The sequence below is a fragment of the Bacillus sp. Au-Bac7 genome (assembly GCF_021341655.1).
Taxonomy (GTDB): Bacteria; Bacillota; Bacilli; order Bacillales; family Cytobacillaceae; genus Niallia.
Map to the genome: position 1 here is coordinate 57672 of NZ_JAJTTG010000008.1, position 85581 is coordinate 143252.

The window sequence follows — 85581 nt, forward strand, 5'->3', positions numbered from 1 at the left end:
GTTATTTTGAAGCAGGAAGATTATGATTATTGGATGAACCCGAAGAACAGTAACATAAACGAATTAAAGCAGCTACTTGTACCATATAGTGCAGAAGCAATGGATAAATATGAGGTTTCAACCCTTGTCAATTCACCAAAAAATGAAGGGGAAGAATTGGCCATCCCGTTTAATAGTCAGTGACAAATTAATGACATGAATAAAATTAATGAAAAAATACTACAGGCATTCAAAGTGAAAGTCCCATAAAATTTGACAATAATCGCAACAAATGCGAGTAAGTATATAAATATTTATGAGGAATTGTTAAGGTGAATTTGTCAGGGGAAATGGAATGCACATTGATGAATTAAAAAAAGCGTGGAAGGATAGAGGATCCACAGATTTATTTGTATATGTTATTTCCTGTTTGAAAGTGCACTTTCGTTAAATAATCAGAGTGCTTGCTGCTTATCAAATTAGGTAGTTTCCATACTTATTACAATCACCTTCATATTTACAGCATTACAAACAGGGAATGAGCCGAATAGTCTATACTCAACCATTCCTATAGTAGGCTTTTCGGCTTCCGAGCATGTCCATGATTAGAGGGGCTTTACAGGCAAATAAACAGAGCGGTAATAAAGGTTCTAGCATCTCCTTAATTTCTAGGATTAGGTTTAGATTATTTTACGGCAGTAGCAAAAAAAGGTACGGTAAGTCATTAACATACTTTTCAATGAAAAAGTTTGGTTGTTTATGTCTGCTGTTGTACTAAGACCCTCTTGATGACATAGCACAGTATACAATTAATCGATTGCACACTTATTTTAATTTTATCAGTTTTTCCCCTTACAGCTTTGGTGAATGCTAATTCTTTTTTATATGGTACTCCTCCTTTTTACAGTGTCCTAAATAGGATACTGTTTTTTTGTTCTTCAAACGAGTTAGAGAATATTGACATTTTGTATACGAATGTATACATTAAATATAGAAACAAAATGTATACATATGTATACAAGGAGGGTGAACAATGAGAAACGAGCATTTTATGAAAGATAGCTATCATCATGGTGAACATCATAAGCGGAAGAATAAAGGACATAAAGGCGCGAAAACATTCCGCCGCGGCCGAGCTATTGCCTTTCTGGAGATGATGAAATTAAAACGCTCTACCATAAAGCAGCAGCTTGAAGCTCCTGAATTTCAGTCTATTCAACCGATCCTAGTCGGAGAATTGAAAGCGATTGATATGGTTATTAATGAGTTTACTGAGCTTTTTGAAATTCAAGAAAATGAAGTGAATGACACTAGCGATGCAAAGATACAGACAGAAGAAGCCAATCCGCATAAAGGGGAGGAATCTTTAAATGAGGAAGATAGGAGTGGATTGGAATAATCCAGTCCGTTTCCTGTTTAAAGGGGAGGTACTATGAAGGAATTAATGGGTTTTCTGAAGCCATACTGGAAAATAACCATACTGGCACCACTGTTTATGGTGCTGGAGGTGTCGATGGATTTGCTTCAGCCATTTTTAATGGCGCAAATCGTCAATGAGGGTGTGATGAAAGGGGATTTAGAGACAATTCAGCGCACTGGCGGGCTGATGATTCTTGTCGCATTTATCGGTTTGATTGGCGGTGCAGGCTGTACGGTGTTTTCCAGTACGGCATCGATGAATTTTGCCACCGATTTGCGAAAAGTAGTTTTTGATAAATTGCAAAGCTTTTCTTTTCAAAACTTGGATAAGTTTAAAGGAGGCAGTTTAATTACGAGGCTGACGGCCGATATAGTCCAGCTGCAAATGTTTGTGATGATGGTTTTGCGCAGCATTCGCTCACCGCTTTTGACGATTGGAAGTGTTATTATGGCATTTACTATCAGCTTTAAGCTTGCGTTAATATTTGCCGCAACTATTCCTGTTTTATTTATTATTCTTTATCTGCTTATTCGAAAAGCCTTTCCTACCTATAATATAGTTCAGCAAAAGCTGGATAAGGTTAATACTGTCCTCCAGGAAAATTTGATGGGTATTCGAGTAGTTAAAGCGTTTGTACGCTCTGATTTTGAAAATAACCGGTTTGGGCAAGCAAACGAGGATTATACAAATAATGCAGTCAGGGCAGCTCGCATTGTATCCTTCAATATGCCTGTGTTAATGCTCATTCTTAATTTCAGCCTAGTTATTATCCTTTGGTTTGGAGCACATCAGACGTGGAGCGGATCTTTACAGGTGGGCGATCTTATTGCCTTTATTAACTATGTGACACAGGTGTTGTTTGCTGTGATGATGATTGGCATGATGATGATTACGATTTCCCGCTCAAAGGTGTCAGCAGACCGCATTCAAGAAGTTCTCCATACAGACCTGGATTTAGTGGATCATCAGCACGCAGACCAGCAAGCAATCGTGAAGGGGGAAGTAACTTTTGACCGCGTATCTTTCAGCTATGATGGACAATCTGAAGTGTTAAAGGACATCAGTTTAGTTGCAAGGGCCGGCCAAACTGTAGCCATTCTAGGGGCGACTGGTTCTGGAAAGTCTACAATGGTGCAATTAATTCCGAGATTATATGATGCGACAAGCGGCACGGTTATGATTGACGGCACAGATGTTCGTCATATTAAACTGGAACATTTGCGGACATCTGTAGGTGTAGTTTTACAGCAGTCCATCCTGTTCAGCGGCACAATCCGGGATAATATTCGTTATGGAAAACCGGCTGCAACACAAGCTGAAGTTGAATTAGCGGCGAAAGCAGCATGTGCCCATGAATTTATAATGACTATGCCAGATGGATATGATACTGTACTTGGCCAGAGAGGCATGAATTTGTCTGGAGGGCAAAAACAGCGGATTTCGATCGCCAGAGCGCTGTTAGTTCGCCCCGTAATCTTGATTCTAGATGATAGTACAAGTGCAGTTGATTTGGGAACTGAATCCCGCATACAAAAAGCACTAGGGGAATTGCTGGAACATAGCACTGCCTTCATCATTGCTCAGCGTATTTCTTCTGTAATGGAGGCAGATAAAATTGTCGTCCTGGAGGATGGAAGGATTTCCGCAGAAGGCACGCATGAACAGTTAATGAAAACTAGTGAAGTGTATCAGGAAATATACCGCTCCCAGCTGGGAAAGGAGGAAGTAGTTTATGAATGATCGCAAAACAAACATGCCTCCTCAACAGATGGGGTTAGGAGGGCAGAAGCATTTCCGCGGAAACTTGCCAGTTCAGAGGGCAAACAATATGAAGGAAACATTGGTAAGAATATGGCGCTATATTGGTCATCAACGGAAAGGATTAGTGCTGGTTGTATTCTTGACAATGACAACAGCAGTTTTAAACCTGCTAGGTCCTTACTTAATTGGTGTTTCAATCGATAAATATATCATCACTCGCGACGTAAACGGCCTTGTTTGGTTTTGTGCCGGCTTGCTTGGTGTTTATATATGCAGCTCTATTGCTACCTGGCTTCAATCTTATTTCATGGCAGCTGTTTCTCAATATACAGTACTTGCAATGCGCAAAGATATGTTCGCCAGGCTTCAAAAGCTGCCTTTGCATTTTTTTGATAGACAGTCACATGGAGAATTGATGAGCAGAACGACAAATGATATGGAAAATGTATCAAATACGCTGAATCAAAGCTTTACAACATTAATATCCAGCATTATGACACTGATCGGTGCATTATGCTTTATGCTTAGCCTTAATATTGGATTGACATTGTTAAGCTTTGTAACAATTCCAATTGTCATGTTCCTGACATCAAAAATTGCTAAATTTACGAGAAAATACTTCACTAGCCAACAGCAGCATTTAGGAGAGCTAAATGGGTATATAGAAGAAACTATTTCTGGACAGAAGGCAGTTAAAGTCTTTCATCGGGAGGAAAAGGTGAAGGAAGAGTTTCAGGACATTAATGTAAAGCTTCGCGAGGCATCTATCCGCGCACAAATCTATTCAGGGTTTATGGGCCCTGTCATGAATGTAATGAAAAACGCTAGCTTTGCAATCATTGCCGCAGCAGGCGGCTGGATGGCCCTTGAAGGCATGGTTACAATTGGGGTGGTTGTTAGTTTTCTTTCGTATTCAAGGCAGTTTAACGATCCAATCAATCAAGTAGCAAACCAATTCAATATGCTTCAATCAGCAGTGGCAGGAGCGGAGCGTGTTTTTGAAATAATTGATACTCCAACAGAATATACCAAAAAGCAACCTGTCAAAGTTGTAGAGGATTTGACAGGAGAAGTCATTTTTGAGGACGTTTCTTTTGGTTATAAAGAGGGACACTCCATATTAAAGAATATCACTTTAACTGCAAAGCCTGGTGATACGATTGCCTTAGTTGGGCCGACAGGTGCAGGAAAAACAACCATTGTTAACTTATTAACGAGATTTTACGAGATAAGCAATGGCAGAATCTTAATAGATGGAACAGAGCTTCAAACAATCAGCAAAGACAGTCTGCGCCGCAAATTAGGGATAGTATTGCAGGATGCGTACGTATTCTCTGATTCTATTAGGGAAAATATCCGCTATGGCCGCCTGAATGCTACAGATGAAGAGGTGGAACAAGCGGCACAGCTTGCCAATGCAGATGGATTTATCCGTAAACTGCCAATGGGCTATGACACAGTTCTGACAGCAGAAGGAGGAAACTTAAGTCAAGGTCAACGACAGCTGTTGACAATTGCCCGGGCCATACTAGCAGATCCTGCTGTGTTAATTCTGGATGAAGCAACAAGCAGTATAGACACACGAACTGAAATGCAGATCCAATCAGCTATGAGCGAGCTTATGAAAGGACGGACCAGCTTTGTTATTGCCCACAGGCTTAGTACAATTCGGGAGGCAGACAAGATTCTTGTACTAAAAGACGGCGAAATAATCGAGCGTGGCACCCATGATGAGCTAGTAGAACAAAAAGGCTTCTATTATGATTTGTATACTAGCCAATTTAAAAAGGTAATTTAATAGAATGAGTAAGGAAGACAGCACATGATGAGTGCTGTCTTTTTTGCTGTTCGGCTTTTAGAATAAACAAATTCAATAAAAGATAGAATAGCTCTATCTTTTCACCATCTTTTCACTAAAGGCTACTAAACTACCAATATGAACAAAGAAAGGAGGAAACAAAACAGTGAATGCTAGATTGAAAAAAGGTATTTTCTGGGGAGCAATTGTTGCTTCTATGACGCTTGCGATAAGCTTTATCTTTAATCTGATTGGGGGGACAACAACACTTGCTGCAGGCTTTCACGATCATGGAGGCCCAGGAGAAACGGTGCTGCTGCATCATCACGATGTAGTTGTGCGTGAACGAGTTTTAGTCGGCTATCATAATGAACCAGCATTTCCGTGGATTTGGACCCTCATTATTATTATCATCCTGATAGCAGTGACTGTCCTTGCCGTTAAAAGCTTCAGGAAAAAATCGCAAGCTTCATCGATGCAGCAATTTATTGATACTTCCATCATGAGTACACCAAAACCGTCTGTGAATTATACGAATGCAACGATTTTAGATGAATGGGAAAAGAATAACGCAGAAAAAAAGGAGAGAATGTAAATGGGTATTTTTAAAAGAATAAAGACAATTGCTAGAGCGGATATTAATAGTTTATTAGACAGCATGGAGAATCCAATTGCGATGCTGAATGAATACACTAGAGAAATGGAACAGGAGCTTAGCAAGGCACAGTCCGCTTTATCTAGACAAATCTTTGTGGAAAAAAAGCAAGCGGCACTTATTTCACAAACAAAGGAATTAGTGGAAAAGCGAGTCCGCCAAGCGAAACTGGCTCTTGAGAAGGGTGATGAAGGGATTGCTAAATTGGCAGTGCAAGAAAAAATCAATTTAGAGACTCAGCTTAATCTTTATGAACAGCAGCTAATCACACTTAAGGAACAAACGAATATTTTGAAGGGAAAATTCAATGAGCTCCAAGTAACTTATAATGAGCTTCAGCATAAGAAAATTTTACTTGCATCCCGTGCAAATGCAGCAAAATCAATCAAGCAGATTCAAAAGGTTACTATTGATTTTAATGGCGAAACAATCACAAAAGGTATAACAAGAGCAGAGGAAAGAATCCTCTTTATGGAAGCAGAAGTGCAAGCAGGCAGCTATACTTCCAACCCGCTAAACAGCTATAACAATATAAGCTTTTCCAATGTGAGCGATGAGGAAATCGCCAAAGAACTAGACAAGCTTAAAGCTGATAAAGAAGCAATATGAGTGGTTGACAAGAAGGGGAAGTGCCTGAAGTAAAAATAGGTGCTTCTCCTTCTTTAATAAACGTGAAAGGAGCTAAAAAAATGAGAGAAACAATTCAAGACTTACTTCAAATCAATCCTATATCTTATCTAAGTTATGACAAGGCACTGCCAATTTTTATTTATCTAGCAATAGCATTAATTGTGTCTGTCATTCCGATTGTTAAAGCTTGCTTTTCCATTTGGAACACTTTGCTGTTGAATATTATCAGCGATATAGCTGCTGGCAGAAAAATCAGGGGCATTAAGAAGAAGAAACAGCTGCTTGAGGGTGAAGCAGACGGGAAAACATTAAAAGCTGCTTTTCATATGTATTTAGGACACACAGGCGCTTTAATAGCAGCTACTGGTTTATTTTACTTAGTTTCAAAGCAGCAGTACGAATTTATTTTCTATATATTAATCGGGCTTCTTGGGTTATCGTTGTTGTTCTGGATTCGCAGCTTTGTCGGGTTTGTCTGGGCCATTCTTTCTATTGCCATGCTAACAGCACCGTTGTATTACGGCGATGAAACGATCATTATGCATGGTGCGACATTTCTAGCAGCTATTATCCTTGTTCAATCTGTCCTCGGGTCCTTTGTTCAGCTGAAAAGCAGCGTTTCTAATAGAAAGTTAATGAAAGGAAAAGGAATCTTCGGAAGGCTTAAGTGGGTCCCAGCAATGATGTTTGGAGTAGTGCTGATTGGCCAATCTCTTTATGCAGGCTTTTTCATTGTTACTACTTTCTTAAGTTAATTTTAAGAATATGTTGCTAGGATTGGCAGAAAGTGAATAAGACTTCAGACTTATAATAGATACAAGAAATAATAAAAAAGGAGGAGGAGTTTTACATGAACATACTCTTAGCGGAAGATGATTTCCAGCTTGGTGAGCTAGTTGAATATATGTTAAAGAAGAAGGGCAGCTATAAGGTCGATTGGGTTACGGACGGGGAAGACGCATACGATTACGCGAAAGCCTCACACTATGATATATTGATATTGGATTGGATGATGCCTAATGAGGATGGTGTGTCTGTTTGCAGACGGTTAAGATCCAGCGGCTATTCTGGAGCAATCTTAATGCTGACTGCTAAAGATGCTGTAGAGGATCGAATCATCGGATTGGACGCGGGAGCAGATGACTATCTTGTAAAGCCCTTTGAAATTGAAGAGCTCCTTGCCCGCTTGCGTGCTCTGTCCCGACGCAATTATGCACCTATTCTTGAAGAACAGCTGTCCATTCATGAAATGCAATTAAACAGGCTCAGCCAGACAATCTCCAATGGAGCAGACGAAGTACAGTTAAGTCCTCGTGAGTTCCAGATGCTCGACTTGCTCGTGCAAAACCGTGGACAAGTGCTGCCAAGGGAAGTGATTCTTGACAGGATTTGGGGTTTGGATGCAGATGTATCCATGAAAATAATTGATGCAACAGTCAAGCTGCTCCGCAAGAAGTTGGACATGATTGGTCAAAATGGGCTGCTCCAAAGTATAAGGGGGGTAGGTTATAAATTTGAAAGCTAAAATAGCGTCTCTTGTTTCTATCTGGAAAGGACGAAACAACCAGGATATCTTTAAAAGCACTCAATATCGGCTGACTGCACTTTACAGCGGCTTGCTAATGCTGTTTTTGCTCCTGTTCATTATTGTTGTTTATTTGCTATTATATTTTACTATTTTTAAGGAGCAAGAACGCGAGCTGAAGGTGACTGCAGAACAGGAAGCAAGCAGTATTGAAGCCTATTTAACACAGACAAATCAAACTAATCTTCTTGAATTTCAAAACCAGAAATCACTGGAGAAGGATGTAGATCAGTTTTTCTTTTATGTTGTTAATACTTCTGGTTCACTTGTTCTGGGAGATGAAACGGTGTCTGATTCCCGGTCTGAAATTTTAAACAAGCTGGATGGCTGGGATCCTTCTGAAAACGAAATTCGCAGTGAAACGATAAAAGTGGACAATATAACAGCCGAAAGAAGATTTAAAACGAGAGGCAGAGTAGAAGAGTTCGAGTCAGATCAAAAGCAAGAAACCGTGCGGCTCCTTGTAGCAGCACAGCCTATATACCATCATGGCCAAGAAATCGGCTTGCTTTACATAGGTAAGGAAATCTCGTTTGCGTACCAGCTTTTTAAAATGCTTCCCTTTATCCTGCTAGGGATAGCCGTTCTTTTTATGGGAGTCGCTATTTATATCAGCTACTATATGTCCAAAAAAGCGATGATTCCGATTTCAAGAACGTTTGCGAGACAGAAGGAGTTTGTTGCAGACGCGTCTCATGAATTGCGGACACCGTTGAGTGTGATGCTATCTTCTATAAATGCAATGGAAATGACAGCAGAGTTTAAAGAAGAGGATTATTCACACAAGCTTCTTTTAAATATGAAAAATGAAGTGAAAAGAATGACCGGTTTAGTCGGAGATTTATTAACAATTGCCCGATCAGACATGGAGAAAATAGAGTTGGCAAATGAAACCTTCGATTTTTGCCCCTTAGCAAAAAAAACAATCCAATCTTTAAAAATGCTTGCTGATTCGAAACAAATTAAATTATACTTACATGCCCCTGAAGCACTGATTGTGCATGGAGATTCACAGCGTTTTACACAGCTGTTGTATATTCTAGTAGATAATGCAATTAAGTATACTCCGAACGGCGGAGAAGTCTTGCTGTCATTGGCTGCTGATGGGAGAGAACTAGTGGTGGAAGTTAAAGATACTGGTATCGGAATCGACCCGAAAGATCAGCAGCGAATCTTTGACCGTTTTTATCGCACAGATAAATCAAGAACAAGACAAGTCGGGGGTCATGGCCTTGGGCTTTCTATTGCAAAATGGATTGTCGACAGCTATGCAGGGACGATTCACGTAAGCAGTGAAATAGGCAAAGGAAGTGTGTTTTCCATTAGAATTCCTATACAAAAAGAAAATGATAAATAATCTGTTTGATGACAGGGAAAGAGCCTAATCTTTAGGAGAGGTTAGGCTCTTTTTGCGTTAGTCGAAAATTGTCGATAAAAAACAGTTTTGTATTTATAGAATTTTTTGTAAAATTAAAATATAAGAATAAGTAAAGGGCAAACTGCTTGAAAGAGTAGGGCGCAAAGCAACAGATCTAAGGGATTTCTATGATGGCTGTGCTGCCTAAAAACCAGGAGGGCGTATGGCTGACACAAGTGCTGAATTAAAATTGGATATGGAATGGATTCAATTAATAGTAGAAGCAAAAGAACTTGGATTAACGATTGAACAAATTAAAGAATTTATTAACCAGCAGAGCTAAGCGTTTTTAACATACATATATGGATAGAAAAAAGGTCAAATCTATAGATTTGACCTTTTTTATTACCAGCTTATTGTTTGATAAATTCCGGCAAAAACATTTGAGCATTATTTCGTCCGCTCCGTTTGGCAGTATAAAGTGCGGCATCTGCTTCTCGCATTAAAGTTTGAATAGTTTCGGCAGCATCATTTGTAATAAAGGCTGTATGGGAAACACCTAAGCTTAAAGTAGTATATATATTTATTTCGTGAACGGTGGCGAAGCTTTCTGAAACTTTCAGGCGGATAACATTGGCTAAACGGTATGCTTCATTTAAGGACGTTTCTGGAAGGAGGATGATAAATTCTTCTCCTCCGTATCTACCAATTATATCTTCGTCACGAATGGTTTTCTTTGCTACTTTAGCTACATGAGATAAAACGATATCTCCAGCTTCATGTCCGTATTGATCATTAATTTTTTTGAAAAAATCTATATCAAACATAATGAGAGAGACATTTGCTTGAATTGTTGAAGCTGAAAGCATTTCTTCTGCTTTTTTTAAAAAATAGGTACGGTTGTATACTTGTGTAAGGCCATCAATAGATGCAAGCTGCTTGAGCATTTTTTGCATTTCTATCTTTTCTGTAATATTAACAAACGAGACTATTTTCCCTATTTTACCTAACCTATTATCCTCGACAAGAGAGAAATGTACTTGATGATAAATGCTTCTATTCCCTTGATTCCATTCATAGTCACAATCTACACCTTTATCAATAATCTTCAAAAGCTTTAGGTTGCCTATAAGAAGGCTGCTTAAAGGTTTTCCAATTACAGAAGCATTTAGACTTGGAATGATAGGAAGTATAGCATCATTATAATCAAGGATTACACCATTTTGATTTAATACAATAACCCCTTCTTTCATTCTCTCAAATACAGTATCCCTAAATATTGGCATTACATTGAACATCTTGAAGGTCAGAAGAGCAATAGAATGAAATATAAAGGATAAGCTCATGGATACTGGTCCAAGATCAATTCCATAAGGGCTTAGATTGTTTAAGTAAAAATAATTTGCAATAATTGGGAAAATTAAGCCTGCTGACATAGTAACTATTTGTATTCGAAACATAAAGGAAGCATTTTTCAGTTGTTGTAGCAATGTAATAATACTAACAGTTAAACAGAAGAACATATAAAAAGCATGAACATAAAATAATGGTCCATATTCCAACTTTAAGATAGGAAACGGTACATCGCTTCTTAGCGCAACAGAAGAGTAGTACAGATGGTGAAGGTCATTGGTTGCTTGCATGAAAATTGTAAAGCATGGAATTAGAAATAGGATGTAATAGTTCCACTGCTTTAGCTTTTGGCCAACGTATTCCAAACACATTAAAAAGAGAAAGGCCGGAATAAAAGGCATAACAAGATACTCCATAGTTACCCAAAGTTTTATTGTCTTAAGAGAGGTGCTTGATAACTCAAAGACATAAAAAAAGGAAAATATAGAGGAAAATAAAGTTGCATATTGATAAAATCTGGCACCTGGTGCACCTTTCAGCTTAAAGTAGGAAAATATGTACAGAAATAAGCTTAAAGAACCTGCAACAATAACCAATAGTATATAAAAAATCAATTCGTTATACATCAAATTGTAGTACTCCAATAATTTTAAATGGATCTAACAAAAACTTGGCTGATTATATTAGTATGTCATTCTTCAATTATACTTTAAGATACTGCATTAGGTAAGCTATTTTAGAAACTATTGAATAGTGATGGAGTACCTTCGTACACCATGTTCATGCATAAAAGGCATCAGTAATACAAAAAATAATAAATAACATCCTACATAGGAAACTTTTAACAGCCTTATACAGGCGAGGGATACTTATGAAATTATTTAAATTAACAGTCATAATAAGCTTTTCACTGCTATTTTTAACAGGCTGCTGGGATAGAGCGGAGCTATCAGAGGTGTCTATCGTAACAGGTGTGGCAATCGATAAAGGAAAAACGAAAAAATACAGGTTAACCATTGAGACCACGGAAGCGAGAGAAATGAATTACCAAACTGCAACAGGCATGGCCCCATCATTTGTTTATTCATTAGAGGGGGATGCAGTAGGAGAAATTGCTCATAAATTTAATATATCTAATGCATCTCGTCTAGTTTACTCTCATATGAGACTGCTTGCAATTAGTCAGGAAGTGGCGGAAACCGGCACGATGGACTTCATGGATTTTTTTGACCGCAACAGAGAAATGCGTGATGACTTTAGTATAGTGATCGTTAGAGGACAAGATGCAGGAAGTTTGTTGGAAGTTACAAATATGTACAAAAAAAGCCCGTCCTTAAAAATCTTTACACAATTGAATACGATGCAGAAAGAGTGGGGCGGGGCACCTGATATTAAGTTAAATGATTTTGTGCGTTTATATAATGCACAAGGTCAGTCTCCTGTCCTTGCAGCAGCCCGATTAATTGGTGATCCAAAAAAAGGCGGAAATGTTGAGAACTTAAAGAGTGAAGTCCCTGAGAGTTCAGTAGTTATTGACTCAATTGGCGTAATCAAAAACGGTAAACTCGTTGGTTTTGCAACATTAAAGGAAGTTAGAGACATGCTCTTTATTCAGGGAAGAATAAAGAATACAGAATTGACGGTTAAATGTATTAAGGGAGATAAGAAGTTTGGCTATCGTATTACTAGCACAAAAACAAAGGTAACAGCGAAAGAGAAAAATGGCATTCCAACCTTCCATGTTAAAATTAAGGCAGAAGGCTATTTAGAAAGTACAGGTTGTACAAATGAATTTAAAAAGGAGTCTGCTTTTGAAGGGCAGGAAAAAGCTATTAACAAAATGATGGAAGACGAGATAATGCGATTTATTAATAAATCTAGAGAAGAGTATAATGCGGATATATTTGGTTTTGGAGAGTTTTTACGAGAACAAGATTATAAGCACTTTAAGAAATACGGAGTTCAATGGGATCAAGGCTTTGCCAAAGCAGATATAAATATTACTTTCGCTGCAGAAGTAAAAAGAACTGGTTTGAGAAGCAATCCATATATGATGAAATAAATAATTGATATTCACGTGAACCTCGACCAATATGTCGAGGTTTTAAACTTTCTTTTAAAATAATTTACTTTAATGGTAGCTTACGTTATTATACGTAGAAATACTGTGTACATAAATATTCTATGTACTTCACTTTTGAATGGAGTTTAGAGAAATGAAAATATCTTTTTTAGGTTTATTATTACAAATAGTATTCGTTCTGTTGATAACGATGTTTAATCATGTGCGCGTTTTTGTTATGGAGCAATACTCTATCTATCATGTAGCTTTATTTGAGTTGTTTATAGGTTTGGGTAGCTTTATTTGCGGAATTATCGGGCTGGTAAAAAAAGAAAATATAATGCTTTCCTTTTTTGTTATGGGGTTTGGGCTGCTGATTTGCATCTATTTTGTTTTTATATATCTATTAGGAGAAGCGGGGAATCCACCACCTATTCGGTGGCTTTATTTTATCTAAAAATTTGTTGTTCCACATGAATTTATAAAAAAGTAGCCATTGGTAACAATAGATATTAGAGGAACAGCTTATTTTCAAAGCTTATCTTTCTTAGAAACGAAGAAAAAAATCATTATAAATCAAAAAGACTTTAAATTATTGTTTATAATTTTTAATTGAAAAAATTCCTACTTAAAAAATGCCGATTTCTGTTGTTCAATTGAGAATAACTGCTGATGAATAGTAATGAAATTCGGCAATAAATGAATTAAACTACAGCGTCCTTATGAGAAAAAATGTTGATTTTATCGATTTTTTGATAGCCTTTTCATTTTATCTAGATTAAAATAATTACATTTTTTATTTGATTATAAATAATGATTGTTTTATAATACTAATTATTAATTTAATATTATTAAGTTATAAAATTTATTGTTAATTTAATAATACATCAAATCACTTTTAGGAGGAAATTTTTTATGTCATTAATCGGTAAAGAAGTAGCAGAATTCTCAGCTAAAGCATTTCACAACGGTGAGTTCATCGATGTTTCTGAACAAAATTTAAAAGGTCAATGGAGTGTAGTTTGTTTCTATCCAGCAGATTTCACATTCGTATGCCCAACTGAATTAGAAGACCTTCAAAACCAATATGGTGCTTTGAAAGATCTTGGAGTAGAAGTTTATTCTGTATCTACTGACACTCACTTCACACATAAAGCATGGCACGATCATTCTGATGCTATCGGAAAAATTGAATACATAATGATCGGTGACCCTTCTCAAAAAATCTCTCGTATCTTTGATGTGTTGAATGAAGAAGAAGGCCTTGCTGATCGCGGCACATTCATCATCGATCCAGACGGAGTTATCCAAACAGTTGAAATCAATGCAGACGGAATTGGCCGTGATGCAAGCACGCTTGTAAATAAAATTAAAGCTGCACAATATGTTCGCAACAATCCAGGTGAAGTTTGCCCGGCTAAATGGCAAGAAGGTTCTGAAACACTTAAGCCAAGCCTTGATCTTGTAGGAAAGATCTAAGGAGTGTCATCAATGATATTAGATGGAGACATTAAAGCACAATTAGAACAATATCTTCAGCTGATGGAAGGCGACGTTTTATTAAAGGTTAGTGCAGGTACTGATAAAGTATCTACTGATATGCTTGCTTTAGTAGATGAACTGGCAACTATGTCGCCAAGAATTAAAGTAGAAAAGACTACTTTACAAAGAACACCAAGCTTCAGTGTTAACCGTATCGGAGAAGACACTGGTGTCATCTTTGCAGGAATTCCATTAGGCCATGAATTTACTTCATTAGTTTTGGCACTGCTTCAGGTTAGCGGAAGAGCTCCTAAAGTAGACCAAAGCTTGCTAGACCAAATTAAGAACATCAAAGGCGAATACCATTTCGAATCGTATATCAGCTTAACTTGCCATAACTGCCCAGATGTTGTTCAAGCATTGAATGTGATGAGCATTTTTAATCCGCAAATATCACATACAATGATTGACGGCGGAGCATTTAAAGAGGAAGTGGAAAGCAAAGATATCATGGCAGTGCCAACTGTTTTCGTAAATGGTGAGCCATTTGGCAGCGGCCGTATGACTTTAGAAGAAATTCTTAATAAAATCGGCAGCGGTCCAGATGCTTCTGAACTTTCTAGTAAAGACCCTTACGACGTACTAGTTGTCGGCGGCGGTCCAGCAGGTGCTAGTGCAGCTATTTATGCAGCACGTAAAGGGATTCGCACAGGGCTTGTTGCTGAACGCTTTGGCGGTCAAGTAATGGATACATTAGGTATTGAGAACTTCATTAGTGTGAAGCATACTGAAGGTCCTAAGCTTGTTGCCAGCCTTGAGGAGCATGTGAAGGAATACGGCATTGATGTAATGAACTTACAGCGTGCTAAGCGTTTAGAAAAGAAAGATTTAATTGAATTAGAGCTGGAGAATGGTGCAGTTCTTCAAAGTAAATCTGTCATTCTTTCTACAGGAGCTCGTTGGAGAAATGTAGGCGTGCCTGGTGAAGCTGAGTTTAAAAACAAAGGTGTTGCGTACTGCCCTCACTGTGACGGACCATTGTTTGAAGGAAAAGACGTAGCTGTTATCGGCGGCGGTAACTCTGGTATTGAGGCTGCAATTGATTTAGCTGGTATTGTAAAGCATGTTACAGTGCTTGAATTCATGCCTGAACTAAAAGCAGATAAAGTACTGCAAGATCGTCTATACAGCCTTCCAAACGTTACAGTATTAAAGAATGTACAAACAAAAGAAATTACCGGTACAGATAAAGTAAACGGTATTTCTTATATCGATCGCGATACAGAAGAGGTTCATCATGTTGAACTTCAAGGTGTGTTTGTTCAGATTGGTCTTGTGCCAAATACTGACTGGTTAGGTGACACAATCGAACGTACTCGCTTCGGTGAAATCGTTGTAGACAGACACGGTGCTACAAACATTCCTGGAGTTTTTGCTGCAGGAGATTGTACAAACAGTGCTTATAAACAGATTATTATTTCCATGGGATCAGGGGCAACGGCGGCTCTAGGCGCATTTGATTATCTGATTCGCAACTAAATATAATATAAAAGGCTTTCGGTAACTACTTTGCCGAAAGCTTTTTTTTACCTTCTATTTGTTCCCCTATCATAGCTTCCGTAACCTGTCACTGCTCCGTTCAACAAGGAATTGTAATAAATACAATAAAGGAGCTTTCATAAAGAAATAAATAAAAAACTGCACATTGTTAAAGCGAACTAATGTATAGTATTTAAGTTTCTTTGCAGCAAAAGTATAAGGAAATGCGAAAAAAGCATGTATTAATGCATTGATTATCATAAACTTTTTAAAATTCCCATAGGCTATCTTTAATGTCCACATGGAAATGAAAATAAATGGACCAGTATTAAAAGGCAATTCATCGACCCAATAGGTGTTTGGCTTATTATAAAAAACCCACCACTTACGGTCTTTGCCAACTTTTGCATGCAAAATTTCAATAATGCCAATTATTAAGGTAGCAGGAAGAAATCTTTTTATATTTTTAACACCGATAAAATATAGCGACAACCATGAAATCGTAACCATACAAATATTAAGTAGCGATTGAATTTTAAATGACATATTGAACCCTCACACTTTTTTTATTAGGATTCTTTTTTTAGTATTTATTATTCATAAAAAGTGTTTTCCGTACACTGCTGTAGTACTGAAAAGTCTGTTTGATATTGGAGGGCATATAGCTTGAATAAGAGCAATGAAAGGAGAAAATTTTCATACGCCAAGCATGCTAGATGGAGAAACCACAACCTCTGCTAGCGCGCCATTTTCAGAAAAATGATTTTTTAACTCTTATAAGAAGATAAATCCCCTTCTAAATTAATGTTAGAAGGGGATTTTTAAAACAACAGTATGCTCTCCTTATCGTGTTTTCCGATAGTGCAAAGGAGTTTCTCCATATTTCTGCTTAAACATTTTGTAAAAATAACTGGGATCATTATAGCCGATTTCATAAGTGATATCTGCAATTGGCATATTCGTTTCCCGCAGCAGTTTTTTTGCTACGCTTAATCGTTTATCGTTCAATAATTCAAAAAAACCTTTCCCTAAATTTTGTTTAATTTTAGAAGACAGGTAGTTTTTATTAAATTTAAATGTTTTTGCAAGGGAAGCAAGTGATACATCCTGATAATGACAGTCTATGTAGCGGATGATTTCAATCATTTTACTGTCCATCGTGTTCTGCTTCTCGCCCCAAGCCCGATTTTCCAGTATACGACTCAGTTCATAACTTAATATGGAAAAGTAATGTTTCATAACCTCCTGTTTGAAATGCTTTTGATTAAAATATTCAACCATCATATTCCGTAGTACGGATAAAATCGTCTCTTTTCCTGACACATCAATCAGTAAAAAAGTGCTGTGAGCGGATTTTTCGCGAATAGCATTAAGCAGAAATTCGCTGAAAATCGAATGTGATTGGAAAGAGTCAAACAAAATATCCATCGAGAAAAAATTCTCATGTACTAAAATATTGATTAAAATATCATTTTCTCCAATATTATCAACTTTTTGGACCACATCTTTATCCATTACGATAATGTGGTCCTTTTTTAGTTCAATTTTTTCATCATTAATATACTGCGTACAGTTTCCAGAATACATATAGTTTATTTCAACAAAGTCGTGGGTGTGTGCTGGAGTGTATGAAAATCTTTGCTGTTTATTGATAAAAATATTTCCCTCAAGAAAAAATGCCTCTTTTGGGATTTTCGGGACTTTTTGAAGGGCATAAGGAAGGTTTAACTCGTTAATATTTTGTTTTTCTTTTCGTTGAATCTTTTCAACTTCTGTATGGCTGAAAAGGTACTCATCTAATGTCGATAATTCCATGTGCTTAATATCCTTTCCGAATATTTTACTAAACCTGAACAAAGACCATATTTTCAAGAATAAATGCCATTTTATCTAGATTTTATTTAGATTATACTTCGTATGTAAGCGTTTCACAAGTAGTGAGAAAGGATGAAAATAGTGAATTATTGGATTTGGTTTCCAGGAGATTTTGAAATTTACCATATTATGAAACAAAATTTTAGTCGAGAAGAACGTGGCTTTGATTGGCCTGCCTATTGGTTTACAGCTGGTTGGAACCATAATGTTAAGTTTAAACAAACGTATCATCTCAAAGAAAAGACAACTTTTACGGTACATGCTAAGGGGAAGGGGCATGTAGCTGTTACAAGACGGGAGGAGGCTGGTAGTGAACAAGTCGATAAATACCCATTTGAACAAACTATTACTTGTAATCCAGGTAAAATAACGGTTGAAGTGATTGTTTGTCATTTGGGAGGATTGCCTAGTATCTTTGTGTGCGGGCAAACTATATTTTCTGATGAGACTTGGTTTGCTTCAAACTATATCGAATCAGATCAGGCTGTAGGTGTAAGCGCTCTTTTTGTGGATAAAGAGCAAGATCCGATGGAATTTCCTTACACATATGAACAAAAGACACCCTCGAAGATTGAATATGTAAATGGAGGTACATTGCTAGATTTCGGTCATACCATTACAGCAAAAACAAAAGTGATTTTCTCCGAAAGATTTCATCCTATTACGTGTTGTTACGGTGAGAGCAGGACAGAAGCACTTGATGTTAAGGACTGTTACCTCAAACAAGTGATAAACACTCGTGATGATAAAGACCTTGAACTATTGGAAGAAAACACTTTTGTTACCCGACTGCGAGCGTTTCGCTATATCTTTTTACCCAATGTAATGGATGATTCAGTAATGATTACTGCTATCCGGCAATATGTTGAGTTCGGCGGAGTAAGTCAGTTCCACTCATCAGATCAGCAGCTCAACCAAATTTGGGAGGTTGCCGATCGCACTTTCCGTACTTGCAGTGATATCTTCTTTTTAGATGGAGTTAAACGGGATAAATGGGTATGGTCGGGAGATGCCTATCAAAGCTATTTCATTAATCGCTATAGTTTTTTCAACAAAGAAATTGTTGAGCGGACAATTCTTGGGCTCCGCGGTACCAATCTTATGCAACAACATCTTAATACAATTATCGATTATTCCCTGTATTGGCTGATAAGCATTGAAGAGTATTATCAAACATTTAGTGATCGCAGATTTATTGAGGGAATTTATCCGAAAATGGTATCCCTGCTGCAATATTGTGAATCCCAAACGAATGAACACGGTTTTATTTACGGTAAACCAGGTGATTGGGTGTATATTGATTGGGCAGAGTTTGATATTTCAGGCCCGCTCTGTGCAGAACAAATGCTGCTGGCCCGTGCTTATCAAAGCATGATGAGCGTTGAGAAAGCATTGGGAATGCCAAATGGAGACTTACAAGCAAAATCAGAAAAGCTAATAGCCAATATCCATAAATATTATTGGGACGAAGAGAAGGGCGGCTTTATAGACAGTTATGAATCTGGTAAACGGAACATAACAAAACATGCTAACATCTTTGCCATACTGTTTAATATAGTTGATGAAAAAAAAGCAGCGATTATTAAAAAGAATGTTTTATTAAATCCAGCAATTAATGATATTCATACACCGTATTTTAAGTTTTGGGAGCTTGAAGTAATGGCACAAATTGGTGAATATTCGTATGTCCTTGAGCAAGTTAAATCCTACTGGGGCGGGATGTTAGCTGAAGGTGCGACGACTTTCTGGGAATATTACGACCCTAACGAAACAGGTGCCGAAAAATATGCAATGTATGGTGATAAATATGGGAAAAGTCTCTGTCACGCATGGGGGGCCAGTCCTATTTATTTAGTCGGGCGTTACCTGTTAGGCGTTCAGCCCACAGCACCAGGGTATAAAAGCTTTGAAGTGGCTCCACAAGTAGGCCTTTTTAAAGATTTCTCCTGTGTATTGCCAGTCGGAGCAGGGCAAGTAAAAGTTGAATGGAGCAAGCAACAACTTACTGTTACAGCAAACGTATCTGGAGGAGTTCTTCGTCTAGCTAATCGAATTATTCCTATCGAAAGAGAGCAGGAATTAATTATTAACTTATAAAAAAGGGAGTAAATGAATATGGAGAAATCACAAGATAAGCTTTCAGGTAAAGACTGGTTTTTAGCAAGTGTTGCAGGTGTTGCTTCCTACCTGGATGCCGCATTGCTTGTCAGCGCCGGCATTGCTCTAGCAATTTGGTCTGATCATTTTGGCATTAATCCATGGTGGACAGGAGTTATCAGCACAGCGCTAACCCTTTCTGTTGCGATCGGGGCATTGTTTGGCGGCCGTTTATCTGATAAATTTGGCCGGGTCCGTGTCTTTAACATCGATATTCTGCTTGTAGCAATCGGCAGTATTATCATCGCCTTTTCTAATAGTATGCCAATGCTACTCATTGGGTTAATTATCGCAGGACTTGCATCAGGGGCAGATCTGCCAACATCGCTTGCTGTCATTACGGAGCGTGTTTCACCGAAAAATCATGGTAAAGTTATCACTATTACGGAGATGTTTTGGATTCTTGGGATTCTCCTTTCACAAGCACTTGGTTTCTTAACTTCTACCATGGAAATGACAGGGACACGGGTGTTGTTCATTTGGATTGCCTTAATAGCCCTGATTAATTGGGGCATTAGGGTGTTTTCCAAAAAGTTTCGTCAAGTTGAACATGAACTTTACGAACAAAATGCACATGAAAATAATCGCGCTCAACCAGCACAAAAAGTTTCCATCAAAGCGATTTTTGCTTCCAAAAAGTATATGGTGCCGCTCATCTCGATTACTGGTTTTTATCTGTTTTGGAATATCCCAGCAAATACTTGGGGCTCGTTCGTCAATTATTTCCTTGTTACCATTAACGGACGGACCCAATCATATTCAACTGCACTAGGCTTCTTTGCCAACCTTGCTGCAATTGCCGTTCTCTTTTTCATTTATATGAAATTAGCTGATACTAAATATCGATACACAATGATGCATACCGGAATTTTTCTTTGTGTTCTGTCTTTCGTGATTTCTGGAATTTTTGGCGGAACATCATGGATTATTTTCTCTGCCGCTTACTTTATTTACTCTGCTTGTAATAACTTACATGGAGAATCAATTTATAAAATTTGGACCCAATCATTCTATCCGCCAGATTTGCGGGCAAGCGTCACAGGCTTTTCAATTGCTGTTGTCCGTATTTTAACAGCGGCGTGCTCTGTATTTACACCAGTCATTATGAACTACTCACCAGACCTTCTAATGTGGATGCTAGTTGCCTCACTAGTCATCTGCTGGGCATTCGCAGCTGCAACAATAAAATTAGTAAAAAAATATAATATTCACGATCCAGGAATAAGAGAATCTGTAACAAATAAGGATACTGGTCTATCGCAAAGATGACTTATGACATAAGCAGTCCCATGTTTACTAAAAGTGAACATGGGACTGTTTTTTTAAGGAGGCTTTGTTATAAACTTATGTACTAAAGTACATAGTTATTGTACTTTAGTACATTTAATTTTTCGAGAGTTTTCTCTAAAATAAAAAAAGAGATAATTCCTTATAATAAAAGTATTTAACGTATAGAAAGCGGTGTATACATGTCTGTATATAAGCATAATAAATTTTATTCTTTTGCTGATTTTACTCATTTTTTGTTGCTGAATAAAATACCTTTTCTCTTATGGATTTTAATTGTCTTTATTTCAGCAGTAACATTTCAGCATATTCATTCACCATTGCTGTTAAATAGTATAATTGTTGGTGCATTTATGATTGTTCATGTATTACTTTACTGGTATTCAGATGTACTGATTGCTAAAAAAAGGTTAGTGTATTTTATTGGGCAAACAATGATTATTTTTGCGGCGGCCTTTATATTACCTATTGGTTCTATTTCTTTGTTGGTTGGTCTTTTACCATTGTTAATTGCACAAAGTATCATTATTTTTAAAAAGAAAATCCAAGTAGTTATCGTATTTTCTTTGTTGTATTCTCAATATTGTATAGTTATTCTCCTGAATTACGGCAGAGGGGAACTGCTTGAATTTATCTTGATTTTTATTTTCATCCTTATTATTGTTGTATTTTATTACTCCATCTATCACGGTCAAGTAAATGCACGTATTCGGACCCAATATTATTTGACTGAATTAGAGGCAGCACACATTAAATTAGAGGAACTAACTTTGGCTAATGAAAGACAACGAATGGCAAGGGACTTGCACGATACGTTAGCACAAGGTTTAGCTGGATTGATTATGCAACTTGATGCAGCCGATTCTTATTTAGAAAACGGAAATGCTGAAAAATCACAGGAAATTATTCGAAAGTCGATGGATCAAGCTCGTAAAACATTACGGGAGGCGAGAATAGTCATTGATAATTTACGTGAGAACTCGTTAGCTGATATGAACTTTGAGAAGGCTGTAACAGAAGAAATAGAGCGCTTCAAAGAAAACACATTGATTGCAGTAGAGTCTCTCATTAATGTTAAAGTAAATCTTAGTAATTTAATAAAAGAACACAGCCTTTATATTATAAGTGAAGGACTAACCAATATCGCTAAACATTCACATGCAACAAAAGCTGCTGTTACTGTAATAGGTGAAAAAGGCGAAATACTAATAAAAATTGAAGATAATGGGATTGGTTTTGACAATGTTACAAAAGTACAGCGTGGAAGTTACGGCTTGTTAGGCTTGAAGGAGCGAGTGAAGATCATTGGCGGTGAGCTCAGTATAGAAAGTGAATTAGGAAAAGGTACGAAAATAACAGTAAGGTGCAATTTAAACAAAGGAGTAATGAGATGAAGTATAAAGTTCTAATTGTGGATGATCACACTGTTGTTCGTGAAGGGCTTAAAATGATCCTTGAAACGAATGAATCATTTATAGTAGCAGCTGAGGCTGGTAATGGAGAAGAAGCAATCCGGTTAATTGATAAAACCTCCTTTGACGTCATTTTGATGGACTTAAATATGCCGATAATGAGTGGATTAGATACTATCAAAGCGCTTAACGAAAAAGACATAAAGATTCCCATTATTATTTTGACAACATACAATGAGGATGACTTAATGGTACAAGGTCTTGAATTAGGAGCAAAAGGATACTTATTAAAAGATACTGGAAGAGAGGACTTGTTTCGAACGATTGAATCTGCAGCCAGAGGAGAAACACTATTGCAGCCAGAAATAATGCAGAGGCTCTTGAAGTCCCAACATAAACAAAAGAAATCTTCTGATGATAAAAACCGACTAACAGAAAAAGAACTGCTTATCCTGCAGGCAGCTGCTAAAGGGTTTCGAAATAAAGATATAGCTTATGACCTTGGAATAGCAGAAAGAACGGTTAAAGCGCATTTTACTAATATTTTTAATAAGCTTAATGTCACCAACAGGGTGGAAGCTATAAGAGCAGCTATTGATTCTCAGTTAATAAAATTATAATATTGCCCTTTCGTACATAGTGCTTCTGCCCCAATGTACGATTTTTTTTTGCTATTTTTCCTTTAATATAAAGCATGTAAAAGGTGAGCTTTTAAAAAAAGGGAATAGTGAGAGGAGAAAAAAATGGCAAAGTTTTTATATAAATTAGGAAATTGGGCAGGTTCCAACAGCAAAAAAGTCATCTTAATGACTATCATCATTTTAATTGCCTTAGGATTTGCAGCTGTCGGTATTGGAATGTCATTTAAAGATGATCTTGCAATACCTGGAACAGAATCAGAAAAAGCAATGAAGGTGTTGGAGAAGGAGTTTCAGAGTAGTGATAACAGCGGGCAAGTTTATCTTGTTATGAAAGCCCCTAAGAATGAAACACTAGATTCTGAAGAAAACAATAAAGTAATCAAGGAAGTTCTTGAAGAAATAAAAAAAGACAAGACAGTCACAGCGGTGGCAACACCTGCAGAACTAAAAAATATTAATGCTGACAAGCAGATTGGCTATGCCGTAGTAACTTATGATAGACCTGCAGGAAAGGTATCAGACAAGTCGAAAGAACATGTGGAAGATAGTTTGCATATCACAAGGGATGCAGGTATACAAACAGAGCTCGAAGGAACAGTAGAGTTCGATGTAACGAAAGGCGGCGGTTCAGAAACTATTGGAATTATAGCTGCTTATGTAGTATTAGCACTTACCTTTACTTCTTTATTAGTAGCTGGAATGCCTATACTTACTGCCTTGTTTGGTTTAGGTATCGGAATTTTACTAGTTCTTATCGGTACGAATTATTTTAATATCCCTTCTATATCGATGACATTAGGTGCTATGTTAGGTTTAGCAGTCGGAATTGATTACGCTCTGTTTATCATATCCCGTTTTAGACAAGAGATGAAACAAGGCTATTCAGTGAAAGAATCCATTGCTATTGCAAATGGAACAGCAGGAAGCGCAGTAGTATTTGCAGGCGTTACAGTTATTATTGGACTAGTTGGCCTGCTTGTAGTAGGCATCCCATTTATAGGTGTAATGGGGGTAACTTCTGCTGTTGTTGTACTATTTTCAGTTATTATTTCCATCATTGTAGTTCCAGCTCTTTTAGGGATGTTAGGTAAAAAAGCAGGACCATATAGAAAAAATAGACTGCTGCAACTGTTAACAAGAGCTGATAAGAAAAAGGACGTTTCTAATAATAAATGGGGCAGATTTGTTACGAAAAAACCATTAATTACATCCCTCATTGGTATTGCTATTTTAGTATTTATGACGCTACCATTCTTCCATATGGAGCTAGGTTTACCAACTAAGGGAGATAAAACCCTCGATAAAACAGAGCGAAAAGGGTATGATCTCCTTTCAGAAGCATACGGAGAAGGATTCCATGCCTCGTTAGTCGTTATTGCCGAACCACAAGGAGATGCCAAGGAGTTTCAGAATAAGCTTTCTGAAGTAGCGGAAGACATAACAGCATTAAATAATATAGAAAAGGTTTCACTTCCAGTTCCAAACAAATCCGGTAATGTATTTTTGATAAGTGTTTCTCCAAAAACAGGACCAAATGACTCAGATACAAAAAAAGTGGTGCATGATATAAGAGATCTTTCCAAACAGGAAGAAGTAAAGTTAATGGTAACAGGCTCAACAGCTATTAACATTGATATCTCTGAGAAAATAATGAATGCCTTACCGCAATTTGCCGTTTTCATCATTGTTTTCGCTTATTTGCTGCTAATGGTAGTGTTCCGCTCATTACTAATTCCGTTAAAAGCAGTGCTAGGTTTTATTCTTTCTATTGGTGCAGCCTTCGGATTTACCGTATTTGTTGTTCAAGACGGTAATTTGCAAGATTTATTTGGGTTGCCAGGACCAGCAGCTATCCTGTTTTTATTGCCGATTTTAAGCATTGGAATATTATTCGGTTTAGCAATGGATTATGAAGTGTTCTTAGTGAGCAAAATGCGCGAGGTATATACTCATACGGGAGATGCTAAAAAAGCTGTGCTTGCTGGGATGAGAGAAAATGGAGCAGTTGTAACAGCAGCAGGATTAATCATGACATTTGTCTTTTCAGGTTTTATCTTAGCGGAAGATCCAATAATTAAACAAATGGGATTAACTTTAGCATTTGGAGTATTATTTGATGCATTTATAGTTAGGATGACAATTGTTCCAGCTGTGATGACATTAATGGGCAAAGCTTCCTGGTATTTACCGAAATGGTTGGACAAAATTCTTCCTAATATTGATATTGAAGGGGAGACAATATTCAAGGCGGAAGACAAAAAGAAAAAACATTAAAAAGCAGAATCTAAAGCATATAATCCGCTTAATCTAGTAGATTGAGCGGTTTTTCTATATAGTAGGCAGGAGGAGTTAAAGTGTCTCATTTAAAAAAATTTGAAGATTGGTATCTAGATTATAAGCATGACGTATACAAGTATATACTTTCATTTGTAAAGAATCGCCATTCAGCAGAAGACTTAATGCAAGAGACTTTTATAAAAGCTTACGTAAAAGCAGACACATTTAAAGGAGCATCTAACGTAAGGACATGGTTGTTTAGCATTGCTTACCATGTAACAATGGATTACTTTAAAAAGCAGATGTCTATTAATCAGATGGTGTTTAAATATAAATCAGTGATGATGTCGCAAGAAACCTCATCGGATATTAAAAAAAGGGAAAATAAAAAGGAATTATTAGCTTCCATAAGAAAACTAAAGAATTCTTATAGACAGGTGCTTATATTCCGAAAGCTTCAAGGCTATTCTGTTAAAGAAACTGCTAAAGTATTACATTGGTCGGAAAGTAAAGTGAAGGTGACTTTAAGCAGGGCATTACGGAGCTTAAGAAAACAATTAATAATCGATGGGAACTATATGGAAATGCTTTAACATTAATCTTTATATTTACTCCATTATTTTAGTATTTTTGCCCTAGTGTACATGTAAATTTGCCTGGTTGTACGATTTTTTTGGTTTTGATTTCTTTTATAATAAATGTATAGAGGAGGATAACGAACGAGTGGAATAAAATAAGGAGCTGACAAAAATGAAAAATAAACTAGTGTACGGGATTGTATTCAGTGTCTCACTTCTGGCAGGGTTTATTTTATTCTTTGCGGAAAAGAGGTACAGCAAGGAATATAAGAATAACAACAATACGAGTTTATAGTTATCCAACAGTTGGAGCGTACAGAAAGAGAAGTCTGCATTTAACAGACTTCTTTTCATTTTTATAGCACTATTTAATGCTTTCATGATTCTTTTCTTTTTCGATAATATCTTTTACAACATCGTCAATGGTAACATGACTTAAAGCTTTCTCCATTGCTGATTGAGCAATGGTAAAGAGGGGAAGTACTGCGTCTTGTATATTTCTTCCTACAGGACAATCAGGATTTGGATTGTCGTGTATACTAAACAGCTCTTTTTCTTGGACGACATTTACAGCTTTATAAACATCAAGCAAAGTTATCTCAGCTAACTTTTTTGCTGCTTGAGCTCCGGCAATTCCTGGACGGACGTTAATTAAGCCGGCATTTTTAAGCATGCCCATTATCTTTCTGATCACGGCGGGATTTGTATTTACACTGCTTGCTAAAAACTCAGAGGAGTTAACACTTGTTTTATTTATTTCAATAAGAGTCAGTATATGAATACCAACAGCAAAACGACTGCTGATCGACATGTAAAACACCTTCCTAACGATATGTTCCATATTCATGTAATTATTCTGGTTACAAGTATATTATACCTAAAGATCTTAAAAAGTCTCGGGAAAAACAATTTTATATACCTGTTGACAAGTTAGATACATGTAACTTATATTATTACATGTAACAACTATTGTTACAACTGATTATCTGTGAACGAAGTTATTAATGATAAACATAGAAAAAAGTGGAGGAATGGTAATGAATCATTTAGTTATTTATGCACATCCAAACGAAGAAAGCTTTAACCATGCTATTCTCGGTACGGTCGTCGAGTCTTTACAAGAGAAAGGTCATGAAGTTATGGTTAGGGATTTATATGCAATTGGGATAGACCCGGTTTTAAAGTTTGATGGTAAGGGTGAAGTAGATCCAGAAATTAAAAAAGAACAAGAATACATCAGCAAAGCGGATGTTATTACACTCATTTATCCAATCTGGTGGACAGGAATGCCGGCTATTTTAAAAGGATATATTGACAGAGTTTACTCCTACGGATTTGCTTATCAGTACACTACTGATGGTGGTATAGATAAGCTGCTGGCAGGGAAGAAAGGTCTTATTATCAATACTCACGGAACACCGAAGGATATTTATGATTCTATTGGAATGACAGAAGCACTAAAGAAAACCTCTACAACAGGAATATTCGAATTTTGCGGTATCGAAAGTGTTGGTCATTTAACTTTTGGCAGCGTTCCTTCAGTGGATGATTCAACAAGAAAAGGAATGCTTGAAGAAATTAAAAACGAAGTAAACTCATTGTTTTAACTAAGCAAGCAGCCTTTAGGTGGAAGAGTTGTAACTATTAAAATTATAATTAAAGGAGGAGTTTATAATGAAAATTGCAATTATAGGTGCTAGTGGTAAAGCAGGAAATTTAATTTTAAAAGAAGCAGTAGAACGGGGACATGAGGTTACAGCAATTGTAAGAGACGCTGCAAAAATACAAAATCAACAGGTAGCTGTCGTTGAGAATAATGTTTTCAACTTGAAAACAGAAGATATTCAAAAATATGATGTGGTAGTAAATGCTTTTAATTCTGCTCCAGGCCAAGAAATCCAGCATATTGAGGCAGGTCAGGTGCTGATAGAAGCATTAAAAGCTTCCCCAAACACTCGACTAGTTGTAGTAGGTGGAGCAGGAAGCTTATTTGTAGATGAAGCGAAAACGATGCGCGTTCTGGAAACACCTGAATTCCCTAAAGCGTATTATCCAACAGCTTTTAATATGGGAGAAAACTTAAAAGAACTGCAAAATACGAATGATATTAACTGGACATATATTAGTCCTGGAGGCTTCTTTAATCCAGAAGGCAAGCGTACAGGATTCTATCAAAAGGGCGGAGATGTTCTTTTTCTGAACTCTAAAGGTGACAGCTATATCAGCTATGCCGACTATGCAATCGCCGTATTAGATGAAATTGAAAATCCACAACATAAAAACCAACGATTCGCTGTTGTTGGGGAAGCTGAATAAATTTAGATTTGGCCAAAAACCGACCTATATATGGTCGGTTTTTCATTTTAATAAATAAGTTGGAGCAGGACTGCCGCATGTAAATGAAAGAGTTATCTTTCATGTATTTAGCTATCAGAAAGTGGCTACACAAAAATTATATATACTGCTGCTAATTAATTAGGATTTTTTATCCTGATTAATTAGAAACTTCAGTAATGGAGGAGCGAACAAGGTTGTTAATATTATCACAACTACCGTTGACGTGAAATATTCAGGCAGTAACAGGGATTCTTGCAAACCAGTGGCCGCGATTATCAAGGCTACTTCTCCACGTGAAACCATTCCGGCCCCGATTATTAGGGCGGAGTGGTTATTAAAGCCTGTCAGCTTTGCTCCTATAGCTCCTCCTACTAGTTTTGTTAGAACGGCAATGACAGATAGTACTGCAATAAACCCAATCTGACTTCCAATTCCGTTAAATGAGACATTTAACCCGATACTGACAAAGAAAACAGGAACAAAGACAGCGTATGCTACAGGTTCCATTTTTCTTTCAACAGTGTGTTTATAATCTGTTTGAGAAATGGCAATACCTGCAGCGAAAGCGCCAATTATTCCTGCCATTCCAAGTAAATCTGCAAAATACACAAAGGCAAAACAAACAACTAATGCCATAGATATCACAGGTTCTGTAACTTTAAGTTTAGAAAGTATTTGGAGGAATTTAGGTACAATAAAAGCCCCTGCAACTAGTACTCCGATAAAGAAGAGAACCTTTTTGCCTATGAGCAGTCCGATTGAAACTTCTTCTCCAGTCCCAAGAAGGCTAGTCATTACTGCTAAAAGTATAACAACGAGCACATCATCAACAACCGCAGCCCCTAGTATAGTGCTCCCTTCAGGCGAATTTAGACTGTTCATATCTTTTAGAACCTGGACAGTAATGCTAACGGATGTTGCACAAAGCAGCACACCGATAAATAGAGAGTATGTTGTATCCAAGTTAAACAGTTCTCCTATCGAGTACCCTCCGATAAAAGGAAATATAATCCCAACTATAGCAACTGCAAAAGCAGCTTTCCAATTTTTTTTGAGTTGATCTAAGTCAGTCTCTAAACCGGCCAAAAACATAAGCAATAAAACACCAATTTCAGAGAAGTAATGAATAAATTCATTGTTGTCAATCCAGCCAAGCACTGCAGGTCCTAAAATAATTCCGATAATCAATTTACCAAGCACTGATGGCTGTCCTAGTCTTACTGAAATATCTCCTGCAACTTTTGTGGCAAATAAAATTAATAGCAAATATAGAATAAATTCCATTCTTGTAAATGACCTCCCTTTTAACACCTGGAATACAGTGTAATGCTCTAAAAACAAGCTGTCAATACGTGGTTTTAAGAGGTTTTCAGGGTGTTTTGTGATGTGTAAAAAACACGAAAATATAGCTACTCTTATTTTTAATAAAGTGGCAAAATAGGCGATTATGTAGTTTTGAGAAGGTGGTGTATTTTAGCTGAAATTTCACTTGAGAGAAAATATTCGAATAAGGAAATCCAGATACATGTTCAGGTATTTGTCGAAAAATTAAGTGTATTTTCAGTTGACACCATTTGTGCTTTTGGTTTAGCATAAAGTTGCATTAAGGCAAAATAATTTAATTTATTTAACTTTTGTGGCACAAGGTAAAATTATTGCGAACAAGCTAAAGAGGAGGTATATTATGGTTAAAAAAATGTGGGGAAGTATGGCTGTCTTATTTGTTGTGGTTCTTTCGTTAGTAGGTTGCTCAAACGCTGAGCAATCAAAAGGTGCAGATGGGAAAATCCACGTCACTGCAACTACTGGAATGATTAATGACATTGTTAAAAATGTTGGCGGGGACAATGTAGAAACGAATGCATTAATGAAGTCTGGAGTTGATCCTCATCTTTATAAAGCATCACAAGGAGATATAAGTAAGCTGGAGGAAGCGGATATGATTTTTTATAATGGCTTGCATCTTGAAGGGAAGATGATTGATATTTTCGAGAAGATGAGCAAAACAAAGCCAACAATAGCTGTCACAGAAAATATCGGAGAGGAGGAGCTGCTGACGCCAGATGACGAATCAGAAGGAAATGACCCTCACGTCTGGTTTGATGTTTCCCTTTGGATTCAAGCTGCAGAAGCAGTTGAGGAGGAACTAATTGCCTTTGATCCTGACAATGAGGAAGCATACAAAAAGAATGCAGAAGCATATATAGGTGAATTAAAGGAATTGGACGATTATGTGAAAGAACAAATTGCATCCATTCCTGAACAATCTCGGGTTTTAGTAACTGCACATGACGCTTTTGGCTATTTTGGAAAAGCGTACAACATGGAGGTAAAGGGTCTGCAAGGAATCAGTACGGCATCTGAATATGGATCAAAGGATGTAAGTGAGCTGAGAGATTATCTTGTTGAAAATAAAATCAAGGCAGTATTTATAGAATCAAGTGTACCGAAAAAAGCGATTGAGGCTGTTATGGAAGGCGCTAAAGAAAAAGGACATGAAATAGAGATAGGTGGAGAACTGTTCTCAGATGCAATGGGGCAGGAAGGTACGGAGGAAGGAACATATATTGGCATGGTCAGGCATAATGTGGACACGATTGTGAAGGCACTGAAATAGATAAGGGAAAGGGAGAATTCAAATGACATCACCACTAACTGTTCATAAATTAGCAGTAGCTTATCAAAAAAAGCCGGTGCTTGAGGATATTTCGTTTACTATCCCAGAAGGAAAGCTGATTGGAATTATTGGACCAAACGGTGCAGGAAAGTCTACCCTAATAAAAGCGATATTAGAATTAATTCCGTCTCTTTCAGGTGAAGTAGAAATATTCGGTGGAACATATAAGCAGAATCGGAAGAAGGTCGGATATGTTCCCCAAAGAGAATCAGTAGACTGGGATTTTCCGACTAACGCCCTTGATGTCGTTACAATGGGCAGATATGGTCATTTAGGCTGGTTTAAGCGCCCTGGTAAAAAGGATAAACAGTTTGCACTAGAGTGCCTTGATAAAGTGGGCATGTTGCAATATGCTGACAGACAGATCAGCCAGCTTTCAGGAGGTCAGCAGCAACGCGTTTTTTTGGCAAGAGCACTCGCACAAGATGCAAATCTATACTTAATGGATGAACCTTTTGTCGGTGTAGATGCGGCGACAGAAAAGGCAATCATTTCATTATTGATGAACTTGAAAAAACAAGGGAAAACAGTGCTGGTTGTCCATCACGATTTAAATACAGTTAAGGAGTATTTTGATTGGATAATGCTTTTAAATGTGAAATTAATTGGAATTGGTCCAACTGAGCAGCTGTTTACAAAGGAATATTTGCAAAATACATATGGAGGGAGCCTTGCCTTGCTTGAAGGGAATGCCGCTCCCTTCATTATCGGTTAAGGAGGTGTGAGCATGGAATGGCTGGAGATTTTTTCAGACCCAAATACGCAATGGATCCTGATGGGGTCTATGCTGCTCGGGCTCAGCAGTGGAGTCATCGGCAGTTTTGCTTATCTTCGCAAGCAGGCATTAATGGGGGATGCCCTGGCACATGCGGCGCTTCCAGGTGTATGCATCGCATTTATGCTGACTGGAACTAAATCAATCTTTTTCTTTTTGATTGGTGCGATTATTGCCGGCATTGCTGCAACTTTGTCTATCGGCTTTATAACGAGAAATTCCAGAATAAAGCAGGATGCGGCACTCGGCATCATTCTCTCTGCCTTCTTTGGAATTGGGATTGTCCTTTTGACCCAAATTCAGCATAGCGACAGTGGCAACCAAAGTGGTTTAGATAAATTTTTATTTGGTCATGCAGCTTCCATGATTAAATCAGATGTATATACGATTGCAGGCATAGCTTTGTTCCTAGTATTGGTTTCTATCGTGTTCTTCAAAGAATTCAAGCTGATCTCCTTTGATCCAGGATTTGCGAAAGGCATTGGTCTGCCGATTGTTGCGCTCGACCAATTTATCATGCTGCTGCTTGTCACGGCTGTTGTAATTGGAATTCAGGCGGTAGGCGTCGTTCTTATGGCTGCCTTGTTAATTACGCCAGCAGTTTCGGCAAGATACTGGACAGAAAAACTGCATGTGATGGTGATTTATTCAGGCGTTTTTGGCGCAGTTAGCGGAATTGCTGGAACAATCATTAGTACGATGGCAAACAATTTACCGACTGGTCCATTAATTGTTTTAGCTGCAACCTTTTTATTTATCATCTCTATCTTGTTTGGACCGCGAAGAGGGACGGTAGCTAAATGGAGAATGCGCAGCCAGGCAAAAAAGGATTACAGATATAAAATAGTTAACCAAGAAGTAAAGGAGAAATCCTTATGAATCATTTTTGGATTATTTTAATTGGGGCACTTGTCGGCGGCTCCTGCAGTATACTAGGCTGCTTTCTTGTGTTGAGAAAGATGTCGATGATTGGGGATGCTATCAGTCATTCTGTGCTGCCGGGTATTGTTATTGCTTTTTTGATAAGCGGCACTAGAGACTCTCTTTTCATGATGCTGGGAGCTGCCGCAGTCGGGCTTATCACAGTATTCCTCATACAAATGTTTCAAAATAACGGAGTACAATCTGATGCCTCCATCGGTGTCGTATTCACAGCTCTATTTGCGATTGGTGTGGTGCTCGTTAGCCTGTTCACAAGACAGGTGGATATAGATTTAGATTGTGTTTTATATGGAGAAATAGCTTATGCTCCTTGGGACACACTGCAGATTGGCGAACATAGCCTTGGTCCGAGAGCCGTCTGGGGGATAGGAGCGAGCTTCCTAATTAATGTGCTGGCAGTCAGTTTGTTTTATAAACAGTTTAAGCTGAGCGCATTTGACCCTGCGATGGCAGCAGCACTCGGAATCCCAGTCATGTTCTTCCACTATTTATTGATGGGACTTGTATCTGTCTCGACAGTCGCTTCTTTTGAAAGTGTCGGCGCAATTTTAGTAGTCGGCATGATTATTATTCCAGCAGCGGCCGCCTATTTACTGACAGATAAACTTAGTGCCATGATTATATGGAGTGTCATGATAAGTATTCTTAGTTCAGTTATAGGATACTATTTTGCTTATCTTACAGATACTTCCATAAGTGGTATGATGGTTTCTGTAGCTGGCGTTATTTTTGCATTAGCTTTACTGTTTTCACCAACACATGGAGTTGTCATGAAGAAGTGGAAAAGAGAGAGAATGATAAGCCGAATATGATGGTATGAACATAGTAAGGGAGTATTTTTATATTCAATAATACTTATAAATCTTGCCTAACAGGGGTAAATTAACCAAGTTCATTCTATACAAAAGGAGAGTTAATATTGACTAACATCTATAATCTATACAGCTCAGACGAAGATCACTTAGGCATTAGCAAATCCTTTCATATTCAATGCGATTTACCTCCGCATAAATTCCGCCAAATTATGATGGAGTATCGCCGCAATAACACAGTAGGAGATGACATTCATTCATTTGTCCATTATTTAAAGGAATCATTTCCTGACTCGTTAACTACCTTTGACTATGATGATGTCATCCAGTTTGATGCAGACCAAGAGAATAGTGCGATTCTTGCTAACTTAACAGATCAGATGAATAACTCAATTTAATTTAAATGAACAGCTCTCCCTTCACTTGAAGGGGAGCTGTTTTCTATTAAAAGAAAGCTGAAAAAATTACTTGTTCATTTTTCGGAAGTATTTCTTCTTGCAGGTCTCTATAATAAATAATATAACGGATCTAAGCTAACAGATTTCCTTTGAACCTAAGTGTATAAAACTTACAGAAGAAAATAAATGAACGCTAAATTGAGGTGACTTAAGCAGTGGTTATTTCTGAAAAAAAGAAAGAAGAATTTTATCGAGCATTAGTGGACAAAAATCCACACTATGATGGTATTTTTTTTGCTGGTATTAAAACAACTGGAATCTTCTGTCATGCAACTTGTACTGCCAGAAAGCCAAAGTATGAAAACTGCGAATTTTTTCTAACAGCAGAAGAGGCGCTGTTAGCCGGGTATCGCCCTTGCAAACGTTGTAACCCTTTGTATTATCCTCATAGCATCCCAGAAGAGGTGGAAATATTAGTTGCTGAAATTGAAAGAAACCCTGAAAAGAGGTGGAAAGAAGCAGACTTTCTAGAGTTAGGCATCCATTCGGCTACTGCCAGAAGAAAGTTCAAAGAAATATATGGAATGACATTTGTCCAATATGCCCGCTCCCGCCGTATGGGAATGGCTTTTAAAAAGATTATCTCAGGCAAAAAGGTAATTGACCAACAAGTTTCCTTAGGCTATGAGTCATCTAGCGGGTTTAATGACGCATTTACAAGGATAATGGGCAACCCTCCGAAGAAAACAGCTATTTCGATTATCAATGCTCACATATTCTCCACACCTCTTGGCAATATGATCAGTTTGACTGACGCAAAATATCTATATTTGTTAGAGTTTTTGGATAGGAGAGGACTAGAAAGAGAAATTGAGAAGCTGCGTATAAAGCATAATGCTAGAATTTTACCTGGAAATACAGACATTAATAAAAGTTTAGTTGAACAGTTAAATTTATATTTCTCAGGGAGGTTAAGTCAATTTACAGTTCCTCTTTATAAAAGCGGAACACCTTTTCAAATGAAAGTATGGGATATCCTTACCACCATCCCGCCAGGTCAAACAATCTCCTATCAAGATATTGCTAGCAGATTAGGAAATATAAATCTGGTGAGAGCTGTTGGTAATGCAAACGGGGCCAATCAGATTTCGATCATCATTCCTTGTCATAGAGTCATAAGCGCAAATGGAGACATAGGAGGCTATGGCGGTGGAATACAGCGGAAAAAATATTTACTTAATATAGAAAATTTATATAGTGAATAAAAAGACGGTTTGCTTATGAAAGCAAACCGTCTTTATTTTAAACTTAATTCCTGCCTAATCGCTGATCAAACATTAATTGGACTTGTATACCATATGGATCTTCAATTATTCCGTATGCTTTACTAAATAAGTTAGCGGACAAGGGGACTATTACTTTTACTCTATCGTCTGAAATGAAGTCAAAGAAAATTATCCTTCTATGACCATTCCTATTAAAAACAAAACCGTTATTAAAGGCTGCTATAACAAAGGTGAAGAGCAATTTATAGCCGATTACTTTATCAGATATGGTTGTGATTTAAAATCGGTTAAGCCTGAATCTTTATAACAAACTATTCAAGATAGATTAAAGCAGCTTCAGAATCACAATGACAATATATGGAATTACTCTTCTCCGAAAGGAAATTAAATAGTATAATTTATTTAGTGAAGCTAATTATTAGTGGATATGAGTGGGAGGTAAATATGGATATTAGAGTGCTTGAAAAAAGGGATGCGAAGGCATATAAAAAGTTGAGATTGGAAGCTTTACAAACAAATCCAGCAGCATTTGCATCTAGTTATGAAGAGGAAAAAGACTTCACACTTGAGAATTTTGAAAACAGGTTAACGAATTCATCTGCCTATACTTTTGGAGCATTTGAAGAAGGAGAACTTAATGGTGTTGTTACACTGCAATTAGAGCAAAAGGTTAAATTAAAACATCGAACAAATTTAGTTGCCATGTATGTCACAACTGAAAAACGGGGCAAAGGAATAGCGAAAAAATTAATACAAGAAGCTATAAAAAGAGCGGAAAAGTTAGAAGACATTGAACAAATTTACTTATCAGTTAGTGCAAATAACACGCCTGCTAAAAGTCTCTATAACTCTTTAGGGTTTACTACCTATGGAATAGACCGAAGAGCGCTAAAAATAGACAATACATATCTTGATGAAGAGCTGATGATTTTATTTTTATAATGTTTGATGCTGGCAACTGAAACCTTTTCTTAGTCTCTCCCGTATTAATGGATAATTACATGAAATAGTTGGAGGGAATAAAGTTGACGGAAAAAGGGTGTCTAAAATGTGGCAGCAAGGATGCAGGGAAAAAAGAAGTGGCGATGACAGGAACAGGTTTATCAAAAATGTTTGATCTTCAACATAACACATTTATTGTCGTGTATTGCAAAAAATGCGGTTATTCAGAGTTTTATAATAAGCAAACTTCTGCAGGATCTAATATTCTTGATTTATTTTTTGGTTAAAAATACTAGGGGCATTACTGAAAAAGTGGTGCTGCCTTTTTTTGTGCGTTGGTTGCATCAGGCTGAAGAAATAATGTAAAGGTTAATGACCGCTTGGCAGAGAATTGGAGCAAGTTACTAATATTTAATCGATAAAGTTTAACAATATCTGAAAAACATGAACCAACCATATTACTGGTCGATTCATGTTTTTCAGGTATTCCTAAAGATCCTGTAAGTCTTCTATCGAATTTATATCCATATAAGCAGGAACTACGAGTCCATTCTTTAAACCCGTGAAGTTTGGACCTAGGTCAACGAAGTCACCTTCAAACTTTTCATAATAAGCAGCATGTGTTGTTGGTAAGGCTGCACCTATCATAGCATCGACACTGCCGTCTGCAACACCTGCCCACATTGCACCAGGCTCCACTTGGATTAAGTTGACGGAATAGTCTAATTTATTTTCTAACACGTATTTAACGACATTATTGCTTGCGATGGCGTCAGCCCAAGCTGCATATGTCATTTTTATTTCTTCCCCATTACCAGGCTCTACACCTTCAATCCAGGTATCAACTAAATCAGCATTATCAGCGACCCATTCTTCAGCTGCTTCCTGTTCGGTTTTTCCACTTTGGATTCTTACCATTACATCCTGCATTTCTTCAGGTCCCCATTCGAATTGATCAAGGAACTTATAGGCTTCAGGCAAATCCTCTTTAAACCCATGCCGTACAAGAGTATGTATGTATTCTTCGTCTCCGTAAAGTCCTTTAGGATCTTCAAGCATTTTCAAATCAAATTCATTAAATATCCAGTGTGGGATCCAACCTGTCACAATAATTGGCTCTTCCTTTTTAATTGCTTTTGTTAATTCCGCTGTCATTGCAGTATCGGAGCCTTCTATAACTTCCCATTTTTCATCAAGACCGTAACCTGGCATTACTTTATTTTGTGTAGCATTCATTAGACCAGATCCTGGATCTATCCCAACAATTGTATAATCCAATTCTTCGGCGATAGACCCATTGCTACCTGTTTCTTCACTTCCACATGCGGTTAAACCGACTGATAGAGCTAATGCTGATGTTACTCCGAGAAGTTTTTTTAGCACTAATAAAATCCCCCTTTAATTTGTTTTTAATGTTTCGTAAAGTGTAACGTTAATCTAAATGGAACTCAAAGCGCAGAATATCTCTTAATCTCCTGTAAGCAATGTAGAGATGTAACTATATAACTAACCTGCACTGTATACTCCCTTTTCCTCTATTTTCCTAGCTTATCCTACATGGTGGGTGTATTTTTTCATCTATAGTGTAATGGGTAGGAGGGGAAGCCAGAAAGTAGAAAGATAGCTTGTAATAAGGCATAAAAAAAACGAATGATGTGCATTTTCATTCGTTTTTCGTCGTATATCTGTACTTTTTTCTGGCTTGGCATGATGGTGATTTCGAGCTTTCCGTCAACCATTTATAGCACAGTTTGATTATCTTTAAGATTATTTGAAACCGATGGCTTTCTTTTTACTTCGGGAAACTTATCTTCTGTCAGTTTTTCCGAAATTGAGATGTTATTTAAAGGTGGTATTCAGTTTAGAATGGTGCTTCATTTAATTTCATTGAAGTTGAGGTTTTCAATTGTCGAAGGGTTAGTTCCTAAATATGGTTATAAATGCGAATATAAACGAGCGGAAAATAAAACTAGTAGATTGAGATACTCTAACTTAAGATTCAAGTAATTTTTGTTTTTATTTGTGATAACGGTACTAACTTTACTTTGAAAAAATTAATTATATCTTTTTTTTCTTTCAGTTCAGCATAACCACTGGAGTATATGTAGAGAACTTCATACTCTTTGAATTGAAATATAACAACATCACCTTTTTTTAACATCAACTTCCTCCCTTGTTTCCCACAATTTATTAAAAAAATAAGCAGCCCACAGTAAAAAATATAAAGTAATAAACTGTCTTTTTTACTGTGTGCTGCTTGGATAAACAAAAGCAATATTAAGAAAGCTCGTGGTTTTTCATTACCTTCTCTTCATAGAACAATTTACTCCAAATCTTCCATTTCATTATTTCTAAAGCAAGGTGTATGACTGCAAGATAGGAGATATATAATAAAATTTGGTGGAATAGTGTCATCTCTTTAAAGAACGAGTTGTATTCTCCCCGATACCAGTTGAGGACTAGTGCAAGCACTATTAGTCTGAATAACAATTTCCATGTTATATATTTAAGTGTTAGTTGTTTCATTCGGATTCCCTCTTCAATTCTGTCATTATTGTTTATTCGTGCTGGTTATTATACAAAAAGCTTGTTATGACCGTTTTTTCCACGGCGAATACACTTGTCTGTGTAATAATCATATTTATGCTTGTTCTGAATGAAACATATTATAGCGTTTAAGAACAAAATAATATACCCCCTATAACAAACTTTTATTTTTGATTTTATCCAAAATAATGAGCCAATCCTTGTTTTATTAACTTGATCCAACCGAAAAAAGATATCCAAAGAATCACGCCTGCTAACAGGACGTAGTTAAAGAAATATTTCTTCATTATAAAACTCCTATATTGAAAGTATTAATTTTGGAGAGAATCCTATTAGTGAGAAAGAAAACTTGCATCATCTAAAACATATAACTGTTATGCTAATCAGATTCCTTATCGAAAACCTGAGAGAGGAGTTCGATAAGGAAGAGGAATCTAACAACATGCTATTTCGGAGATGGTAGAAGAAAGAAGCTTGAAAAATTAATTGATTGGGACAAATTAGCTGCATATATAGCTTTAATCGTTCTGAAAGGTAGCTCTATAATTTTGATATACGATCGAGAATTATATTAATGGCGATAACATCATCCAAATAACCGATTGGCAGTATGTAATCTGGAATAACATCTAATGTGCTGACAAAGTAAAAAAGTCCGCTTGCCATTAACAGAAGTTGAGCTGGGCTTCCCTTTTTATATCTAAATTTATAATATAATTCCTCCAGCTGTTGAATAAACGGCCCTTCACTTCCTAATTTCTTCACTTTTTTCTTGAATTGAGTGATTAAATTCTTCTGTTCTTCTGAGGAATGTACATTGTTTGAATAAACATTTATTTGCTTTTCAACTTCTTCAATTTTAAAGGTGTCACTATACATCCCTGATGAGTTAATCATGTTTTGGATAGCATCTATTTTGGCATGCAGTTCAAAATGATTGTCTGCTTCTGTGGATTTCTCTGTATATCCTGCAGCAGTAAATAACTCATAAACGGGAATGTGAAGAGACTCGGAAATAGCCTGCAGGTGCTTTGGGGTGGCCTTTCTTTTTCCACTGATAATTCTTGAAATAGTCGCTTTATCAATATTTGTTTCTAAACTGAGTTTACTCATAGAGATTTTCTGATTTTCTAGGGTGGTTTTTAACAGATGCCCGAGTTTATTTTCATTGATTTCATTACTCGTCATTACATTCAGCCTCCATACTTATAACAATTGAAATATACTATCTTGTTGACAAAATGTCAACGAATATACTAAGCTGTTACTAAATTTACTAACAGAGACAATAATAAACGTAATAATTTCGCTTTAACTCTATTAAAGTAAGTTAATTAGGAGGTTAAAACATGTTTTTAGTTTATTTTATCATCATTTTGATTATACCAGTTTGGGCACAGCTAAGAGTCAAAGGTGCTTACAAAAAGTATTCAAAAATCGAGTCTTCTTCCTTCCTTTCTGGTAGAGAAGTAGCTAGAAAAATACTTGATTCAAACGGTTTATATGATGTTTCAGTGGAAGAAACAGGAGGGGTGCTTTCTGACCATTATGATCCGCGGTCAAAAGTTGTCCGTCTGTCAACGAATAACTATCACGGTCATTCTTTAGCGGCAGCAGCAATTGCGGCTCACGAGGTTGGTCATGCTATTCAAGATCAGCAGGATTATTCTTTTTTAAGAATTAGGCATGCATTAGTACCTGTAGCTAATATTGGGAGTAATTTTTCATGGATACTCATCTTAATTGGCATGATTGCCGGTTTAAGTAATTTCGTGTTGTTAGGCATCATTGCTATGGCAGCAGCGGTATTGTTTCAATTTGTCACATTGCCAGTTGAGTTTAATGCATCTACACGGGCAATGGATGAAGTAGTGTCTTTAGGAATTATCAGTAATGCAGAAGAAAGAGATACCAAAAAGGTGTTAAATGCAGCAGCGTTAACATATGTGGCAGCTGCAGCGGTTGCGGTGTTAGAACTTATCCGTTTAATCCTAATTTATACAGGTATGCAAAGAAACGAAAACTAAAGTTTACTTACCAGTTGTTCATGAAGAGAACTAAATTTAGAAGGTGAAGATTTTGAGAAGCAGAGGAGAAATAAAAAAGAAACGAAAATGGATAAGGAATATACTGTCCATCGTCATCTTGCTGATAGTTATTTGCACGATGTTTATTATTTATCAGTATAAAAGCGGGGTAATCGAATCTACCAAAGATGTGAATAACAAAGGGAAGGATTATGATTTTCTGCCTGCTGAACCACAGTTAGGAGAAATGAATATCCTATTGCTTGGCAGTGACTCTAGAGGAGAGGAGCATTCCCGTTCGGATACATTAATGATAGCTCACTATAATTCGAATAATAATAGCATAAAACTTGCATCCATCATGAGAGATACATATGTTGATATTCCCGGACATGGTCTCCAGAAAATAAACGCAGCATTTGCATTTGGCGGGCCTGAACTGGTTAGACAAACAATAAAAAACAACTTTGATATAGATGTAAATTACTATGCGATTGCTGATTTTAAAGGGTTTTCTAAATTAGTAGATATCATTGCACCTGACGGGATACAGGTTGATATTCCTTATGAAATGTCTTATGGAATTGGTACGGTTTTAAAACCAGGCAGTCAAATTTTGCACGGGAAAGATTTACTTGGTTATGTTCGTTTTCGTCATGACAGATTAAGTGATTTCGGGCGGGTGGAGCGCCAACAGGAAGTAATGTCTAAGCTGAAAGAGCAGGCAATTAGTGCTCATACTATATATAATCTGCCAAAAATTATTGGCCTTGCAACTCCTTATATTGATACAAATTTAGATACCCAATCCATATTGTCCTTAAGCAAAGGGCTGCTTTTAAACAGCACAGACGGATTGGAAAGCTTAAGAATACCCATTCAAGATTCTTACGAGAATGATGTAGTAAATGTAGGGGCTGTTCTAAAGGCAGATTTAGATACAAACAAGGAAGCGTTGAGCTCCTTTTTCAACTAATTTCAACGACAAGTTTAACACTTCCTAAAAACAGTTGTCGTATGGTAACTGTTTTTTATGTGTTTACTCAAAAGGGTTGAAAATAACTATAATTCTCAAGGAGATTTAACAATGGATATTGTCTTAATTATAAAAATGATTATTATCGGTTTAGTTCAGGGCTTTACTGAGCCGATTCCTGTTTCGTCGAGCGGACATGTTATGATAGCCAGTCAGCTTCTTGGGCTGGGAGATCAAGGCTTTACGTTTGCTATTCTCACCAATACGGCCTCTTTGCTTGCTATTCTATTTATCTATAGAAAGGACATTATTAGAATAGCTGTTCATTCGATTAATTACTTAAGAACGAAAGATAGTAAGTATAAGAGTGATTTTCGTTTTGTATGTTATATCGTTATCGGTACAATTCCTGCCGGTGTACTGGGAGTGTTCTTGAATGAGTATATTGCTGACAATGTCAGCATGACTACAATTGCTGTCATGCTGTTTATAACAGGTCTTGCTTTATGGTTTATTCGAAATTTGAAAGGTAGAAAAGGTGAATCTGATATTACAGTTAAGGACGCACTTATTGTTGGTCTTGGTCAGGCTGTTGCTTTAGCCCCGGGAATTAGTCGAAGTGGTGCTACTATCATTTCTGCAATAGCTGTTGGCATTAAACAGGAAACCGCCCTGCGATTCTCCTTTTTATTGTATATTCCAGTAAGTGTTGGCGGGCTTATTCTCGGATTTTCCGACTTTTTAGGCGAACCAAATAAAGCAGATTTAGCTGTCCCTTATTTATCTGCCTTTATCGCAACCCTTATAATGAGTTATTTGGCGATGAAATGGTTTATGGGCATTATGAAAAAAGGCAAGTTAGTCTATTTTACATATTATTGTTTTATCGTAGGAATATTGCTTTTAATATTTTACTAATTTGCCGTACAGATATAACTAATGGTTAGGAGATTAGGATGGGTAAGACATTTTTAAGGAGATTGGATAAGCCAATATTATGTATCATTATAATATTTAGTATCCTCAGCATCCTATTTATTCACAGCAGCGAAGGGATAGGCCAGTATGGTGTTCAAAATTTTGCGCTTAAGCAGGGAATCAGCTATTTACTAGGGTTTGTATTGTTGCTGGTAGTTGCGTATTTGGATGCAGACCAGTTTGAGAGAATTGCTTGGCCCTTTTATTTACTAGGACTTGCCGCAATTATGTTATTGCCTCTTATGCCGTCAAGTATTGCTCCATCCATCTTAGGAGCAAAACGGTGGTACAGTTTTCCGCTATTAGGGTCAATACAGCCTTCGGAGTTTTTTAAAATCGCTTTGCTGCTAGCTGTGTCCCGGTTAGCTTATAAACATAATCTTGTATACTTGAATCGTACAGTTTGGACAGACTTCCTGCTGATTGGTAAAATCCTGATTGTTACCATAATCCCATCCTTGTTTGTTTACCAGCAGCCTGATACTGGAATGGTTGTGCTGTATTTGGCAGGAAGTGCAACAGTGTTATTTATATCCGGGATAAACAAAAAAATTCTCGTGGCAGCTGTGATTCTCCCTGCTGCGGCTGTTACTTTTTTAATGTATATATATTTCCAACATTCTTCTATTCTCTTCGATCAATTAATACCGATGTTAAAACCTCATCAGCAGGAGCGGATTTTAGGCTGGCTTGCACCAGAAGAATATACAGATAATGCCTATCAGACGAAAAAGGCTATACTAGCCGTTGGAAGCGGAGAGCTTAAGGGGAACGGAATAGGCAATAATAAAGTGTATATTCCAGAGAAGCATACAGATTTCATCTTTGCCACAATTGCGGAAGAAGGAGGCTTTATTGCAGCTTCTGTAATCATTGTATTGTTTTTTCTCTTAATGTCTCAAATGGCTATAATTGGCCACAGAGCAGAGACATCATTTGAACTTTATGTATGCTTTGGTTTAATGGCAATGTATTGCCTGCAAATCTTTCAAAATATCGGAATGACGGTTGGCATGATGCCAGTTAAAGGAATATCTCTCCCATTACTATCATATGGAGGAAGCTCCTTGCTTTCCAATATGATTTTTCTAGGAATCATATTATCCATTCGCAAGCCATACAGAAAGTATATGTTTGAGATAAAATAAGTACTGAAACATTTATTTCTTTAAAACGTATATATTAGTAACAAATAGGATTGGTGATGTTGGTTTTATGCATACGAAGAACGAAGCTGCTAAGTTAATCGGTAAACTAGGTTGTTATCTCATTATTGTAGTTGGCGTTTTATTTAACTTAGACTGAAATCCGTTGTTTAGTCGATTTGCAGTGCTTATTTTCATTTTAAAAGCTGCATTAGAATATAAAGAAGTTCAATCGTGCAAGATTAATAAGGAGTCTTAAATGAGAATCCTTGAAAGCTAGATTAATCAGCTCATCTTAGAAGGATATTGGAGGATTATTCATGGGAAAAGCAAGTTGGGCACCATATGTGAAGAAGCTGCTTTGGGTAATAGGCTTAATTATTTTAGCAAGTATATGCTTCCATTTTGACAATCAAATTCAACAAAAAGCAAATGAGCAATTTAATTTTATCCCTGTGATTTGGACAAAATTATTCATTTCGCTTATTTTTGGACTTTATCTTTCCTTAATTTTGGTGAAAAGATGGTCGATAAGTAGAAATTCATCTTTATTATGGTGTGTTGCGGTCCCATGTCTATTACTTTCCATAAGCTTTCCAGTATTGGTAACACTTGCAGCTGCTGGTCATTTACCTGATGTGATATCTAGCTCTCCAGTTATTATGGAACTGCAAAAAATCTTTTCAACTAATATATTAGGTGTAACAGCAGGCTTGACAATGATTATAAGTTTCTTTGGCAATCAAAAAAATTTGTGATGATAATATATAGTAAGAAGAGATGAGATGTCGACATTTTGTCGGCATTTTTTGATAAAAGATATAATCAATGGGTTAATAGTGACTACAATAAGAAATATTAGTAATATGGTCATTGGCAATAAATAACAGTGTTTATCTGAACTTGTTTTGCAAGAGAGAAGGTCTAAGGTAGATAATTATATTCTTGAGTTGAGCGATAACTAATCTTTTTTGACTTACTTAATAAGAAGTCACTTATTATCAGATAAAATTGCCAAAACAAATGGTCCTCTACTACGAATAGTTGGACGTGTTAAGGCAATTACTAAGAAGTACAAAAGTAAAAATAATATATAGGCCATGGAAAATAAATCGAAACATGGTTCTTTACATACCTCTATAGGGTATGTTAAAATATCCTCAAGTAAGGGGGGAGTGTAATGGATAACTCAGTAAAAGGAGAAGCTTGTCATACAGTTGATGGCACCTCTTCTCGTAAAAGTCATCATCCTGAACGGGTAAAAAAGGATTTAACAACAAGATTAAATCGTATAGAAGGCCAAATACGGGGAATTAAAGGGATGATAGACAAGGATGTATACTGTGATGACGTTATTACCCAGATATCTGCGACACAATCAGCATTAAATAGTGTTGCCAAAATCCTCTTGGAAGGTCATTTAAAAGGGTGTGTTGTAGACCGGCTTTCAGAAGGTGATGAAGAGGTTTTAGACGAGTTAGTCGTAACTATCCAAAAATTAATGAAAAAATAAATTTTTTTCGTTTAAATATACCCTTACGTGGTATGAGTATAAATTATAAATGATAAAAGGAGAGACTTAAAATGCAATCTGTAACTTTAAATGTACAAGGAATGTCATGCGGACACTGTGTAAAGGCTGTAGAAGAGAGTGTTGGGGAATTAGAAGGTATTAACCAAGTAAGTGTAAAATTAGATAAAGCATTGGTTGAAGTATCTTTTAATGAAACTCAAGTATCCCTTGATAAAATTAAAGAAACAATCGAAGACCAAGGATATGACGTAGAATAAGAGTGCTGCAACAGCACTCTCTCATTTTATCGAAAATATACCCCATATAGGTATAAGAGAGGTGAATCTTAACATGAGTACAGCAGCAAAAAGTGCAGCTTCTAAAGAAACGAATATTGGAATAACTGGAATGACTTGTGCAGCGTGCGCAACCCGAATTGAAAAAGGGTTAAACAAATTAGAAGGTGTTGAACAAGCAACAGTCAACCTAGCTCTAGAAAAATCAATAATAAAATATGATGCGTCAAAACTAAGTGAAGCAGATTTTGAAAAGAAGATAGAAGCACTTGGCTACGGTGTTGTTAAGCAAAAGGCAGAATTTAATATTACCGGCATGACTTGTGCAGCATGTGCGACGCGTATCGAAAAAGGAATTAATAAAATCCAAGGGGTTGCAAATGCGAACGTCAATTTAGCACTTGAAAAGGCAATGATTGAATTTAATCCTGCAGAAGTATCAGTTGGAGATATTCTTACGAAAGTAGAAAAGCTAGGTTACGGTGCACACCAACAGCAAGACGAAACAGAACAGGTTGATTACCGTGAAAAGCATATTAAAGATCAACAGCGTAAATTCATTATTTCAGCTTTAATATCGTTGCCATTGTTATGGACAATGGTCGCACATTTTTCGTTTACCTCGTTTCTATATGTACCAGACCTTTTAATGAATCCGTGGATTCAATTGATATTGGCAACGCCGGTTCAATTTATTATTGGCAAGCAGTTCTATGTTGGAGCTTATAAAGCGATTCGTAATGGGAGTGCAAATATGGATGTACTTGTTGTCATGGGTACATCAGCAGCGTATTTTTACAGTTTATATCAAGCAATTGTAACTGCTGGAACACACCACGGACCCCATTTATATTTTGAAACAAGTGCAGTATTAATAACACTTATCCTTTTAGGTAAATTATTTGAAGCAAAAGCAAAGGGCCGTTCATCCGAAGCAATTAAAAAATTAATGGGACTTCAAGCTAAAACAGCAATTGTTATACGAGATGGCTCTGAAAAAGAGATACCCGTAGAAGAAGTAGTGATTGGTGACATTGTCTTAGTGAAACCTGGTGAAAAAATCCCCGTTGATGGAGAGGTATTAGACGGGACAACGGCGGTCGATGAATCTATGTTAACAGGTGAAAGTCTGCCAGTGGATAAAAAAGCTGGGGATATGTTGTACGGTTCGACCATTAACAAAAATGGTTTCATTAAAATGACAGCAACAAAAGTTGGCCGTAACACGGCACTAGCCCAAATCATTAAAGTCGTTGAAAATGCACAAGGTTCAAAAGCGCCGATTCAACGTTTGGCTGATCAAATTTCAGGTATTTTCGTACCAATCGTAGTCGGAATTGCAATCATCACTTTCTTAGTCTGGTTTATTTGGGTACACCCAGGTGAGTTTACACCTGCACTAGAGGTATTAATTGCCGTACTTGTCATAGCTTGTCCATGTGCACTTGGCTTAGCTACACCAACTTCCATTATGGCAGGGTCAGGTCGAGCAGCAGAGCTTGGTATCTTATTCAAGGGTGGCGAGCATTTAGAACAAACACAAGGCATTGACACCGTTGTACTCGATAAAACAGGTACAGTTACTCATGGTAAACCAGTATTAACAGATGTTCTAATAGCAGACGGACAAGATGAAGATGAAATTTTAGGACTGATTGGTGCTGCTGAAAAGCAGTCAGAGCACCCATTAGCAGAAGCTATCGTACAAGGAATCAAGGATAAAGGCATAGCCCTTGGTAAGGTTCAATCATTCGAAGCTATACCAGGTTTTGGGGTTCAAGCAACTGTATCTGGTCAAGGTGTTGTCATAGGCACACGGAAACTCATGCAGCAATATGGGATTGATATACAATCCGTTCTACCAGCAATGGAGAAACTAGAGAAGAACGGTAAAACAGCAATGCTTGTTGGAATTAATGGGCAATATGCAGGCTTAGTTGCTGTGGCCGATACAATTAAAGATACATCCAGAGAGGCTGTTCAACGCTTAAAGCAAATAGGCATTACAGTCATTATGATGACAGGAGACAACGAGCGTACAGCACAAGCAATTGGTAAGGAGGTCGGTGTTGACGCTGTTATTGCCGAAGTACTTCCAGAAGGTAAAGCTGAGGAAGTGAAAAAACTACAAAAACAAGGCAAGAAGGTTGCAATGGTCGGAGACGGAATTAATGACGCGCCAGCATTAGCCACTGCTGATATAGGGATGGCTATTGGTACAGGTACTGATGTTGCCATGGAAGCAGCAGATATTACCCTTATTCGTGGTGACCTCAACAGCATTGCGGATGCAATAGTAATGAGTAAAAAAACGATGCGTAATATTAAACAAAACTTATTCTGGGCTTTTGCGTATAACACTATTGGAATTCCCATTGCTGCTGTTGGATTACTGGCACCTTGGGTTGCAGGTGCTGCGATGGCGTTTAGCTCTGTGAGTGTGGTTTTGAATGCATTGCGGTTACAACGAGTTAAGTTGGATAAATAAAAAAGTTGTGATTCTTCTTTATGATATACAGCAGTTTAGGGGTTACGTTCTTTAGAGCGGAATATCAATATGAATGAAGATATTCCGTTGTCTTTATAAACCTTATAATCATATAATTGTGTAAAAAGGATGCGTACCATGCCTATAAATTCTTTTGAAAACTACCCGATGAGCTGGAAACCATCAATCGATAAGAGAGACAAGCCTATCTACCAAACACTGGCAAGACAATTAGAACAGGACGTATTGGGCGGAGTGTTACTTCCTGGAACGAAACTGCCTCCACAGCGGGAACTGGCCGATTATTTAGATTTAAACTTAAGTACTATTTCCAAAGCTTTTAAAGTATGTGAGCTTAAAGGACTGGTAAGTGCGTCTGTGGGAAGCGGCACATTTGTATCATATGATGCGTTATCCAATGCCTATTTATTAGAAGATACAAAGCCGAAGCATTTAATTGAAATGGGAGCAACCTTGCCAGATGATGCTTCTTACGAGCCGCTGATGCTCCAGCTTAAGACGATGCTGCAAGAATCTGACTATGAAAGATGGTTCGGTTATGGAAGAGCAGGCGAAAGCTTATGGCAGAAGGATGCTGCTGTAAAGCTGATGAGAAGAGGTGGGTTTGAAACAACGGTAGATCATATCTTATTTGCCAATGGCGGTCAAAATGCGATAGCTGCTGCATTGGCAAGTTTGTGCAAGCCTGGTGACCGGATTGGTGTGGATCACCATACATATCCGGGCTTAAAAACAGTTGCAGCAATGCTTAGTGTGCAAATAGTGCCAATTAGATCGGAGTACTATCAACTAAGCCCAGAATCGTTTGAACATGCGTGTAAAAATGAAAATATTAAAGGGATTTATATCATTCCTGATTATCATAATCCGACTGCTTCTTTTATGTCTGTTGAAAACCGGGAAAAGATTGCAGCAATAGCCAAAAAGTACAACCAGTTTGTAATAGAAGATGCATCTTACCATCTGCTCAGCAACAACCCGCTGCCTGCTGTAGCATCTTTTGCTCCAGATCAGGTCATCTACATTTCTAGTCTATCTAAATCATTTGCTCCAGGACTTCGATTGGCTTATGTTGCAGTGCCAAAGCAGTTCAAAGAGCCATTATCTAAGGCGCTTTATAATTTAAATATAACGGTGTCACCGCTGTTAGCAGAATTGACGGCAAGAATGATAGTATCTAATCAATTTGAAACTTTGGTTGAGAGCCACCGCGAGCAAAACATTCGCAGGAACAAACTCGCAGATGAATATTTGTCTGACTATACTTGTGTTGGTGACGAAACAGGCATCTTTCGTTGGCTGCTGTTACCAGGGAAGCTAACTGGAGCTGAATTCGAAGCATTAGCCGCACAGAATGGAGTACAAGTATATGCGGCTGAACGCTTTGTTGTTGGCAATAGTTGCCCTGACAGAGCAGTAAGAATTTCAGTCTGTGCCCCTGAATCAATGGAAGAGCTAAAATTAGGCTTGGTTATTTTGAAGCGGTTGTTAGAAACTCCTATATGAATATTGTTCGCCATACAATTATGTTATTGTATGGCTTTTTTAGGGCGTGTTATGATGACTTAAAATCAAGGTATGAATTCATTTGAAAGGCAGGTTAGTTCATGTGACGGATGTTCAATCAGACAAGCTGCAAAGTTACATAACTTCATCAGAAAACTTAAAGTCATTATACAAACGCACTTTAATTATTGTAAGCATTTCGCAAATTTTTGGCGGTGCAGGACTGGCTGCAGGTGTTACGGTAGGAGCACTTCTTGCTCAGCAAATGCTTGGTACAGACGCCTTTGCTGGATTGCCAACGGCTTTATTTACGTTAGGATCCGCAGGAGCAGCATTATTTGTCGGGAGACTATCTCAACGTTTTGGGCGCCGAACCGGTCTTACAGCGGGCTTTATTATTGGCGGGCTTGGAGCAATCGGGGTTATTATTTCAGCTATATTAAATAGCATTATTTTATTATTCCTCTCTCTGCTTATATATGGTGCAGGAACAGCAACGAATTTGCAAGCCAGATATGCAGGAACCGATTTAGCAAATAGTAAACAGCGCGCAAAAGCGGTTAGTATTACCATGGTATTTACAACATTTGGTGCAGTTGCGGGGCCCAATTTAGTAAACGTGATGGGAGATTTCGCCTTATCTAATGGTATTCCGTCACTTGCTGGTCCTTTCATTTTAGCAGCCGTCGCATATATTTTAGCAGGACTAGTTCTGTTTATAATGCTCCGTCCTGATCCATTGCTAACAGCAAGAACAATAGATGCTACTAACCAAATATCTAAAGATAATGTCCAACTAGCAGCAGAAAATACAGAGAATAAACGAGGAATTATTGTTGGTGTAACAATTATGGTACTTACGCAAATTGTTATGATTGCGATTATGACGATGACACCAGTTCATATGAAGCATAATGGTCATGGGCTTGGTTCTGTAGGTTTAGTTATCGGGTTTCATATTGGGGCCATGTATCTGCCCTCCCTGATTACAGGTGTCCTTGTTGATAAATTAGGCCGACCTGTAATGGCGATGGCTTCTGGTATTACGCTGCTTTTGGCAGGTTTAATTTCAGCATTTGCACCAGGAGATTCTATGATTTTATTAGTTATTGCTCTTTGCTTACTTGGGTTAGGATGGAATTTTGGATTAATAAGCGGGACAGCTTTGATTATTGACTCGACTAAAACTTCCACAAGAGCAAAAACGCAAGGTGCAGTTGATGTTTTGATTGCCTTGTCAGGAGCTGCTGGCGGAGCAATGTCTGGAATGATTGTAGCTGGTTCCAATTATGCAACATTATCATTTGCAGGAGGATTTTTATCCTTAGTTTTAATTCCAGTAGTAATCTGGGCTCTTAAAGAGAAAAAATAAACTGGTTTGAGATAGGTGTATAAGACAATGAATAATCCTCCCTTTATTATCAATAATAAAAAAGGGAGGGAATAGTGTGAAGGAAGAACAAAGACTGTTGTTGGAAGAAATTAGAAAAGCAGAAATTGCCCAAAGTGACCGATGGTTAAGCTATTGGCAACAGTACTCTAATATGGATACATGGCAATTTTGGGTGGTATTAATGATGTTTTTACTGCCACTTCTCGTATTAATTCTTTTTATAGACCGAAAAAAGGTTTTTCAACTTGGCTTTTACGGATACGGTATTCATTTATTTTTTGCAATTATTGATTCTTTTGGAGTGATAAAAGGATTATGGATATATCCTTATAAGTTACTTCCTGGGTTGCCAGCAAGTATTGCCCTTGATTCCTCCTTTGTTCCTGTAACGTATATACTTCTATATCAATATATCCTTAATAATAAGAAGAATTATTATATTTGGATGTTAATGCTGTGCTTAGTTTTTGCCTTTTTTCTAAAACCATTAATGGTGGGGCTAGGTTTGTTCCGCTTCGGTGGCAGAGAGAACTTCTTAATGCTGTTTTGGGGATATGTGGCTGTAGCACTAATACCTAAATGGATTACTGATTTTTTTATGTACTTACTAAACAATAATCGCTTTAGTTTACACAATAAATTGCGGAACTTAAAATAGAGCTGCTTATTTTTTGTTGGATTAAAAGTAGGGCACAGACATCACAGCAAGTTAATTTTGGTCACCTAGGCTGGGACATAGGTATGTAAATCTGTATAAAAACCGAACTATTAATCATCAATTGATTAATAGTTCGGTTTTCGTGCTTTTAGTTTTAATACAATAATTAAAAAACTTAGAGGAATGGAGCGGAGGACACTCGACTCCTGCGGGAAATAGAGGATGCTTTAGACCCCGCAGGCGAAGAGACGAGGAGGCTCAAGCTTTGCCCGCTGGAAAGCGAGTGGACGAGAGCGCAATGAAACGAACTTATTTTAAAGCCATATTCTATTTAGTCACAAACTTCATTTTTCAAATTTAGATGTAATTTTATTAGTCGTGTATAGATAGGTTATCTTTTGTTTTGTCCAACCTCTTTATAGTTGTCTTTAAATGGTCAAATCAGTAAGAGCAGTAACCAGCTCAAGCTTATAATAAATGCTGGAATAAACCGGTCACATAGGATAGCCCTTTTACACTGAAAGATTTAAACCAATTAACTTTACCTGGTTTTAAATCGGGATCTTTTATATAAGATTCGTCCTGCGCAACCTTTAAGCTCTTTTTAACATACTGATTCATTTCCTTCTCCAGATTGCTGGTGAACTCAACGCTATCAATAACTACCATCGATTCAGTATTTAAGAAGGCCGACCTTGAGTCCATATTGAATGCACCAATGGCACTTAATTGATCGTCAAATATAAATGTTTTAGCATGGATAGAGTCAGGCCCCTGATATTCATATATATTTACGCCTCTTTTTACCATTCCGTTAATATGCTTAATATGCCCTGAATAGGCTACTACATTGGCTGTCGAAGCTAATGAATTCGTTAATATGGTAGTCTTTTCTGCGGGAATATCTATCTTCTCCATATAAGGAAGCATAGGCTTTGTCGGAATAACATACGGGCTTTGAATAACTAAGGACTTTTTAGAATTTTTCATGAGATTCGTTAAGTCATACCAAACCCAAGGTTCTTTATTAAATCTTTGGATAGGGTTATGGATAAAAGTTACTTTTTTAGTAGCTACCGACATTTCTAACCAATCATAATAGTTATTGAATAATTTTTTATCTGTATTACGCAAATCGTCTAGTTTTTTCTTTAGCTGCTGATCGGCTTCTTTAGCTTTTTTTTGTTGACGGGAAGAAAGCTTATGATAAGGATATTTTGTGATAGGATGGTCCCAGACCTCATTAAAATATCCTTCCATTGAGTTCAGAACACTGCCCTCTTTTGTCTCCGTATTTGTATTAATAATCAAAACATCGCGGTCATTTGTTGGGGCCTTTTCACCTTCCTGAACGAAATAACGATTGCCTATATTTCTGCCGCCAATAACGGCATATTTATTATCGATAATAAGTAGTTTATCATGTAAGCGATTATTCCATGTCCAAGGGAGAAAAGGCTTGAATGGTTCATAAAATTTAACTTCAATATTAGGGTGATTAACTAAGGCAAATAAATCATCTTTTAGACTGAATCTAAGACCATGGGAAATCCCATCTAAAAGAATCCTTACCTTGACACCCCGATCTGCAGCATCTAAAATCATTCCTAATATTAAATCGGTAATATATCCTTTATGAATCGCATAATAGGCGACATCTATTGTTTCTTTTGCATTTTCCATTAAGTTAACACGAGCGTAGCCTGAAAACGTCTTTTCTTCCAACAAAATCACACGATCCTGTGACGTCTCCGTTCCATAAAATCTTTCCACTTTATTTTGTTCCTTATAGGAGTTATTTACTTGCGGAGTTTTTTCTTTAAAGATGACAATGCCGAATACAATAATATAAAGCAAATAAAAAATAAGAATAATCATTACGCCACTCCTAATCTTTTTTATGGAATTTCTCTCCTTTCAAGGCCGTAACTAATGATTATAGTTTGTGCAACATTTTTTAGAATATGAAATAACAAATAGAAAAACATTGAAGGACATGTGCTTTCTAATGCAAGTGTCAATAAGGGGCTGAAGAATGAACGGTTCGTGTTGGTTGGAATTAAAGCCATAAAAAAAATACCGTCAGCGACGGTATTATTTTATTCGATTAATTATGTCATCGTATTTTGTCAAAATTACAGCTTTCGTTTTTGGATCTTGAATTTCTAACAAACCGTTTTCATAGTCAAAAAAAACAAAATGGATTTTACCCTGATAGATTACTTTTTGACCGAATTCTATATGACATCATCCTCAATATTATTCAAAAAAACAATATTTGATTAATACAGAAAGAGATGCGTAACTGTAAGAAATAATATCATTTTAAAGTAGTTTCAGAATAGCACAGTTCGAATTAGTATGTATATTTAAGTGCTTTAAACAATGCTGGAAAGTTTTGGGTTATTTTTTCAGGGAATAAATAGGTATCTTTGTTTCAATTTGATAAAAGAGGGTAGAAGGTTAAGTAAATCTGTAAAAAAAAGGGGAGTTACTATGAATAAAAGCTATATACTCCTTGATATCGAAAAATTAAATAAAGAGCTATGTAATAATAGGGCAAGATCGTTAAAAATAATAAAAAGACTCCAGAAAGATCCAACTAATTTAATGTTAAAAAGAAGGTTGAAGCGTCTTAAATTAGATAATGAAAATGTATACCAGAAACAGAAGGATTTATGGGCTCTTTATAAGCGGACATAATTCTTCACATATATCCGCAAATAATTTTATTTTTACATAGTAGGAAGTATATCCATAAAAATTTGAAGTTTTCTTGCAGGTAAATAGTATCTAATGAACAAATAATTTGTTTTCTAAGTAAAGGGCGATGAGTCAGTACTGACTTCATCGCCCTTTAAATTTGTCCTTGAAGTAGGTTAAGCTAGGTTCTTATTTTATCCCACTGCAAAAATAAAAGGAGAACAATACATCATTTCACTAAATGGCCAAATCCATTGGAATGATAAGGAGTGGTTGTCTAAAAAAATAGAATAAACAATTTTTAGGAGTTGAAAATAAGAAGACCCTAGAATTGAAGAAAGGACGTTCTCTGTATGGTTTTTAATCCTCCAGATAAAATAAAAAAATTAATTGACGCAAAATATATCGTATTAGAGCATGCCCATGATGATTTAAGAGAAATTTGGATAGATCATATTTTATTTTCCTTCGGTTGGTGGACTTCATTATTGATGACAATCATTCCATGGATAGTATGGTTTGTCTTTAGAAAAAAGGAAAGCAGCACTAGGTTACTGTTAGGAGGACTTTGGGCTATGTTCATTTCTACATGGTTAGACTATGTGGGGGTAACAATGGGTTTGTGGAGATACTATAATAAGTTAGTCCCTTTAATGCCTGATTTTATACCATGGGATTTTGGATTAATGCCGATTACAGTCATGTTTTTTCTCCAAATTAAGCCTAAAGTCCATGCACTCATTAAAGCTTCTATTTTTGCTGGCATGACAGCATTCTTAGCAGAACCTTTATTTATAAAATTAGGTTATACAAAATATCCAGGGTGGAGTCCGGTTCTTTCCTTTCCTATTTTTATCATTATCTATTTAGTAGCTCATTTTTTGGTTCATAGTAAGGCTACTAAACCACTTAGATGAAGTGGAATTATTTTACCTGCTTGAAAGCAGCTGTCTTTACCTTCTTCGCCAAAACTACTTAAAAGAACTTTATTATGTCCGATATAGTTAGTAGTCATTACTAGAAAGGGGCATATAATGCATAACACACTACAATCTTTGGTTTATTTAGGACCAATAATGAAAGAAACAATTGGTCATACTACTGCGATTATGATCACTGATTTACAAAATATCATCTATTTTTCACCTTCAACTAGTCTTCCATTAAATATAAAAGTCGGGGACCCTGCTTTTGTTCCAGGAAATGAGCTTTTAATGCGTGCATTAAAGGAAGGGAAAGTAGAACAATACGTCCCAAAAGAAGCATATGGTATTCCATTTTTCTCCACTGTAACACCAATAAAGGATCCAGAAACAGGGGAAGTTATCGGGTTGTTCTCTATATCTAAGACATTAGAAATTGAGGAAAAGCTGGATCGAGAGTTAAGTGAGTTAAATGCTATCATTAGCAGACTTCATGAAAAAGTCCAAATAGTTGCTGCTCAATCAGAAGAATTATCAGCTACAAGTAATGAAATTACATCACAAGCAGTTAAAGCCAATGATAATACACAGCAAATCGGAAAATTAGTGACTATCATTGAAGGAATTTCTACACAAACAAACCTGTTAGGACTAAACGCGGCAATTGAAGCAGCTAGATCTGGAGAGGCAGGCAAAGGCTTTGGAGTAGTTGCAACAGAAATAAGAAAACTTTCTGAACACACAAAACAAGCAGTTGGAACAATTGGCGGATCTTTATCAGAGATCAAAAGTAGTATAGAGAATTTAAAAGTAAGCATCGAGGAAGTAAGTGCCTCATCTGAAGAGCAGTCCACTGTAATGGTAGATTTCTTAGAGGAAATGCAAAAATTAGATAAACAAAGCAACGATGTGTTTGCATATATGAAAGAATTAGTTAAATAGCCAGTGTACCTTAAAAGCGATACGAAACTAATCAATATCTTTATTTCAAAATATTACAATTTAGTGGATTATCTTTATGTTGGACACTCGTAAAATTTTGCGGTAATTGAAATAAAAAGGACATTTTTCCAAGCAGGATTAATGTCCTTTTTTTATGAGTTATATTTATGGAAAGTCTCTAGGCTAGATTTGGTTAGCAGGTATATAACCTGCTTTACTTAACTGGTTATCCCATGTTATGGTAAAGATAATAAAAATTATATTATTTGGGGTCCTACCAGACTTTTATTAGTCACCTTCCCTTTATAATGGGAAAGGGGGACACTAAATGTCTTTAGACCATACAAAAGAGATGCTGAATACATTAAGGCAGTATCATACATCTGAGATTAACATGATTTTCAATGGCAATGATGGCGCGCCAATACTTGTGATAAGTTATATAGATGGTTGTTATGAACTAAAAAGTTTAAATACCTCCGTTATAGAAATTTGTGACGATATAGAATCGGCAATTCGTTCCATTAATAAATTAGTGAATGTCATATAATAAAACGAAATGATATGCTCCCCTAGCGGTAAAATCTGTTTGCGTTAGGTGGAGTTTTTTTGTGCAATTGTTTTTAAAAAACACCTTATTTAGAAACAAATAGACATTAAAAATGAAGGGTTGCCCATTATGATGTTATTTCAAGTATAATAAAAGGATATGCATGTTTCGCATATACTATCTCTTCGGAGAGAATCCTATACATAAATCAAATAATACAAAAAATGAGGTTATTTTTATGAGTGAAAAAGGTTTTGACCACTTTAATTTAAGTGATGAAATAACGAGAGCATTATCTGTTTTAAAATACGAAACACCCACAGAAGTTCAGACGAAAGTCATCCCGTTAGCGTTGGAGAATCTTGATCTTGTCGTAAAATCGCAAACAGGTAGCGGCAAGACAGCATCCTTTGGTATACCAATTTGTGAAATGGTTAAATGGGAGGAAAAACTGCCTCAGGCGTTAATTCTTACACCGACTCGGGAGCTTGCTGCTCAAGTGCGTGAGGATATCACGAATATAGGCAGATTTAAACGAATTAAAGCAACGGCCGTTTACGGAAAAGAACCTTTTTCTAAGCAAAAAGAGGAACTAAAGCAAAAAACGCATGTAGTGGTTGGGACACCTGGACGTGTCATGGATCATATTGAAAGAGGAACGCTAGTACTGGATCAGGTGAAATATCTGATTATTGATGAAACAGATGAAATGCTAAATATGGGTTTTATTGACGATGTAGAAACGATTATAAACAAGCTACCTTTAGATAGAGTTACAATGGTATTCTCGGCCACATTGCCTAAAGATGTGGAAAGTCTTTGTCATAAATATATGAAAAACCCTGTTAATATTGAGATTGCTTCTCAAGGGGTTACAACAAGTACGATTGAACACCATGTAATGGAAGTCAAGGAAGCTGATAAGCTTTCCATGCTAAAAGCAGTAACCGTTATAGAAAATCCAGATAGCTGTATTATTTTCTGCAATACGAAAGAACATGTAGATACTGTGTTTGCTGAGTTAGAAGAATCCAATTATTCGTGTGAAAAAATCCATGGAGGATTAGAGCAAGAAGATCGTTTTGCTGTGATGGATGGTTTTAAGATGGGGAATTTTCGTTATCTTGTTGCTACTGACGTCGCTGCAAGAGGAATTGATGTGGATAATGTAACACTAGTCATTAATTATGACGTACCAATGGAAAAAGAGAGCTATGTTCACCGAACAGGAAGAACTGGTCGTGCCGGCAATAAAGGTAAAGCAATTACGTTCACAACATCTTACGGGAGCAAATACTTAAAAGCAATTGAAAGATATATTGGCTTTGAGTTGCTTGAAATGAAAGCTCCAACAACACAGGAAGTGGCTAAAGGCCAGGCTGCCTTTGAAGAAAAAATCAGCGGACGCCGTGTCGTTAGAAATAATAAAACAGCCAGAATAAATCAAGGCATCACTAAACTTCATTTCAACGGAGGTAAAAAGAAAAAGATTCGTCCAGTAGATTTTGTTGGTACAATCGCCAAAATTCCAGGTGTAACAGCAGATGATATTGGAATTATCACTATCCATGATAGTATGTCATATGTTGACATTCTTAACGGTAAGGGGGCACTGGTCCTACAAGCAATGGAGAATGCAACTATTAAAGGTAAAAAGCTGAGGGTCAGCAAAGCAATTAAATAACATTCCGTATTAATAAGCATAAGAAATAGACGTTAAATAGAAGTTAGAAAAAAAGCAAGCAACAATAAATGAAGAAGCCTATACTCCTCTGAGTATAGGCTTTTCAACGTTTACGTTAATCTGTTGCTAATCTAGAATACAGATTTTTAATCAATAAATATCTCTTTTGATTTTTCGGATTTTCTTAATGTACCTTCAAATTGAAAATTCAACTTTTCTAAAAGTCTAATTGAATTAGTATTTGCAGGTTCCACTTTTTAAATAAACTAGGTGAGTCTGAGACACTCATTTTTTTAATAGTAATCTGTCTGTTCGTAGCTCTGTAATCAATATTTTTACCGCCATATGTGTGTAATGCAGGGGAAGATATTTATATCTGCGCATAGTTCTTCCTTCAACTAATATCTTAATATACAATTAATGGGATTTTATTATATTAGTTCAATCTAGGCGAGAAACAAGAACCAAATACAGGGATAAATTTACAGAAGACCAAGATTCCTCATTTTGGTATAATAATTCCATTAATTCAAATAATTTTGGATGGTGAACAATGGAAGATCGGTTGGGAAAGAAAGATGACTATGTGACAGACGAAGAAAGATTTCGTGTGTTAGTAGAGCATGTAAGTGATTGAATATGGGAAGTAAATGAAAATGGTATTTATACGTATGCTAGTCCGCAGATTAAGGATATATTAGGATATTCGCCTTCAGAGGTAATCGGCAAAACGCCCTTTGATTTAATGGAGCCAATGGAAGCGAAGCGTATTGCACCAGTTTTTGAATACCATCTAGCCAATACTTTGCCTATTAAAAGCTTAGAAAACATTAATCTTCATCGTGATGGACATGAAGTAATATTAGAAACTAGTGGTTCTCCCATAATAAATTTAGAAGGAAAATGTATCGGTTATAGAGGAATAGACAGAGATATTACGTTAAGAAAACAGGCTGAGCGCAGGCAGCAGCAGCTATTAGATATTATTGAGGCTTCTCCGGACTTTATTGCAACCTTAGACAAGAATGGCAATAGTCTGTATTATAATCCTGCTGCCCGAAGAATGCTTGGAGACAATAGCGGAAGTGGGGAAGCAAATCAAAGCTGGTTGACGGATGTTATTAAGCTAGAGGGGATACCTACTGCGATAGAAAAGGGCCATTGGAAAGGAGAAACAACAATCCTTCAAGAGGATGGAGAAGCAATACCTGTTTCTCAAATAATTGTGGCACATAAATCTGAACACGGTGAGGTTGAGTTCTTATCTACCATTGCCCACGATATTACGGAAAGAAAGGAACTTGAAAAAGTAGTATATCACCAAGCTCATTATGATTCCTTAACTAATTTGCCAAATAGGAGATTACTCCACTATAAATTATCACAATTAATTGAAAACCCAGCAGATCATGAAAGATTTGCGGTGTTGTTTATGGATTTAGATAATTTTAAGGAAATTAATGATAATCTCGGTCATGAAATAGGAGATCAATTACTTATAATGATGGCAGCTCTCCTAAAAAACTGTGTGGAGGAAACGGACTTTGTTTGCCGATATGGCGGAGATGAGTTTATCATCATGCTGGAAAATATCCGCACCGAAGAGGAAGCGAACGTAAAAGCAGGGCGGATCTTAGAAGCATTAACAGAACCTTTTCAACTAGACGGATATTCATTAAATGTGACTGGAAGCATTGGTATTAGTATGTATCCGAATGATGGTTCAGATTTTGCGGCATTGATTAAAAAAGCAGACAATGCGATGTATCGGATAAAACGAACCGGAAAGAACAATTTTTTAAGAGACAATTAAAAAAGCCATTAGCAGTTGAGCAAGCTTTATGTTAATGAAAATATCATAAATTAAACGTCAAAGCCATAGTGCTGCACTCCAAAAGTTAGAGTTAAAATCTAACTTTTGGGGTGTCTTTTTATGGCTAAATATAGTGGGAATTTCATATATATTTACTAGAAAAGAGCACAATTTAACTTCACAAGTCTTTTTTTATGTATGTTTTAGTTATTTCATCGATGCTGGTCTACAAGGATTTGATTTCCGTCTGGATCTTCAATGAAAAAATGTGCTGGTCCATTCGTTGCTTCATCTGCTTCATTCTGAAAGTTTATTCCTTCCGCCTTAAGCTGTTTTTGAATGTCCCGAATATCTGTAAACGCTTCAAGGTTTTCAGCATTTTCATTCCAGCCTGGATTAAAGGTTAGGATGTTTTTATCAAACATCCCTTGAAATAACCCAATAATGCAGTTTCCATTTTTCAAAACCAGCCAATTTTGAGTTATGTCACCACCAAATGATTGAAACCCTAGTTTTTCATAGAAGGACTTAGATACAGCAATGTCTTTTACGTTTAAGCTTACAGAAAATGCACCTAGTTTCATTTGTTCTTCTCCTCTTTTAAAAATTTGGAAAAAACTTTATCTTATTTTACTATAAAACAGTGCTTGAAAACCAGCGACTATCGAAGTTAGCAGATGTAGGAGGAATGATTAATGGAGTCGTCTCAATGGCTGCAAAGGAGGTCCTTTCCTTGAAGTCAGTTTCTTGTTGGAAATTAAAAAAGAAAAGAAGCAAACGATACAAGATATAATAAATGAATTATCTAAGCTGTCAGTTAAGGTGGACATTGTAGATCAAAATATAGATGAAATAATTAATGCTTTTGAAAGTGGTTATGCCTTTAATGAAGAAGACCCACAATTGGTAAAATTACACTCATTAAGATTAAATTTATATGTGTATTTATCAAGGAAACGAAAGTCAACCTTACAAATAGACCAGGTTTCATCAAATGCGCTTTTGGTTAATTTTTGGTTTTATGGAGCTGAATATGATGCACCAGAATGGAATCAAATAGGTATTAAAAAAGAGGAGTGTCCATGCTTTACAGAATTTCTTCAAAGTTTGTATTTACAATATGATTTTAAAATGGGTGGCATTGCATTTGAACAAGATGTACTTGAGTTATTTAGGATTGACGAAGCATACCCTAACGAATGCTATCGTTATGAGAACTTGTCTCCTTATAATTTTCTTAAAGAGCCATCTGGTTTTATCAAGATAATTTGGAATGTTAAATGAGAAAAAAGGCTGATAAGAGATGGAACAGAAGCAGTCAGCCTGGGCCTGAATTGAGCGGCTAACGGACTATCCAGCAACATATTTATCTTGAAAATTAACTTAACAATTATTAGGGAATATCTAGATTATTCTGAAACTAAAACCCTTGTTGAACGTATTTATTAATACCAAAATTGCTTTATAAGGGGGAACCTAATGAATCGGATAATGTCTGCTTTATCGTTAGTTTTTTTACTGATTATATCCGGCTGCAGCAGTAGTTCCGATGCTTTTACTTTCACTGGGGAGTCAGACAATTGGACTGCAGAATTAAAGGTTACGCAAACAACCGATGATAATGAAAAACAGCATATGACCCTCCAGTATAAGGGAGAAAATGCAAAAAATATGGAGGAATTTTCGTATACAGTAGAAACAAACGCAGGTGGATTTAGTGCTGGTGATGTAGTACTGGGGGAAAATGGTGTTTATGAAGATACTGCTGAAGCTAATACGACAAACGCCAAAGTTAATAAAAATTCCGAGGTAAAAGTGATTGTTGAATGGGATAATCACACGGAAAACATGATTTTAAAGAAAGAATAGTCTTATGGATAACATTTTGTTAGGATACAAGCTGAACGACAGCTTGTATCCTTTTGGTGTAATCATTTCTACATTTTGTTATCCTTATATCGCACTAAATCCTTCGCCAAAGACATCTCTGACATCATGAATCGTAATAAAAGCTTCGTTATCTATTTGTTTAATAATCTTCTTTAATTTAATAATCTCTTGATTGCTAATCACTATATACAGAACTTCTTTATTTTCTTTCGTGTAATATCCATGTCCAGAAATGACGGTAATCCCGCGCTCCATTCTAGTGCTAACCTCATAAGCTATAGCATTAGAATGAGCAGAAATGATAGTAACCGCTTTTTGCCGGTTAGCTCCTTCAATAATGAATTCCATCGTTTTCGTTCCCACATAAAGCATGACAACCGTAAGCATAACCCCTTCGATACCAATAATAAAATAGGAGAAGAACACGACTATTAAATCTAAAATTAATAAGCTATAGCTTACACTCCAGCCTAAATATTTGTTGATGATTTTCGCTAGTATAGTAGTACCAGCAGTAGTGCCTCCCACTCTGATGATTAAGCCAAGACCTACACCAGTAAGCACACCACCAAACAGAGCATGGACCATAATTTCCCCAGTTGGAATAGACCATGATTCAGTCATATGTAAAAACAATGAATTAAAACAAACAGCAATAATAGTATAAATAGCAGTCTGTTTACTGAAGAATTTCAGTCCAACTGCGATTATGACAGCATTTAACAAGAAACTTACAATACTGGGTGACCAATTAAATAAATAATAACTAATAATCGTAAGCCCAGTTACCCCACCTTCTCCTAAATCATTTGGGATGACAAATACATTTACTGCGATAGCAAAAAGAAGTGCTCCTAGCGCAAGGAAAAGGATATCTATTAAGTATTTCTTCATGACGTTTCTCCTTATCTATATAGTTAAAATTATATTGTAAGAGTAAATTATACCAGACGAAGAGGAGGAATCTAATCATTATAGGAAAAAATAATCCAGGTATAAAGAGTTTGGTTATAAAATTATTTGACAATGAGGATGAAAAATAAAAACTATGTTATTGATCTAAATGCTGATGAATACTTTATGAGTATAAGAAGTAGCTTCACTGAGTTTTTTTATCTTGCTTGCTTCAGTTTATTGGAATTGGGGGCTAGACTCGTGGGACAAAATGATAAAATCGATGACTAGAAAACTTTTGCTAGGGGGCATTCATCCAAGAAGAACTAATGCCCCTTTTTGGCTTTGAAAATAACTTGCCAGATTAGATTTTATAGTTAAAGCATATTGAGCATAAGCACCACACTCTAATCATTTAGATTGTGGTGAAAATACATTTTTGGTTTTGTTCAGAGCCGAGGCTGCCTTTGGCCAGCCTGTATAAAAGGCAAGATGAGTAATTAACCCGATTATTTCATTTTCAGAGATGTTGTTTTCCTTTGCTAAATTGATATGAAATGGTAGTTGCTCTATATTACCTGCTGTAACTAAAGAAGAAAGTGTAATCAGACCTCTATCTCGCAAAGATAAGTCATTCCTCATCCATAAATCACCGAAAAGCACATTTTCAGTAAAATCTACAAAGGCAGGAGCTAAATCTCCTAACTCACTGCTAATATTTGATTTTATTTGGTTATTATTTAAGTGATTTTCATTTGTTATTGTAGTAGGAGAACACTGATTCATAACCATTTGTGCCTCGCCCATGCCAAAAGACCAATTTTCCAATGGAGTCTCATTAAGAATAATAAAAACATTTCCTTTAGTGACAATATTGTTTTGAAAAAGACTTTCAGTCATTGTATTGTATAAATTCTTTTTTTGTTCAATAGTTCTGCCTATTCCACAAGTGATTTGTATATACAAAAGTTTTTTTGTTCTTTTTTCATTGATTAAATAGTCGGTATTGAAATGAAACTGTTCATTTTTGTGTGAATGAAATACTTGAAAAAAATCATCAGGTGGTACATTAAATTCTTTTATTAGAGAGTTCTGGATTTGTGTACTTATAAATTGTAAATCTGTTTCACTATATTGCTCTTCGTGATAGCTAATATTAATAAATGGCATGTAATTCCCTCCTTCAAGTTTCTACTATCATTGTAATTTATCTTTCTTCATCTATATAATTGAATTAATTGATTAAACTAGTTCAATATTATCGATGAAGGAGAAAAAAATGGATTTAAAAGAACTCATCACCTTTCAAACGATACTAAGAGAAGGGACCTTTTCTAAAGCTGCAGAATCGCTCCACTATGCCCAATCAACCATTACGAATCAAATTAAAAGATTAGAAAAGGAATTAGGAATTGTTCTTTTTCATAGAGGGTGGGAAGCAGAATTAACACCTGCTGGAAAAATATTTGCTGAGGAAGTGGATGATTTAATCAACCATTGGAAATTTGTTGTTGAACAGGCAAAAGCAATACAAAAAGAAGAAGTTGGAACTATTAATATAGGAATAATCGAGTCCATAACAAATATAGTACCCCATATACTAGCACTATTTAGTAAGGAAAAGCCTAATATTGCATGCAATTTTATTGTAGGTAATACCAATTCATTAGCAACTGCTCTGGAAAAAAACGAAGTAGACTTTGCTATATGCGCAGAAATACCTGGACAATTTCCATATATGTTTGAACCTTTATATGAGGAGCAGCTAGCTTTTATCGTTTCAAAGGAACACCTTTTAGCTAAAAACAGTAGAAAACATAGTTTAAAAGAGCTCTGTGATTATCCAATAGTAACTGGAGGAAAGAACTGTATTTATCAATTAAAGTTAGAAAAAGAACTTCTAAGCATTTCTAATAAGCCCTTTTGTTATACAGTAAGTCAGTTATCGGCAATCCCGACGTTTGTTACATTAATAGATAGAGCAATAGGTGTAATTGTCTCCTCCATCCCTATTCCAGACAATTGTATTAAATTAGATGTAGAGATAAGCAATTCAGATATTACCATAGGTATCATGAGAAATATGAGAAATGATACTATTACTTCTGCGAAACAATTGCTTTTAAAATATTTAAGAAATGGTCTAAAAAAATAATACGGCGTATAAGCTTTGAAGTGCATTTTTAGATAACATGAGAAGGTTCGTTTAATCAAACGAGGGCATTGATTAATGCTTCTTTTTCAGTCACTAACTTGGCAGATTAGCTATAAGAAATTTAAAAGGAACTAAACTGTGAGTAATACGTATAAGTAGTAAAAGGAATATTCGTTGTTTCCTTTTTTATCGATTGTTGGGAATTATAGTAAAGGAGTTGAAATTATCTGATGGAGTTTTTAATTAAAGGACTTTATGGTATTGGAGAAGCTATTGCAATTTTTGCTATGTCAGCTTGGAATAAGGTCAACAAAGTAGAAAATAATTAATTATTCATGTGGAAAATAACCGAATAACCAAAAGACTCTCTAATATGGAGAGTCTTTTGATTTTATAGCAATTATGGAAAGAAAGTTCTTTGGTAACAAATTGATGAAGGATAGCTGAATGATAAAAAACAAATCGCAATTAGTAGGAGTTCACCAAATGGAGTAAGCGTTTTTTAATTGTTGACTGAACGTTACAAAATATATATACTGTGTTTAATATTACTTTTTATGTAAGGAGACAACATGAGTAAAAGTGGAAGACCTCGTGAATTTAATAAGCCTGAGGTACTTGATGCAGCAATGAATGTTTTTTGGTTAAAAGGGTATGAAGCATGTTCCACGGAGGATTTATGCAGCAGTACAGGGCTTGGTCGAGGAAGCTTATATAATACGTTTGGAAGTAAGCATGAATTGTATGAGCAAACGCTCCAACGTTATCATGAGCATTGGATTCAGGTGCAGACAGCTATCCTGGAACGTCCTGTCCCTGTAAAAGAAAGATTGCGCGGTTTGTTGGAATGGGCCGTGGAAAAAGACTTTGAGGATTCAAGTAAAGGTTGTTTTTTAATTAATGCCACGATGGAGCGTGGTCGAACAGACTCCATTGTAGAAATTTGGTCAAATCGTCATGTAGAACGTTTGGAAAGTGTTCTACATTCTGTGATTGAGGAAGGAATACAGTCCGAAGAGATTACATCTGGTAGATCAGCATTAGAGTTATCAAGAACATTTATATGCAGTTACTATGGTCTCCGAACTCTCAATGTCACTACACGAAATCGTGATATGGCGGAACAAATCGTTGAGGGTACTATGGCAAGCATCTATTAATTGAGTTTGCCACTTTTTTTGTCATATTTTTGTACTGATTGTTCAAAAATTAAGTGAAACTGCAAAAAATTACATAATTAAAGGAGAACTAAAAAAATGAACCAAACTATTGAAACAATCCTAAACCATGTGTCTGTTCGTTCTTTTACTGAGCAAGCTTTAACGGAGGATCAAATTAGACAATTAGTTACTGCTGCACAAGCAGCATCATCTGCAAGCTTTCAGCAAGCATATTCCATAATTGGTGTAACGGATCCAGAACTTAAACAAAAGATAGCAGAACATGCTGGAAATCAACCTTTTATATCAGAAGGTGGACATTTTTTCGTATTTTGTGCGGATGTAAATCGTCATAAACAAATGGCAGAAGAACTAGATATGGATATTTCAGAGACAATCGAGGGAATAGATGCTGCCTTGGTAGGGGCTATAGATGCTACTTTAGCAGCTCAAAACTTGGTCATTGCTGCAGAATCTATGGGGTTAGGTGTTTGTTATATTGGTGGAGTTAGAGACGGAATCATAAAAATATCGGAGTTACTTGATATTCCTGAGTATGTCTTCCCCGTATTTGGGCTTGTCGTTGGCTACCCAAATGAACGAAATGATACAAAACCGAGGATTCCATTTGAAGGCATTTATCATACAAATCGTTATAACAGCGATACTAAAAAGATATTAAAACAGTATGATGAAACGACTAAATTGTACTATGCAAATCGTTCAGAAAGTAAATCAAATCGTACATGGTCTAAAACAGCAATTGGAAGCTTTGCTCGTCATCCAAGATCTTTTATGAAAGATTTCCTAAATAGGAAAGGATGGGCAAAACGTTAATGCTTTATTTATGGTGATAAATTCCTTTTTAATAGAAGCAGTTGCCTATGGCAGCTGCTTTTTTATGTTATTAAAAGGGCAACATTCCTGTAATAAATGGATAGAACCCTTCTTGTGTCACAAACGTGGCAGATTATCTGAATAAGAACTTAATCTTAATAAGAAGTTCCTTTGTCACGTTTTTGTTTGAAAGTAAGATTCTAAAGGACATTTTATTTATCAGAAGGTTTTTCGTTGTTAGTGATGCTGAAGTACAGAGATTTTTTAAAAAAATCACTGTTGAAAAGTTCGAATATTCCCAAAAAATCATATGATAAGAATAAGGTGTTTTTTTATAAATTTAAAGGCGAAATATAATTATTTGGAGGTATGCAGGTGAGAGCAGCAATTTATAGTAGTTATGGTCCTCCTGAAGTAATGGGTATAAAGGATATCGAGCAACCATCCATTAAGGAACAAGACAGGGTGTTAATTCGTGTACACAGTGCATCTGTCAACACTTTAGACTATTTGTATCGAAAGGGTTATTTACTAACAAGGTTGGATAATGGACTAACAAAACCCAAAAATCCCATACTCGGCATAGATGTTGCGGGGACTATTGAGGCTGTCGGTGAAAATGTTCGCAAATTTAAGGTGGGTGATCATGTTTTTGGAAGTTGCTTCGGGTCTCATTCTGAATATGTCACTCCCCGTGAGAATTTCCTAAGTCATATGCCTAAAAATATAACATTTGAAGAAGCTGCTGCCATTCCCTGTGCTGCTCAAACTGCGTTACAGGCATTGAGAGACGTAGCACAAATAAAGACAGGGCAAAGAATTCTCATTTACGGAGCTTCAGGAGGTGTAGGGCACTTTGCTGTTCAACTCGCAAAATATTATGGAGCTGAAGTTACTGCAGTTTGTAGTACCTCCAATTTAGACTGGGTTAAGCACCTTGGGGCCAATTATGTCCTTGATTATACTAAGGAAGATTTCACTAATCATAGAAATAAATACGATGTTATTCTGGATGCTGTTGGTAAGCGAACATTTTTCAGTTGCTTACGTTCTTTAACAGAGAAAGGTTTATATATTACTGAACATCTATTTTCCCCTAAATCCCAGCCATTTCAAGTGATGATAGGTTCATTTTTAGGTAACAAAAAAGCAAAGACCCATTTTACAAAACCCAATGATGGAGATTTGGATTTTTTAAGCAACATTGTGGAACAAGAAAAATTAAAACCTGTTATTGAAAAATCTTATCCTTTAGAACAGATTGTTGAGGCTCACCGGCACATTGAAAGTGGGCATACAAAGGGAAAGATTGTACTTAGAGTCAGATAGAGTATATATACATATTCGACAGTGAATTTATGTAGTGATCTCCATTTAAACAAACAAGTTTAATTGTTAATTGAAGAATCTACTTAAATTAATTGGTGTGTTGATCCTAGAAGGATTAACCGCCTTTTCTTATTAAATAATTAGTTCTTTATTGAACAAACGGGGAAGCATCCTGTATAAAAATAGATTGTTAAGCGAATAGTTTGTGACGAAATTCACTTAAACAATAGGAGGCATTAATCCAAGAAGGATTAATGCCCCTTTTTGGACTTTGGCACTAACAGGGCAGGATAGCAGAAGAAGTGAAAAACTTAAGAATATAATATGGTAAAATATAGGGAGTCGGTAAAGTAGGGGGGAATGAATATTTTAACTCGAAAAATAATATCAGCATCAATTTCAGGTACTATCTTTGCAATTTTATTAGGATTTATTATTCCCGATCCTTTTGGTGACATCAATATCAATACAATCCAAACATATTTACTTTCAACGATTTCTATTATTCCAGCTTATTTTATGTATAGTTTTCCAGTAATTTTAATTTATGGTGTAGTTACATCAATTATTAGTGATAAGGTTGGAGAATCACTTGCAAACAAAACGAAAGATGATAGGACAGAGTTTATAATTTCAGGAGCTTTACATATTGTTTTTGGATTAATCTTATTTTTAATTAGTCTTGGAGCAGCAGTAATATTTTTTACTACAGATCGAATAATTAGAAAACGTAGGAAGACGTACAACTGGTTGGATGCAATTAAAAGTTTAGCAATTCCTGTTATCGCCTTTCTTTTATTTTTAGGAATGGTATGGATTAATGATATATTCTTAACCTAATGGGTATAAATCGTCATATGATTTCTTTTGTTGCTAAATGTAAAAAAGTATCATTTTACTACTCCTTATGTCTATGAAGTATCAAGTCATTGGGGAATAGAAATTAGTGAATATATGAACCAGAAAACTTGTGCACAATCAAAAAAGAAGCTAATAAGATTATGTGAAATTATGGATAATCATATAAAGAATGGTGATTTTTTTGAATTGTATATTTGTTGGGTAGGAGAAAAAGCTGATAACCGTGAGAGTGAAATAACTCTCCAAATCAATAATTTTGTATTAACCAAATTAATATACCTGAAAAAACGCTAGTTAGATTTGAAAAATAATATTTCTTGTTAAATTAACAGACTTTCCTTAGTTAACTAGGAAAGTCCTTTTCATATGTAACAGTCAGAGCAGGATAGTGAAAGAAGGAATTTGAAACAGTTTAGCGAATAACAAAGGAATCAAAAGCAAAAAGGATGAATCAATTGGTACAGCATATTTCTCTAAATATTGATTTAGATTCATTAGAAATTAATCGAAGTAAAAATATTACTGGAACGATATATTTTAGTATTGATTATCATCGATATTTTCCTGATGAAGGATGGGATGATTTTTTGGTAATCATCTTATCATGGTGGATTAAATCTATTAGAGGTGTAGATATCTCTAAAATAGGAACAACTTATAAATTGGATTTTATGGATGGCCCACCAGAAGTTCTTGTAAAAAAAATAGATGATGAACATGTAGAAATGAATTTTAGATATGAAGATGAGTTTAATGACAGTTTTAAAGGAACATTCTTATTTAAAGAACTCAAAGATTCGTTATTATCCGTTTCAAAGAAAGTAATACGCGAAATGGATAGAAATCAGTGGGCAACAAAAGATATTGATGAATTTAAGAATTTAGTTTTATCTTTAGAACGCTACCCATTTAAAAACCATACATAGTTGTATAAAGGCTATCGCAAAGCTAGCTTTTTTGTTCTGTATAACATTCCTGAACTCATGAAAAACTAGCTTATGGAAGAAACATGGCATTTTAGTGGAAGTGAAATTGTGTACAAGTTTTGATTGTGATGCTACAAAAAGATTTCTAACTTTTGGTTAGGAATCTTTTTGTACTAAATATATTTAGGCGAAAGTATAGATTATCATCATATAGTTATCCTTTTACTATTTTCACCATTTTGAAATTAATTTATATTTAGGTACCTTCCAAAAAAAGTAATAGTCCACTTAATGATTAGTAGAATGAACAACATACTCTATAAGGTTTAAGGGAGGTGGGGGATAAATAATTATTCAGGAATCCGTATTCTTAATTTATCAATTGAATAGCTTAATTCTTCTATTGCATTATTTAATTGGAATATTTCTATACCTATAAAGATTAAGGATATTAAAATTGCTGATAAAAGAATGTATAAAAGGCTTTTATTCATAATTTCTCCTCCGTAATTAATAAATTTTAAACTAACTGTATTTTTTATCATAGATAATTGAGATTTATCTGTGAATAGTTTTCATATCAATATAGCCATTATGGTTACTTATCTGATGGTTTTGCTTGGCTAAAAAATAACCAAATAGGATCCATATCTATCATTAGAATAGAATTATGCCATGGGTTGTTCATCATCATCTTCCAATATCTGATTGAGAAGAACAAACAATGCATCCTGCGCATCCATTTCGGAAATAACTATACTTCTATCAACAAAAACATGTGCAGCTAACTGATCCCATTCTTCTAATGTTTTAATTTGTTCTAAACCTGCTTTTACTACTTCATGTTGTCCTTTTCCTGCAAAAATCCCTACACGATTTTTTCCCATTTATCACCATATATATTTGATAAGTAGCCATAAAGATTCATTATTTACCTCCTTTCTCATTTTGAATTCTTCATAATTTGATTTGCATATTTAAACCTTAACATAGTCATATACATGTTCAATAGTTGTTTCAAATAAAGTGAAGATAACAAATTTCACTAATAAATATACTAGGTAAAAACCAACTTTGTGAAAGATTACACTTAAACAATAGGGGGCGTTTGTCCCATAAGAGAACTTTTTAAGAATGCTGTCCTGTTAAAGAAATAAGATAGATTACTAAATTAGGAGTAATAAATGATACTAAGGGAATAGTAAACTTATAAAATATTCTACGAGGTGATTATATTGGGAGAAAGAATTAATCTAACAGCAGAACAAGAAGGACTTAAACAGCGTTTGCAAGAAAGCTTTAACATAGTTAAAAAGGGTAACAGTGCTGGAGGTTATGGAGAAGCTTATAATGAATCGTTTAACGAAATGAGCGAACTTGCTTTTCAATTAGCTACATCGTTAAATTCACCACCAGTATTTACACAGGAGGTACTAAATGGAGCAAATGATTTAACACCAGCAGACAGAGCATTTTATAACCACCAGCATGTTGTTGAAGATTTACTAAATTATTTAGAGGATGATGAAGCAAACAATCCAGGTTTTGATGTCACTCTAAATGAAAACTTTTGAGTTTAGAGTTCACACGAATAGATAGGGGCATGGTGTGATCCGTCTTACTCGTAATAAAGAAGCAAACCGTATACACCTTAAATTATTAAGCCAAGAATGATTCTTGGCTTTTAATTATTCTACTAGTTAATATGCAAATAGGGAGTGTTTACTTTGACTACTATTATATAAATGAAGAATACCACCTTTCAAACATGGTGGGTATTATTCAATATTTGTTCTCGTTATTTTCTGCTGCTTTATATTTAATTGAAGTTTTTCATAAATTGCATCATTTTTTAATTCGAACAAATGAATTTCTCCACCTTTGCGAACACATCGCTCCGCTTGCTGGGATATTACAAAAGTTCTGCTAATGATTGTACGGTGCATTTTACATAATTCAGCTGAGTTTAGCTCTACGATTGAGCTGAATAACATGATCACTGCTGTATTGAACACAACATCAATGCCACCAAATTTTTCTTCAACTACAGCGAACGCTTCTTGCATAACCTTCTCATCTGCAACATATCCACCTATGCTAATTGCTTTACCGTTTGCTTTATAACCTCTTCTACAATAGTGTCTGCTTTCCCCTTTTTGCCAGAGTAATGTGCAGCAACAGTAAATCCAATAGCAGTTAACTTTTTAACGATGGCATGTCCAATACCGCCAGATCCTTCCGTAACAAGTGCTACTCGCAAATTATGTGTTTTAACACCAAGCATTAATGATACACAGGTATCATCAAGGACCTTATGATGAAATCATACAGACAAATCATACGCTACTCACTTATTTAGAACAGGAGCAGTTGGTGTTAGATGGTGATATTTATGAGGAATATTTACTGCACTCGATTTCAGCAAAAGAGGAAAAAGCTTATATTACAAAAATTAGTGTGAAAGTAAAATCACGTAAGGCGAGTTACCAGCCTCTTTAAAGCTTAGCATGTGTTACGTCTATCTTGCTAGATAGGCTTTTTTATTTTTTAAAATCTCTCTCAACAACAAGCTTGATAATTAGGTACATAATTAAAATGATAGCATTAGGGGGCAATTCAACAGGTCTATAATATTCAACAATCGGGCGCGTTTGTTAAAGGGATCAAACATATTATATCTGTCTAATATGTTTGACTCCTTATTTTATCTATAATATTTTAAATTTAGTCTTGATAAGTTAATATCAGGAAACGTCTTATATCAATTGTACTCTGGTGGTTTTATTTGTTATTATTTTTTATCTTTGGAAATATATTATATATTTATTTAAGGAGGTGTTAGAATGCAGCTAAAATTAGTCGATATTTACTTTGATAAAGCTTGTTCACAAGTTAAAGGGTTTATTTTTAAAACCCCAAACAAAAGAAATCTGGGCTTTAACAAGGTGTATTTGTCTCAACACAGACTATATAGCCATATTATTCATAAGCATCCTGAGATTACCGAAGAAAAAATAATAAAATTAGTTGAAGATCCAGACTATGTTCTATCTATTAAAGAGAAAGATAGGAGTAAAAAATACTATCATTTCAGAAGAAAATTCAATGATATAGAATATACTGCCGTTGTTCTAAAAGGCTATTTAGGGCAAATGTCTCAAACAAAAGCTTATTTACTCTCAGCATACATACTTAAAGAAGAAAAGAAGGTCGCTTTGTTAAATAATGATTTCAAAGTTGCCTATGAAAAAGGCAAACAAAATAATTATGAATTCCATGAAGATAGACATTTTGATGATCCAAGTATGTTTGACTTTGACTTCGTAGAAGAGTGATGTCATTCTTCTATTTTTTTGGTTCCTGTAAAAAAACTTGCTTATAAAAGTAACGAGGGAGGTTTGTTTAACAAAGATTTTAAAAATGATTAAAAATAATACTACCTACAAACAGGCAAGTACGTAGAGTTTAATTGTGAAAAACCCTGTAATAAAAACTGTATACATCACTTTGTTGTATCCGACTGAAAGAGTTTCAGGGGAAAGATAATATCATCACAGCAATTCACTTTATATAAATATGATGAGATGAAAAAACAGCCGGTGACTAGTCGGCTGTTTTAACGGAATAGAACTTTTTTCACAAAAGAGTTTGTGCTTACTAGTAACTGATATTTGCAAAGAAAGATGAAAGCATATATTCATAACCTGTTTCTTCTGTTTAACCAAGAATGCTTTCGAAGTAAGCAATTTGCAAAATAGTTAAGGAACTTACTCCATATCAATCTTCCCGTTTAGATACCCTCTCGATGCCAATTTCGTTAGTAATCGGGCATTTCCAGTTGAACCGATTTCTCCTAATTTAGTATCAAAAATCTGATTAATGAACTCCTCAGTTTCGTCTAAATATTCTTTTCTTTTTTCATCTGTAGTAGAAGGAACTTGAGTAAAATACTTCAAGGCAACATCTACAAAGCCTACCATTCCGAAAATGTTATCCCAAAGCATTTCAAGTACCTTGTACTGATTAGTTAAGCCAAGATATGGGTCAAGTGCACCAAAGGTAAATAGAGAGAAAACACGTTTATCTCTCAGAAGCCCTTCCCCATCTTTGTATGCAAATCCTGAGATAAAGACTTTATCGAAATAGCCTTTTAAGAAACCAGGAGCTGACCCGAACCAAACTGGAGCGATTGTAACAAGTGTATCTGCCCAAAGAATGTCGTCTTGTTCTCTTTTGACTTCTTCAGTGTACTCTTTTGTGACTGCTGCTTTTAAATCTTCGGGTTGCATGGTAGCATTAAATTTCATTTTTACTAAATCCTTAACTTTTACATTTGCGCCCCTTTTCTCTAATGTCTTAACAACTCTATCTAATATTCCTTTATTAAAGCTTCCATCATAAGGATGGGCATATAAAACAACTACATTGTGCATTATTTCTCCCTCTTTTCTTGAAGTATACTCTTATGTTGAAACATTTTATCAAAAAACAAAAGTACTGTTTTTTTTAATATATACTCCACTTTTTGATAGTAAGGGGATAAAAAATTACTATAAAGTTGTTCTATACATACTTTAACTCAAATTAAATTTGTTGAGGTCCATCCCATACATACGGCCAATACTTAATACGTCAAAGCGCTTATTAAATGGCGAACAACGTTAACCTTTTCAATATCGATCTACTTACTTTAAGCTATTCTTTTAAATGGCTCTCTCCCCAATCGTACATATATTGAAGGATCGGTACAAACTGTTGCCCCAGATCCGTTAAAGAATACTCTACACGAGGTGGAACCTCTTTATAAATTTCACGATGTAATAGTCCATCATTTTCTAACTCTCTGAGTTGCTTTGTTAACATGGATTGTGTCATATTTGGGAAACTCCGATGCATCTCTCCAAACCTTCTTGGTTGTTCGGAAATATACCATAAGAGAATTAATTTCCACTTTCCCCCAATTAATTTCTGTACTTTAGATAGTGCGCAATCAGACGAATACTTCATTGTTTTCTTCATATTTCTCCCTCCAAATGTATGTAGTATGATCTGTAAATCTTACAAACACACAATACTATGATTTTTAGTAGTATATACGAAAAAACACAGTACTTGTTAAAATTATAGTTATTGATTACGCTAATAATAACATAATTAGCTGGAATAATCATTTCAAAAAAAATGGATTTATTATTTAAATGACAATGGAGGAATAAAGAATGAAATCATCTAAAAAGATGTTACTAGCTTCACAAAATATGAATTATGGTGCTTCTAGGAGCGCATGGAGATCAAATCCATACCATTATATGGATTCGGACTCCCTTGTAAACGCAGCAAAGTGGTCAGAAAAAGGTAAATTTCAATTTGTCTTTATAGCTGATCACCCTGCAGTAAGAGAAGACTTAACTTTTCATGCTCCTTCTGCAACGATTGATCCTATTGTTATTACTAGCCAAATTATTCGAGAAACTGAAAAAATTGGTGTAGTACTTACTCAATCGACAACATTTAATCATCCCTATAATGTAGCACGTCAATTAAAGGCTCTTGATGTATTAAGTAAAGGTCGTATTGGCTGGAATGCTGTTACAACAAATGATCCACGTATTGCAGCTAACTATGGAGAAGAAATTGCTGATCGAAAAAACAGATATGAACAAGCAAATGAATTTATACAAATTGTGCAGGCTTTATGGGGAAGTTGGGGTGAATCTGCCTTAAAACTTGATACGGAAAAAGGAATATTTGCTGATGGTTCCCAAGTAAAACCTATCAATTTACAAGGTAAATACGTTTCTTCCCGGGGACCATTACCAATTCCACCGTCTCCACAGGGACAACCTATTATCTTTCAGGCTGGAGGGGGACAGGAAGGTTTAGAGCTAGCTGGTATGTATGCTTCTGGGGTTTATTCAGTGGCGTCAGATATAGAAACAGGGAGAGAACATCGAACAAATCTTGATCGAATTACTCAAGCAGTCGGAAGAAAAGCCGATGAAGTGAAAATGTTTATGGGGTTGTTCGTGACTGTGGGAAACTCGTATGAAGATGCACTGAATCGTAGAAAAGAAATACTTTCTTTAATGGCAGATGAACTACCAGCTAAAGTGTATCATTTATCGTCAATAGTTGGTGTACCAATTACATTTAGTAATCTTCATCAACCATTACCTGAAGAAATACAAAGTCGTTTAGTTCCCAATCCTTATCAGCTACATTCGAAGCGAGCTGTAGAACTATTAAAAAAAGGATTAACTGTTTATGACGTGCTAGCACACGGTGTAACTGACTTTTACCATACTGTTCTTGGCAGTCCAGAACAGATTGCGGATGAAATGCAAGAAATTTTTGAAGCAGGTGCTTGCGATGGATTTGGGATTGTAGTAGATAGAACTCATGATGGATTGCCAGCCTTTGTAGAAAAGGTTATTCCCATTTTGCAAAAGCGTGGATTGTTTCATGAAGATTACGATGGATCAACCTTACGTGATCATTTAGGAGTGCCTTATCAATACGGGCGTATAAACTTATAAAAACAATATAAAGGAGGAGTGAAAAATATGATTCAACGTTTATCCATTTTAGATATGGCTCCAATTGATTATGGTACTACGGGGAAAGAGGCATTATTAAATACACTGGAATTAGCTAGGACAGCCGATAAAATTGGTTACGAGCGATTCTGGGTTACTGAACATCATAACTTACCTGTTGTTGCAGGTGCTTCTCCTGAAATGCTAATGGGTCAAATATCAGCTGTTACAAATCGCATACGTGTAGGTTCAGGAGGGGTGATGCTTCCTAACCATTCACCACTAAAGGTGGCTGAAAATTTCAAGTTACTAGAAGCATTTTATCCAGGACGAATTGATTTAGGTATAGGACGTGCTTCTGGATCGGATGGGTTAACATCTCTCGCTCTCCGTCGTTCCCAACAACCTTATAGTGCTGATGATTTACAAGCATTACTCCATGAGTTAATAGGATATGATGCGAACCAACAAGCAAGAGGGGAGAATCCATTTAGCCATATAATTGCCATGCCAGAAGAAGTATCACTGCCACCAATTTCGCTTTTAGGATCCAGTCAATATAGTGCTAAATTAGCAGCTACAGAAGCATTGAATTATTCTTTTGCATACCACTATAATCCGACAGGAGCAAAAGAGGCAATTACACTATATCGCAATCTATATCGGAAGTACCATGGGAAGGAAGCTCCTCCAGTTATTTTAGGTTTATCTCTCATTGGTGGCGAAACAGATGAAGAAGTAGCCGTTCAAAAGAAAATAATGTCGGTAAAATATTTACAAAGCATAGGTGCTTTAAAAAACGTGGATTTATCAAACATTGAAAATATAACAATTCCATCACAGCTTCAATCAACGGCCACGTCTTATCTTTCCACCTTAATTATTGGCACATGGAGTGAGTTAAAAAAACAGTTAGATACACTATCAAATGAATTAAATGTACAGGAATTAATCATTTCAACCACTCAAAGAGGATTTGAAACTCGATTAAAATTATACAAGAAGTTAGCTGAATTTTATAAGTTAAATAAATCATAAAAATTAATAGGTTCAAACCAAAGTAGTATTAAATAACTTGTAATGATCGATGGACATTCAAGATAATTCTTCATCAAGGGGTACTGATCCAATAAGGATTAGTGTCCCTTTGTTTTTTCTTCTAGCATAAACAGGGCAATATCCCTGTAATAAATAAACTATATAAAATGAAAGCTTTGTGAATAAATGTACTTAAACTAACGGGAGCGATAGTGCAATATGGAGGTATTAAAAGTAATCTAATCTTACTACGCGTAATAGGGGGAAGTAGGTGTTGAATCGACTCAGTCTTTAATTGGCACGTTATCAAAAAAAAACTCAATACCTCTCTATTGGAGACACTTAAAAGTTCACTGAACTCATTAAGTGTCTCTTTTTTACTTTTGCTACATCGAGATATACATTCATAGGGAATACTTCTTAATAGGACTTAATTTAAGCAATAGAAAATCCATTAAATTTAAGCTGCTAGAGCAATAAAATACAATACCATTGACGCACTAAAGATAAACCCTATAAAATGTATGGAAAAAAGTGACCGTTGCAACGGTCATTTTCCAGCGAATTGTTTTTTAAATTGTGTGTTAATATCAAATCAAGGAGGCAAGGAGATGAGTTCTAAAAGCAACTATGAACAAGAACTGTTACTGTTTCTTTCCAAAAATCAAGGATATGTTACATCGAAGGAACTCCTTGAAGTACTAAATGTATCTCAAAAAACGGTATATCGTTTAATAAATAAAATTAATAATGAGTACGAGGATGGCCCTTTAATCATATCTGAAAGAGGGAGAGGATATAAACTAGATTACGAAAAATTTATTAGTTCTCAAAAAAGTAATGATAAAGATAAAGAAAAGCAATTTACGCCTAGTGAGAGACGTAAACGAATTATGGAAGAACTATTGTTGTCTTCGCCCAAACCTATAAATGTTTATCATTTATTTAGTCACTATTATGTAGGAGATTCTGTGACTTTTAATGACGAGCAAATAATGAGTGAAGAGCTTAAAAAATATAATTTGGTTCTAGAGAGAAAAAATCGAACATTAGCCATACTTGGGGAAGAAGTTAATATTCGAAAAGCGATTAAAGATATTATTGAAATCTTTAATATTATCGATATTGATGATTTAAAGAGGAATCCAAAACTTAACTTCAATCAGTATGATGTGTTATTTATATTAGATCAATTAAGAAAAATTGAAGAAGATTTAAATATAACCATTCCTTACCCGTATAATGTAAACATTTTCTCACATTTATATATACTACTTAGCCGAACAAGAATAGTTCCGACTAGAATGTTCGCGGATGAGATTTCTAAAGAAGAAATGGAAAACATGGAGCGGGATATTTTGTATCCGGTTGCTAAAGTGATTGTCCATAATATCGAGAAATATTTGAACAGTCCTTTGCCTGATATTGAGGTCTATTTTCTTTATCAGTATTTAGTGTCATCGAGAATGCAGGGATCTCATGCTATTACTTCCACTTTTTCATCAGAAGTGATTCAAGTAACGAAAGAGTATATGGAAGGAATGAGTATTAACTTAGGAATGGATATAGACAGTCAATCTATATTTATCGATTTAGCCAACCATATTAAACCGATGCTTAACCGGTTAGAGCATAAGATTCGGGTTAAGAACAGTTTGTTAAGTCAGATTAAGGTAACGTATGAAGAAGTATTTATGGGTGTAAAGAAGGTTTCGGAATTACTGAGTGAGAAATTCAACCTACCAGCCATAAACGAAGATGAGATTGGGTTTATCACCCTTTATTTTGCAAAGGCAATTGAAACGGGTCAACATCAACGTCCGATAAAAACACTCATTATGTGTACAACAGGAATAGGAACTTCCGAGCTTTTAAAAGCAAAGGTTTCTAAGAAATTTCCAGAGATAGAAATTGTTGATGTGGTAGCATCACGAAATACTCAAATGCTAAAAGAGAAATATGCTGATGCTGAGTTGATACTGAGTACAGTTCATATTAAGGAAGATGTACCAATTCCTTATCTCTTAGTGAGTGCGATGTTTACAATTGATGATCAGAAGAGACTTCAGGGAAAGATAGAGGAAGTTTATCATGGAAATTAATTCACTCTATCAAATTCATTTTAATTGTGAGTTACAAACAAAAGAAGAAGTACACGCTTTTATTGCTGAAATAGTAGGTCAAGATAATCCTATGTCAAAGGATGAAGTCATCCATCATTTAAATGAAAGAGAAAAAGTGGGCAGTACATTAATTGCTGAGCATATTATGTTGCCCCATATCGAAAGCGACCAATTAGAGAAAAGTCAAATTTTATTTATCCGTTTAGCAAATCCAATTGAAGCTTGGGATTGCCAAACAAAAAATATTTGTCTAGTGATTGTAATTTTACTAAAGAAAAATGAAAGCGTTAATATGAAGAAGAGAATAGCCTTATTTACTAGATCTCTTGCAGATGAGGAGTATCTAGACCGATTATTAAACAGTCATGAAAAAGAAGAATTTATAAATAAAATTATAAAATATTAGGAGGAATTATCATGAAAATAGTAGGAGTTGCAGCTTGCACAGTAGGAATTGCACACACATATATCGCACAGGAGAAATTAGAGAATGCTGGTAAGAAGGCAGGCCATGAAATCCATATTGAAACACAAGGAACGATCGGGACAGAGAATGAATTGAGCCAACAACAAATTGCGGAAGCAGACATCGTTATTTTAGCAACAGATGTTAAGATTGCGGGAAGAGAACGATTCGACGGGAAAAGAATTATCCAAGTTACAACAGAAATAGCGGTTAAATCACCAAATAAATTAATTGAAAAAGCAGCAGAGGTTGTCAACCAACAGAAATAATGAAAAAAGGAGAGATAATCATGGAAGTGAAAAATATTGTAGATTTAAATACAATCAAAACGAACATGAGTGTTAAGAGTAAGGAAGAAGCTATTCAGGAATTAGCTCAGGTCTTGCTTGAAAACGGATACATCAAAGATATTGAAGAGTTTACAAAGGATATCTATGCTAGGGAAGCGATAGGACAAACTGGAATCGGAAATTATATTGCTATTCCTCATGGAAAAAGTGATTCTGTAGAAAAAATAGGAGTAGCGATTGGGATTACTCAAGAAGAAATTGCTTGGGAAACTCTCGATGGTAAGGGCGTAAAGGGAATAATTCTGTTTGCGGTTGGAAATGATGATGGAGCACAAAATCATCTGAAATTACTATCATTATTTGCTAGAAAGCTAGGAAATGACGAAGTAATCGAGAAGATGCTACAGTCTAAAAACGCTGAAGATGTAAAAGAAGCTTTATGTAGCTAAGTAATCTTATAGAAACAGATTTATTGAAGAGGTCTTTAGTTGAAAGGAGAGTTAGTAATGAGTGGATTAAAAAAATTAAATCTTAAAGGCCATTTATTGACAGCAATCTCATACTTGATTCCAATTGTTTGTGGAGCAGGCTTCTTAATCGCAATTGGTATGGCTTTTGGAGGAACAAGTCAAGGTTCTTTAGTACAAGGAGAGTTTTCCTTATGGGATGCTTTAGCAACAATGGGTGGAGCAGGCTTAGGTTTATTACCTGTCGTTATCTCAACTGGAATTTCTTATTCTATTGCTGGTAAACCAGGAATTGCGCCAGGTTTCATTATTGGATTAAGTGCTAATGCAATTGGTGCTGGCTTTATTGGTGGTATCTTAGGAGGATTTTTATCTGGTTATCTTGCAGTAGCTATTATTAAGCATTTTAAAGTTCCTAGTTGGGCTAAAGGATTAATGCCGACGTTAATTGTTCCATTTTTCACCTCTATTATTGGTGGACTAATCATGGTTTACATTATTGGAATTCCAGTTGCTGCTCTTACATCATTATTAACAGATGGATTAAACAGCTTAGGAACTTCATCCCTACTAGTATTTGGTGGAATTGTTGGTCTATTGAGTGGAGTTGACTTTGGAGGACCAATTAACAAAACAGTATTTGCCTTCGTTCTGACTATGCAAGCAGAAGGCATTAATGGACCTATCACAGCTTTACAATTAGTAAATACAGCAACGCCAATCGGATTTGGATTAGCTTACTTTATTGCAAAAATCTTCAAGAAAAACATTTATACACGATCAGAAGTGGAAACATTGAAATCAGCAGTGCCAATGGGTGTTGTTAACATTGTGGAAGGTGTAATTCCAATTGTTATGAATGATATTGTTCGTACTGTAACCGCTGTAGCCATAGGTGGAGCAGCTGGTGGAGCAGTAACGATGGTGTTAGGAGCTGATGCAACGGTACCATTCGGTGGCGTATTTATGCTACCAACGATGTCCAATCCATGGGCTGGTGTTGCAGCTATCTTAGTAAACGTTGTTGTAACAGGAGTTGCGTTGGCTTTAATTAAGAAAAAGGTTAACGAAGATGAGGAAATAGAAGTAGAGGAAGAAGATATCGATTTAAATGATATTCAAATTCTATAAAAAAATGTAAGCGTGTTAAATAAAGGCTAATACAAAAATTTAGGAATAATAATTTGGTCCATTCAAACTCAATTATTATTCCTAAAGAAACTAGAGATCTACGGAGGATTAATAGAGTATGAAAAAAGTAGAATTTTCACCATCACTAATGACTATGGATTTAGATAAGTTTAAAGAGCAGATCACGTTTTTAAACGATCATGTAGATTCTTATCATATTGATATTATGGATGGGCATTATGTTCCTAATATTACATTATCTCCATGGTTTGTCCAAGAAGTGCGAAAAATAAGTGATTTACCGATGTCTGCCCATCTAATGGTAACGAATCCAAGCTTCTGGGTTCAACAATTAGTGGATCTAAAGTGTGAATGGATTTGTATGCATGCAGAAGTACTAGATGGTCTTGCTTTCCGATTGATTGATCAAATACATGATGCTGGACTAAAAGCAGGGGTAGTATTAAATCCAGAAACTCCTATTGAAACAATTTTCCCTTATATTGATTTAGTAGATAAAATTACTATTATGACAGTAGACCCAGGTTTTGCTGGACAACGCTTTATTGAAAGCACTCTAGATAAAATTGTAGCATTAAGAGAGTTACGTGATGAAAAAGGCTATCAATATGTTATTGAAATGGATGGATCATCTAGTCGAAAAACATTTAAAAGAATTGATGCAGCAGATCCTGATATTTATATCATAGGTCGTAGCGGTCTATTTGGATTAGATGAAGATATTAAAAAGTCATGGGAAATAATGTGTAAAGATTATGAGGATATGACTGGCAAAGTAGTAGAATAAAAGTTTACAGAGGCTGGGAGAGAATCCCCGCCTCTTTCTTTATTCCCATTTATTAACCCCCTTTATGAAATACTTAATAGTCTAAAGTGTCTCATATAATTATGTTGACTCTCGAATGATAAGATTAGTAGGTAGTCTAATAACTTCCCTCTCTAAATTAACATTTCCTAATAAGCAATCGAGCAATTTTAACAATGCTTTTTGACCTAATTCAATGATTGGGGTATCAATTGTTGTTATAGTTGGAGTCACTACTTGGCAAATCATTTGATTATCAAAGCCTATAACGGCTAAGTCCTTGGGAATATTAAACCCTGATATAGTTGCTTTTTTGATAAGTCCAGCTGCAACTTGATCATTACCTGTAAAGATAGCAGTTGGACTATCTTTTAAGTTATGAATCTGTTTAAAGAGATGGAAACCATCCTCTATATTAAATACACCGCCAAATACCCAATCGTGTTTTTGAGGTAGATTGTAATCAGCTAAGGCTTTTAAGTATCCCTCTTTTCTTTGGCATTGAGCTTCGCTATATGGTGTGTCATAGCAAAACCCAATCTTTTCATGCCCCTTTTCAATTAAATGTACTACAGCTTTATAAGTTGCTTCAAATTCATCATATCCAATTATGGGTATATCAGCACAATGGTGATACTCATTACATAACAAAATAGGTCCGTATTTTAAAAATGGTTCTATTTTACACCAATCGTTTTCTAACGCTCCTAGAATAACCCCGTCTATTTCTTTATGCTTCAATAATTCTAGCAATTCTAGTTCAGATGTTTGGTTATAAAATGTTTGAAAAACAACTGCTTTATAATTATTAGTTAATGCCTGCAGGGAAACACCTTTAATTAATTGTGCAAAAAAGGGATGGTCAATACTCGGTACGGATAATGCAATTGTTCGAGTTTCATTTTTCCTGAATTGCCGAGCTATTGAATTAGGAATATAGTCCATTTCGTTGATAACTTTTAAAATCATGTCTCTTTTCTCTTTAGAAACATAGGGGTGATTATTCAAAACACGAGATACAGTGGTTTTTGATACATTACATAACCTAGCTATTTCATCAATTGTAGGCATATACTACCATCCTTTGAAAAAATGTTGACATGTTATCGATTTCAGAAATTAGGATAAAATTGCAATGGATTTCCACATAACCAATTTGGGGGAGGTACTGCTTGCGAAAAAAAGCTTACGATTTCAGGTAAAGGTAAGAAAGCTTGATACTGTTTATTATTTTAAGGTAACGTACATGAATTTTTTATAGAAGACCGCATTGTGAATGAGCAGTGAAACAATTATATCAATAACAATGAAGTACAAAATCGCAGAATATTTATCTATATATTTACAGAAAAGGGATGTGAATGCAACTAAAAGCAAATTATCACACATGCGAAACACCCCATTGGTCAAGGACAAACACATCACAGGTCTCGCTCATAGCCAGATTTTAAATTTGCCGTTGTATCCAACATTTACTATAGAAGAAAGACATGTTATGGAGGGATTGTTTAGTGTTATTAAAAAAGACGTTGGAGTATAAAACTCTTTCACCTGTTGAACAACCAAAATATATTATATTTTGTGATTTTGATGAAACTTACTTTCCTCATAAGATTGATAAAGAGAAGCAGCAGGATATTTATGAGCTAGAAGATTATTTAGAACAAAAAAGTAAAAGCGGAGACATACAAATCGGCTGGGTTACTGGGAGTAGTATAGAATCTATTCTCGATAAGATGAAAAGAGGTAAATTTAGATACTTTCCTCATTTTATAGCAAGTGATCTTGGGACAGAAATAACGTATTTCTCTGAACATAATTTTGGTGAGCAAGATATTAACTGGAATAGCCGAATAAATCAAGATTTTAGCAAAGAGAAGATGGAAAGAATGGTTAAACATCTACGAGAGAATCATAATATCTTTTTAAATCCACAAACTCAATTAGGTATTTCTCGTTATAAGCATAATTATTATTACCAAGAGCAAAATGAAATAAATGATAAAAATAACTTGTTAGCTATTGAATTAATTTGTAAGGAACATGGGGTTTCTGTAAATATAAATCGTTGCAATCCTCTAGCTGGTGATCCCGAGGATAGCTATGATGTAGATTTTATTCCTATAGGTACAGGTAAAGATGAAATCGTGCGATTTATGTTAGAAAAATACAAGTTAGGACCAGAAAATGCGATTGCATTTGGAGATAGCGGAAATGATATTAAAATGTTACATGCAGTGGAATATGGATATTTACTTCAAAATGCAACACAAGAGGCTAAAAATGCTTTCCCTAATATATCAGAAGATGAATACTCTAAAGGAATCAAAATGACTTTAAACAAAATTATCGGATAAAGAAGAGTGAAATAAAAAGTAGGGATTTCCGGTTCAGGTAGGGTGGATAGTATGAAAATAAGCTATTTATTAGGGAGATTACCGTGAAATAATAATGATAAAAACCCCATCATTA

86 protein-coding genes, 4 pseudogenes and 1 riboswitch (1 of these 91 cut by a window edge) are annotated in these 85581 nt (G+C 35.8%); of the genes and pseudogenes, 69 read left to right on the top strand and 21 right to left on the bottom strand.

Annotation, left to right across the window (positions count from 1 at the left end):
* From LXM54_RS19975 to LXM54_RS20020, 10 genes are all read left to right on the top strand, one after another.
* Positions 1–183 carry the 3' end of an SOS response-associated peptidase gene (locus LXM54_RS19975; RefSeq protein ID WP_233316994.1) on the top strand. 492 nt of this gene lie to the left of the window's left edge, so only the last 183 of its 675 coding nucleotides appear in the window; its start codon lies off the left edge, out of view; the stop codon is at positions 181–183.
* 829 nt (positions 184–1012) lie between these two features.
* Positions 1013–1378, top strand: coding sequence for a hypothetical protein (locus tag LXM54_RS19980; RefSeq protein WP_233316995.1), 366 nt, complete (start codon positions 1013–1015; stop codon positions 1376–1378).
* Between the two features lie 33 nt (positions 1379–1411).
* Positions 1412–3139 carry an ABC transporter ATP-binding protein gene (locus tag LXM54_RS19985; RefSeq protein ID WP_233316996.1) on the top strand — a complete coding sequence of 576 codons (1728 nt, stop codon included), beginning with the start codon at positions 1412–1414 and terminating at the stop codon, positions 3137–3139.
* Positions 3132–4958, top strand: a complete 1827-nt coding sequence (locus LXM54_RS19990) for an ABC transporter ATP-binding protein (protein WP_233316997.1) — start codon at positions 3132–3134, stop codon at positions 4956–4958. Before LXM54_RS19985 ends, LXM54_RS19990 begins: the two co-directional genes overlap by 8 nt.
* Before the next feature lie 166 nt (positions 4959–5124).
* A complete protein-coding gene (locus tag LXM54_RS19995) occupies positions 5125–5553 on the top strand; it encodes a hypothetical protein (protein ID WP_233316998.1) in 429 nt (142 codons plus the stop codon).
* Positions 5554–6222 carry a PspA/IM30 family protein gene (locus LXM54_RS20000; RefSeq protein ID WP_233316999.1) on the top strand — a complete coding sequence of 223 codons (669 nt, stop codon included), beginning with the start codon at positions 5554–5556 and terminating at the stop codon, positions 6220–6222.
* 80 nt (positions 6223–6302) lie between these two features.
* Positions 6303–6998, top strand: coding sequence for a M50 family metallopeptidase (locus LXM54_RS20005; RefSeq protein ID WP_233317000.1), 696 nt, complete (start codon positions 6303–6305; stop codon positions 6996–6998).
* Between the two features lie 95 nt (positions 6999–7093).
* Complete coding sequence (locus tag LXM54_RS20010) at positions 7094–7768, top strand: response regulator transcription factor (protein WP_233317001.1); 675 nt, start codon at positions 7094–7096, stop codon at positions 7766–7768.
* Entirely contained in the window at positions 7758–9185 is a 1428-nt protein-coding gene (locus LXM54_RS20015) for a sensor histidine kinase (protein WP_233317002.1), read from the top strand. The genes LXM54_RS20010 and LXM54_RS20015 overlap by 11 nt, the downstream gene beginning before the upstream one ends.
* 126 nt (positions 9186–9311) lie before the next feature.
* Positions 9312–9393: riboswitch (cyclic di-GMP riboswitch) on the top strand.
* Positions 9394–9408: 15 nt separating this feature from the next.
* Positions 9409–9528, top strand: coding sequence for an anti-repressor SinI family protein (locus LXM54_RS20020; protein ID WP_233317003.1), 120 nt, complete (start codon positions 9409–9411; stop codon positions 9526–9528).
* A gap of 70 nt (positions 9529–9598) precedes the next feature.
* Here the strand turns inward: LXM54_RS20020 and LXM54_RS20025 are convergent, their stop codons facing one another.
* On the bottom strand, positions 9599–11164 hold the full coding sequence (locus LXM54_RS20025; protein WP_233317079.1) for a histidine kinase N-terminal 7TM domain-containing diguanylate cyclase: 1566 nt from the start codon (positions 11162–11164) through the stop codon (positions 9599–9601).
* Positions 11165–11409: 245 nt separating this feature from the next.
* Here LXM54_RS20025 and LXM54_RS20030 point away from each other — a divergent pair, with 245 nt between their 5' ends.
* The 4 genes from LXM54_RS20030 (at position 11410) to ahpF (ending at position 15621) form a co-directional block, all read left to right on the top strand.
* Positions 11410–12600, top strand: a complete 1191-nt coding sequence (locus LXM54_RS20030; RefSeq protein WP_233317004.1) for a Ger(x)C family spore germination protein — start codon at positions 11410–11412, stop codon at positions 12598–12600.
* A 154-nt stretch (positions 12601–12754) separates the two neighbouring features.
* Positions 12755–13057, top strand: a complete 303-nt coding sequence (locus tag LXM54_RS20035) for a hypothetical protein (protein WP_233317005.1) — start codon at positions 12755–12757, stop codon at positions 13055–13057.
* Between the two features lie 458 nt (positions 13058–13515).
* Positions 13516–14079 (top strand): alkyl hydroperoxide reductase subunit C, encoded by a 564-nt coding sequence (ahpC, locus tag LXM54_RS20040; RefSeq protein ID WP_233317006.1) that lies wholly within the window; start codon positions 13516–13518, stop codon positions 14077–14079.
* Positions 14080–14091: 12 nt separating this feature from the next.
* Positions 14092–15621, top strand: coding sequence for an alkyl hydroperoxide reductase subunit F (ahpF, locus tag LXM54_RS20045; RefSeq protein WP_233317007.1), 1530 nt, complete (start codon positions 14092–14094; stop codon positions 15619–15621).
* A 69-nt stretch (positions 15622–15690) separates the two neighbouring features.
* Here the strand turns inward: ahpF and LXM54_RS20050 are convergent, their stop codons facing one another.
* Complete coding sequence (locus tag LXM54_RS20050; protein ID WP_233317008.1) at positions 15691–16167, bottom strand: hypothetical protein; 477 nt, start codon at positions 16165–16167, stop codon at positions 15691–15693.
* 297 nt (positions 16168–16464) lie between these two features.
* Positions 16465–17436 carry an AraC family transcriptional regulator gene (locus tag LXM54_RS20055; protein ID WP_233317009.1) on the bottom strand — a complete coding sequence of 324 codons (972 nt, stop codon included), beginning with the start codon at positions 17434–17436 and terminating at the stop codon, positions 16465–16467.
* Positions 17437–17577: 141 nt separating this feature from the next.
* Between LXM54_RS20055 and LXM54_RS28320 the strand changes: the two genes are divergently transcribed.
* The 7 genes from LXM54_RS28320 to LXM54_RS28060 all read left to right on the top strand — a co-directional run bounded on the left by LXM54_RS28320 (position 17578) and on the right by LXM54_RS28060 (position 26143).
* Positions 17578–19593: an alpha-L-rhamnosidase-related protein gene (locus LXM54_RS28320; RefSeq protein ID WP_233317010.1), complete on the top strand. Its 2016-nt coding sequence runs from the start codon at positions 17578–17580 to the stop codon at positions 19591–19593.
* 18 nt (positions 19594–19611) lie between these two features.
* Positions 19612–20922: an MFS transporter gene (locus LXM54_RS20065; protein WP_233317011.1), complete on the top strand. Its 1311-nt coding sequence runs from the start codon at positions 19612–19614 to the stop codon at positions 20920–20922.
* A gap of 200 nt (positions 20923–21122) precedes the next feature.
* Positions 21123–22334, top strand: coding sequence for a sensor histidine kinase (locus LXM54_RS20070; protein WP_233317012.1), 1212 nt, complete (start codon positions 21123–21125; stop codon positions 22332–22334).
* Positions 22331–22972: a response regulator gene (locus tag LXM54_RS20075; RefSeq protein WP_233317013.1), complete on the top strand. Its 642-nt coding sequence runs from the start codon at positions 22331–22333 to the stop codon at positions 22970–22972. The genes LXM54_RS20070 and LXM54_RS20075 overlap by 4 nt, the downstream gene beginning before the upstream one ends.
* A 123-nt stretch (positions 22973–23095) precedes the next feature.
* Positions 23096–25267, top strand: a complete 2172-nt coding sequence (locus tag LXM54_RS20080) for an MMPL family transporter (protein WP_233317014.1) — start codon at positions 23096–23098, stop codon at positions 25265–25267.
* A gap of 80 nt (positions 25268–25347) precedes the next feature.
* The gene (locus LXM54_RS20085) at positions 25348–25863 is read left to right on the top strand and encodes an RNA polymerase sigma factor (RefSeq protein WP_233317015.1); all 516 of its coding nucleotides are present in this window, start codon (positions 25348–25350) and stop codon (positions 25861–25863) included.
* A gap of 157 nt (positions 25864–26020) precedes the next feature.
* Positions 26021–26143 carry a hypothetical protein gene (locus LXM54_RS28060; RefSeq protein WP_267913447.1) on the top strand — a complete coding sequence of 41 codons (123 nt, stop codon included), beginning with the start codon at positions 26021–26023 and terminating at the stop codon, positions 26141–26143.
* Between the two features lie 69 nt (positions 26144–26212).
* On the opposite strand, the gene LXM54_RS20090 is transcribed toward LXM54_RS28060, so the two are convergent.
* A complete protein-coding gene (locus LXM54_RS20090) occupies positions 26213–26659 on the bottom strand; it encodes an Rrf2 family transcriptional regulator (RefSeq protein WP_233317016.1) in 447 nt (148 codons plus the stop codon).
* A gap of 226 nt (positions 26660–26885) precedes the next feature.
* Between LXM54_RS20090 and LXM54_RS20095 the strand changes: the two genes are divergently transcribed.
* Both LXM54_RS20095 and LXM54_RS20100 read left to right on the top strand, forming a co-directional pair.
* Entirely contained in the window at positions 26886–27455 is a 570-nt protein-coding gene (locus LXM54_RS20095; protein WP_233317017.1) for an NAD(P)H-dependent oxidoreductase, read from the top strand.
* Between the two features lie 67 nt (positions 27456–27522).
* Positions 27523–28164 carry an NAD(P)-dependent oxidoreductase gene (locus LXM54_RS20100; RefSeq protein WP_233317018.1) on the top strand — a complete coding sequence of 214 codons (642 nt, stop codon included), beginning with the start codon at positions 27523–27525 and terminating at the stop codon, positions 28162–28164.
* Between the two features lie 159 nt (positions 28165–28323).
* Here the strand turns inward: LXM54_RS20100 and LXM54_RS20105 are convergent, their stop codons facing one another.
* Complete coding sequence (locus LXM54_RS20105; protein WP_233317019.1) at positions 28324–29469, bottom strand: cation:proton antiporter; 1146 nt, start codon at positions 29467–29469, stop codon at positions 28324–28326.
* 400 nt (positions 29470–29869) lie between these two features.
* Here LXM54_RS20105 and LXM54_RS20110 point away from each other — a divergent pair, with 400 nt between their 5' ends.
* The 6 genes from LXM54_RS20110 (at position 29870) to LXM54_RS20135 (ending at position 35054) form a co-directional block, all read left to right on the top strand.
* Positions 29870–30802: a metal ABC transporter solute-binding protein, Zn/Mn family gene (locus LXM54_RS20110; RefSeq protein ID WP_233317020.1), complete on the top strand. Its 933-nt coding sequence runs from the start codon at positions 29870–29872 to the stop codon at positions 30800–30802.
* Positions 30803–30824: 22 nt separating this feature from the next.
* Positions 30825–31577, top strand: coding sequence for a metal ABC transporter ATP-binding protein (locus tag LXM54_RS20115; protein ID WP_233317021.1), 753 nt, complete (start codon positions 30825–30827; stop codon positions 31575–31577).
* A 12-nt stretch (positions 31578–31589) separates the two neighbouring features.
* Complete coding sequence (locus LXM54_RS20120; RefSeq protein ID WP_233317022.1) at positions 31590–32516, top strand: metal ABC transporter permease; 927 nt, start codon at positions 31590–31592, stop codon at positions 32514–32516.
* Complete coding sequence (locus LXM54_RS20125) at positions 32513–33391, top strand: metal ABC transporter permease (protein WP_233317023.1); 879 nt, start codon at positions 32513–32515, stop codon at positions 33389–33391. The genes LXM54_RS20120 and LXM54_RS20125 overlap by 4 nt, the downstream gene beginning before the upstream one ends.
* Before the next feature lie 107 nt (positions 33392–33498).
* Entirely contained in the window at positions 33499–33789 is a 291-nt protein-coding gene (locus LXM54_RS20130) for a hypothetical protein (protein WP_233317024.1), read from the top strand.
* Positions 33790–34004: 215 nt separating this feature from the next.
* A complete protein-coding gene (locus tag LXM54_RS20135; RefSeq protein WP_233317025.1) occupies positions 34005–35054 on the top strand; it encodes a bifunctional transcriptional activator/DNA repair enzyme AdaA in 1050 nt (349 codons plus the stop codon).
* 43 nt (positions 35055–35097) lie between these two features.
* Here LXM54_RS20135 and LXM54_RS20140 read toward each other — a convergent pair.
* Positions 35098–35229: pseudogene (locus tag LXM54_RS20140) on the bottom strand (VOC family protein); the annotation flags it as partial.
* A gap of 290 nt (positions 35230–35519) precedes the next feature.
* Between LXM54_RS20140 and LXM54_RS20145 the strand changes: the two are divergent.
* Positions 35520–36017, top strand: a complete 498-nt coding sequence (locus LXM54_RS20145) for a GNAT family N-acetyltransferase (RefSeq protein WP_233317026.1) — start codon at positions 35520–35522, stop codon at positions 36015–36017.
* Between the two features lie 83 nt (positions 36018–36100).
* A complete protein-coding gene (locus LXM54_RS20150; protein WP_233317027.1) occupies positions 36101–36304 on the top strand; it encodes a zinc ribbon domain-containing protein in 204 nt (67 codons plus the stop codon).
* A 202-nt stretch (positions 36305–36506) separates the two neighbouring features.
* Here the strand turns inward: LXM54_RS20150 and LXM54_RS20155 are convergent, their stop codons facing one another.
* From LXM54_RS20155 to LXM54_RS20170, 4 genes are all read right to left on the bottom strand, one after another.
* On the bottom strand, positions 36507–37400 hold the full coding sequence (locus tag LXM54_RS20155) for a glycine betaine ABC transporter substrate-binding protein (RefSeq protein ID WP_233317028.1): 894 nt from the start codon (positions 37398–37400) through the stop codon (positions 36507–36509).
* A 616-nt stretch (positions 37401–38016) separates the two neighbouring features.
* On the bottom strand, positions 38017–38178 hold the full coding sequence (locus LXM54_RS20160) for a hypothetical protein (protein WP_233317029.1): 162 nt from the start codon (positions 38176–38178) through the stop codon (positions 38017–38019).
* Positions 38179–38294: 116 nt separating this feature from the next.
* Positions 38295–38543, bottom strand: a complete 249-nt coding sequence (locus LXM54_RS20165) for a hypothetical protein (RefSeq protein WP_233317030.1) — start codon at positions 38541–38543, stop codon at positions 38295–38297.
* A 561-nt stretch (positions 38544–39104) separates the two neighbouring features.
* A complete protein-coding gene (locus LXM54_RS20170) occupies positions 39105–39752 on the bottom strand; it encodes a DUF1232 domain-containing protein (RefSeq protein ID WP_233317031.1) in 648 nt (215 codons plus the stop codon).
* A 161-nt stretch (positions 39753–39913) separates the two neighbouring features.
* On the opposite strand from LXM54_RS20170, the gene LXM54_RS20175 reads away from it, so the two are divergent.
* The 11 genes from LXM54_RS20175 (at position 39914) to LXM54_RS20225 (ending at position 51565) form a co-directional block, all read left to right on the top strand.
* Positions 39914–40591, top strand: a complete 678-nt coding sequence (locus tag LXM54_RS20175) for a zinc metallopeptidase (protein ID WP_233317032.1) — start codon at positions 39914–39916, stop codon at positions 40589–40591.
* Between the two features lie 52 nt (positions 40592–40643).
* Positions 40644–41567: an LCP family protein gene (locus LXM54_RS20180; protein WP_233317033.1), complete on the top strand. Its 924-nt coding sequence runs from the start codon at positions 40644–40646 to the stop codon at positions 41565–41567.
* Positions 41568–41678: 111 nt separating this feature from the next.
* Positions 41679–42485: an undecaprenyl-diphosphate phosphatase gene (locus LXM54_RS20185; protein WP_233317034.1), complete on the top strand. Its 807-nt coding sequence runs from the start codon at positions 41679–41681 to the stop codon at positions 42483–42485.
* Positions 42486–42523: 38 nt separating this feature from the next.
* Positions 42524–43693 carry an FtsW/RodA/SpoVE family cell cycle protein gene (locus LXM54_RS20190; protein ID WP_233317035.1) on the top strand — a complete coding sequence of 390 codons (1170 nt, stop codon included), beginning with the start codon at positions 42524–42526 and terminating at the stop codon, positions 43691–43693.
* A 317-nt stretch (positions 43694–44010) separates the two neighbouring features.
* A complete protein-coding gene (locus LXM54_RS20195; protein WP_233317036.1) occupies positions 44011–44448 on the top strand; it encodes a hypothetical protein in 438 nt (145 codons plus the stop codon).
* A gap of 422 nt (positions 44449–44870) precedes the next feature.
* A complete protein-coding gene (locus tag LXM54_RS20200) occupies positions 44871–45203 on the top strand; it encodes a metal-sensitive transcriptional regulator (protein WP_233317037.1) in 333 nt (110 codons plus the stop codon).
* A gap of 71 nt (positions 45204–45274) precedes the next feature.
* Positions 45275–45481, top strand: a complete 207-nt coding sequence (copZ, locus tag LXM54_RS20205) for a copper chaperone CopZ (RefSeq protein ID WP_233317038.1) — start codon at positions 45275–45277, stop codon at positions 45479–45481.
* Positions 45482–45554: 73 nt separating this feature from the next.
* Positions 45555–47987, top strand: coding sequence for a heavy metal translocating P-type ATPase (locus LXM54_RS20210; RefSeq protein ID WP_233317039.1), 2433 nt, complete (start codon positions 45555–45557; stop codon positions 47985–47987).
* A gap of 138 nt (positions 47988–48125) precedes the next feature.
* Positions 48126–49514, top strand: coding sequence for an aminotransferase-like domain-containing protein (locus LXM54_RS20215; RefSeq protein WP_233317040.1), 1389 nt, complete (start codon positions 48126–48128; stop codon positions 49512–49514).
* A 76-nt stretch (positions 49515–49590) separates the two neighbouring features.
* On the top strand, positions 49591–50886 hold the full coding sequence (locus LXM54_RS20220) for an MFS transporter (RefSeq protein ID WP_233317080.1): 1296 nt from the start codon (positions 49591–49593) through the stop codon (positions 50884–50886).
* Between the two features lie 76 nt (positions 50887–50962).
* A complete protein-coding gene (locus LXM54_RS20225) occupies positions 50963–51565 on the top strand; it encodes a CBO0543 family protein (protein WP_233317041.1) in 603 nt (200 codons plus the stop codon).
* A gap of 468 nt (positions 51566–52033) precedes the next feature.
* On the opposite strand, the gene LXM54_RS20230 is transcribed toward LXM54_RS20225, so the two are convergent.
* A complete protein-coding gene (locus LXM54_RS20230; RefSeq protein ID WP_233317042.1) occupies positions 52034–53443 on the bottom strand; it encodes a phospholipase D-like domain-containing protein in 1410 nt (469 codons plus the stop codon).
* A 618-nt stretch (positions 53444–54061) separates the two neighbouring features.
* On the opposite strand from LXM54_RS20230, the gene LXM54_RS20235 reads away from it, so the two are divergent.
* From LXM54_RS20235 to LXM54_RS20255, 5 genes and pseudogenes are all read left to right on the top strand, one after another.
* Positions 54062–54268 (top strand): hypothetical protein, encoded by a 207-nt coding sequence (locus LXM54_RS20235; RefSeq protein ID WP_233317043.1) that lies wholly within the window; start codon positions 54062–54064, stop codon positions 54266–54268.
* A gap of 353 nt (positions 54269–54621) precedes the next feature.
* Positions 54622–55185 carry a CBO0543 family protein gene (locus LXM54_RS20240; RefSeq protein ID WP_233317044.1) on the top strand — a complete coding sequence of 188 codons (564 nt, stop codon included), beginning with the start codon at positions 54622–54624 and terminating at the stop codon, positions 55183–55185.
* 630 nt (positions 55186–55815) lie between these two features.
* Positions 55816–56133: pseudogene (locus LXM54_RS28555) on the top strand (methyl-accepting chemotaxis protein); the annotation flags it as partial.
* 328 nt (positions 56134–56461) lie between these two features.
* The gene (locus LXM54_RS20250) at positions 56462–56683 is read left to right on the top strand and encodes a hypothetical protein (RefSeq protein ID WP_233317045.1); all 222 of its coding nucleotides are present in this window, start codon (positions 56462–56464) and stop codon (positions 56681–56683) included.
* A 238-nt stretch (positions 56684–56921) separates the two neighbouring features.
* Positions 56922–58367, top strand: a complete 1446-nt coding sequence (locus LXM54_RS20255; protein ID WP_233317046.1) for a DEAD/DEAH box helicase — start codon at positions 56922–56924, stop codon at positions 58365–58367.
* A 115-nt stretch (positions 58368–58482) separates the two neighbouring features.
* Here the strand turns inward: LXM54_RS20255 and LXM54_RS20260 are convergent.
* Positions 58483–58624 (bottom strand): annotated as a pseudogene (locus LXM54_RS20260) (GNAT family N-acetyltransferase); the annotation flags it as partial.
* Positions 58625–59004: 380 nt separating this feature from the next.
* Between LXM54_RS20260 and LXM54_RS20265 the strand changes: the two are divergent.
* Positions 59005–60180 carry a diguanylate cyclase domain-containing protein gene (locus tag LXM54_RS20265; protein ID WP_325169591.1) on the top strand — a complete coding sequence of 392 codons (1176 nt, stop codon included), beginning with the start codon at positions 59005–59007 and terminating at the stop codon, positions 60178–60180.
* Between the two features lie 212 nt (positions 60181–60392).
* Here LXM54_RS20265 and LXM54_RS20270 read toward each other — a convergent pair whose 3' ends face one another.
* A complete protein-coding gene (locus LXM54_RS20270) occupies positions 60393–60764 on the bottom strand; it encodes a VOC family protein (RefSeq protein WP_233317047.1) in 372 nt (123 codons plus the stop codon).
* A 163-nt stretch (positions 60765–60927) separates the two neighbouring features.
* Here LXM54_RS20270 and LXM54_RS20275 point away from each other — a divergent pair, with 163 nt between their 5' ends.
* Together LXM54_RS20275 and LXM54_RS20280 are read left to right on the top strand one after the other, a co-directional pair.
* Entirely contained in the window at positions 60928–61464 is a 537-nt protein-coding gene (locus LXM54_RS20275; protein WP_233317048.1) for a hypothetical protein, read from the top strand.
* 195 nt (positions 61465–61659) lie between these two features.
* Complete coding sequence (locus LXM54_RS20280; RefSeq protein WP_233317049.1) at positions 61660–62049, top strand: hypothetical protein; 390 nt, start codon at positions 61660–61662, stop codon at positions 62047–62049.
* Positions 62050–62133: 84 nt separating this feature from the next.
* On the opposite strand, the gene LXM54_RS20285 is transcribed toward LXM54_RS20280, so the two are convergent.
* Positions 62134–62964 carry a YitT family protein gene (locus tag LXM54_RS20285; protein WP_233317050.1) on the bottom strand — a complete coding sequence of 277 codons (831 nt, stop codon included), beginning with the start codon at positions 62962–62964 and terminating at the stop codon, positions 62134–62136.
* A 411-nt stretch (positions 62965–63375) separates the two neighbouring features.
* Positions 63376–64134: a tautomerase family protein gene (locus tag LXM54_RS28325; protein WP_325169590.1), complete on the bottom strand. Its 759-nt coding sequence runs from the start codon at positions 64132–64134 to the stop codon at positions 63376–63378.
* Positions 64135–64243: 109 nt separating this feature from the next.
* Between LXM54_RS28325 and LXM54_RS20300 the strand changes: the two genes are divergently transcribed.
* The 6 genes from LXM54_RS20300 (at position 64244) to LXM54_RS20325 (ending at position 70232) form a co-directional block, all read left to right on the top strand.
* Complete coding sequence (locus tag LXM54_RS20300; RefSeq protein ID WP_233317051.1) at positions 64244–65119, top strand: LysR family transcriptional regulator; 876 nt, start codon at positions 64244–64246, stop codon at positions 65117–65119.
* A gap of 572 nt (positions 65120–65691) precedes the next feature.
* Positions 65692–66279, top strand: coding sequence for a TetR/AcrR family transcriptional regulator (locus LXM54_RS20305; RefSeq protein WP_233317052.1), 588 nt, complete (start codon positions 65692–65694; stop codon positions 66277–66279).
* A gap of 96 nt (positions 66280–66375) precedes the next feature.
* Complete coding sequence (gene nfsA / locus LXM54_RS20310) at positions 66376–67116, top strand: oxygen-insensitive NADPH nitroreductase (RefSeq protein WP_233317053.1); 741 nt, start codon at positions 66376–66378, stop codon at positions 67114–67116.
* A gap of 375 nt (positions 67117–67491) precedes the next feature.
* On the top strand, positions 67492–68445 hold the full coding sequence (locus tag LXM54_RS20315) for an NAD(P)-dependent alcohol dehydrogenase (protein ID WP_233317054.1): 954 nt from the start codon (positions 67492–67494) through the stop codon (positions 68443–68445).
* Between the two features lie 360 nt (positions 68446–68805).
* On the top strand, positions 68806–69285 hold the full coding sequence (locus LXM54_RS20320; RefSeq protein ID WP_233317055.1) for a hypothetical protein: 480 nt from the start codon (positions 68806–68808) through the stop codon (positions 69283–69285).
* A 476-nt stretch (positions 69286–69761) separates the two neighbouring features.
* Complete coding sequence (locus tag LXM54_RS20325) at positions 69762–70232, top strand: hypothetical protein (protein ID WP_233317056.1); 471 nt, start codon at positions 69762–69764, stop codon at positions 70230–70232.
* Positions 70233–70900: 668 nt separating this feature from the next.
* Here the strand turns inward: LXM54_RS20325 and LXM54_RS20330 are convergent.
* The gene (locus LXM54_RS20330; RefSeq protein WP_233317057.1) at positions 70901–71119 is read right to left on the bottom strand and encodes a hypothetical protein; all 219 of its coding nucleotides are present in this window, start codon (positions 71117–71119) and stop codon (positions 70901–70903) included.
* Positions 71120–71467: 348 nt separating this feature from the next.
* On the opposite strand from LXM54_RS20330, the gene LXM54_RS20335 reads away from it, so the two are divergent.
* A complete protein-coding gene (locus LXM54_RS20335; RefSeq protein ID WP_233317058.1) occupies positions 71468–71806 on the top strand; it encodes a hypothetical protein in 339 nt (112 codons plus the stop codon).
* A gap of 204 nt (positions 71807–72010) precedes the next feature.
* Here LXM54_RS20335 and LXM54_RS20340 read toward each other — a convergent pair whose 3' ends face one another.
* A complete protein-coding gene (locus LXM54_RS20340; protein ID WP_233317059.1) occupies positions 72011–72298 on the bottom strand; it encodes a hypothetical protein in 288 nt (95 codons plus the stop codon).
* Between the two features lie 26 nt (positions 72299–72324).
* Entirely contained in the window at positions 72325–72516 is a 192-nt protein-coding gene (locus LXM54_RS20345) for a hypothetical protein (protein ID WP_233317060.1), read from the bottom strand.
* 89 nt (positions 72517–72605) lie between these two features.
* On the opposite strand from LXM54_RS20345, the gene LXM54_RS28070 reads away from it, so the two are divergent.
* Positions 72606–72731: a hypothetical protein gene (locus tag LXM54_RS28070; RefSeq protein WP_267913449.1), complete on the top strand. Its 126-nt coding sequence runs from the start codon at positions 72606–72608 to the stop codon at positions 72729–72731.
* 344 nt (positions 72732–73075) lie between these two features.
* The gene (locus LXM54_RS20350; protein WP_233317061.1) at positions 73076–73567 is read left to right on the top strand and encodes a hypothetical protein; all 492 of its coding nucleotides are present in this window, start codon (positions 73076–73078) and stop codon (positions 73565–73567) included.
* A 432-nt stretch (positions 73568–73999) separates the two neighbouring features.
* On the opposite strand, the gene LXM54_RS20355 is transcribed toward LXM54_RS20350, so the two are convergent.
* The gene (locus tag LXM54_RS20355; protein ID WP_233317062.1) at positions 74000–74665 is read right to left on the bottom strand and encodes an NAD(P)H-dependent oxidoreductase; all 666 of its coding nucleotides are present in this window, start codon (positions 74663–74665) and stop codon (positions 74000–74002) included.
* 262 nt (positions 74666–74927) lie between these two features.
* A complete protein-coding gene (locus LXM54_RS20360) occupies positions 74928–75251 on the bottom strand; it encodes a winged helix-turn-helix transcriptional regulator (RefSeq protein ID WP_233317063.1) in 324 nt (107 codons plus the stop codon).
* A 200-nt stretch (positions 75252–75451) separates the two neighbouring features.
* Between LXM54_RS20360 and LXM54_RS20365 the strand changes: the two genes are divergently transcribed.
* From LXM54_RS20365 to alsE, 8 genes are all read left to right on the top strand, one after another.
* Positions 75452–76768 (top strand): NtaA/DmoA family FMN-dependent monooxygenase, encoded by a 1317-nt coding sequence (locus tag LXM54_RS20365; RefSeq protein WP_233317064.1) that lies wholly within the window; start codon positions 75452–75454, stop codon positions 76766–76768.
* A 27-nt stretch (positions 76769–76795) separates the two neighbouring features.
* Positions 76796–77806 (top strand): LLM class flavin-dependent oxidoreductase, encoded by a 1011-nt coding sequence (locus LXM54_RS20370; RefSeq protein WP_233317065.1) that lies wholly within the window; start codon positions 76796–76798, stop codon positions 77804–77806.
* A gap of 611 nt (positions 77807–78417) precedes the next feature.
* A complete protein-coding gene (locus LXM54_RS20375) occupies positions 78418–79908 on the top strand; it encodes a BglG family transcription antiterminator (protein ID WP_233317066.1) in 1491 nt (496 codons plus the stop codon).
* On the top strand, positions 79898–80335 hold the full coding sequence (locus tag LXM54_RS20380; protein ID WP_233317067.1) for a PTS sugar transporter subunit IIA: 438 nt from the start codon (positions 79898–79900) through the stop codon (positions 80333–80335). Before LXM54_RS20375 ends, LXM54_RS20380 begins: the two co-directional genes overlap by 11 nt.
* 11 nt (positions 80336–80346) lie before the next feature.
* On the top strand, positions 80347–80664 hold the full coding sequence (locus LXM54_RS20385) for a PTS fructose transporter subunit IIB (RefSeq protein ID WP_233317068.1): 318 nt from the start codon (positions 80347–80349) through the stop codon (positions 80662–80664).
* 20 nt (positions 80665–80684) lie between these two features.
* Positions 80685–81134 carry a PTS sugar transporter subunit IIA gene (locus tag LXM54_RS20390; protein ID WP_233317069.1) on the top strand — a complete coding sequence of 150 codons (450 nt, stop codon included), beginning with the start codon at positions 80685–80687 and terminating at the stop codon, positions 81132–81134.
* A 57-nt stretch (positions 81135–81191) separates the two neighbouring features.
* Positions 81192–82283, top strand: a complete 1092-nt coding sequence (locus tag LXM54_RS20395) for a PTS fructose transporter subunit IIC (protein WP_233317070.1) — start codon at positions 81192–81194, stop codon at positions 82281–82283.
* Positions 82284–82401: 118 nt separating this feature from the next.
* Positions 82402–83091 (top strand): D-allulose 6-phosphate 3-epimerase, encoded by a 690-nt coding sequence (gene alsE, locus LXM54_RS20400; RefSeq protein WP_233317071.1) that lies wholly within the window; start codon positions 82402–82404, stop codon positions 83089–83091.
* A gap of 99 nt (positions 83092–83190) precedes the next feature.
* Here the strand turns inward: alsE and LXM54_RS20405 are convergent, their stop codons facing one another.
* Complete coding sequence (locus LXM54_RS20405; protein WP_233317072.1) at positions 83191–84180, bottom strand: LacI family DNA-binding transcriptional regulator; 990 nt, start codon at positions 84178–84180, stop codon at positions 83191–83193.
* Between the two features lie 307 nt (positions 84181–84487).
* On the opposite strand from LXM54_RS20405, the pseudogene LXM54_RS20410 reads away from it, so the two are divergent.
* Together LXM54_RS20410 and LXM54_RS20415 are read left to right on the top strand one after the other, a co-directional pair.
* A pseudogene (locus LXM54_RS20410) lies at positions 84488–84649 on the top strand (3-oxo-glucose-6-phosphate--glutamate aminotransferase); the annotation flags it as partial.
* A complete protein-coding gene (locus LXM54_RS20415) occupies positions 84621–85466 on the top strand; it encodes an HAD-IIB family hydrolase (protein ID WP_233317073.1) in 846 nt (281 codons plus the stop codon). The pseudogene LXM54_RS20410 and the gene LXM54_RS20415, both read left to right, overlap by 29 nt.
* Positions 85467–85581 lie beyond the last annotated feature (115 nt).

What these genes read in the sequence shown, in the direction of transcription:
- ahpC (WP_233317006.1), top strand. Translation starts at nt 13,516, where the DNA reads ATGTCATTAATCGGTAAAGAAGTAGCAGAATTCTCAGCTAAAGCATTT.
- LXM54_RS20080 (WP_233317014.1), top strand. Translation starts at nt 23,096, where the DNA reads ATGGCAAAGTTTTTATATAAATTAGGAAATTGGGCAGGTTCCAACAGC.
- LXM54_RS20215 (WP_233317040.1), top strand. Translation starts at nt 48,126, where the DNA reads ATGCCTATAAATTCTTTTGAAAACTACCCGATGAGCTGGAAACCATCA.
- LXM54_RS20300 (WP_233317051.1), top strand. Translation starts at nt 64,244, where the DNA reads ATGGATTTAAAAGAACTCATCACCTTTCAAACGATACTAAGAGAAGGG.
- LXM54_RS20250 (WP_233317045.1), top strand. Translation starts at nt 56,462, where the DNA reads ATGTCTTTAGACCATACAAAAGAGATGCTGAATACATTAAGGCAGTAT.
- LXM54_RS20075 (WP_233317013.1), top strand. Translation starts at nt 22,331, where the DNA reads ATGAAGTATAAAGTTCTAATTGTGGATGATCACACTGTTGTTCGTGAA.
- LXM54_RS20285 (WP_233317050.1), bottom strand. Translation starts at nt 62,964, where the DNA reads ATGAAGAAATACTTAATAGATATCCTTTTCCTTGCGCTAGGAGCACTT.
- LXM54_RS20200 (WP_233317037.1), top strand. Translation starts at nt 44,871, where the DNA reads ATGGATAACTCAGTAAAAGGAGAAGCTTGTCATACAGTTGATGGCACC.
- LXM54_RS20365 (WP_233317064.1), top strand. Translation starts at nt 75,452, where the DNA reads ATGAAATCATCTAAAAAGATGTTACTAGCTTCACAAAATATGAATTAT.
- LXM54_RS20370 (WP_233317065.1), top strand. Translation starts at nt 76,796, where the DNA reads ATGATTCAACGTTTATCCATTTTAGATATGGCTCCAATTGATTATGGT.
- LXM54_RS20345 (WP_233317060.1), bottom strand. Translation starts at nt 72,516, where the DNA reads ATGCTTGGTGTTAAAACACATAATTTGCGAGTAGCACTTGTTACGGAA.
- nfsA (WP_233317053.1), top strand. Translation starts at nt 66,376, where the DNA reads ATGAACCAAACTATTGAAACAATCCTAAACCATGTGTCTGTTCGTTCT.
- LXM54_RS20025 (WP_233317079.1), bottom strand. Translation starts at nt 11,164, where the DNA reads ATGTATAACGAATTGATTTTTTATATACTATTGGTTATTGTTGCAGGT.
- LXM54_RS20270 (WP_233317047.1), bottom strand. Translation starts at nt 60,764, where the DNA reads ATGAAACTAGGTGCATTTTCTGTAAGCTTAAACGTAAAAGACATTGCT.
- LXM54_RS20230 (WP_233317042.1), bottom strand. Translation starts at nt 53,443, where the DNA reads ATGATTATTCTTATTTTTTATTTGCTTTATATTATTGTATTCGGCATT.
- LXM54_RS20235 (WP_233317043.1), top strand. Translation starts at nt 54,062, where the DNA reads ATGAATAAAAGCTATATACTCCTTGATATCGAAAAATTAAATAAAGAG.
- LXM54_RS20375 (WP_233317066.1), top strand. Translation starts at nt 78,418, where the DNA reads ATGAGTTCTAAAAGCAACTATGAACAAGAACTGTTACTGTTTCTTTCC.
- LXM54_RS20105 (WP_233317019.1), bottom strand. Translation starts at nt 29,469, where the DNA reads ATGGAATTTATTCTATATTTGCTATTAATTTTATTTGCCACAAAAGTT.
- LXM54_RS20030 (WP_233317004.1), top strand. Translation starts at nt 11,410, where the DNA reads ATGAAATTATTTAAATTAACAGTCATAATAAGCTTTTCACTGCTATTT.
- LXM54_RS20035 (WP_233317005.1), top strand. Translation starts at nt 12,755, where the DNA reads ATGAAAATATCTTTTTTAGGTTTATTATTACAAATAGTATTCGTTCTG.
- LXM54_RS20255 (WP_233317046.1), top strand. Translation starts at nt 56,922, where the DNA reads ATGAGTGAAAAAGGTTTTGACCACTTTAATTTAAGTGATGAAATAACG.
- LXM54_RS20340 (WP_233317059.1), bottom strand. Translation starts at nt 72,298, where the DNA reads ATGCAAGAAGCGTTCGCTGTAGTTGAAGAAAAATTTGGTGGCATTGAT.
- LXM54_RS20350 (WP_233317061.1), top strand. Translation starts at nt 73,076, where the DNA reads ATGCAGCTAAAATTAGTCGATATTTACTTTGATAAAGCTTGTTCACAA.
- LXM54_RS19990 (WP_233316997.1), top strand. Translation starts at nt 3,132, where the DNA reads ATGAATGATCGCAAAACAAACATGCCTCCTCAACAGATGGGGTTAGGA.
- LXM54_RS20165 (WP_233317030.1), bottom strand. Translation starts at nt 38,543, where the DNA reads ATGAAACAACTAACACTTAAATATATAACATGGAAATTGTTATTCAGA.
- LXM54_RS20000 (WP_233316999.1), top strand. Translation starts at nt 5,554, where the DNA reads ATGGGTATTTTTAAAAGAATAAAGACAATTGCTAGAGCGGATATTAAT.
- LXM54_RS20185 (WP_233317034.1), top strand. Translation starts at nt 41,679, where the DNA reads ATGGATATTGTCTTAATTATAAAAATGATTATTATCGGTTTAGTTCAG.
- LXM54_RS20050 (WP_233317008.1), bottom strand. Translation starts at nt 16,167, where the DNA reads ATGTCATTTAAAATTCAATCGCTACTTAATATTTGTATGGTTACGATT.
- LXM54_RS20055 (WP_233317009.1), bottom strand. Translation starts at nt 17,436, where the DNA reads ATGGAATTATCGACATTAGATGAGTACCTTTTCAGCCATACAGAAGTT.
- LXM54_RS19985 (WP_233316996.1), top strand. Translation starts at nt 1,412, where the DNA reads ATGAAGGAATTAATGGGTTTTCTGAAGCCATACTGGAAAATAACCATA.
- LXM54_RS20390 (WP_233317069.1), top strand. Translation starts at nt 80,685, where the DNA reads ATGGAAGTGAAAAATATTGTAGATTTAAATACAATCAAAACGAACATG.
- LXM54_RS20190 (WP_233317035.1), top strand. Translation starts at nt 42,524, where the DNA reads ATGGGTAAGACATTTTTAAGGAGATTGGATAAGCCAATATTATGTATC.
- alsE (WP_233317071.1), top strand. Translation starts at nt 82,402, where the DNA reads ATGAAAAAAGTAGAATTTTCACCATCACTAATGACTATGGATTTAGAT.
- LXM54_RS28325 (WP_325169590.1), bottom strand. Translation starts at nt 64,134, where the DNA reads ATGCCATTTATTAATATTAGCTATCACGAAGAGCAATATAGTGAAACA.
- LXM54_RS20360 (WP_233317063.1), bottom strand. Translation starts at nt 75,251, where the DNA reads ATGAAGAAAACAATGAAGTATTCGTCTGATTGCGCACTATCTAAAGTA.
- LXM54_RS20355 (WP_233317062.1), bottom strand. Translation starts at nt 74,665, where the DNA reads ATGCACAATGTAGTTGTTTTATATGCCCATCCTTATGATGGAAGCTTT.
- LXM54_RS20320 (WP_233317055.1), top strand. Translation starts at nt 68,806, where the DNA reads ATGAATATTTTAACTCGAAAAATAATATCAGCATCAATTTCAGGTACT.
- LXM54_RS20125 (WP_233317023.1), top strand. Translation starts at nt 32,513, where the DNA reads ATGAATCATTTTTGGATTATTTTAATTGGGGCACTTGTCGGCGGCTCC.
- LXM54_RS20175 (WP_233317032.1), top strand. Translation starts at nt 39,914, where the DNA reads ATGTTTTTAGTTTATTTTATCATCATTTTGATTATACCAGTTTGGGCA.
- LXM54_RS20120 (WP_233317022.1), top strand. Translation starts at nt 31,590, where the DNA reads ATGGAATGGCTGGAGATTTTTTCAGACCCAAATACGCAATGGATCCTG.
- LXM54_RS19980 (WP_233316995.1), top strand. Translation starts at nt 1,013, where the DNA reads ATGAGAAACGAGCATTTTATGAAAGATAGCTATCATCATGGTGAACAT.
- LXM54_RS20065 (WP_233317011.1), top strand. Translation starts at nt 19,612, where the DNA reads ATGGAGAAATCACAAGATAAGCTTTCAGGTAAAGACTGGTTTTTAGCA.
- LXM54_RS20070 (WP_233317012.1), top strand. Translation starts at nt 21,123, where the DNA reads ATGTCTGTATATAAGCATAATAAATTTTATTCTTTTGCTGATTTTACT.
- LXM54_RS20115 (WP_233317021.1), top strand. Translation starts at nt 30,825, where the DNA reads ATGACATCACCACTAACTGTTCATAAATTAGCAGTAGCTTATCAAAAA.
- LXM54_RS20020 (WP_233317003.1), top strand. Translation starts at nt 9,409, where the DNA reads ATGGCTGACACAAGTGCTGAATTAAAATTGGATATGGAATGGATTCAA.
- LXM54_RS20380 (WP_233317067.1), top strand. Translation starts at nt 79,898, where the DNA reads ATGGAAATTAATTCACTCTATCAAATTCATTTTAATTGTGAGTTACAA.
- LXM54_RS20385 (WP_233317068.1), top strand. Translation starts at nt 80,347, where the DNA reads ATGAAAATAGTAGGAGTTGCAGCTTGCACAGTAGGAATTGCACACACA.
- LXM54_RS20090 (WP_233317016.1), bottom strand. Translation starts at nt 26,659, where the DNA reads ATGTCGATCAGCAGTCGTTTTGCTGTTGGTATTCATATACTGACTCTT.
- LXM54_RS20240 (WP_233317044.1), top strand. Translation starts at nt 54,622, where the DNA reads ATGGTTTTTAATCCTCCAGATAAAATAAAAAAATTAATTGACGCAAAA.
- LXM54_RS20095 (WP_233317017.1), top strand. Translation starts at nt 26,886, where the DNA reads ATGAATCATTTAGTTATTTATGCACATCCAAACGAAGAAAGCTTTAAC.
- copZ (WP_233317038.1), top strand. Translation starts at nt 45,275, where the DNA reads ATGCAATCTGTAACTTTAAATGTACAAGGAATGTCATGCGGACACTGT.
- LXM54_RS20405 (WP_233317072.1), bottom strand. Translation starts at nt 84,180, where the DNA reads ATGCCTACAATTGATGAAATAGCTAGGTTATGTAATGTATCAAAAACC.
- LXM54_RS20305 (WP_233317052.1), top strand. Translation starts at nt 65,692, where the DNA reads ATGAGTAAAAGTGGAAGACCTCGTGAATTTAATAAGCCTGAGGTACTT.
- LXM54_RS20100 (WP_233317018.1), top strand. Translation starts at nt 27,523, where the DNA reads ATGAAAATTGCAATTATAGGTGCTAGTGGTAAAGCAGGAAATTTAATT.
- LXM54_RS20210 (WP_233317039.1), top strand. Translation starts at nt 45,555, where the DNA reads ATGAGTACAGCAGCAAAAAGTGCAGCTTCTAAAGAAACGAATATTGGA.
- LXM54_RS20330 (WP_233317057.1), bottom strand. Translation starts at nt 71,119, where the DNA reads ATGGGAAAAAATCGTGTAGGGATTTTTGCAGGAAAAGGACAACATGAA.
- LXM54_RS20395 (WP_233317070.1), top strand. Translation starts at nt 81,192, where the DNA reads ATGAGTGGATTAAAAAAATTAAATCTTAAAGGCCATTTATTGACAGCA.
- LXM54_RS20005 (WP_233317000.1), top strand. Translation starts at nt 6,303, where the DNA reads ATGAGAGAAACAATTCAAGACTTACTTCAAATCAATCCTATATCTTAT.
- LXM54_RS28060 (WP_267913447.1), top strand. Translation starts at nt 26,021, where the DNA reads ATGAAAAATAAACTAGTGTACGGGATTGTATTCAGTGTCTCACTTCTG.
- LXM54_RS20010 (WP_233317001.1), top strand. Translation starts at nt 7,094, where the DNA reads ATGAACATACTCTTAGCGGAAGATGATTTCCAGCTTGGTGAGCTAGTT.
- LXM54_RS20280 (WP_233317049.1), top strand. Translation starts at nt 61,660, where the DNA reads ATGAATCGGATAATGTCTGCTTTATCGTTAGTTTTTTTACTGATTATA.
- LXM54_RS20195 (WP_233317036.1), top strand. Translation starts at nt 44,011, where the DNA reads ATGGGAAAAGCAAGTTGGGCACCATATGTGAAGAAGCTGCTTTGGGTA.
- LXM54_RS20110 (WP_233317020.1), top strand. Translation starts at nt 29,870, where the DNA reads ATGGTTAAAAAAATGTGGGGAAGTATGGCTGTCTTATTTGTTGTGGTT.
- LXM54_RS20145 (WP_233317026.1), top strand. Translation starts at nt 35,520, where the DNA reads ATGGATATTAGAGTGCTTGAAAAAAGGGATGCGAAGGCATATAAAAAG.
- LXM54_RS20170 (WP_233317031.1), bottom strand. Translation starts at nt 39,752, where the DNA reads ATGACGAGTAATGAAATCAATGAAAATAAACTCGGGCATCTGTTAAAA.
- ahpF (WP_233317007.1), top strand. Translation starts at nt 14,092, where the DNA reads ATGATATTAGATGGAGACATTAAAGCACAATTAGAACAATATCTTCAG.
- LXM54_RS20160 (WP_233317029.1), bottom strand. Translation starts at nt 38,178, where the DNA reads ATGTTAAAAAAAGGTGATGTTGTTATATTTCAATTCAAAGAGTATGAA.